At 67.8% G+C, this 87,238-nt stretch carries 74 protein-coding genes, 2 tRNA genes and 1 other RNA gene (1 of these 77 running past the window's edge); 46 read left to right on the top strand and 31 right to left on the bottom strand.

What is annotated here, in order from left to right:
• Positions 1-771 precede the first annotated feature (771 nt).
• The 4 genes from pdhA to MXA07_RS18115 all read left to right on the top strand — a co-directional run bounded on the left by pdhA (position 772) and on the right by MXA07_RS18115 (position 6,955).
• Positions 772-1,920 (top strand): pyruvate dehydrogenase (acetyl-transferring) E1 component subunit alpha, encoded by a 1,149-nt coding sequence (pdhA, locus tag MXA07_RS18130; RefSeq protein ID WP_247729995.1) that lies wholly within the window; start codon positions 772-774, stop codon positions 1,918-1,920.
• Positions 1,917-3,014: an alpha-ketoacid dehydrogenase subunit beta gene (locus tag MXA07_RS18125; RefSeq protein ID WP_247729994.1), complete on the top strand. Its 1,098-nt coding sequence runs from the start codon at positions 1,917-1,919 to the stop codon at positions 3,012-3,014. Before pdhA ends, MXA07_RS18125 begins: the two co-directional genes overlap by 4 nt.
• A 302-nt stretch (positions 3,015-3,316) precedes the next feature.
• A complete protein-coding gene (locus tag MXA07_RS18120; protein ID WP_247729993.1) occupies positions 3,317-5,317 on the top strand; it encodes a hypothetical protein in 2,001 nt (666 codons plus the stop codon).
• Positions 5,318-5,401: 84 nt separating this feature from the next.
• Positions 5,402-6,955: a sensor histidine kinase gene (locus MXA07_RS18115; RefSeq protein WP_247729992.1), complete on the top strand. Its 1,554-nt coding sequence runs from the start codon at positions 5,402-5,404 to the stop codon at positions 6,953-6,955.
• 6 nt (positions 6,956-6,961) lie between these two features.
• Here the strand turns inward: MXA07_RS18115 and MXA07_RS18110 are convergent, their stop codons facing one another.
• The gene (locus MXA07_RS18110; RefSeq protein ID WP_247729991.1) at positions 6,962-7,318 is read right to left on the bottom strand and encodes a VOC family protein; all 357 of its coding nucleotides are present in this window, start codon (positions 7,316-7,318) and stop codon (positions 6,962-6,964) included.
• Positions 7,319-7,558: 240 nt separating this feature from the next.
• On the opposite strand from MXA07_RS18110, the gene MXA07_RS18105 reads away from it, so the two are divergent.
• On the top strand, positions 7,559-9,154 hold the full coding sequence (locus MXA07_RS18105; protein ID WP_247729990.1) for an acetolactate synthase large subunit: 1,596 nt from the start codon (positions 7,559-7,561) through the stop codon (positions 9,152-9,154).
• A 96-nt stretch (positions 9,155-9,250) separates the two neighbouring features.
• On the opposite strand, the gene MXA07_RS18100 is transcribed toward MXA07_RS18105, so the two are convergent.
• Positions 9,251-9,817, bottom strand: a complete 567-nt coding sequence (locus MXA07_RS18100; protein ID WP_247729989.1) for a hypothetical protein — start codon at positions 9,815-9,817, stop codon at positions 9,251-9,253.
• Between the two features lie 349 nt (positions 9,818-10,166).
• Between MXA07_RS18100 and MXA07_RS18095 the strand changes: the two genes are divergently transcribed.
• The 4 genes from MXA07_RS18095 (at position 10,167) to MXA07_RS18080 (ending at position 13,877) form a co-directional block, all read left to right on the top strand.
• Positions 10,167-10,835 (top strand): helix-turn-helix domain-containing protein, encoded by a 669-nt coding sequence (locus tag MXA07_RS18095; protein WP_247729988.1) that lies wholly within the window; start codon positions 10,167-10,169, stop codon positions 10,833-10,835.
• 87 nt (positions 10,836-10,922) lie between these two features.
• Positions 10,923-11,222: a DUF7344 domain-containing protein gene (locus MXA07_RS18090; protein ID WP_247729987.1), complete on the top strand. Its 300-nt coding sequence runs from the start codon at positions 10,923-10,925 to the stop codon at positions 11,220-11,222.
• 167 nt (positions 11,223-11,389) lie between these two features.
• Positions 11,390-12,532 (top strand): MBL fold metallo-hydrolase, encoded by a 1,143-nt coding sequence (locus tag MXA07_RS18085; RefSeq protein ID WP_247729986.1) that lies wholly within the window; start codon positions 11,390-11,392, stop codon positions 12,530-12,532.
• 550 nt (positions 12,533-13,082) lie between these two features.
• The gene (locus MXA07_RS18080) at positions 13,083-13,877 is read left to right on the top strand and encodes a hypothetical protein (protein ID WP_247729985.1); all 795 of its coding nucleotides are present in this window, start codon (positions 13,083-13,085) and stop codon (positions 13,875-13,877) included.
• Positions 13,878-14,077: 200 nt separating this feature from the next.
• Here MXA07_RS18080 and MXA07_RS18075 read toward each other — a convergent pair whose 3' ends face one another.
• From MXA07_RS18075 to thsB, 4 genes are all read right to left on the bottom strand, one after another.
• Positions 14,078-14,410, bottom strand: a complete 333-nt coding sequence (locus MXA07_RS18075; protein WP_247729984.1) for a nuclear transport factor 2 family protein — start codon at positions 14,408-14,410, stop codon at positions 14,078-14,080.
• Between the two features lie 113 nt (positions 14,411-14,523).
• Positions 14,524-15,543, bottom strand: a complete 1,020-nt coding sequence (locus MXA07_RS18070) for a phosphotransferase family protein (RefSeq protein WP_247729983.1) — start codon at positions 15,541-15,543, stop codon at positions 14,524-14,526.
• Positions 15,544-15,649: 106 nt separating this feature from the next.
• A complete protein-coding gene (locus tag MXA07_RS18065; protein ID WP_247729982.1) occupies positions 15,650-17,563 on the bottom strand; it encodes an ABC transporter ATP-binding protein in 1,914 nt (637 codons plus the stop codon).
• Positions 17,564-17,882: 319 nt separating this feature from the next.
• Positions 17,883-19,556 carry a thermosome subunit beta gene (gene thsB, locus MXA07_RS18060; RefSeq protein ID WP_247729981.1) on the bottom strand — a complete coding sequence of 558 codons (1,674 nt, stop codon included), beginning with the start codon at positions 19,554-19,556 and terminating at the stop codon, positions 17,883-17,885.
• A 302-nt stretch (positions 19,557-19,858) separates the two neighbouring features.
• Here thsB and MXA07_RS18055 point away from each other — a divergent pair, with 302 nt between their 5' ends.
• The 6 genes from MXA07_RS18055 (at position 19,859) to MXA07_RS18030 (ending at position 28,169) form a co-directional block, all read left to right on the top strand.
• Positions 19,859-20,791: an NAD-dependent epimerase/dehydratase family protein gene (locus MXA07_RS18055; RefSeq protein WP_247729980.1), complete on the top strand. Its 933-nt coding sequence runs from the start codon at positions 19,859-19,861 to the stop codon at positions 20,789-20,791.
• Positions 20,792-20,913: 122 nt separating this feature from the next.
• Complete coding sequence (locus tag MXA07_RS18050) at positions 20,914-22,047, top strand: lysylphosphatidylglycerol synthase transmembrane domain-containing protein (RefSeq protein WP_247729979.1); 1,134 nt, start codon at positions 20,914-20,916, stop codon at positions 22,045-22,047.
• Between the two features lie 23 nt (positions 22,048-22,070).
• On the top strand, positions 22,071-23,252 hold the full coding sequence (locus MXA07_RS18045; RefSeq protein ID WP_247729978.1) for an alpha-1 4-glucan-protein synthase: 1,182 nt from the start codon (positions 22,071-22,073) through the stop codon (positions 23,250-23,252).
• A gap of 42 nt (positions 23,253-23,294) precedes the next feature.
• The gene (locus MXA07_RS18040) at positions 23,295-24,458 is read left to right on the top strand and encodes an extracellular solute-binding protein (protein WP_425492236.1); all 1,164 of its coding nucleotides are present in this window, start codon (positions 23,295-23,297) and stop codon (positions 24,456-24,458) included.
• Positions 24,455-26,071, top strand: a complete 1,617-nt coding sequence (locus MXA07_RS18035) for an ABC transporter permease (RefSeq protein ID WP_247729976.1) — start codon at positions 24,455-24,457, stop codon at positions 26,069-26,071. The genes MXA07_RS18040 and MXA07_RS18035 overlap by 4 nt, the downstream gene beginning before the upstream one ends.
• A 76-nt stretch (positions 26,072-26,147) precedes the next feature.
• The gene (locus MXA07_RS18030; protein WP_425492235.1) at positions 26,148-28,169 is read left to right on the top strand and encodes a DUF7846 domain-containing protein; all 2,022 of its coding nucleotides are present in this window, start codon (positions 26,148-26,150) and stop codon (positions 28,167-28,169) included.
• 168 nt (positions 28,170-28,337) lie between these two features.
• Here the strand turns inward: MXA07_RS18030 and MXA07_RS18025 are convergent, their stop codons facing one another.
• From MXA07_RS18025 to MXA07_RS18010, 4 genes are all read right to left on the bottom strand, one after another.
• Positions 28,338-29,009 (bottom strand): dolichyl-phosphate hexose transferase, encoded by a 672-nt coding sequence (locus MXA07_RS18025; protein WP_247731781.1) that lies wholly within the window; start codon positions 29,007-29,009, stop codon positions 28,338-28,340.
• Between the two features lie 213 nt (positions 29,010-29,222).
• Positions 29,223-30,857 carry a GMC family oxidoreductase gene (locus tag MXA07_RS18020; protein WP_247729974.1) on the bottom strand — a complete coding sequence of 545 codons (1,635 nt, stop codon included), beginning with the start codon at positions 30,855-30,857 and terminating at the stop codon, positions 29,223-29,225.
• Positions 30,854-31,372: a gluconate 2-dehydrogenase subunit 3 family protein gene (locus tag MXA07_RS18015; protein ID WP_247729973.1), complete on the bottom strand. Its 519-nt coding sequence runs from the start codon at positions 31,370-31,372 to the stop codon at positions 30,854-30,856. The genes MXA07_RS18020 and MXA07_RS18015 overlap by 4 nt, the downstream gene beginning before the upstream one ends.
• A gap of 190 nt (positions 31,373-31,562) precedes the next feature.
• Positions 31,563-32,312 (bottom strand): SOS response-associated peptidase, encoded by a 750-nt coding sequence (locus MXA07_RS18010; RefSeq protein ID WP_247729972.1) that lies wholly within the window; start codon positions 32,310-32,312, stop codon positions 31,563-31,565.
• Positions 32,313-32,461: 149 nt separating this feature from the next.
• Here MXA07_RS18010 and MXA07_RS18005 point away from each other — a divergent pair, with 149 nt between their 5' ends.
• Both MXA07_RS18005 and MXA07_RS18000 read left to right on the top strand, forming a co-directional pair.
• Entirely contained in the window at positions 32,462-32,707 is a 246-nt protein-coding gene (locus tag MXA07_RS18005) for a hypothetical protein (protein WP_247729971.1), read from the top strand.
• A gap of 119 nt (positions 32,708-32,826) precedes the next feature.
• Positions 32,827-32,967 carry a hypothetical protein gene (locus MXA07_RS18000; RefSeq protein WP_247729970.1) on the top strand — a complete coding sequence of 47 codons (141 nt, stop codon included), beginning with the start codon at positions 32,827-32,829 and terminating at the stop codon, positions 32,965-32,967.
• 68 nt (positions 32,968-33,035) lie between these two features.
• Here MXA07_RS18000 and MXA07_RS17995 read toward each other — a convergent pair whose 3' ends face one another.
• The 5 genes from MXA07_RS17995 to lrp form a co-directional block, all read right to left on the bottom strand.
• Entirely contained in the window at positions 33,036-33,500 is a 465-nt protein-coding gene (locus tag MXA07_RS17995; protein ID WP_247729969.1) for a DUF302 domain-containing protein, read from the bottom strand.
• Between the two features lie 325 nt (positions 33,501-33,825).
• A tRNA-Ser gene (locus tag MXA07_RS17990) sits at positions 33,826-33,907 on the bottom strand.
• 50 nt (positions 33,908-33,957) lie between these two features.
• Positions 33,958-34,170 (bottom strand): DUF7981 family protein, encoded by a 213-nt coding sequence (locus MXA07_RS17985; protein ID WP_247729968.1) that lies wholly within the window; start codon positions 34,168-34,170, stop codon positions 33,958-33,960.
• 58 nt (positions 34,171-34,228) lie between these two features.
• Positions 34,229-34,609 (bottom strand): Rid family detoxifying hydrolase, encoded by a 381-nt coding sequence (locus MXA07_RS17980; RefSeq protein WP_247729967.1) that lies wholly within the window; start codon positions 34,607-34,609, stop codon positions 34,229-34,231.
• A gap of 120 nt (positions 34,610-34,729) precedes the next feature.
• Entirely contained in the window at positions 34,730-35,182 is a 453-nt protein-coding gene (gene lrp, locus MXA07_RS17975) for an HTH-type transcriptional regulator Lrp (protein WP_247729966.1), read from the bottom strand.
• A 125-nt stretch (positions 35,183-35,307) separates the two neighbouring features.
• Here lrp and glnA point away from each other — a divergent pair, with 125 nt between their 5' ends.
• Positions 35,308-36,663, top strand: a complete 1,356-nt coding sequence (gene glnA / locus MXA07_RS17970; RefSeq protein WP_247729965.1) for a type I glutamate--ammonia ligase — start codon at positions 35,308-35,310, stop codon at positions 36,661-36,663.
• Positions 36,664-36,731: 68 nt separating this feature from the next.
• Here the strand turns inward: glnA and MXA07_RS17965 are convergent, their stop codons facing one another.
• From MXA07_RS17965 to MXA07_RS17945, 5 genes are all read right to left on the bottom strand, one after another.
• A complete protein-coding gene (locus MXA07_RS17965) occupies positions 36,732-38,126 on the bottom strand; it encodes a YihY/virulence factor BrkB family protein (RefSeq protein WP_247729964.1) in 1,395 nt (464 codons plus the stop codon).
• 122 nt (positions 38,127-38,248) lie between these two features.
• Positions 38,249-38,869, bottom strand: coding sequence for a hypothetical protein (locus MXA07_RS17960; protein ID WP_247729963.1), 621 nt, complete (start codon positions 38,867-38,869; stop codon positions 38,249-38,251).
• A gap of 260 nt (positions 38,870-39,129) precedes the next feature.
• Positions 39,130-42,465 (bottom strand): PAS domain S-box protein, encoded by a 3,336-nt coding sequence (locus MXA07_RS17955; RefSeq protein WP_247729962.1) that lies wholly within the window; start codon positions 42,463-42,465, stop codon positions 39,130-39,132.
• A gap of 156 nt (positions 42,466-42,621) precedes the next feature.
• Complete coding sequence (locus tag MXA07_RS17950) at positions 42,622-43,089, bottom strand: hypothetical protein (protein ID WP_247729961.1); 468 nt, start codon at positions 43,087-43,089, stop codon at positions 42,622-42,624.
• 135 nt (positions 43,090-43,224) lie between these two features.
• Positions 43,225-44,391: a tRNA (guanine(26)-N(2))-dimethyltransferase gene (locus MXA07_RS17945; RefSeq protein ID WP_247729960.1), complete on the bottom strand. Its 1,167-nt coding sequence runs from the start codon at positions 44,389-44,391 to the stop codon at positions 43,225-43,227.
• Between the two features lie 152 nt (positions 44,392-44,543).
• Between MXA07_RS17945 and MXA07_RS17940 the strand changes: the two genes are divergently transcribed.
• Positions 44,544-44,900 (top strand): hypothetical protein, encoded by a 357-nt coding sequence (locus MXA07_RS17940; protein ID WP_247729959.1) that lies wholly within the window; start codon positions 44,544-44,546, stop codon positions 44,898-44,900.
• A gap of 40 nt (positions 44,901-44,940) precedes the next feature.
• Here the strand turns inward: MXA07_RS17940 and MXA07_RS17935 are convergent, their stop codons facing one another.
• Entirely contained in the window at positions 44,941-45,633 is a 693-nt protein-coding gene (locus MXA07_RS17935) for a lipoate--protein ligase family protein (RefSeq protein ID WP_247729958.1), read from the bottom strand.
• Between the two features lie 55 nt (positions 45,634-45,688).
• Between MXA07_RS17935 and MXA07_RS17930 the strand changes: the two genes are divergently transcribed.
• Positions 45,689-46,624: a DUF8155 domain-containing protein gene (locus tag MXA07_RS17930; protein ID WP_247729957.1), complete on the top strand. Its 936-nt coding sequence runs from the start codon at positions 45,689-45,691 to the stop codon at positions 46,622-46,624.
• A gap of 28 nt (positions 46,625-46,652) precedes the next feature.
• Here the strand turns inward: MXA07_RS17930 and MXA07_RS17925 are convergent, their stop codons facing one another.
• Positions 46,653-47,120 carry a hypothetical protein gene (locus MXA07_RS17925; protein ID WP_247729956.1) on the bottom strand — a complete coding sequence of 156 codons (468 nt, stop codon included), beginning with the start codon at positions 47,118-47,120 and terminating at the stop codon, positions 46,653-46,655.
• Positions 47,121-47,639 carry a winged helix-turn-helix domain-containing protein gene (locus tag MXA07_RS17920; RefSeq protein WP_247729955.1) on the bottom strand — a complete coding sequence of 173 codons (519 nt, stop codon included), beginning with the start codon at positions 47,637-47,639 and terminating at the stop codon, positions 47,121-47,123.
• Positions 47,640-47,801: 162 nt separating this feature from the next.
• Between MXA07_RS17920 and MXA07_RS17915 the strand changes: the two genes are divergently transcribed.
• The 6 genes from MXA07_RS17915 (at position 47,802) to MXA07_RS17890 (ending at position 54,544) form a co-directional block, all read left to right on the top strand.
• Positions 47,802-48,269 carry a PaaI family thioesterase gene (locus MXA07_RS17915; RefSeq protein ID WP_247729954.1) on the top strand — a complete coding sequence of 156 codons (468 nt, stop codon included), beginning with the start codon at positions 47,802-47,804 and terminating at the stop codon, positions 48,267-48,269.
• Positions 48,270-48,513: 244 nt separating this feature from the next.
• Positions 48,514-50,412: a TAT-dependent nitrous-oxide reductase gene (gene nosZ / locus MXA07_RS17910; protein ID WP_247729953.1), complete on the top strand. Its 1,899-nt coding sequence runs from the start codon at positions 48,514-48,516 to the stop codon at positions 50,410-50,412.
• 5 nt (positions 50,413-50,417) lie between these two features.
• Complete coding sequence (locus MXA07_RS17905) at positions 50,418-51,233, top strand: hypothetical protein (protein WP_247729952.1); 816 nt, start codon at positions 50,418-50,420, stop codon at positions 51,231-51,233.
• Complete coding sequence (gene nosD / locus MXA07_RS17900; protein WP_247729951.1) at positions 51,230-52,609, top strand: nitrous oxide reductase family maturation protein NosD; 1,380 nt, start codon at positions 51,230-51,232, stop codon at positions 52,607-52,609. Before MXA07_RS17905 ends, nosD begins: the two co-directional genes overlap by 4 nt.
• Entirely contained in the window at positions 52,590-53,558 is a 969-nt protein-coding gene (locus MXA07_RS17895; RefSeq protein WP_247729950.1) for an ABC transporter ATP-binding protein, read from the top strand. The genes nosD and MXA07_RS17895 overlap by 20 nt, the downstream gene beginning before the upstream one ends.
• Complete coding sequence (locus tag MXA07_RS17890) at positions 53,555-54,544, top strand: ABC transporter permease (protein WP_247729949.1); 990 nt, start codon at positions 53,555-53,557, stop codon at positions 54,542-54,544. The genes MXA07_RS17895 and MXA07_RS17890 overlap by 4 nt, the downstream gene beginning before the upstream one ends.
• A gap of 74 nt (positions 54,545-54,618) precedes the next feature.
• Here the strand turns inward: MXA07_RS17890 and MXA07_RS17885 are convergent, their stop codons facing one another.
• Positions 54,619-55,575 (bottom strand): dimethylarginine dimethylaminohydrolase family protein, encoded by a 957-nt coding sequence (locus tag MXA07_RS17885; RefSeq protein WP_247729948.1) that lies wholly within the window; start codon positions 55,573-55,575, stop codon positions 54,619-54,621.
• An 81-nt stretch (positions 55,576-55,656) separates the two neighbouring features.
• Entirely contained in the window at positions 55,657-56,253 is a 597-nt protein-coding gene (locus MXA07_RS17880) for a cysteine hydrolase family protein (RefSeq protein ID WP_247729947.1), read from the bottom strand.
• A gap of 111 nt (positions 56,254-56,364) precedes the next feature.
• Between MXA07_RS17880 and MXA07_RS17875 the strand changes: the two genes are divergently transcribed.
• The 3 genes from MXA07_RS17875 (at position 56,365) to MXA07_RS17865 (ending at position 60,638) form a co-directional block, all read left to right on the top strand.
• Positions 56,365-58,107: an Hvo_1808 family surface protein gene (locus MXA07_RS17875; RefSeq protein ID WP_247729946.1), complete on the top strand. Its 1,743-nt coding sequence runs from the start codon at positions 56,365-56,367 to the stop codon at positions 58,105-58,107.
• Positions 58,108-58,267: 160 nt separating this feature from the next.
• Positions 58,268-59,431 (top strand): nicotinate phosphoribosyltransferase, encoded by a 1,164-nt coding sequence (locus MXA07_RS17870; protein ID WP_247729945.1) that lies wholly within the window; start codon positions 58,268-58,270, stop codon positions 59,429-59,431.
• 670 nt (positions 59,432-60,101) lie between these two features.
• Entirely contained in the window at positions 60,102-60,638 is a 537-nt protein-coding gene (locus MXA07_RS17865) for a hypothetical protein (RefSeq protein WP_247729944.1), read from the top strand.
• Between the two features lie 250 nt (positions 60,639-60,888).
• Here the strand turns inward: MXA07_RS17865 and MXA07_RS17860 are convergent, their stop codons facing one another.
• Positions 60,889-62,280 (bottom strand): ATP-binding protein, encoded by a 1,392-nt coding sequence (locus tag MXA07_RS17860; RefSeq protein WP_247729943.1) that lies wholly within the window; start codon positions 62,278-62,280, stop codon positions 60,889-60,891.
• Positions 62,281-62,524: 244 nt separating this feature from the next.
• On the bottom strand, positions 62,525-63,127 hold the full coding sequence (locus tag MXA07_RS17855; RefSeq protein WP_247729942.1) for a TIGR00296 family protein: 603 nt from the start codon (positions 63,125-63,127) through the stop codon (positions 62,525-62,527).
• A 266-nt stretch (positions 63,128-63,393) separates the two neighbouring features.
• Here MXA07_RS17855 and rnpB point away from each other — a divergent pair.
• From rnpB to MXA07_RS17820, 7 genes are all read left to right on the top strand, one after another.
• An RNA gene (rnpB, locus tag MXA07_RS17850) (RNase P RNA component) lies at positions 63,394-63,868 on the top strand.
• A gap of 216 nt (positions 63,869-64,084) precedes the next feature.
• Positions 64,085-64,633: a GNAT family N-acetyltransferase gene (locus MXA07_RS17845; RefSeq protein WP_247729941.1), complete on the top strand. Its 549-nt coding sequence runs from the start codon at positions 64,085-64,087 to the stop codon at positions 64,631-64,633.
• Positions 64,634-64,963: 330 nt separating this feature from the next.
• Positions 64,964-65,890, top strand: coding sequence for a SagB/ThcOx family dehydrogenase (locus MXA07_RS17840; RefSeq protein ID WP_247729940.1), 927 nt, complete (start codon positions 64,964-64,966; stop codon positions 65,888-65,890).
• A complete protein-coding gene (locus MXA07_RS17835) occupies positions 65,883-66,923 on the top strand; it encodes a TOMM precursor leader peptide-binding protein (protein WP_247729939.1) in 1,041 nt (346 codons plus the stop codon). Before MXA07_RS17840 ends, MXA07_RS17835 begins: the two co-directional genes overlap by 8 nt.
• On the top strand, positions 66,920-68,188 hold the full coding sequence (locus MXA07_RS17830; protein ID WP_247729938.1) for a YcaO-like family protein: 1,269 nt from the start codon (positions 66,920-66,922) through the stop codon (positions 68,186-68,188). The genes MXA07_RS17835 and MXA07_RS17830 overlap by 4 nt, the downstream gene beginning before the upstream one ends.
• 244 nt (positions 68,189-68,432) lie before the next feature.
• Positions 68,433-69,728 (top strand): MFS transporter, encoded by a 1,296-nt coding sequence (locus tag MXA07_RS17825; RefSeq protein ID WP_247729937.1) that lies wholly within the window; start codon positions 68,433-68,435, stop codon positions 69,726-69,728.
• Complete coding sequence (locus MXA07_RS17820) at positions 69,721-71,541, top strand: S9 family peptidase (RefSeq protein ID WP_247729936.1); 1,821 nt, start codon at positions 69,721-69,723, stop codon at positions 71,539-71,541. Before MXA07_RS17825 ends, MXA07_RS17820 begins: the two co-directional genes overlap by 8 nt.
• A 178-nt stretch (positions 71,542-71,719) precedes the next feature.
• On the opposite strand, the gene MXA07_RS17815 is transcribed toward MXA07_RS17820, so the two are convergent.
• Positions 71,720-72,454 carry an alpha/beta hydrolase gene (locus MXA07_RS17815; protein WP_247729935.1) on the bottom strand — a complete coding sequence of 245 codons (735 nt, stop codon included), beginning with the start codon at positions 72,452-72,454 and terminating at the stop codon, positions 71,720-71,722.
• A 318-nt stretch (positions 72,455-72,772) separates the two neighbouring features.
• On the opposite strand from MXA07_RS17815, the gene MXA07_RS17810 reads away from it, so the two are divergent.
• From MXA07_RS17810 to MXA07_RS17790, 5 genes are read left to right on the top strand one after another with little or no spacing between them, the layout of a single operon-like run.
• On the top strand, positions 72,773-74,410 hold the full coding sequence (locus MXA07_RS17810) for an ABC transporter substrate-binding protein (protein WP_247729934.1): 1,638 nt from the start codon (positions 72,773-72,775) through the stop codon (positions 74,408-74,410).
• A gap of 58 nt (positions 74,411-74,468) precedes the next feature.
• The gene (locus tag MXA07_RS17805) at positions 74,469-75,488 is read left to right on the top strand and encodes an ABC transporter permease (protein ID WP_247729933.1); all 1,020 of its coding nucleotides are present in this window, start codon (positions 74,469-74,471) and stop codon (positions 75,486-75,488) included.
• A 1-nt stretch (position 75,489) separates the two neighbouring features.
• A complete protein-coding gene (locus MXA07_RS17800; protein WP_247731780.1) occupies positions 75,490-76,401 on the top strand; it encodes an ABC transporter permease in 912 nt (303 codons plus the stop codon).
• Positions 76,394-77,500 (top strand): ABC transporter ATP-binding protein, encoded by a 1,107-nt coding sequence (locus MXA07_RS17795; protein ID WP_247729932.1) that lies wholly within the window; start codon positions 76,394-76,396, stop codon positions 77,498-77,500. Before MXA07_RS17800 ends, MXA07_RS17795 begins: the two co-directional genes overlap by 8 nt.
• On the top strand, positions 77,497-78,618 hold the full coding sequence (locus MXA07_RS17790; RefSeq protein ID WP_247729931.1) for an ABC transporter ATP-binding protein: 1,122 nt from the start codon (positions 77,497-77,499) through the stop codon (positions 78,616-78,618). The genes MXA07_RS17795 and MXA07_RS17790 overlap by 4 nt, the downstream gene beginning before the upstream one ends.
• 187 nt (positions 78,619-78,805) lie before the next feature.
• On the opposite strand, the gene MXA07_RS17785 is transcribed toward MXA07_RS17790, so the two are convergent.
• Positions 78,806-79,768, bottom strand: a complete 963-nt coding sequence (locus MXA07_RS17785; RefSeq protein ID WP_247729930.1) for a succinylglutamate desuccinylase/aspartoacylase family protein — start codon at positions 79,766-79,768, stop codon at positions 78,806-78,808.
• Positions 79,769-79,981: 213 nt separating this feature from the next.
• Here MXA07_RS17785 and MXA07_RS17780 point away from each other — a divergent pair, with 213 nt between their 5' ends.
• Positions 79,982-81,406, top strand: a complete 1,425-nt coding sequence (locus tag MXA07_RS17780; protein WP_247729929.1) for an aspartate aminotransferase family protein — start codon at positions 79,982-79,984, stop codon at positions 81,404-81,406.
• Positions 81,407-81,559: 153 nt separating this feature from the next.
• Positions 81,560-82,054: a DUF7529 family protein gene (locus MXA07_RS17775; protein ID WP_247729928.1), complete on the top strand. Its 495-nt coding sequence runs from the start codon at positions 81,560-81,562 to the stop codon at positions 82,052-82,054.
• A gap of 282 nt (positions 82,055-82,336) precedes the next feature.
• On the opposite strand, the gene MXA07_RS17770 is transcribed toward MXA07_RS17775, so the two are convergent.
• Positions 82,337-82,864, bottom strand: a complete 528-nt coding sequence (locus MXA07_RS17770) for a hypothetical protein (protein WP_247729927.1) — start codon at positions 82,862-82,864, stop codon at positions 82,337-82,339.
• Between the two features lie 482 nt (positions 82,865-83,346).
• Between MXA07_RS17770 and MXA07_RS17765 the strand changes: the two genes are divergently transcribed.
• Complete coding sequence (locus MXA07_RS17765; RefSeq protein ID WP_247729926.1) at positions 83,347-85,551, top strand: amino acid transporter; 2,205 nt, start codon at positions 83,347-83,349, stop codon at positions 85,549-85,551.
• Between the two features lie 491 nt (positions 85,552-86,042).
• Here MXA07_RS17765 and MXA07_RS17760 read toward each other — a convergent pair.
• Positions 86,043-86,115: transfer RNA gene (locus tag MXA07_RS17760), tRNA-Arg, on the bottom strand.
• Positions 86,116-86,321: 206 nt separating this feature from the next.
• Between MXA07_RS17760 and MXA07_RS17755 the strand changes: the two genes are divergently transcribed.
• Positions 86,322-86,795 carry a hypothetical protein gene (locus MXA07_RS17755; RefSeq protein ID WP_247729925.1) on the top strand — a complete coding sequence of 158 codons (474 nt, stop codon included), beginning with the start codon at positions 86,322-86,324 and terminating at the stop codon, positions 86,793-86,795.
• Between the two features lie 184 nt (positions 86,796-86,979).
• Positions 86,980-87,238, top strand: partial view of a single-stranded DNA binding protein gene (locus MXA07_RS17750; RefSeq protein ID WP_247729924.1) — the 5' end (the start) only. Its footprint extends 1,226 nt past the window's final position; only the first 259 of its 1,485 coding nucleotides appear in the window; its start codon is at positions 86,980-86,982; its stop codon lies off the right edge, out of view.

Raw genomic sequence — 87,238 nt, 5'->3', positions numbered from 1 at the left:
CCGTCGGTCGCCTCCCCCGGTCAACGATCTCCGGCTGGCGCTCTGAATGCGGGATGACGCCGTCGGCCCGTTTGAACGCACCTTGCAACGGTCAGGGTCGTGTTCCTTCCAGTACGTCCGCGTACGGTTGGGTGGTCCGGGCGACCGACCGGACCGGAGACCGCTGAGCGACCGGGGCGCGGACCGACGGGCGCATCGTCCGCCCCGATCGGTGTCGATCCGGGGCGGACGGCCCACTCGTTCGCGGGTCGATTCCGTCCGATACTCGACGCCGAGTGAAGTTATTCGTTACCACATGGTACATCGCCTCCGTCGTCAGACGGTCCGTTCCACGGATGCACAGCGTCGGCGAGTTGACATAGGAATTTCTACAGAATATCCTATTCGATCCGCGTTCAGTCGACAATCGTGTGGTTATTCGGCACAGTCGGATCGGAACTGTCGGAGATTGCGGTGTGCCAACGTAACTCACGAAGAATTATGTACGACCCTCCCTTTTTTGCTGGTATGGCGTCCGCCTGCCAGTCCGAAACGCGTTCGTCCGCCAAGCAGCCTAAACGGCGCGTAGCGACAATGAACTGGCTTATTCGTTTTACATTTTGATCGGCGGACACCCGTCCCGGCTCGGTGACACCGACGCCGAGGCGATCTCGTCCGTTCCCCGGATTCCGTAGCCAGCGGGACCGGGCCGGCGTTCGCACCCGCCAGCCGCGCTGGTGCGCTGCATAGCTGTAACAATTCGAACACGAACGACGCGAACCCACGAAACCGATGAGCATATACGACGACCCGCAACCGACGACCTATCCCGAACCGACCAGTCCGCCCGACGACGTGGTGCAGATCCTGAGCACCGACGGCACGCTCCTGCCGGGTGCCGAACGACCGGATCTCACCGACGAGGAACTGCTCGAGATGTACGAAGCGCTCGTCCTCGCCCGGCGATTCGACGAACGGGCGACCGGCCTGCAGCGCCAGGGGCGCATCTCGACGTACGCCCCCATGCACGGCCAGGAGGGCTCGCAGGTGGCGACCAGCTTCGCCCTGGACGAGGCGGACTGGCTCGTCCCGACCTACCGGGACCACGCCGCCAAGCACGGCCACGGTCGGTCGTACGAGGCGCTGCTCTCGCACCTGGCCGGCTACCGCGAGGGCTACGCCGTCCCGGACGACGTCAACGTCCTGCCGGAGTACATCCCGATCGGGACGCAGGTGCCCCAGGCGATGGGACTGGCCTGGGGCTTTTCGATGCAGGGCGAACACGAGCGCGCCGTCTGCTGTCACTTCGGCGACGGCGCCACGTCGACCGGCGACTTCCACGAGGGGCTGAACTTCGCCTCGGTCTTCGACGTCCCCGCGGTCTTCGTCTGTAACAACAACCAGTGGGCCATCTCCATGCCGTTCGAGGACCAGACCGCCACGGAGACGGTCGCCGAGAAGGCCGCCGCCTACGACGTCGAGGGGGTTCGCGTCGACGGCACCGACCCGCTCGCGGTCTACGCCGTCACGCGGGCGGCGCTGCAGAAGGCCAAACACCCCGCCCAGGGCGAGCGCCGGCCCACGCTCATCGAATCCTGCCAGTACCGTCTCGGGCCGCACTCGACCGCCGACGACCCCTCCGCCTACCGCGACGAGGACGACGGCGAGGACTGGGCCGATCGCGATCCGCTCGAGCGCCTGGAGCGCTACCTCTATCACGAGGACATCCTCGACGAGGAGCGCGAGGCGGCGATCAGCGAAGGCGTCGAGGCGTGCCTGGAGACGGCCGTCGAGCGCGCCGAGGCGACGGAGACGGATCCGACGCGGATCGTCGAACACGTCTACGAGGAACCGACCGAGCGCCTGCGCGAACAGCTGGCCGACCTCGAGGCCCTGCGCGAGCGCCACGGCGACGAGGCCTTCGCGGAGGTGGGTGAATGAGCACGACGAGCGACGTCGGCGACGAGGCCACCGCCGGCGACGAGGCGACCGACGACGGTTCGCCCGCAGCGGCGGCGACCGGCGTCGTCGATCCGACCGACTACGACGGGCCGACCGAGTCGCTCTCCCTCGTCGAAGCGGTGCGCGAGGGGCTTTCGGACGAACTCGCTCGCGACGACCGCGTCGTCGTCCTCGGCGAGGACGTGGGGACCAACGGCGGCGTCTTCCGCGCCACGGAACACTTACAGGACGAGTTCGGCCCCGATCGCGTGATCGACACGCCGCTCGCGGAGTCGGCGATCGTCGGCTCGGCGATCGGTCTCGCGATGTCGGGCATGCGCCCCGTCGCGGAGATGCAGTTCATGGGCTTCGCCTCGCCCGCCTACGACCAGCTCGTCAGCCACGCGGCCCGGATGCGCAGCCGGACCCACGGTCAGTACACGGTGCCGATGGTCGTGCGCATGCCCTACGGCGGCGGCATCGCCGCGCCGGAGCACCACTCCGAGTCCCGCGAGGCCGCGCTGGTCCACGAACCCGGCCTGAAGGTCGTCACGCCGAGTACGCCCGCCGACGCGAAGGGGCTGCTCACCGCGGCGATTCGCGACCCCGACCCCGTGATCGTCCTCGAACCAAAGCGCCTCTACCGGGCCATTCGCGAGGACGTCCCCGACGATCCCTACGAGGTGCCCATCGGCGAGGCGTCGGTTCGCCGCGAGGGCGCGGACGTCTCGCTGTTCACCTGGGGCGCGAGCACGCAACCCGCACTCGCCGTCGCGGAAGATCTGGCCGCCGAGAACGGGATCGACGTGGAGGTCGTCGACCTGCGGAGCCTCTCGCCGCTGGACCTCGAGACGATCGCCGACTCCGTGCGGAAGACGGGCCGGGCCGTCGTCGTCCACGAGGCGCCCAAGTCGGCCGGCGTCGGCGCCGAGGTCGTGGCGACGATCAACGAGGAGGCGCTGTACCACCTGAAGGCGCCGGTCACCCGCGTGACCGGCTTCGACGCGCCCGTCCCGTTGCACACGCTCGAGGACTTCTACCTCCCGCAGGCGCTCCGCATTCGCGAGGGCGTGCTGGAGACGGTCGAGGCGTAACGCACTCGTCGAGAGCGGGCGGTCGTCCGCGATCGCTACTCCCGCGTCCGTGAACCGGCGTCCCGGCGATCACCGAGTGAGCCGTCTTCGTACAGCGCGATACTTTCTCCCGCCAGCGGGTCCGTCTATACCCGCAGCGCTGTGCATCCGCGGGAGGGTGCTGGAGGTAGTCGAATCCGACCGGAGCGGTTCGTTTCTCGCACGAATCGTTCGAGCAAAATACGCCAGTCAATCGCTCACACGCCTGAACCCGGACGATGGTGGCCGTCACGTCTTTACCCGTTCCAGCCGTGTGTTCGGCGATGGTCGACATCGACGTCGTCGACACCGCGATACGCGCGACGGACGCGGCGGGAAATCGTGCGACCGTCGATACCAGCGGGTGGGACCGACTCGACGACGCGGCGGACCTGGCCGAACCGGTCGACACCAGGGTGACGGGGCGGGCGAACGAACTCTCGTTTCCGTGGGTCCACACCTGGGTGTGGACCCTCGACGACGGCCAACGGACGTTCCTCACCAAGCTCACCGACGAGCGGACCGAGCGCCAGCTCGACCCGGGCGCCTATCACGTGACGTTCGACGACGCGATCCAGGTGGTGATCGAATTCGACGGCGAGGCGACGATCTCGCGTCGGGCGGACCGGACCGTCACCGTGTCGTTTCCCCAGCCGACGGTCGTCACGATCGGCTTCCGGTCGCTGGTCGACGTTCCCGAACACACCGTTACGGTCCCGCGGACCCCCGAAGGCGTCGGGCGAGCGCTCTCGTCCTTCGCGGTCGCTCGACGGGTGGACGGAGCGTCGCTCTCGTCGCCGATCGGGCGCGGACACCCGCCCCGGATCCGGTTCGGGGACGGGACAGACATTCCGGAGGCGGTTCGTTCGTCGATGGGCGAGACGGGCGTCGAACTCCGCGTTCCAGATCGCCTCGACGTGATGTTTCCGCTCGCCTCGCTGGCGTTCTACCTCGGGGCGTCCGTGACCGTCACGGACGGTGACGACGCGGTACTCCGAGTGCCGTCGGTCGGTGTCGACCGACGGCTGGGCCCGACCGCGCAATTCCAGCACGAGGCGGCGGCCCTGCTCCAGCGCGTCGTCTCCCTCGACACGCTCGTTCACCTGGCCGCCCAGCAGGCTGACCTCGCCGAACTCCACGCGTTCGAGACGCTCGACCTCGACGTGGAACACCTGAACGACGCGAGCCTGGCCGAGCGTCTCGGACTGTACCTCGACCCGGACCTGGCGTACGATCGGCTGGAGCCGGTGTTGCCGCCGTGGCACTACACGATGTACGTCGACCCGAGCGACGAGCACGTCCCCTCGCTCTCGTCGCTCGCGCACCGCTTGGCGCGCATCTATCTGCCGAGCGCCGTCGAAGGGACCGGCCGCGTCGGGCCGACACCCGGCGGGGTCCCCGATCACGACGGTGACAGCGGCCAGTTCACCGGCTGGCTGGGTCCAGGGGAGCCCACGGGGCCGTTCCTCTCTCGACCCGCAGCGTACGAGAACCGCGCGGCGTACGTCGACGATCGCAGCACTGGGCGGGTTGCCCTCGTCGTCACCGACGACCGCCGATCGGCGGTCGTCGAGGCCGCTAGCGAGGTCTACCGCGACCGAGCGGCGTACCCGACCGAGGTCGACGTGTACGAACGCGCCACCGTCGCCGACCTCCGGGAAGCGGTCGAAACCCGTCGCGAGTTCGTCCACTACGTCGGCGAACTGGACGGCTCGGCGTTCGCCTGCGCCGACGGAACGCTGTCGCCGGCGGCGGTGAACTGGCTCGGCCGAACGGTCCTGCTCGACGCGCCCAACTCGCTGCCGGCGGCCGCGGCACTCGTCGACCGTGGCGCGGTGGCGGCGATCGCCCTCCGTGGGGACGACGTGCTGGCGCCCGACGCGCGGCGCCTCCTGCTGGAACTGCTGGGCGGCGGGATGGCGGTCGATCACGCGGTTCGATTCGTTCGCCGGTATCTCGGCGCGACGGACGATCTCGTCGCCGTCGGCGACGGACTGTGCCAGGTCGGCCACACCACCGATCTCTACGTCCTCGCCTATCGGATCGACGACCGCGGCGATGGGACCTTCTCCCTCGCAGGTGATGCCCACTACCCCGACGCAGGCCTACTGTGGTCGCCGGACTTCGAGGGTGCGCAGGCGAACCTCGTGGGCAATCCGGGCGACGTCGTCGTCGACGCGAGCGACCTCCGGACGCTGGTCGCGGACTCGTCGCCGGCCGTCATCGTCTACGACGGCGAGTGCTACTGGACGGACGACCTCGAACCGTTCTACCCGGCCGCGTGAGCGATCGAGCGCGCAACGCGATCGCGGTGTCAGCGCTCGTGCCACAACGGTGATATGCGACCGGGCCGTCTATTCGCCAGCCAGATGGCGAGCACGACCGACGCCTCGGAGCCGCTCTACGAGTTCGTCACCCAGTTGGAGGTGGCCGAGCAGCGCCGCGAGGTCTACGAACTCGCCGTCGACTGGGTCGCCGACGTGCTGGGATACCAGGACTGCGCCGTCCTCGTCGTCGAGGACGGCCGATTCGTCCCGAAAGCGGCGCGTGCGACGTCCCTCCAGCCGGACGTGACCCCGCTGGGCGCCGACGAAGGCGTCGCCGGCCTGACCCGCCGAACCGGCGAGTCCCGGGTGGTAAACGGCCTGTCGAGCGATTCGACGGCCCGGCCGACGGACGCCGACTACTGCTCGGTGCTGTCGGTCCCCGTCGGATCGGACGGCGTCTTCCAGCTCCTGTCCGCCGAGGTCGACGCCTTCGAGGAGGCGGACTGCGAGATCGTCGAACGAGTCGCCACGCACGTCGAACGTGCGCTCGAACGGATCTCACACGCGTCGACGATCACCCGCGAACGCGACCGCTTCGCCGCCCTCTTCGAGAACGTGTCGGACGCCGTCCTGGAGTACCGGGTAGCCGACGACGCGGTCCGCGTCGAGCGCGTCAACGCCGCCTTCGTCCGCCACTTCGGGTTCGAACCGGCCGAGGCGATCGATCGACGGGTCGACGACCTGCTCGTCCCCGATTCGGACGGCGCCCCGGTCGAATACCGGGCGGCGGTGAACGCGGGGGAGCGTCGTGACACGGAGGTCGTTCGCCACACCAGCGATGGCCCGCAGTCGTTTCTGCTCCGCGCCGTGCCGACCGACGCCGCGGACGGCGGCCGGGGCTATCTCATCTACACCGACATCTCGACCCTCAAAGCGCGCGAGCGAGAACTCGAGCGCCAGAACGAGCGCCTCGAGTCGTTCACCAGCATCGTGAGCCACGACCTCCGAAACCCGCTCGCCATCGCGCAGGGCTACGCGGAGATCGCCCGGGAGGACTCCGCGACCGAACACCTCTCGACGGTCGTCGAAGAACTCGATCGGATGGATCGGATGATCGAGGAACTGCTGACCCTCGCGAAGAAGGGCGAGGTCGTCGGCGAGACGCAACCGGTCGACCTGGCGGCGGCGGCACGGTCGGCCTGGAACCACGTCGAGACCGGCACCGCCGAACTCGTCGTCGAAACCGACGCCACGATCGAGGCCGACCGCCCCCGTCTCGAGGAACTGTTCGAGAACCTCTACCGAAACGCGATCGAACACGGCCTGGACGATCGGCCGGCCGCCGACGACGCCCGGGAGGCCGGTGACGCGGACGGCGGTCCGTCGCCCGGCGAGCCGGCCCTCACCGTGACGGTCGGGTCACTCGAAGCCGCCCTCGACGGCGGCTTCTTCGTCGCAGACGACGGGCGGGGAATCGAACCGGACGAGCGCGAGAACGTCCTCGAGATGGGCTTCTCGGGGGCCGGCGGGACCGGGTTCGGGCTGGGGATCGTCTCCGAGATCGCCCGCGCACACGGCTGGGACGTCGCCGTGACCGAAAGTCGGGACGGCGGCGCGCGGTTCGAGTTCGCCGGGGCTGGATCCGGTCCGGCCTGATCGTACCTAGTCCGTCGATTCGATCGAGAACGGGTTTCCCTCCGGATCGCGGCCGTCGCAGACGCGCGTTCCGGGCGCCGGCGACCGGATGTCGCCCATTTCGACGTCGCGATCCAGGAGGTACTCCCGGGCCGCGTCGACGTCGTCGACCGCGAACACGACTTTCGTGGGGTAGTCGCCGAGGTCGGCGTCCCGGCCGGCGTGTAGACAAAGGCTGCAATCGCCGGTGTCGAAGCGGACGAAGCCGTGTGCGGGGTCACCGGCGGCGATCTCGAAGTCGAAGACGCCGGTGTAAAACTCCGTCAGGCGGGTGACGTCCTCGGCGTAGCGGATCACTTCCGATACTCGGTCGAATTCGCGCATGGTTCGTTCGGCTATCTTCCGTTCGGCGGAAAAATAACCGGGTTCGTTGAACCCGACGATCCCCCTCGCGAGGCGTCCGGCCCTCCACGCGGATCCGTCCGTCGGCGGTTTGAAGGTTGCGGGTGATGGACGTGGACCTGTCATGGAGGGCATCATCGAGCTGGACAACCGGACGGCGTCCCGGGTCCGGAACCCGGACGCCGAGACCGACACCGGCCCGACGCACGGGTGTGAGTCCGCGTGAGCACCGCGTCCGATCTCCTCGTCGCCTGCCTCGAGGCGGAGGGCGTCGAGACCGTCTACGGGGTGCCCGGCGAGGAGGTGGAGGACCTGCTGTTCTCGCTCCGGGCGTCCTCGATCGCGTTCGTCCCCACCAGACACGAACAGGGGGCGGCGTTCATGGCCGACGTTCACGGCCGGGTGACCGGCGAGGCCGGCGTCTGCCTCGCGACGCTGGGCCCCGGCGCGACCAACCTGATCACGGGCGTCGCCGACGCGGAACTCGACAAGAGCCCGCTCGTCGCGATCACCGGCCAGGGCGGGCGCGAACGCCTCCACAAGGAGAGCCACCAGGCGCTCGACGTGGTCGACGTCTTCGAACCCGTCGTCACCTGGAACGCCCAGATCGCGGCGCCCGAAACCGTCCCCGAGTCCGTCCGCAAGGCGTTCAAGCTGGCGGAGTACGAGAAGCCGGGCGCGACCCACCTCGAACTGCCGGAGGACGTCGCCGCGGAGGCGGTCGAGGCGGGCTCGGTCGACGCGACGCCGATCGTCGAACCCGGACAGGTGCGCCGCCCCGATCCGGACGATGCGTCCGTCGAGCGGGCCGCGTCGGTGATCGACGCCGCCGACCGACCGATAGTCCTCGCAGGGAACGGCGCCGTCAGGACCCGCGCCGCGGACCGCCTCCGCGGGTTCGTCGACCGCCTCGAGATCCCCGTCGTCGCCACGTACATGGGCAAGGGCGCGATCTCGGACCGCGACCCGGCGTCGCTGATGACGCTCGACTCCGGCCCCGAGGGAGAGGCCGAGCGGGCGATCGAGCGCGCCGACTGCGTGATCGCGGTGGGCTACGACATCGCCGAGCACGACCCGCAAGACTGGAACCCCGACCTCGAGACGGCCATCGTCCACGTGGATCACGAACCGGCGGAGGTCTATCGCCACTACACGCCGGACGTCGAACTCGTCGCCGACGTCGGCGCCGCACTCGAGGCCGTCGGCGAGGCGCTCCCGGCCGCGGCCTGCTCGCTCTGGTGCGGCGACCGCCACATCCGCATCCTGACGGAGGCCACGTCGCCGCCCGACGCGGACGACCCGATCACCGTCCGGAACGCCCTTCCCCTGTTGCGCGAGGCGATGACCGACGCGGACGTCCTCGTCTCCGACGTCGGCAGCCACAAGATGGCCATCGCGCAGGCGTTTCCCACCTACGAGCCCAACACCTGCATCGTATCGAACGGCCTGGCGAGCATGGGGATCGCCGTCCCCGGCGCGCTCGCCGCCGATCGCGCCCTCGACGCGAACGTCGTCGCCGCGACGGGCGACGGCGGCTTCCTCATGAACGCCGCGGAGCTCGAGACGGCGACCCGCCTCGACTGCTCGTTCACGGTCGTCGTCTTCACAGACGACGATTACGGGTTGATCTCCGAGAAACAGGTCGAGCACCGCGGCGAGGCCACCGGAACGGGACTGGGGAACCCCGACTTCGTGGCGTTCGCCGAGAGCTTCGGCATCGAGGCCTACCGACCCGAGACGTGGGACGAGGTGGAATCGGCGTTCGCGGCGGCCGTGCCCTCGGAGGATCTCGCGGTGATCGACCTCCAACTGGAGTGATTCCGCCGCGATTCGAGGAGCTGCACCGATTCGAGTGCCCAGTTTCGTCTGCAGTACGCCGACCAGCCATCGAGCGGCGTCCGTGTGCTCGTATCGTCACTCCGGATCGAGCGTCGTCAGCGTGAATCCCCACGTCACGTCGACGTCGTCGTCGCTGAAGCCCTGTTCGAACGCGAACCCGTCCCCGTCGCGCGGATCGTCCGTCTCGGGGTGAGACGTGACGATATATCGCGCGGTTCTCGTCTCGCCGGGATCGGACGCCGTCGTGCTCCGCCCCCGGGCGACCGATTCGTGGGGGAGAAAGTCGGGCTCCCACCAGCCGGCCTCGGTGCGGTTGAGGAATCCCGGGGCGAACGTCTCGGCGGGAAGGAGCACGAGCCGTCGTCCCTCGGGTCCGAGGCCGACGTAGGAGCCGAAGGGCCACCCGCGCATCGAGGCGAGCAGCGATCGCTCGTCCGTGACGTTTTCGAACGTCACGCCGATCACGCCCGGATGGGTGTCGGTGCCCGGTTCGAGGACCGCGGGGCCTCGTCGATTGGGAGCGGCGCGGACGGGGACGGCGAAAAGACGCGCGGCTCGACCGGGAGCCAGCGACGGAACGTGCTGTACAGCACGGGTTTCGAGTCTGCTATCGGCGACTGGCGGCGACTCGATCGTCGCCACGGTCGCTCGCCGAGCACGCGTTCGAAACGGAGTGGACCCGGATCGACCCCAGATGTAAGTAACTGGGTCGTCTCTAGTCAGGGACGGAACTCGTCAGGTCAGATCGCTCGCCCGAGCAGCGCTCCGATGATGGAGGGGCCGATGGACGCCGTCGATCGCGTGTCGAACGCGCGAGTGCGACCATTCGCGCGGCTGGAACGCGGGGCAGCCAAGCGTCCAGTGCGTTCCGCGATACCAGCCACACCATGAGAGCCACTCACGCTTCCCGACCGTTTTCGTCCGACGCCGTCGCCCCTGGCAGCCGAATCAGCGATCGAACTGCCGTCATCCTCGCCGGGGGCCTCGGCTGATGGCGATCATCGTCGAGTTTACCCTTCCCGCCTCGTCCTTCCCGTTCGGCCGCTCGACGAGCGGTGGCGAGGGGAATCGAGTCCAGCTCGAACGCGTTATCCCCCTCCAGGATGGCCGTATCCCGTTCCTCCGGGTGACGGGTGACGACGTCGACCAGTTCGAGCGCGTCCTCAGGAACAGCGAGGTGACCGAACACGTCGAGGTGCTCACGTCGGCCGGCGACAGCGTCCTCTACTACGCGGAGTGGGACGAAGACGCGGAACCCTTCCTCGACGGGCTCGCCGAGACGGGCGGGACCATCATGGAGGCCCACGGCGACGCCGCGTGGTCGTTCACGGTCCGATTCGGGAACCACGCCGAACTCACGCAGTTTCACCGGTTCTACCAGGACGAACACTTTCCGGTCCACATCGAACGCGTCGCCCCGCTCGACGACGAGATCGGCGTCGAGTACGGGTTCGGCCTCACGCCCGACCAGCGCGAAACGCTCATCATGGCCGTCGAGAACGGCTACTTTTCGGTCCCGCGGGGGACCAAACTCGACGAGATCGCCGACGAACTCGAGATCACGCGACAGGCGGCCTCCGAACGCGTCAGACGTGGGACCGAAACCGTCCTCCGGCAGGCGCTGACGGGTCTCGCCCCGACGGACGAACCGTCGCCATAAAACGGCTTTCCATGTCGCGCGGTCGCGATCCTCCGGTCAGGGATCAACCCCGTAGCTGAAACCACTACCTGTCGACGATGGAAATAAATGAGCGATTTCACCCCTCCGGCCACGGTGACGGTCGCCGAGCGACTCGCCGCGTTCGCCCCCGCGTACGCGCGCCAGGTTCTCGAATACTTCGATCGGCGTCCGGTCCGGGCGGCGACGATCGACGAGTTGGCGCGATTCGTTCGCGCCGAGGCGGAGCCGAACGCGGACGAGACGGCCGTCAGGATCCAGCTCCACCACTCGACGCTCCCGAAACTGGCCGACGCCGACCTGATCGAGTACGACCCGGGACGGAAGACGGCGTATCGTCGCGCCGCCGCGGCGCTCTCGAGACGGTAGTGCAGGGTACTCGCGGACCGAACGATTTCAGTCGGGGGCCGACGTGAAATTCCCTCGACGAACCGGGCTGTCCAGGGTGGCGATCGAACCGGCCGGCGCGACGGATCGAACCGGTTCGAAATCCGACGGGCACGTCCAGTTTTGCGCCTCGACGTGGTCCGTCCACCATGGTCACGACGATCTCTCCCGATCGCTTGAAGCAACTGCTTGACAGCGGCGAGGACTTCACGTTGCTCGACACTCGCCCGGAAGCGAGCTACGAGTCCTGGCACGTCCGCGGCGCGCAGAACTACCCCTTCGGGACGGACGAGGAACTCGACGGCCAGCCGGAGGAGATCGAGGAACTCGTCGGCGAGGACGACCGCGTCGTCACGATCTGTGCGAAGGGGCTCTCCTCGGGCAACCTCGCCACGCAACTCGCCGAGGCGCTGGAGGATCGGGACGTCAACGCCGTCGACGGCGGGATGAAGGCCTGGAGCGGCGTCTACGACCACGTCGGGATCGACCTCGGTGAGTCCGCCCGCGCGGTCCAGCTTCAGCGCCGCGCCAAGGGCTGTCTCTCCTACGTCGTTGGCTGTGCGGAGACGGGTGCGGCCGTCGCCGTCGACCCGACCGAGGATACCGACGAGGCCAAAGCCGCGGCCGCGGAGGGCGACCTGACGATCTCGGCCGTGATCGACACGCACGTCCACGCCGATCACGTCTCCGGCGGCCGACGGCTCGCCGACGACCTCGACGTTCCCTATTACCTGAGCGAGCGCGCCGCGGACCGCGATCTCGACCTGGCATTCGAGGGACTCGGGCGGAACGAGACGATCGAAGTGGGCGATCTCACGGTGAAGGCGCTGTACACGCCGGGCCACACGAGCGAGATGCTCTCGGTCCTCGTCGGCGACGCGGCCGTGGTGACGGCGGACACCCTGCACGTGAACGCGGTGGGCCGGACCGAACTGGAGTTTGGTGAGGGAAACGGGGATGAGGGTGCGCGGATGCTCTTCGAATCGATCCACCGGACGCTGCTGGCCGAACCCGACTCCCTGACCGTCCTCCCGGGCCACGTCACGGTGACGGTGGAGGGCGAGTTCGAGGTGGGCGCTCCAGGTGAACCGATAACAACGACAATCCACGACGCTCGAACCGGCATCGACGTCCTCCAACTCGACGAGGGGGCGTTCGTCGAGCGGCTGGCCGACCCCGGCGAGGAACCCGCCAACTACGAGGACATCATCGAACTCAACCGCGGCGTCCGCGAGCTGGCGCCCGAGGAGCGAACCGAACTCGAACTCGGGCCGAACAACTGTTCGGCCTGACGCGGGTGGAGACGCGGCGCGACGGGGTCCGATCGGACCCGGATGACGCCGTAGGCGTACGGCGATCCCGTCCCGGTGAGAGATCGGAAACGCGGTGCGGGTGGGGCGGTCGGCCGATCGCCCGACGTTACGGTACCTCCGGAACCACCGCCTGGCGTCGTGGCTTCTCCTCGCACTCGTCTCAGGCGGTCTACGCCGGTGGTAAACTGTTATTTGGCGACGGTACGATCGTCGGCGGCGGGCCTCGGAACCGCGTCCGGGACGACATACGCTCTGCTCGTCGTTCTTATTCGAGGTCGGTTCGACTTACTGACGGTATCCGTCACGACGAGCGGTTGCCGCGGTGACGTCGTCGGGCCGTGCTCGAACGCGTCGGTCGATTACGGGCCGGCCACCGAAGCGCTCTCGACCGACGCGCCGTCGAATCTCCCACCTTCGACGGTCGATCGTTCTAAACGGATGGTCAAATGAACTCCAATGAATTTCATTCTCATTTATTTTTAGAAAAATTAATTCTCCGTCCCGTTACCGTCGGTGGTGGGTTGTGAAAATGACCGATGAAACGCCAACCCCGGATGACCGAGACGAAATCACGGACGTCAGCCGCCGATCCGTCCTCCGCAGCGTCGGGGTCGGTGCGGGCGCTTCGATCGTCGGCGGACTCGCCTCGTCGACCGGCGTCGGTGGCGCAGCGGCCGCCGAATCGAGCGCGGAACTGTCGTCCAGCCGCACGCGAACGCTCGCCCGGACGGCGCTCGCGTCTCGACGGGTGACGGCGCTCGCCACCGCGTTCGAATCGGGCGGGTTCGACGCGGCCGACGAACGGGCGCGTGCCTACCGCGTCGAAACCGACGATCGCCGCCTCGCTGAACGGGACCCGGTCATGACGGTGATCCCGTTCGAGCCCACGCGTGCACGGTCTGACGAGGGCATCGGCCTGGCGTACGCCCTGCTGGCCGACTCGCGAACCGGCTACGACGTCGAGGGGCTACTCGGACTCACCGTCGAACGCGACCGCCGACCCACGATCCACGGCGGGCGAGACGTCGTCGTCTCCCTCTGGGGCGCCGACGGCGAGGTGACTACCATCGCCGATCGGCGCGTGTCGACCAGTGAACTCGCGGCGACGACCGACCCTGACTGGTGTGAAATCTGTGAGGAGGCCATGACGGCCGTCTGCGACGTGGTCGGTGACGGCGAGGAGATCTGTTCGATCGTCTGTCCCGGCGCACCGTGCACCACGATCTGCTCGATCATCCTCGGGTTCATCACCGACCTCGCCTGCGGCGACGATCCGACGTCGCTCTGCGAGGAATTCGGTGTCTGTGACGGGCGAGGACGGTGACCGTCTGCGGTCACGACGAACACGTCACTCGCTCCCCCGGTGATACGAGCGGTTCGGCCCGTCGCGGCTGTGGCGCTGCGGCGAGGGGCTGGGCAGTCCTCGGGCGGCCAGCGGCGTGCGGGACTGCTTGACGGGACGATCCGTCAACCGCTTCGAACGCAGCTTCCGAAGGCGAATCGCCGACCTGCCGCCCGGCCCCCTCAGCGCGTGTAGGTATCGAGCCGCGTTATCCGGCCGTGTTCGAACCTGAAGACGTCCGCGAATTCGACGACCGGTTCGCCGTCGGCGTCGAGCAGCCGGCCCCGCCCGGTCACGCGATCGTCGGCGCCGAAGACGTCTAGCAGGTCGTGACGCGTGTCCGTCATCGGCCGGTCCTCGCGCATGAACCGGACAAAGGCGTCGCGTCCCTCGAACGTTCGGTCCGGGCGGCGCTGCACGAACGACGGCGCGAGGAGCGCCTCGAGCTCGCCGTACTCGCGGGCGTCGAGGGCGTCGTAGTAGCGCCTGGCGAGGGCGACGGAGTCGGCGACCATACGCGGACGCTTCGAACGGCCGCCCTAAACAGTCGACGAATCGAGCCGCACTGATCCTTCCCCGTTCACCGCGCGGATGGACGACCAGTTCGTCCGTTCGGACGGCGGCATCCCTAGCGGTCCAGCACGGCTTCGATCTCGGCGGCCACCGCCGCGCCGCGGCGCTCGTACTCCTCGCTCCCGGGCTCGTACCAGATCGGGAGGGCGCCGACGGATCGCCCGAGCGCGAGCAACCGGTACAGGTCTCGCGCGGGGACGTCCGGTCCGAACGGGAGCGGCTCGTACAGTGCCCGTCGGACCGGGCCCGGATCCGACAGGTACCGCGTCAGCAGGTACTCGGCGTTGACGGCCATGAACGCCCGCGGGGCGAGTCTCGCGCGTTCGAGGTCGAGGACGCCCGTGATCGCCTCCATCGGGTCCGCGTCCGCGGCGGGCGGATCGCCGGTCGCCGTCCGGATGTTCTCCGGCGAGAAGTCCGTGAGGACGACCGCCGGCGCGGGCTCGCTGGGCAGTCGATCGCGGTGCTCGCGAAGGTATTCCGGAACCGCGGGTGCGATCGCGGCGATCGCGTCGTGGGTCGCCGGTTCGTCGTAGAGCCGGTCGGCGTAGTCGAGCGCGAACGTCGGCCAGTCCTCGAACGCGGCGACGGCTCGGGGCGACTCCCCCGCCGTCTCGAGCGAGCGAATCATCCCGTAGCCGTCGGCCGCGGCGGCCGGCACCCGCCCGCACGCCGCGACGACCGCCCCGACGGCCCGCGCCGCCCCCGGCGAGACGTCCCGGTACCCCGTCGCGAGCGGTTCGCCAGGCCGGTACTCGAGGACCACGAACGGCGGGCCGTCCGCCGGGTCCGGTTCGAAGGCGTAGACCGTCGGCACCGGCACCGACGTGAATCTCGCGAGCAGTCGGCAGGCGGCGACGCCGGCCCTGACGTCATCGGCCTCGGAGAACGTCGCGAACTTGACGGCGACGGCGGGCCGGGCGGTTCCGTCGTGGCCGACCACGAACACGTCGTTGAACCCGGCGTCGACCGGTTCGATCGCCCACTCTGCCGGGACCGTGTCGGACAGCGCGGGGACGGAACCGCGCGTGAGGACTCGGCGAACGGTGTCACGCGCGACCCGACCGGAATCCATGCCCGATGGTGGTCGACGTCGGTTCAAAAGGATTCGTTCGGAGCCCGGCGCGATCGCGGTCCGATCCCCGCGGGGGTCGTCGCGTCTCGGCTCCCGCTTCGCGCGGTCAGTCGTCCGACAACTCCGCCGGTTCGTCGATCTGGCCGGCCTGCACGTTCCAGAGGGCGGCGTACCGGCCGCCCGCCTCGAGCAGTCCCTCGTGGTCGCCGCGCTCGACGACCTCGCCCTCCTCGAGCACGAGGATCGTATCCGCGTCGCGGATCGTAGAGAGTCGGTGGGCGATGGCGAGCGTCGTGCGGTCCTCGGTCAGGCGCTCGATCGAGCGCTGGATGGCGAGCTCGGTCTCGGTGTCGACCGCGCTGGTCGCCTCGTCGAGGACGAGGATCGGCGGGTCCTGCAGGACGGTGCGGGCGATGGCGATGCGCTGGCGCTGCCCGCCGGAGAGCTTCACGCCGCGCTCGCCCACGCGCGTCTCGTAGCCGGCCTCCAGTCCCTGGATGAACTCGTGGGCTTCGGCGGCTCTCGCCGCCTCGCGGACGGCATCCATCGAGGCGTCCTGGCTCCCGTAGCGGATGTTGTCGGCGATCGTTCCGTCGAAGAGGAACGTCTCCTGGCCGACGTAGCCGGTGGCCTTCCGGAGATCTTCGAGTTTCACGTCCCGGAGGTCGTGGCCGTCGACGCGGATTTCGCCCTCGTCGACGTCGTAGAGGCGCAGGAGGAGCTTCAACATGGTGGACTTGCCGGCGCCGGTCGGCCCCACCAGCGCGACCATCTCGCCGGCTTCGGCGGTGAACGAGACGTCGTCGATCACGGTTTCGGCCTGGTGGTCCGCATCGGCGAGGACGTCCTCGTAGGCGAACGAGACGCCGTCGTACTCGACGCGGCCGTCGGGGTCGGGTAGCGAGACCGAGTCCGCCCGATCCTGGATCGCGACCGGGATGTCCATCAACCCGAAGATTCGCTCGCTCGAGGCCTTGGCGTTCTCGTACTGGTCGACGATGTTCGAGACCTCCGCGAGCGGGTCGACGATCCGCTGGGTCAGCATCAGGAAGACGACGAAGTCGCCGACCGACAGCGTCCCCGTGAGCGGGCCCGGCGCCGTCCCGGTGGTGAGCCAGAGCCCGCCGACGAGGAAGGTCGCGGCGAAGGAGATCCCCGCCAGCAGTTCCATCCCCGGCCGGTAGAGGTAGGACAGTTTGAGGACGTCCATCGTCCGCTGAAAGAGGTTCATCGAGGCGTCGCTGACGCGGCCGACTTCGTAGTCCTCGTTCGCGGTCGTCTTCGTCAGTTCCATCCCGGCGATCGAGTTCTCCAGCCGGGTGTTGAGGCGGGCGACGGCCGAGCGCTGGCGGACGTACCGGGGCTCGATCACCTTCATGAACCAGATCGTAAAGCCGACCATCACCGGGACGGCGACCAGCGTGATGAGCGCCAGCTGCCAGTTCAGGTAGAAGAGGACGCCGGCGATGCCCAGCACCATCACGATCAGGCGCAGCGAGTTCATCAGCGCGTCGTCGAGAAACCGTTCCAGGTTCTGCGTGTCGTTGTTGAGCACCGCCATTACCTCGCCGGTCTGCTTGTCGTCGAAGAAGGTCTGGTCGAGCCGTTGCATCTTCCGGAAGCTGTCGACCCGCACGGTGTGCATCACGCCGTGGGCGAACAGGTTGGCCGTCACGCCGTAGATCCAGGTGAAGGCCGCGGTCACGACGAACGCGACCGCGATGGCCGTCACCGAGAACCAGAACTGCGGCAGCTGCTGGGTCGGGAGCAACGCGTCCGGCACCACCGGGAGCGAAAACTCGCCGGCCCGCTCCGGCGGCGGGAAGACCGCGTCGATCGCCGTCCCGAGCACCACCGGCGCGACGAGGCTGGCCATCCGCGCGACGAAGTTCGCGATCATTCCGGCCGAAAACCAGCCCAGACGGTCCGTCCCGTACGCCATAAACAACCGCGTCAGCGGCCGGTCGACGCGCTCGCGATAGGCGTCGAACGGTGTCTCATCCTCGTCGTACTCGCTCACTGGCGACTCGGTTCAGTTTCGAACCGTAAAGGTCGCGCGATTTCGGCCGACGGTGCCGGAACCAGGACCAGAACAGACAATACCAAAAACGGCGACGCAGAGACTCGCGGTGGCCGCGAGCGTGTCCGGACGGGCACGCGAGCACGGGGAAAGGCTGGTCTACCCGAGAAGATCGAACCGCGAGCGACCGGAGCGAGCGAGCGGGCCGACGACTGACCCGGAAGCGCCGTTTCACGGCGCTGGAGGGAAAGGAGAAGTGCTTTTCATCGAAGTTTTCCCGAGGGCGCGGCTTGCCGCGCCCGCAGCGGAAAAGTTCGTTTTACATCATGCCGCCCATGCCGCCGCCCATTCCGCCCATGCCGCCGCCGGGGGCGCCGCCGGGACCGCCCGCTTCGTCGTCCTCTTTGTCGGTGGAGAGGTCGCCGGCGGAGATGATGTCGTCGATCTTCAGGACGAGGTTCGCGGCCTCGGAGGCCGAGGTGACGGCCTGTTCCTTCGCGTGGGCGGGTTCGACGACGCCCGCGTCGAAGGTGTTCTCGACGTCGCCGGTCCAGGCGTTCAGGCCGGCGGTGACGTCGCCGTCGTCGTGGGCCGCGCGGAGGTCGACCAGGGTGTCGATGGAGTCGAGGCCGGCGTTCTCGGCGAGCACGCGCGGGACGAGCTCGAGCGAGTCGGCGAAGGCCTCGACGGCGAGCTGCTCGCGCCCGGAGACGGAGTCGGCGTAGTCGCGAAGGCGCGAGGCGAGTTCGACCTCGATGGCGCCGCCGCCGGCGAGCACGCGACCGTCGGAGACGGTCTGGGCGACGACGTCGAGCGCGTCGTTGACGCCGCGCTCGAGTTCGTCGACGACGTGGTCGGTCGAGCCGCGAAGCAGGAGTGTGACGCCGTGGGCGTCCTCGCCCTCGACGTAGAACAGCTCGTCCGCCTCGTCGCGGGTGACGTCACCGAAGCCGAGGTCGTCCTCGGTGGCGCTCTCGAGGTCGGAGACGATCGCGGCGTCGAGGACCTCCGAGAGGAACTCGAGGTCGGACTTCTTCGTGCGTCGGACGGCGACGATGCCCTCCTTCGCGAGGTAGTGCTGGGCGAGGTCGTCGATGCCCTTCTGGCAGAAGACGACGTCGACGCCGAGGTCGACGATGCGGTCGACCTTCTCGCGGAGCTGTTTCTCCTCGGCGTCGAGGAACTTCTGGAGCTGGCTGGGGTCGGTGACCGAGACCTCGGTGTCGACGTCGGCCTCCTCGACCTCGATGGGGTCGTTGAGCAGGAGGACGTCGGCGTCGGTGGCCTCGCGCGGCATGTCGTCGTGCGTGGGGTCCTTGTTGACGATGCCGCCGACGAGGAGGTCGGATTCGTCGACCGAGCGGCCGGCCTGCGTCTCGATGTTGAGGAACTCGAGGTCGACGACGTTCTCGCCGTCCTCGTTCTCGACGGTGACCTGGCGGACGGCCTCGACGATCAGCTGGGAGAGGTGTTCCTTGTTGAGTTCGGCGCCCTTGCCGGTCATCGAGGTTTCGGCGACCGAGCGCAGCAGGTCCTCGTCCTCGGTGTCGACTCTGGTCGCGATGTCGTCCACTTCGTCGCGGGCCTGTTCGGCGGCCATGTGGAAGCCCTTGATGATGGCCGTCGGGTGGATGTCCTGCTCGACGAGGTCCTCGGCGTTCTTGAGGAGTTCGCCCGCGATCGCGACGGCGGTCGTGGTGCCGTCGCCGGCCTCGTCCTCCTGGGTTTCGGCGACCTCGATGATCATCTCGGCCGTCGGGTTGTCGATGTCCATCTCCTGGAGGATGGTGACGCCGTCGTTCGTGATGGTGACCGAGCCCATCGAGTCGACGAGCATCTTGTCCATCCCCTTCGGGCCGAGCGTGGATTTGACCGACTCGGCGACCGCGCGCGCGGCGCTGATGTTGTACTCCTGCGCGTCCTTGTCCTTGACGCGCTGGGAGTCCTCGCTCATGACGATCATCGGCTGTCCCTGCTGCATTCGCTGACTCATAGTCAGACGATTCGTTGATTGTCCTTCTACATAAAACTACCGCAACCGTCGTCGCGGCGCTCGCGGGGGGCCGCGGTGTGCGGCCGGGAAAACCGCACGATAGCACGGGGGCGACGCGACACAGTGTGACTGTTTACCAATGTAACTCGTCCGACGAGGAATCCCATCCGGCGGTGTTTAAGTGGAACGAAAGCGGTCGTTCTGCCCCGGCGACAGGTCTGCCGGTGACGGAACCCGGGTGGTCGACCGGCTCCTCGGTGCGAGAACAGCAGCGTTATTTCCCGCCGAGAAAATGCTGAGCCATGAAACCAGCCGTGGAACGGGTCCTCGTGACGGGCGGTGCCGGCTTCGTCGGCTCGCACTTGACTCGCCGATTGCTGGCGGAGGGCGTGTCGGTCCGGGTGGTCGACGACTGTTCGAACGGCGACGCCGACCAGGTGCCGGACGCGGCCGAACTCGTCGAGACCGACCTCCGCGAACCGGACGCCCTCGACGGACTCCTATCCGACGTGGATCTGGTTGCACACCTGGCCGCGTCGAAACACGTCGACACCGACCGGCCCTACCGGCAGTTTCACGACAACACCCGCATGACGCGGACGGTGCTCGAAGCGATGGCGGACGCCGACGTCTCCGCGTTGCTCTACACCTCCTCCTCCACGGTCTACGGCGAGGCGCCGCGACCCACGCCGGAGGACTACGCGCCGCTGGAGCCGATCAGCGCCTACGGCGCGAGCAAACTCGCGGACGAATCGCTCCTCTCGGCCTCGGCGCACACGCAGGACCTGACCGTGTGGAACGTTCGGTTCGCGAACGTCGTCGGTCCGCGGCTGCGCGGGGCCGTGATTCCGGACTTCATCGAGAAACTGCGTGCGGATCCGGAGACGCTGACCATCCTCGGGGACGGCCGCCAGGAGAAGTCCTACCTCCACGTCGAGGACTGCCTGGACGCCATCGAGCACGTCGTCTCGCACACCGACGCGCCGATCAACACGTTCAACCTGGGCACCAGAACGACGACGTCCGTCGATCGGATCGCAGCCATCGTCGCCGACGAGATGGGCCTGGATCCGGCGTTCGAGTACACCGGCGGCGATCGCGGCTGGACCGGGGACGTCCCGAAGATGCGCCTCTCGATCGAGAAGCTCTCGGCCCTCGGCTGGGAGCCCGACCGCTCGAGCGACGAAGCGGTCAGGACGGCTACGCGGGAGTTGCTCGACGAAGTGCGGGAGTGAGGGTCGTGGGACGAAGCTGCTGGCGACCGGAGAGAACCGCCAGATCGTGCGTTCGACCCCCCGACCTCCGGCCACGCTCTCGTTTTAGGTGCGCTTAAATATCTGGGACGGACAGACCGAATATGGGCGTTCAGACGCCGGGAGCCGGGTCCGACCGGTCGACGCCACGCGACCGCCTGGTGCGGCTCGGTCGGCGGTACGGACCGATTCTCGGTTCGCTGCTCCTGGTCGGCGCGCTCGTCGTCGTCGCGCGGCGGCTCGGAAACGGCGCCGTGGTCGACGCGGTGGCGAGCGCCGACCCGATGGGACTGGCTCTCGCCGCCGTCGTCTACGCCGCGTCGTGGCCGCTGCGCGGGCGCCGATACGCCGATCTGCTCTCGCCGCTTTCCGCCGGCGTCGACACTGTCCTGTCGACGGCGGCCGTTTTCGTGAGTCAGGCGGCGAACCTCGTCGTTCCGGCACGCGCGGGCGATCCCGTGCGCGCCTACGTCGTAAACCGCACGTCCGACGTCCCCTACAGTGCGGGGATCGCTGCCCTCGCCGTCGAACGGCTCTTCGATCTACTCGCGATCACCGCGATCGCCTGCGGCGCCGTCGGCTGGCTCCTGCTGGGCGATGGGGCCGAACCGGCGACGCTGGTCGCCGCGACCGATCGGTCGGAGACGGTCGTCGTCGCCGCCGGAATCGTGGCACTGCTGGCGGTCGGTCTCTGTTTCGTCCTCGCACTCGTGTCGCGGACGCGTCTCGGCACGCGGGCCGGGGATTGGCTGCGGGTACGAGCAACCGGATCGACGCGGCTTGCGAGCGCGGCCGACTGGATCCGCCGGTTCGCGGGAGACGTCGGGCGAGTGATCGAACGCCCGCGAACGCTGTTCGTCGTCGGCGCGTCGAGCCTCGCGATCTGGCTCCTCGACGCCGCGACGGCCGTCCTGGTGCTGCTCGCCGTCGAACCCGACCTCGCGGGGCCGTCGGTGATCGTCGTGGGGTCGATCGCGGTGAGCGTCGGGAACCTCGCGAAGGTCCTCCCGCTCTCGCAGGGCGGGATCGGCCTCTACGAGGCGGCGTTCACCGCGATCGTGGTCGCCCTCGCGCCGATCGGCGCGGGGGCGGCGCTCGCGGCGGCCATCCTCGATCACGCGCTGAAGAACGTCCTCACGTTGTGTGGTGGTGCACTCGCCGCGTTCGGGCTCGGTCTCTCCGCCGCGGACGTCCGAACGGGTTCGGAGCCGGCCGACGGCGATCGGCACACTTTTTAGGCTCGCCTAAAAAAGTGCGAGCAATGGCACCAGATATCTGCGTTATCGTCCCCACGATCAGGGAGTACGAGTGTTTGCGTTCCTACGTGGAGAACGCCCGAACTCACGGGTTCGACGTCTCGCGCCTGCACTTCTTGCTGGTCACGGAGGACTTCTGCGAGACCGACGAGATGGAGGCGATGCTCGACGATCTCGGCGTCTCTGGCGAGGTCTTCGACGGCAGCCGGCGCGAGGCGTGGTACGCCGAGCACGGCGTCGAGCAGTTCGGTCACGTCGTCCCCGCGGCGAGTCACGCCGAGACGAGCTTCGGCCTCCTCTATATGTGGGCGAACGAGGGTTTCGAGTACGGCGTCTTCATCGACGACGACACGCTCCCGCACGAGGACGTGGACTTCTTCGGCACCCACATGACGAACCTCGCGTTCGCGGGCGAGATCGAGGAAGTGGCCTCCGACGAGAACTGGGTCAACGTCCTCTACCAGAACGCCGACGAGCACGGCCTCTATCCGCGCGGCTATCCCTACGCCGCGATGGACGAGACGGTCGAGACGGGCACGGCCGAGGTCGACGCCGGCCAGGTCGTCGCCTCGCAGGGTCTCTGGACCAACGTGCCGGACCTCGACGCGGTCCGCATCCTGATGGACGGCGACCTGCAGGGACAGGCCGAGACCAGGACGACGCGGGCGGACTTCGGCGACGACTTCGTCGCCGCGCGCGGTAACTACCTCACCGTCTGCTCGATGAACCTCGCATTCCGGCGCGAGGTGATCCCGGCGTTCTACCAGCTGCCGATGGACGACAACGCGTGGGACGTCGGCCGGTTCGACGACATCTGGTCCGGCGTCTTCCTCAAGCGAGCCTGCGACGTGCTCGGGAAACGGATCTACAACGGCGACCCGCTCTGCGAGCACAACAAGGCCCCGCGCAGCACGTTCGACGACCTCAACAACGAGGTGCCGGGGCTCGAACTCAACGAGCACCTCTGGCAGCTGATCGACGATGTGGGCGACGGCGCCGACTCCTACGCCGCCGTCTTCGAGGCGATGGGCCACGAACTCGCGCGCGGGGACTGGGACGAGTTCACGAACGGCGATTTCCTGACCCACGTCGGCGAGTACATGCTCGACTGGCTGGACTGCCTGGCGACGCTCCGGCCGTCGGCCGGTCTCGAAAACGACCGCTCGGCGGTCCTCGCGGACGATTAAATCGTCAGCTATATGGCTTTAGGTTGACCTAAAAGGAATATGATGGACGACGATACAAACCGAATCTTGTCGCGCCGGCGCGCGCTACAGGCCTGTTCGGCGGTCGGTGTGGCATCGATTGCGGGTTGCAACCAACTGCTCGGCGAGGACGACGACCAGTCCGTCGCCATCCCGTCGCTCGCGGAGTTCCGGGGCTCGGGATCGCTGGTGGAAGGGCGACCGGCACCGGGCGGTACCTCGATCGAGGACCTGCCGGACCTCTCCGGCGACCTGGCACTCTACATCGGCGGCGGCGAGGGTGGCATCTACTACGAGTTCGTGGAGATGCTCCAGAACATGTACTCGGACTTCGAGGTCCACCCGACCGACAACGACTCCGCGTCGCTGGCCCAGAGCATCGTCCAGGAGGTCGACGCCGGCGCGACGCAGGCCGACGTGTTCTGGTCGATCGACGCCAGTTCGCTCGGCTACGTCGCCGAAAACGACGCCTACGAGCCGCTGTCCGACGAGGCGGTGGACGCGGTCGGCAACGACCAGTTCGTCGGGGACGACAACGCGTGGGCCGGCGTCGCCGGCCGCGCCCGCGCCGTGCCGTACAACACCGACGAGCTGAGCGAATCCGACATCCCGGACACCGTCCAGGACTTCCCGGACTTCGAGCCCTTCCAGGGGTCGATGGGCTGGGCGCCGACCTACGGCGCGTTCAAGTCGTTCGTCACCGCGATGCGACTCCTCCGGGGAGACGACGAGACGCGCCAGTGGCTGGCCGCCATGAAAGACGCCGGGACCGAACGCTACGGCAACGAGTACGCCGTCTCGGAGGCGGTCGCCGACGGATCGCTGTACGGCGGCTTCGCGAACCACTACTACGCGATGCGGGTCAAGAACGGGCGGCCTGACGCCCCGATCGACCTGGCCTTCACCGAGGGCGACGCCGGGGCGCTGATCAACATCGCGGGCGCGCTGAAGATCGAGGGAACCGAGCGCGGCGACCTGGTCGACGACTTCGTCCGCCACCTGCTCTCGGCCGAGGCCCAGGAGTACTTCGCGACGATCAGCTTCGCCTACCCGATGATCGAGGGCGTCGAACCCGTCGGCGGCCTGCCGACGGTCGACGAGCTGAACCCGCCGGAGATCGACCTCGCGGAGCTCTCCGACCTCGAGCCGACCCTCGAACTGATGGACGAGGCCGGCGTCTCCGGATGAGGGTTCGGGAACGCGTCGCGAACGCGGTCGACCGAGCGGACGGCGATAGCGCCGGCAGCGCCGCCGACGTCGGACTCGTCCTGCTCGCCGCGGCCATCGCGGCCGTTCTCACGCTCCCGCTGCTCTGGCTGGTGTTCGACGCCGCCAGACTCGGCACGCGTGCGCTCGAACTCGCCGTCGATCCGCAGACGATCGAGGTCCTCGTTCGGAGCGTCGGACTCGTCGCGATCGTGACCGGCGGGAGCGTCCTTCTCGGCGTTCCGCTCGCGCTGTTGACGGTGCAGGGGGCGATCCCGTTCGCCCGGTTCTGGACCGTCCTCGTCGCGCTGCCGCTCGCGATCCCGAGCTATCTCGGCGCGTTCGCGTTCGTCTCGGCGTTCGGCCCGCGGGGCGAACTCGTCGGCTTCCTCGCCCCGCTCGGTGTTGCGGCCCTGCCCTCGGTGTACGGCTTCGCCGGCGCCGCGTTCGTGTTGACGCTGTACACCTACCCCTACGTTTTCCTGACCACGCGAGCGTCCCTGCTGTCGATGGACGGCTCGCTCGTGGAGGCGGCCAGAACGCTCAACGCGGGTCGGTGGGAGGCGTTTCGCCGGGTCACGCTCCCGCAGATCCTGCCCGGCATCGCGGCCGGCGCGCTGCTCGTGGCGCTGTACGCGCTGGCGGACTTCGGCACGCCGAACATCATGCGGGTCGAGGTGTTCACCCAGTTCATCTACGCCCGACAAAAGGCCCACGACCTGGACTACGCCGCGTTGCTCTCGCTGCAGTTGCTGACGGTGACCGCGATCATCCTGGCGCTCGAATCGCGCATCGGCGCCGACGACGCCGGCGCGTACGAGAGCGGCGGGAGCCGCGGGAGCGCCGATCTCGACCTCGGGATCTGGCGGTACCTCGCGCTCGCGTTGCCGATCACGGTCGTCCTGCTGGCGATCGTGCTCCCGGTCGCCATTTACTGGATGTGGCTACACACGGGCGGACCCGGCTACGAGATCGGCCGGCTGACCTTCGACTGGGAGTACGGCTTCAATTCGGCCTACGTCGCGGCGCTGGCCGCCGCCGCCTCGATTCTGGTGGCGCTCCCGATCGCGATCGGGTCGGCGACCTCCGGCTCGCGGGTGGCCGCGCTGGCGGATCGGGTCCCCTACGTGGGATTCGCGACGCCGGGGATCGTCCTAGCGGTCGCGTTGCTCGGTTTCACCCTCGACGTGCTGCCGTCGATCTACAAGACCGTCCCGCTCCTGATATTCGCCTACGTGGTCCGGTTCATGCCGCAGGCGATCGGCTCGATCCGGACCTCGACGCGACAGGTCGACCGCACACTCGTCGAGGCCGCTCGCACGCTGGGGCGATCCCGGCTCGCGGCGTTTCGGTCGGTGACGCTCCCGCTGATCATCCCCGGCGTGGCGGCCGGCGCCGCGCTGGTGTTTCTCACGACGATGAAGGAGCTCCCGGCGACGCTCATGCTGCGCCCGCTCGGGTTCGACACGCTCGTGACGTACATCTGGCGGGTCGAGGAGACCGGCCACTACGGTCAGGCCGCGGTGCCGGCGCTCGTTCTCGTGGGGATCTCGGGGCTGTCGATGGTCGTGATACTCGCGCGGGACGGGAGGTGACACCGTGAGACTGATGGGACTCACCGGAGCGGACAACGGCGTGAAACGGGACGAGGGGGCGGAGCGAACCGCCGCCGTGAGAGATCGACCGTGGCGGGTCGTCGTGGCCCTCCTGGCGCTCGTCGGTGCCGTCGTCGCCTGGCTGCTCGCGACCCGAACCTTTCCCTACCACTCGCTCAACCACGACGAGGCGGTCTACCTCCAGCAGGCGGCGATGGTGCTCGAGGGGCAGTTGTTCGTCCGACCGCCGGTCGAGGGGGTCTTTCGCCCCTGGTTCTTCGTCGAGGACGGAGACCGGCTCTACCCGAAGTACACGCCCGTTCCCGCGGCGATATTCGCGCTCGGGGAACTCGCCGGCGGTCTCCGACTCGCGCTGGCGGGGATCGCGAGCGCCATCGTCGCGCTCGCGGCACTGGTCGTCGCCGAGGTCTTCGATCGACGGGCAGGGCTCGTCGCCGCCGCCGCGGTGCTGTGTTCGCCGCTGTTCCTGATCCAGACGGCGGTGTTCCTGCCGTACGCGCCGACGGCGATGCTCAACCTGGCGTTCGCGTACGGCTACCTCCGCGCGGACCGGACGGGCGACGTTCGGTTCGCCGGGGCCGCCGGGGCGGCGATCGGACTGGCCTTCTTCGCGCGGCCGTACACGGCCGTCCTGTTCGCGGCGCCGTTCGTCGGGCACGCCTGCTGGACGCTCCGGCGGGATTTCGGGCGCGCGCTCCCCAGGCAGGTCGCGACGGCCGCGCTCGGACTGGCCGGCGTCGGCCTGACGCTCGCGTATAACGCCGCCGTCACCGGCTCGCCGCTCCTGTTTCCCTACGAAGCCTTCGCCCCGCTGGACGGGCTGGGCTTCGGCCACCGGGAGATCCTCGGACACGCGATCGAGTACACGCCCGAGCTCGCGTTGCGGTCGAACGCCCTCGTGCTCGAGGCGTTCCTCACGAAGTGGTTCGTCGGCGGCGCCGCGGGCGCGGGGCTGGCCGCGGTCGGGTTCGCGGTCGTCGTTCGTCGCGGCCTCACCCCGCGAACGGCGATCCTCGCCGGGCAGGCGCTCACGATCGCCGTCGGTAACGTCTACTTCTGGGGGAACCTCAACGTCCTCGGCGACCTCGATCGCGCGGGCGACGGCCTGATCGCCACCCACGGCCCCTACTATCACTTCGACCTCCTGCTCCCGGTCGCCGCCTTCGCGGCCGTCGGCGCGCTGGCGCTGGTCGGCGTCGTTCGACGCCGGAGCGCCGCGTTCCTGTCGCCACGCGGCGTTCGCGCCGCGCTCGTCGCGACCGTGCTCGTGGGCGCGCTCGTCGCCGGCGGTGCGACGTCGGCGAACCTCGCGGAGCCTCTCGAGCGAAACCAGGAAATCACCGAGACCTACGAGCGGGTCTACGCCCCCTTCGAGGGCGACGCGGTCGAGGAGCCCGCGCTCGTGTTTCTCCCGACGCCGTACGGCGATTGGCTCGCCCACCCGTTTCAGGCGCTGTACAACGGCCCCGGGCTGGACGGCGACCGCGTCTACGCGCTGGAGGGACGACCGTTCGACGTGGCCGACGCCTATCCCGATCGCTCGCTGTACCGGTTCGCGTACCGCGGAAGCTGGGCGCCGTGGGCGAACTCGCCGGCCGGCGCTCGCCTCCAGCGCGTCGACCGCGTCGAGGGGGAGACGATCGCCGTGAACGCCACCGTCGGCGTCCCGGAGGCAGCCGCCAGCGTCACCGCGACCGTGAGGACCGACGAGGGGAGCGAAACCTGGATCTCCGGAGACGTCGCGAACGCGACGGACGCCCGGCTGCTCGTCAGCGACGGCGAGGTTCGCCTGGACGGGCCGGCCTGGTCGGCCACCGAGCCGGTTCCCGCCGGGGACCGGGAGGACGTCATGCTGACCCTGTTCGTCGACCGCGGCCCGGGCAACAGTTTCAGCTACCGGCTCGAACTGCCGGTCGAGACCGACGACGGGACGGTGCGGGCGCTCACGCCCCGGGTCGAGCGGTGCAGCGGGATCCGCGAGTGCGGCGGCCGAGCGGCCTACCTTCCCGATAGCGCTCCCGCGGGAACGTTCGTCAGGACCCGACTCGCGGCGGTGGACGGGAACCGATCCCGTTAGCGCCCCGCCTCGATCGTGTGGAGATGCCGTCGGCCGCGAGCCGGCGTTTCTCTCCGTTGTGAAACGGGTGAGAGTGAGCGAGTGATCCGCCGTCGTCCACGCGTGCGACCCGCTCTTCCGTCGATACGGCGTTCGAAAATCAGCCGTCGGCGCCCCGAACCCGGTCGCCTACCGCGTCGGTCGGTGGGACAGCTCCCGCAGTCGCTCTTCGAGCGAGACCTTGACGATCGAACGGGCGATCTCGGCGCCGCCTTTGAGCGGATCGAGTTTGGTCTCGCCGGCGCGCTCGCGGTACTCGATCGGGTGTTCGCGAACGTCGTAGCCGCGCATGAGCGGTCGGATCAACAGTTCGGCCGAGAGGCCGGTGTTCTCGGTCCACTCGATGGACTCGACGACCTCGCGGCGGTACGCGCGCATCCCCGTCGTCGTGTCGTGGACGCGGGTGCCCGTCAGGACGCTCGCGACGGCGGCGAAGGCGCGATTGCCGAGCCGGTTGAACGCCGGCATCGCCTCGGCGCCGTGGTAGAGGCGGTCGCCGCTGACGACGTCGTAGCCGTCGTTGATCAGGTCGAGGAATTCAGGGAGTTGTTCCATCGGGTAGGTGTCGTCGCAGTCGGTCGTGACGACGACCGGGCGGTCGGGCGTCAGGATGGCCTCCCGGACGGCGACGCCGTAGCCCTGCGGTTCCTGTTCGATCACCGTCGCGCCGCGCTCGCGGGCGATCTCCGGCGTCCGGTCGTCTGAGCCGTCGACGCAGACGACCTCGGCCTGGCCGTCGGTGACCGCCGCGACGTCGTCGATGACGGTGCCGATGGCCGCCTCCTCGTTGTAGGTCCCCATCACGACGCTAACGTCCTCGAACGAGAACCGGTCGCGATCGGCGCCGGCCGTCGCCTCTGGGTCCGAGCCAGGGTCCGCCACCTTCGCATCGTCCTCGTCCGCGTCGGTCGGATCGATCGTGCTGTCAGTCACGTCTTCGCCGGGTACGTCGGCACTCATTGGCGGTACTCTCGGCCGGGCGCACTTATGTTTTTAGGTTCACCTAAAAAAGCGTCAGGCCGACTCGTGGACGTGGTCGGCCGCCTTGAGGGCCAGCGCCGCGATCGTCAGCGTCGGATTCATCGCGCCGCCGGTGGGGAAGACGCTGCTCGAGGCGATCCAGCAGTTCTCCAGGTCGTGGGTGCGCAGGTCGGGGCCGACCACGCTCTCTGCCGGGTCCGAACCCATCCGGGTGGTCCCCATGTGGTGGTAGGCCGGCCCGGTGGCGTCGGGGCCGACCTGCCAGGTGATCTCGGCGCCAAGTTCTGCGAGGATCTCCTCCTGGATCTCGTTGACGCGCTCGATGGTTTCGAGCGCCCGGTCGCCGACCGTCCAGTGGACGTCGGGGACCGGATTGCCGCGGTCGTCGGTGGTCGAGCGATCGAGGCCGACGTAACTGTCCTCGCTGGGGAGCTGCTCGACGAGGCCGCCCATCCCGACGTGGGTGCCGTACTCCGAGCGGAGCCGCTCGAGGAGCTCGTCGCCCCAGTCCTCCCCCGTCAGCGCCATTTCGACCGGCGAGGGGCCGGCGTAGTTGAAGAACTCGAGCTTGAACGGGGCCCGCTCGGCGTCGGCCTCGTCGTAGAACTGGTGGCACTCGCTGGTCAGGAAGCCGACGTGGTTCTGGCGGGTCGGTTCGTCGAGGACGCCGCCCGCGCCCGCGAAGAGGTGGTCCATGAAGAACCGGCCGACGAGGCCGCTAGAGTTGGCCAGTCCGTCGGGATAGTGATCGGACTCCGAGAGCAGCAACAGGCGGGGCGTCTCGACGCCGCCGCAGGCGACGACAAACGCGTCGGCCGCCTGCCGGTGCGTCCGGTCGCCGGGCGTCGCGTAGACGGCCGCCTGGATCGCGTCGGGGCCGTGTTCCAGGCGCTGGACCGGCGCGCGGTCGATCACGGTCGCGCCAGCCCGCTCGGCGCGCTCGACGTGGACCGTCGCGTCGTACTTCGCGCCGGAGGGACAGACCGGCTGGCAGGTGCCGTAGCCGACGCAGGCGCTCCGATCGTCGTAGGTCTCCGAGTTGCGAGCGTTGGGCACCGAGTGCATCGCGATCTCGAGTTCGTCGCAGGCCTCGGCGAACAGGGAGTCGCTGTAGGAGGGCGGAAACGCCGGCATCGGGTGCGGGTTCTCGCGGGGCGGCGCGAAGGGATTGTCGTCGGCCCCCGCCACGCCGAGTTCGCGCTCGGCCTCGGCGTAGTACGGACGGAGGTCCCGGTAGTCGATCGGCCAGTCCGCGCCGACGCCGCGGACGCTCTTCGAGTTGAAATCGTCCTCGTGGAGTCGCATCACCATCCCCTGCCAGTGCAGCGTCGAACCGCCGACGCCGCGGGCGCGGGCGTGATTCAGCGGGTAGAACCACTCGCCGGTCGACGCGTAGGCGTCCCGCTCGGGATCGCCGTCCCAGACGTCCGGCCGGTCGTAGGACGGCCGGATCGCCCGTTCCTGCCTGGCGAGGCGGTCCTCGAAATCGAACCGCGACCCCGCTTCGAGGATCACCACCTCGTGGCCGGCCGAGGCGAGTCGATCCGCGACGAGCCCCCCCGCCGGGCCCGCGCCGATGACGCAGACGTCGGCGTTCTCGACGGGGGTCCGATCGACGTCCCCCGCCGCCGGTTCGGCGGAGCCGGCGGGCGGTCGTTCCTGCGTCACGCGTCCGGCCCCCGCTGGTAGCTTCCCATCCCGCCGGCGTGGCCCTGCGGGTTCTCGATGCCGACGAGTTCGCCGCCGGTCGGCGAGGCGTAAAGCGCCAGCAGGAGGTCGTTGACGACGTAGTACCGGATCCGCTCGCTCGGCATCCCCGACGGGTCCTCCTCCGCCTGGTCGGCCCCCAGGTTCCGCAGCACCTGGTCGCGGTCGGCGACCGACAGCGCCGCGAACACCTCGCCGTACCAGACGTCCGCGTTCTCGTCCAGCTCGTCGACCGCCGTCGCGATCCCCTCGGCGTGGGACCGGTCCGCCAGCCGCCCCTCCAGAAAGGTCTCGACGAACGTCGCCGTCCCGGAGACCTCGCTCGGGTAGACGACCTCGGCGGCAGCGACCATCGCCGTCCGGAGTCGACGGACGTCGACCCGCTCGCCGCCGGGCGGGACCACGCAACCCGCCCCCGTCGCTGCGAGGCCGAGCGCCGACAGCGCGGCGACCGCGTCGCGCCTCGTCAGTTCCATGCGCGGGGATTAGGCAGGCCTAAACCATATATTCGTTGAAACGGCGTGAGCCGGGCGGTCGCGGTGCGGACGATACGACCGCGACACTCCGAGCCGGTCGGCGCCCCACGACGCTTCGATCCGGTCGACCGGCGACGGACCGTCGCGGTCAGCGGGCGTGGGTCCTCTGCGGGCGACCGATCGCCGCGACTCAGGCATCGACCGGTTCGACGAGCGACGGATCGTCTGCGGCCGGGCTGTTGACGGCCGTCGAGACCGGATAGGCGGTCATCGACTCGGCCGGGTGCGGTTCGAGATCGGCCGTCGGATCCTCGGCGCGCAACCACCGCCGTTCGGCGCCGGGGGAAAGAATCGCCGGCATGCGGTCGTGTAACTCCGCGACCAGTTCGTTCGGCGCCATCGTCACGATCGTCACCGTTTCGCAGGGCCCGGGATCGTCCGTCGGCTCGTCGATGCCGCCGCCGAACGCGTCGAGGCCTGCCTGCTCGTCGGCCGACGGGGGCTCGCGTCGCTCCCACAGCCCGGCCATCGCGAACGGGCGGTCGTCCTCGAACGCGATCCGGTACGGCTGGTTCCCGGTCTCCGTCGGCACCCACTCGTAGAAGCCGTCCGCCAACACGAGACACCGCCCCGACGCCGGAGCCGCTGCCAGTTCGTCGGCTCCACCAGCTGTGGTCGGCCGGCCTTCGTACGCCGAGCGAAACGCTCGCGTCTCGGAGAGCGATTCGGCGCGGGCGTTGATCAACCGGTCGCCGTCTCCCCACGGCGGCGAAAACCCCCACTCGAACTGGCGAATCGTCTCCGGCGCCTCGTCCGGAACGACCGCCACCGACTGGCTCGGCGCCGCGTTGTACGTCGGGGTGAACGCTCGCTCGAAGCGCGCGTCGAAGCGGTCCTCCAGATCCGCCGGCGGCGTGAACAACGAGTATCGCCCGCACATAGGGGTCGGTAGGGATCGGAGCGCCAAAACCGTTCTCGCCCACCCGGGTCGATCGGCGTCGCCACCGACATTGGCCCCGAAAACGGGAGGATCACCCGCCCGGTCGACGGTGCGGTTTAAGGTCCACCGGGAAAAACGGGGGAGCACGGATGTCCAGCGAGCCGACGGACGCGGCGGACGCGGGCGGTCACCGCGCACGATTGGGGCAGCTTTCGCAGGTGCTCGAGCTGGTCGCGCCGGCGCTTCTCGTGGTCGGCTTCGCCGGCGCGCTCGCCGAGGGCGTCGCGCCGGTGCGGCTCGACTCCCCCTTCAGCTACCTCTTCTACGCGGGGATCGCCAGCGCGTTCGTCGCGGTGTACCTGGCGATATTCCTCCACGAGGACGTCGAGGAGTGACGCCGAGCGCGACCCTCCCGGGCGACGCGGACCGAAACGGGAGAGTAACCGCCGCCTACGGCCGCGATCGCGATGGTACGCGCGCCGTACTATTGGGTAGGTCCGGCCTCGTGAGGCGTATGTCCAGCGAACCGTCGCCGGCGACGTCGGACGACCGCTACGAGTGCCTGCTCAGAGACGACGGCCACCTCGAACTTCGCCACCGCGAGCGCGCCGACGAGTGGATCGCCACGGACGCTCCGGCCGAGATCCGACCGTAGCCGAGCGGATGGGCGAGAGAACCGGGGCCGGGGTCGCCGCGTCGTCGGACCAACCCGTCGACACTCTCTCAGACCGCCGCCGCGTCGTCGGCGTGGGCCTCGATGTTCGCCCAGACCTCGGTCATGACCTCGCCCGTCATCTCGACGAGGGCCTCGACTTGTGGTTCGCAGTCGCCGGGCGCACAGCCGAGATCCCGGATCGCCTTCGTCGTCGAGGCGTGATAGACGCAGACCTCTCCGTCGTCGTCCTCGTAGACGACGGTCGTACAGGGGAGCAAGCCGGCGAGCTGCGGATCGATCTCGAGGGCTTCCTTCGCGATCTCGGCGTGACAGACGACGATGAGCGCCGTCTTCCTGATCTCCTCCTCGAGGACGCCCGCGACGAACTCGTCGAGACGCGTCAGGGCGACCGTCTCGAACCCCTGGAACTCGTGTTCGAGCTGGACGTGCATGACCGCGTCCTCGAACGGCAGATCGAGCGTCGTGAAGAGCGCCTCCTCGACGGTGGGCGCAGGCGTCTGTGGTGTGGACATGTACCGTTCTCGGCGCTGGTCCGATATAAAATACGGGAGTAGGGCCGCTATTTTCCGCTGTATTCGGCGCGCGTCGATCGATCGTCGAAACCCTTCCTGATCCCGGCTGCGACTTGCTTGCTCAAATCTCTTTTATCAGGTAATTTCGCGTCACGGATTGTTCGCGACGCTACGCGTCGCTCACGGTTTTGTGACGCGAAAAACGCCTCACGGCTTCGCCGTTCGGCAAATCGCGATTCTCACTCTCCGTTGCTCACGGCTTCGCCGTTCACGTTTCCGAGGCGGTCACTTCGTTCCCGCCTCGCACTCGCTCCGAACCTCGCGACGCCAGGACAGGGATTTGAACCCTGAATCCCGAAAGGGAACACGCTTTCCAGGCGTGCGCCTTACCGTTCGGCCATCCTGGCTCGGTCGGAGATTGCCGACTGGGTCGAATAAGTCTTGCGAGGTCGGTCGCTCACCGCCCGCGGTCGGCCGCCCACGCACGCAGACGGGGTTCGTACCGGTAGGTCGCCCCGGTCGCCAGGACCGAGACGACGGCGATTCCGACAAGTACCTCGACCAGCCGGAGATCGACTACTGAGAGCGCCACCGCGGCTTGCGCGAGGACGCCGAAGGTCAGCCCGCCGATCAGCCCCCACAGGACCGCCGACTGCATTCGTTCGGTCACGTGTGCGTGCGTAAATCTCGAATACCGTCGATTTCCCTGCCGATTCCGTTCGAATTCCTTATTCGAGGTTCGCGATCGCCTCGATCTCGACGGCGGCACCCTTGGGGAGGTTCGCGACCTCGACCGCGCTACGGGCCGGCGGGTCCTCGTCGAAGTAGGTCGCGTACGTCTCGTTCATCTCCTCGAAATCGTCGATGTCGGCGAGGAAGACCGTCGTCTTGAGGACGTCCGCGGGCGTCGCGCCCTTCTCCTTCAAGATTGCGACGACGTTGTCGAGCGCCTGCTCGGTCTGGACGGCAACGGGTTCGTCGTCGAGCAGGTCGCCGTCGGGCGTCAGCGGGATCTGGCCCGCGGTGAAGAGGATCGAGCCGTTCGTCGTCGCCTGGCTGTACGCGCCGACCGCCGCCGGCGCCTCGTCCGTGCTGATTACGCGCTTCATACCTGGGGGTGCGTCGCGACGCGATATAAAAGGCGGCGAATTCGTCGCCGGTCGGCCACTTTGATCGGCGTCGGGCCGCCCGCCCGCGTTCGGCCGACTCCCATCGTCCGGTTTCGACCGTCAGGTTTCGAGATCGAACTGCTCGTTCTCGGTGACGGCGTTGAGGACGACGCTCGTGTTCGACTCCTTGATGTCGGGATCGGTGAGCAAGGTCTTGATCTGTTCGTTCATCCCGTCGGTGTCCTTGAACTTGCCGACGGCGGTGACGTCGTAGTCGCCGGTGACCTCGTAGACGGAGATCATCTGGCGGTGCTCGCGCAGCCGGTCGGTGATGTCCGGGAGCGCGTCGCCCTCCACCTTGAGCTGGATCACCGCGGTGACGTCGTAGCCGAGCTCGCCGTAGTCCACGCGCGGGGTGTAGCCGTCGATGACGCCGGCGTCCTCCAGGTCGGCGAGGTGGTTCGAGACGGTCGTCACCGAGACGTCGAGGTCCTCCGCGAGGCTCCGCAGGCTGGCCCGCCCGTCGCCCAGTAGCGCATTCACCAACTTCGAGTCGAGATTTTCGTACGTCATCAGTTCCTCCCACTCGCTCCACCCATTAGAACTTTACGAATGAACAGTTTACTCGCGAGATCGGGAGAATTACGCGGAACAGCAGGGTTTTAGTGAAGGAGATAGATGAGTTAGACGAGATTCGGATGACAACCGGCAATCTGACAACGACGGAAGAATCGGTGCTCGAAACGATCGAAGACGAAGAAATCGACTTCCTCCGACTGCAGTTTACCGACATTCTCGGCGTCGTAAAGAACGTCTCGGTCCCCGCCCGCCAGGCGGAGAAGGCGTTCCGCGAGGGGATCTACTTCGACGGCTCGTCGATCGAGGGCTTCGTGCGCATCCAGGAGTCCGACATGCGCCTGATCCCCGACCCCGAGACGTTCGCCGTCCTCCCGTGGCGGACGAACGAACAGGGCGCCGCGGCCCGCATGATCTGCGACGTCGTCGACACGTCGACCGGCGAGCCCTTCGCCGGTGATCCGCGGACGGTCCTCAAGAGCGCGCTCGACCGCGCGAGCGAACTGGGTTACACCGTCAACGCCGCGCCCGAACCCGAGTTCTTCCTCTTCGAGGAGGACGAGGACGGCCGCGCGACGACGAAGACGAACGACGCGGGCGGCTACTTCGACGTCGCGCCGAAGGACCTCGCGAGCGACGTCCGCCGGGACATCATCTACGGCCTCGAGAACATGGGCTTCGAGATCGAGGCCAGCCACCACGAGGTCGCGGAGGGCCAGCACGAGATCAACTTCGAGTACGACGACGCCCTCGCGACCGCGGACAACGTCGCCACGTTCCGCACCGTCGTCCGCGCCATCGCCGCCCAGCACGACCTCCACGCGACCTTCATGCCGAAACCGATCCCGCGGATCAACGGTTCGGGCATGCACACGCACCTCTCGCTGTTCACCGAGGACGGCGAGAACGCCTTCCACGACGGCGACGACGAGTTCGACCTCTCCGAGACGGCCCACTCGTTCCTCGCCGGCATCCTCGAACACGCGCCGGCGATCACGGCCGTCTCGAACCCGACGGTCAACAGCTACAAGCGCCTGGTGCCGGGCTACGAGGCGCCGGTCTACGTCGCCTGGTCCGATCGCAACCGCTCGGCGCTGATCCGCAAACCCGCCGCGCGCGTCCCCGCCGCCTCGCGCATCGAGGCCCGCTTCCCCGACCCGTCGTGTAACCCCTACCTCGCGTTCGCCGCGCTGATTCACGCCGGCCTCGACGGCATCGAGCGCGGCCTCGAGGCCCCCGACCCCGTTCGCGAGAACATCTACGAGTTCGACGAGCAAAAGCGCGAAGAGTACGGCATCGACACGCTTCCGTCGAACCTCGGCGAGGCGGTCGACGCGCTCGAGGACGACGCGGTCATCAAAGGCGCGCTCGGCGAACACGTCAGCGAGAAGTTCGTCGAGGCAAAGCGCCAGGAGTTCGAGGACTACCTCGTCGACGTCTCGCAGTGGGAACTCGATCGCTACCTCGAGACGTTCTAGGCCGCCCGGCCGATTCGCTGCCCGCGAGTTCCGTGTTCGGCCAGACGCACCTCCACCGCAGGTCGCCGCTAGGAGCGCCACTCGCCGATCCGATCGCGCAGGCGCCCGGGCAGGCCGAGCGCCGAAATCGCGGTCCCGAAGATGACCATCAGGAGGTAGACGCCGAGCGTCGAGGTCCAGATGACGAACATGGCGAGGATGGCCGCCCCCGAGGTAAGGAAGTAGTAGGCGGCGATCGTCATCGCCGTGCCGTACAGTAAGACGAGGTAGGGACCCCAGCCGTGGGCGTGACCGCGGCGGACCCGCCGGCGGACGTAGCGCTTGAGGTCGGCTTCGAGCGCCTCCCTCTCGACCGTCCGTTCGTCGACGCCGGCCTCGAGGTCCGCGAGTTCGGCCCGGAGCTGTTCGATCTCCTCGCGGAGGACGGCCGGATCGTCGCCGCGATCGCGCGTCCGGTCCGACTGGCGCGAGGCGCGAGCGGAGGCGGCGCCCTCGGACGGCCTCGCGCGAGACTCGTCGGTGCCGTCGGTCGGCCCGGCCCGATCGCCGTCGATCGCAGGCCCGGCCGCGTCGCTGTCGGGCGGTGATTCGGGAGTCCGCGTCGCGTCGTCGCGATCCGTGGCGTCCTCGGTCATCGCTGCACGGTCGATCTGTCGATAGCCGGGACTTTGTAGCTGCCGATCCGATTCGGCACCGGCGAGAACCGCGTTGAGCGTGGCGCCGAAGACGACGACGATCGCGCCGAGGTAGAGCCAGACGAGCACGAGCAGGACGCCACCGAGCGCGCCGTAGATGGCCGAGCCCGCGGCCACGGTCGCGTAGATCGCGAACGACCGACTCAGGACCAACCAGCCCACGGCGGCCAGGACGGTCCCAGGGAGCGCCGCGCGAACCGAGACGTCCGCGTCCGGAAACACGACGTAGAGCGGAAGGAACGCCACGATGAGGGCCGGCAGGACGAACGCCGAGCCGAGCCAGCCGCTGACCGGGAGCGGCGTCCAGAGCAGGACGACTTCGAGCACCCCCACGAGAACCAACCCAGTCGTGATGGCGCCCGCGACGACGGCGGCGTCCCAGAACGAGTCGAACAACGATCGGTCCAGCCCGGTTTCGTAGACGAGTGCGAACGCGCGGTCGAGACCCCGAAACACGCGACTCGATCCCCAGATGATCCCGACCGCCCCCACGACGGTCGCCCCGCGGCGGCCCGTCTCCTCGACGAGGGCCTCCCGGAGCAACTGCTGGGCGCCGGGCGTCAGAAAGTCCGAGACGCTCAGGGACAGTTGCCTGACGAACTCGTCCCCGCCGAGGCTCGTCGCGACCCCGATCACCAGCAACGCGATCGGCACCAGCGAGAGGAAGGCGTAAAACGCGACGCCGGCGGCGATCAACGTCAGCTGTCGCGACCGGGCGATCGAGAGGGTCTCCCGAAGCACCGAGCGCACCGACACCCGATCGGTCACGCGATGGGATACCACGCCCAGCGGCTAATAGGCGGACACGTCCTGCGGCTGGCGAGAACCGGGCGCACCGGTCGGCGCGACGAGGCGTTCGGGCGCGGTCCGGCGGCCGGACGATCGACCCCCTACAGCGCCCGGACGAAGAACAGCGTGTAGCAGAGGACGACGCTGAGCAGAACGAACACGGCCGCGACGAACGCGCCGGCCATCGGGTCCGTCGGAGCGAAGTGTCGAATCGCGTTGATCGAGACGGCGAGGTAGGTGATGACCACGGCCCCGACGCCGAGGGCCCCGTTGACCGTCCGGATCGGCGCGTCAGCGGTCTCGACCGGGTCCCAGAGCTCCTCCGCGGTGAGAAAGCGAAACGTCGAGTTCGACCGGGTGGCCATCCGGCGACCGAGGCTCCGCCAGACGTCGACGTGCTCTTCGGCGAGGTTGTGGCCGATGACGACCACGTACTCGTACTGCTGGCTGATGCTCCCCAGTTCGCGGTAGAGCCACTGGTTCGACCCCTCGGTGATCGTCTCGATCAGCACGATGGCGATCTCATCGCCGACGACGTAGTCGACGCCGCGGGCGCCGCCGGTGTGATCGACGTTCAGCTCCTGGTCCGCCCAGTTTCCCACGTATCGCCGGAGGTAGCGACGCAGGTCCGAACGAAATCGCGCGTCGTTCGTCCGCGGCGGGCGCGATCGGATCCAGCTGTAGAGATCGTGCGTGAATACGTCGGCGATACCGAGGTCCACTCGATTCGTTCGCGTCGACACGGTCATCGACCTCCAGGGGTGATCCGCGACGCGCTCGTCGAGTCGGGCGCACTCGTCGGGAGAGCAGCCGCGGCCGAGCGGCGATTTTCCGATCCTCGCTCGGCTGGGTGGTCCCCGCTGCGGTCCGTCCGGCCACCCTCGTACTGTTCGTCCGACTTCATACATGACAGGTGCGTTCGACCCGACGTAGGGACTCTCGCTCAGCACCTAGGGCAGGACTACGGCACGGGGCTAACTAGTTAGCCCGGGGGTTCGAGGACCGCTTCGAAGAGCCGCGCCTGCGCCGATCGCAGGTGGTCGTGGAAGGTCGGCGAGGAGACGTCCATCAGGTCGGCGAGTTCGCCGCCGGTCATCTGTCGGGGAGACTCGAAGTAGCCGGCGTGATACGCGAGCAGGAACGCTTCGCGCTGGCGATCGGTGAGCCGGTCCAGCGCGGCGGTCCCCACCAGCGACGGCCCGTCGTCGTCGGACTCGGTCTCCCGCCTGGCGCGCAGGTCGACCGACGCGTACCGGCGACGGTAGGCCTCGACGAGCGCCCGCACGTCGGTTCCGTGGGGCACGCGGACGCGGACCCGCACCCGATCCGGCGTGGCCGACAGCGCCCGGATCGTCCCGCCGACGTCTCGAAGCGGTTCGAGGACGGTTTCGTCGGCCGTTTCGAGGCGGACCAGCGCCCGCCCGCCGCCCGCCGCGAGGACCTCGGCGGTGCCTGGCATCGCGTCGAGCGAGTCCAACCAGGCGGCGTCCGCATCGACGTCGACGCCGGCGGCAGTACCGTCCTCGGCCGACCGGACCGCCGCTGACTCGCTCGATTCGGCCGCCGACGCGTCGGCCGCATTGCCGTCGACCGGTTCGATCGAGACGAACTGCGTGAGTCGGCCGCCCGACGCGGCTGCGCCCTGCAACTCGATGGTCCCGTCGACCCCACTCGCGAGCCTCTGGTACAACCCGTCCGGGTCCGACAGGTCGAGATCGACGGCGAGTTCGGTCCCCGACGCCAGCGCGCGCGAGCGCTCGATCGACCGGATGGCGCCGCCGACGGTCGCGCCCACTTCCTCGAGGATCGTCACCAGCTCGTCGGTGAACACGCCCGGCGATCCGCCGAAACACACCAGGCCGCCGGCGACGGGGTCGGCTCGAAACGGCACGGCGACGACGGTTCGACAGCCGTAGCGCATGGCCGCTCGGCGGACCGACGGCCGATCGACCGCGTCGAGCACGTCGTCGACGACCTGGGCGCTTTCGCGTTCGATCGCCCGGTCGAGCAGGTCGCGATGGCGTTCGGCGAGCGACGCGTCGTCGCCCTCGACGTACCGATCCGGCATCCCGCGCCAGACCGATGGCGTCGTCGTCTCCGCGACGGGATCGTACGTCCCGACCCACGCCCCCTCGAACGCGTCGAGCGCCGTCAGAAATTCACAGACCGACCGTTCCAGATCGGGGCGCGTGTCGGCGCGCTCGACCGCGCGGAGCGTCTCTCGCGTGAGGTGGGTCTGCAGTTCGAGCCGGCTCACGTCGTCGGAGACGCGTTCGAGCGCCCGGTCGCGCTCGACGATCGCCGACTGTCCGCTCGCCCGGTCGAGCGCCGCGGTGATCAGCGTGCCCAGGAGCTCCAGGAGGTCGACGTCGATCGGCGAGAAGCCGTCTTCGATCGGATCGCCGACGACCAGCACGCCGTGATCGCCGAGCGGGACGAACACGGCGCTTTCCGAATCGAGTGCCGGGTCCGGGACCGATCCGGACGAGGTGGCCGATCCGTCGCCGAGGGGCGATTCACCGCGTGGGGAGGAGTCGTCGGCGCGAACCGATGGGTCGCCGAGGCTCGGCTCGTACCGGACCGACTGCTCGGCGAACGTTCGCCAGGCGATCGACGCGAGCGACCGGTCACGCACTGGCCGGGGCGGCGTCCCCGGTTCGGTCCACGAGGCGACCGTTTCGAGCCGGTTCTCGTCGGGTCTGAGCGCGTAACTCCGCGCCTCGGGCCGGTCGAAGACGTCCGTCGCGGCGGCGACGGCGATCTCGTGGACCTCGAGCGACGTCGACGCCCGGAGGATGTCCTCGCTGATCGCCGTCAGCGCCTCGCGGAGCTCCTCCCGGCGCTTTCGCTTCGTGACGTCTCGCGCTTCGACGAGCAGTTCCGCGATCGCGCCGCTCTCGGTCCGGATCGGTCGGATCGAGAAGTCGGCGACGCGGTCCCGTCCGTCCGACGTGAACGCGAGCTCGCTCCGATAGAAGCGCCCGTTTCGAGCGCGTTCGATCCCGGTTTCGATCCGGTCGGCCGACTCGGGCGTGACGTCGAACGCCTCGTCCATCGTCGACCCGACGACGCTCTCCGGATCGGCCTCGTCCAACATGGACTCGTTCACCTCGAGGAAGCGACCGTCGAGATCGAGCAGTCCCGTGAACTGGTAGGTGTTCTCGAAGATCGCCTCGAGGCGGCGTTCGCGTTCGTGTCGCTCCGTGACGTCGCGAACGATCGTCGAGACGCCGTCCGCGGCCGGGTAGATGTACGCCTGGAACCACCGCCCGAGCGACTCGACGTGAGCCTCGACGGATCGGGCGTCGCCGGTCTCGACGGCCTCGCGGTGGGCCTCGTAGAACGACGTCTCCGTCATCTCGGGGATCACGTCCCAGATATTCCGGCCGACGAGCGCGTCCGGGTCGGCGTCGAGCAACGTCGCGGCCCGCTCGTTCAGGTAGGTCAGTCGATCCGCGTCGTCGACCGAGACGAAGCCGTCCGTGATCCGTTCGAGCAGGAGTTCGCGCTCGCGAACGGCTTCCTTGTACCGGGTGATGTCCTTGGCCACGCCGACGATGCGGTCGACCGTCCCGTCCGCGTCGCGAATCGGAACGCCGCTGTCCTCGACCCAGCGAACTTCGCCGTCGGGCTGGACGACCCGGTAGACTTCCTGATAGCCCGTCGCCATCGATTCCAGCGCCGTCCGGACGCGGTCGCGATCGTCCGGGTGGATTCCGTCGAGAAACGCGGTTCGATCGGATTCGAGGTCTTCGACGGGGCGGCCCCAGACGTCCTCGTAGGCCGGGTTGACGTAGTGGGTCTCCCCGGTCGTCGGGTCGGCCAGCCAGACGACCTCCTCGATCGTCTCGGCCACCTCCCGGAAGCGCTGCTCGCTCTCCGCGAGGGCCTCGCGAACGCGATGGCTTTCAACGGCGTTCTCGATACGGTTGGCGAGCGTCTCGTAGGTGTCCGCGGCCCGCCCCTTCGTGACGTAGTCGGTCACCCCCGCGGCGATCGCCTCGCTCGCGACCGACTCGCTCCCCCGGCCCGTCATCAGGATGAACGGGAGGTGCGCGTCTCGGTCCCGAATCTCCGCGAGCAGTTCGAGACCGTCCAGGTCCGGCATCCGGAAGTCGCTCAGGACGCACTCGAAGCGATTCGCATCGAACAGGGCCAGCGCCCTCTCCGGATCGTTCGTCTCGGTGACGTCGAATCGATCCCCGAGCCGCTCGAGGTGGCGTCGGACGAGGTCGGTCGCCTGCGGATCGTCGTCGACGTGGAGCACGGCGATCGGTTCCTCCGGATCGGAGCTGGCCGACGTCTCGGAGGCGTTCACCGTCGCTCACCACGGGCGCGCGACGGTCTCGCCGAACGTCGGGATGGGGGCCACTCGATCACGGTCTGATACGCGTCGTAGTATCAGCATCGATAAAAGTTCGATGCCCAAGAGAGACGGGGTTTATGATGGGTCGGCTTTGAATCGGCGCCCGAATTACGTCGACCCGTCTCCGGCGGCGGTCTCGATCTCGAGTCGTACCGAATCCCCGTCCCGGAGGGTGTACGACATCGGGTCGACCGATTCGCCGTCGACGAGAACCGCGACCGACGTCTCCGCCGTCGTCCCGTCGTACGTCGTCCCGTCGACAGTCACGACGGGGTCGCCGTCGTCCAGTTCGAACGCGAAGTGGGGGAGGAGATCGATCGCTTCGCCGGCGGTCACCGGGTCTGCGCCCTCCATGAACCACTCCTCCTCGCCGGCGTGGAGGTGGAAGGCCGCCGAGTCGTTCGAGGCGTGTTCGGACTGGAAGCGATCCGCCGTGAGGTCGACTGCCTCGCCGTCGATCACCACGGTGATGTCACCGCGGGCGTCCATACGGTCCTCGCCGAACAAAACGCCCGTACAGCCGGCGAGCGCCACGGCTGCACCCGCCGACAGAAGCGTCTTCCGTCTCGTCGTCATCGGACGATCCTTGGCGACGGAACAGTTAACTCACCTCCGCTTTCCCGTCGGCCGGGAAGTGGGCTGCCCGCGGCGATTCGATCCTGGTTTGCGGACTGCCCGAAACCGCGACTTCTGGCGCACTTCGAACTCGGGCTACCCGATCGTCTCCCTGGCGACCGCCTCAATGTCGCCGACGTCGGCGTCGGTTTTGAACGTCGTCCCGCCGTAGTGGGCCGGGGTGGCCGCGTGGCCCGCCGCGCGGAGCGAGTCGAGGAAGTCGTCCATCGCGTTGGCGGCCAGCGACCACTCCTTGCAGAGGCGGTGCTGGTCGTAGTGAGTCGGCTCGTCCAGTTCCGCCGCGACGGTGTCGCAGATCGACCGGGCTCGCTCGGCGGTCCCGAAGTCGTCAGGAATCCGCTCTCGCACGGCCGCGACGAACGCGGGATCGCGGTAGGCGCCGAGCCAGACGGGGCCGGCCGCGAGCACGCGATCGCCGCCGCAGTTCGGGCAGCGCTCCAGCGGGTCCGCGATCAGTCCGGGATCGGCCCCGGAGGCCCCGCCGCGGTCGGCCTCCCGATACAGGCAATCCTCGCAATGATGGAGAAAGCCGAGTTCCTCGAGGGCGGCGTCGGCGGCCGTCGCGCGGTGGTCGAGTTCGAGGTACGTGCGGACGTAGTGACTGCTCGCGTGCGTGAAGATGGGCGTGACGCCCACGTCCTGGCGCGCGGCGCTTCGCGCGAGCGCCGAGAGCAGGATACGCACGCCCATCTCCGGGTGGTAGTCGGTGTTCCGCGGGATCGCGCCGTAGGAGCGGACGCCGCTCCGGAAGTGTGCGCCGCACAGCGGCGCGGTGTCGGTCGCGGTGACGCAGACGAGGTTGCGCGCGTTCGCGAACGCCGCGTCCGCGTAGGGCATCGGCGTCCCGTAGGGGTCGAGATCGATCACGTCGAGCGCCTCGTCCATGTCGCGCCCGCAGCCGTACATGAACGCGTTCGCGTCCTCGCGGACGACGGTGAGGCTCGACGCGACGTCGGTTCGCGCGGCGTTCTCCCGGGCGAGCGAGACGGCTTCCTCGTCGAGATCACAGCCGTAGGCCGTCCAGCCGTCGGTCGCGGCTCGAATCCCGCGTATTCCGCTGGCCGTCATCGCGTCGAGGTACGTCTCGGCGCGCGGTTCGCGCTCGTCGCGAAACGCCCGCAGGACGGCGATCGTGAGGTCGCGATTGAGCGCCTGGCGCGGGTTGTAGAACACCGACGCCTCCACGCCCGCGGTGGATTCGCCGGGAACCTCGATCTCGACGCCGCCTTCCGAGACGCGCATACGCTCTCTCGACCGGCGGGCACGAAAAGGGCGGTGATCCGCGGTCGGGAACCCGAGGCGACCCGATAGATCGTCGGCGTCGGCGACGGAAGCCGTCGATCGTCCGCCGTCGCACCCAAACCGATTTTACCGGTCGGCATAGAGTGTCGGCCGTGTCGGAGCCGAACCCGGTCGAGCGCTGGCAGGCCGCCCTCGAGGAGGCGGGCGAACTCACGCCAGATCTCGTCGATCGGATCTCGCGGATCCACGGCGATCGCGGCGTCCGAGCCATCGAGGCCGTCGGCGAGCGCCGGGTGAAGGTCTACCGCGACTTCACGGTCGTCGTCGGCCACCGCGACGAGTACGTCATCGAGGACGGCGCCTGTACCTGCAAGGACGCGACGTACAACATCGATCCCGAGGACCCCACCGAGGAGTGCTGGCACGTCCTCGCGGTCGCCATCGCCCGCCGCATCGGCCACCTCGACTACCACGACATGTGGTACTCCGACGTGCGCGAATTCCTGTGAGCAGAGGCTCGCCGGACACCGTCGATCGGCAGGAGACGACTCACTCGCCGGCCCGCTCGACGCGAGCCGGTTCCCCCTCACCGACGAGCCCCGCTTCCAGTTCTCGCCGCAGCTCGGCCGCACCGACCTCGGCCGACGCGGCCACGCCACCGACCGAATCCGGGTCGAGCGGGACGTCGAGGGCGGCGTAGACGTCGTCGAGGACGGCGGCGAGGGCGTCCCGATTTGCGACGACGAGGATCCCCGCGACGAGCGCGCCGTCGGCGGTGACTCGCTGGGCCATCCCGGCGACTTTGGGGCCGTCGGGGAGGCGGAGCGAGTGCGTCCCGGGACAGAAGGAGTCGGTCGGCTCGCCCGCCTCGACGACCACCCCGCAGTTCTCCAGCGCGTCGGCGACGTCGGCGGTGATGTCGTCGTACCGATCCCGAATGCCCGTCCGGAGGTCGTCGACGGGGGTGGCGCGGGCGAACGCGAGGGTCGTCTCGCCGTCGTACGCCACCGCCCGACCGCCCACGGGACGGTCGACCGGCCGAAATCCGTGGCTCCTGGCGGCCTCCCGGGCCGCCTCGTACCCCGGCCGATTGGCGTCGCGACGGCCGAACGCCACCTGGCGGTGCGGGGTCCAGACGCGCACCGCCCGACCGCCCCCGCGGGCGTGGTCGAGGAGGTCGCGACTCGTCGCGCGGTCGGCGTCGACGGTCTCGGCCCGGCCCCGGACGACGACTGTCGTCACGGCCGGCCGTTCGAGGCCGAATGACGTAAACGTACGCGCTCCGCACGTGCGACCGATGACCACGGGGCCGGTCGACCGGTTCGGCGGAGACGAAGCCGTGACGGTGGACGAATCGACCCTCTCGCACTACCGGCGCTTCTCGCTGTACAACTCGCCGTACCCCGCCCACGGCGACGGCTGCGCGATCGACCTCTACCCCGGTACGAGCGATCCCGCGTCCGAGCTGGCGACCCGCTCCCCGTCCCCCGTCGCCGGGGTCGTCCGCGACACGTGGACCGTCCGGGCCCCGCCGAAACTCTACGCGCCCGAGTTCGATCATCTACTTCTCGTCGACGTCGAGGAACCCGCCGGCGCGGCCGGCCTCGTCGCCAGGATCCTCCACGTCGATCCGGCCGTCGAGGCCGGCGACCGCGTCGCGATCGGCGACGACCTCGGCGAACTCGTCCGCGCCGGCTTCTTCGCCCCCTGGGTCGGCACGCACCTCCACCTCGGGTTTCGCCGGCCGGACCAGCACCTCCACCGCGCGACGGGGTCGCTCCCGGTCCAGGTCGGCGTCGACCTCCGACCGGTCGCGTGGAACGGCGAGGGCACCGTCGTCGCGACCGGCGACACCTACGCCATCCTCGACGCGCCCGCTCATCCGAATCCGGGCGAGGAGTGGGCCGGCATCGCGGCCGACGACGGCGGCGTCCTCGACGGGGGCCTGCCCCACTACGAGACCGGCGGCGTCCTCGAGCCGGACGGCACGAGATCCGGCCCCGTCGACGACGGCTTCGAACCGCGACCGGTCTCCCTGAACGGCGACGAACTCGGCGGGGCGACGGGGCGGACGATCGACTGGCAGGACGCGACGGCCCTCGCGAACGGCGAACCGATACACGGCCTCTCGTTCTACTGCGCCCGCGACGCGGACTTCGGCGCGAAACTCATCTGTCCGGATCGGCCCTTCGACGTCGGCGACTGCGTCAAGGTGTCGGTCGTTCGGAAGTGATCTTCGCCGGGCTGCGATGCAGCCCGGTCTACGTCGCGGCACCTGGCCCGGGCAGCGTTGGCACCCGTCGTTCGAGCGTCTCGAGACTGCACTCGAGCACCGCCATCGGGTTCGGGTCGTCGAAGTCACTTGGATCGCGTCGTGATCCGTCCCAGCGTTCACAATCCACCTGAAAGTGGCTCGGGCCGGGGTCGGCGTGCGAATCGTCCTGGTACCAGCCGCACGACCAGTCCGCATCCGCCTCCGTGTACTGGATCCGGAACCAGTCGCGCCCGTCGCGAGGTCGCCACTCGATCTCGAGCGTGGCCGCGTCCGACCGATATTCCGTCCCGAACCAGGTCGTGGTATCGATCGCAGCGACGAGACGGGTCGGGCGCATCGGGCTCGGTCGCGCTCGGACGTGTTCGACGAACGGTGCGCGCTCGAGTCGGTTTCGAAATCGCTTGTGGATCTCGTACCGATCGAGATGCGTATCGCCGGGGACGCCAGGAACCATCTATACTGAGACGCCCGGGCGGTCGCGACCGGCCGCGTCGAGCGAGTCGTAGAGAGTGATCGCCTCCTGGAGCATGGTCGCGCGCTGTTCGAAGTACGCCCAGTCTTCGGCGTCGCGAATGCGTTGCTCGCGATCGGGCGCGTCGACGCCGTCGGCACCGACGCTCGCGCGCAGCTCGTCCGGCGTTTCGACGTCGTACGTCCGCCGGAAGTCGTCGACGTCGCCTCTGATCGCGTCGAGTTCGTTCGCGAGGTCGTCCTTCGCGTACGTCTCGATCAACTCCCGGAGCTGATCGAGGTACTGGCGCTTTCGATCCGGCGCGTAGCGCGTCTCGCGACCGGCGTCGATCGTTTCGAGGACGCCCGCCTCGACGAGCTGGTCGAGGTATTTCCGGGCGGTGTTCGGGGACAGGTCGGCCGCCTCGGAAATCTCTCGCGCATTTTTCGGCCCTCTGACGGTCATCGCGACGTCCCGGAGGCGAGTGAGTTTCGCTGCGTGATCGTTCGAGCTGGAGGGCATACGCTCGGTGATTGGAGCCCGATAGAGTAGTATTTTCAGGTGCGATTCAGAATAGTGCGTTTAGCCCGGGCCCACTCCCGTCAGCCTCGTCGAACAAACGCCGTTCAACGCGTCGATCCGGAAAAGCGCAGGTCTTAGCACCCGGGCGGCCCAGGGACGGGTATGAGCGACGAGTACGACGCGATGCGGGACACCCTGCAGGCGCACATCGACGAGCATCACGAGTTCCTCTCGTGGCTCGGAATGGCCGTCGAGCACGTCGGCGAGGGGACGATGACGCTCTCGATTCCGTACGACGAGAAACTGACCAACACCCGGCCGAACGGCGGGCAGACGGACCGCCGGCCCGACATTCACGGCGGCGTCGCCGCGACGATGGTCGACACCGTCGGCGGACTCGTCCTGCGGACGAAGTTCGACTACCCCGTCCAGACCGGCGTCGCCACGATCAACTTGAACGTCAACTACCTGCGACCCGCGACGGGCGATTTGTCGGCGACGGCGGACGTGATCCGCGTCGGCTCGACAGTCGGCGTCAGCGAGGTCGCCGTCGAGAGCACGACGCCCGACGGCGAGACGCGCGAGGTCGCGACCGGGCAGGGATCGTATCGCATTTTCCGGTCCGACTAGCGTCGCACCGTCTCGGGGTGCCCGTTCGATCACCGATCTGTCCAACCTACCATCTTCGTGCGCTCCGAAGACGAGTATACTCCCGAACACATTCAGGGCCGCTATCGCTCGGCAGGAATCGATCTCCGGTCTAATATCGTGGACTCCCCGAGGATCACCCGTACCGATCGGGATGTCGGCACCGCCGATCCCGTACCAGCCATTTCGCGGATGGCACCGGTGACGAACCCGCGATACCAGACCAATGACCCGATCCAGCGAACTCGACGGCCGACCGACCGAGACGAGCAGTACGACCGACGCGAGCGATCGCGATCCGCTGTTCGCCCGCATCCCGCGGCGCGATTTCGTGAAGGCCGGCGCCGCGACCGGCGCGCTAACGTCGCTTGCCGGCTGTGCGGGAGTGCTCGAGACCGAGGATTCGACCTCGTTCGATGACGTGAAGACCGAGGTCGAGCCGGGAGAACACGACGACTACTACGCGTTCCTCTCTGGCGGGCACACCGGCGAGATCCGCGTCTACGGCATCCCGTCGATGCGGCAGCTGATGCGGATTCCGGTGTTCAACGCCGAGAGCGCCCGCGGCTACGGGTACGACGACCGGACGAGGGAGATGCTCGAGAACGCGGGTGGCTACTCGTGGGGTGACACGCATCACCCGCGCGTGAGCCAGACGGACAACGACTACGACGGCCGCTGGGCGTTCGTCAACGACAAGGCAAACGGCCGAATGGCCCGGATCGACCTGAAATACTTCGAAACCGACGCCATCGTCGACATTCCGAACCAGCAGGGGACCCACGGCGCCTGCTGTCTCCTGCCGGACACGAAGTACGTCTTCGGCGTCGGCGAGTTACGCGTTCCGATGCCCAACGACGGGCGCGATCTCGACGATCCCGAGAACTACACGTCGACCATCGCCGCGATCGATCCCGAGACGATGAACGTCGAGTGGGAAGTCCTGGTCGACGGCAACATGGACAACGGCGACGGCGGCAAGGAGGGCCGCTGGTTCTTCGCGACGGGCTACAACAGCGAACACGCTACCACCGAGAGCGAGATGTCCTCGACTGACACCGACTGGGTGAAAGCCTTCGACGTGCCGGCCATCGAAGCGGCGGTCGAGGCCGGCGACTACGAGGAGATCGGCGGCGTCCCCGTCGTCGACGGTACCCGCGACAGTTCGCTGAACGAAGGCGACCGGCCGATCGTTCGCTACCTCGACGTCTCGAAGAGCCCCCACGGCGTCAGCGTCACCCCGGACGGAACGTACGCCATCGCGAGCGGCAAACTCGATCCGACCTGCTCGGTGATCGACATCGAGGCGCTGGCCGAGGTCGACGATCCGAACGACGCCATCGTCGGCCGCCCGCAGCTCGGGATGGGGCCGCTGCACACCGCCTACGACGGGCGCGGCCACGCCTACACGACGCTGTTCATCGACTCCCAGGTCGTCAAGTGGGACATCGAGGCCGCGGTCGACGCCGATCCCCAGTCGACCGACCCGATCGTCGAGAAGATCGACGTCCACTACAATCCGGGGCACCTGATCGCGGCGGAATCGTACACGGCGGATCCGCAAGGCGACTGGCTGATCTCGCTGAACAAGCTCTCGAAGGACCGCTTCCTGCCCGTCGGGCCGATGCACCCCGAGAACGACCAGCTCATCTACATCGGGGACGACGAGGAGGGAATGCGTCTCGTCAAGGACACGCCGTCCTACGCCGAACCCCACGACGCCTCGATCGTCAGCGCCGACAAGCTCGACCCCGCGAAGGTGTACGATCCCGCGGACTACGACGAGGAGTTCGTCGAACACGGCGAGTCGGAGGTGATCCGAGAGGACGGCCGCGTGCACGTCAAGATGTACTCGATGCGCAACGAGTTCGGCTTAACCGACGTCACCGTTACGGAAGGCGACGAAGTCACCTTCACGGTGACCAACATCGAGAACACCACCGACATCTTACACTCCCTGGCCATCCCCGAGCACGACGTCAACATCAAGCTCGCGCCCCAGGAGACCCGGGAAGTGACGTTCACGGCCGACGAGGCGGGCGTTTACTGGATGTACTGTGCGTTCTTCTGTAGCGCACTGCACCTCGAAATGCGCTCCCGACTGATCGTCGAACCCGCGGAGTGATCACGATGTCCCTCGCTCGCCTCGAGCGATCCCTCGAACTCAGGCGGCTGCTCCCGATCGTCGCAGCCGTCCTGTTCGTGCTCGCGTTACGGATGCCGATGTGGCGGATCACGCTCTCGGCGCCCCAGTACGTCGACCAGCTCGTCGTCGAACTCTACGCACACCCGGCGATCGGCGGGGACTGGGAGGAAGTTCGGGCCCTCAACAAGTACGTCGGGTTCTACTACCCGGACCCGGTCCACGCCGATCCGAACTACGCGGTCCACGAGAAGGCCGTCGCCGTCCCCGAGTGGGTTCTCGGGCCGGTGGTCTTCCTCGGCCTCGCCGGTGCCTCGGTGCTCGTCGCGGCGCTCCCGACGGACGCCCTCTCGCGGGGACTCACCGCCCTGTTCGCCGCCGCGGTCGCGATCTTCGCGGCGATGGGGGCGATCATCCAGTACCGACTCCACCAGGCCGGCCACTCGCTCGATCTGGACGCCCCACTCAACGGCGTTGACGGCTTCACCCCCCCGCTGCTTGGCACCTACGAGGTCGCCAACATCAGCGGGACCGCCTGGTTCGGTCCCGGCGGCTACATGGCCGTCGCCGCGGTCGCGCTGCTGGGCATCGCCGTCGCGCTCCGGAACTCGCCGGCGACGATCACCGATGCGCCCGCCCTCCTGCGCGGCGGGTGGGGCCGGCTCGGCGAACGCATCGGGGACGGACCGGGAGACGACGGCGACACCGACGCGCCCCTGAAACCAGAAGACGACGGCGGCACCGACACGCTGCGGGAACCGGCCGGGAACCCGCCCGTCGATCACGGAGGTGAGCGGCCGTGAGAGAGGGCGCACTCCTCGTCGCCGCCGTCGTTGTCCTGGGCGGTGCGCTGGCTGCGGCGGCCGTCGCCGCAACGGGATCGTCCGCAGACGCCGAGGGCGTCGACGGCTGGCAGGGGGACGTCCCGGCCGTCCACGACGTCGACGACCCCGAGACCGACGGCGTCGCGACCCTCGACGGCCGGACGTTCGACTCGGTCCAGCGGGCCGTCGACGCTGCAGAACCAGGTGACACGATCGTCCTCGACGGCCAGTTCGACGAGCGGGTCACCGTCGACACGCCGGGCCTGACGCTCGCGGCCGACGAACGGGACGCCGCGGTGATCGACGGAGGTGGCGAGGGAAGCGTCGTCGTGATCGACGCGCCGAACGTCACCGTCGAAAACGTCTGGATCCGCGACGCCGGCTACGAACGCGGGGACGCCGACAGCGGCGTCGCCGTCAAGGGGTCGAATGCCACCCTGTCGTCGCTGCGACTGACCGAAATCCAATTCGGCGTCTGGATCGGCACCGTCACCGGCGTCACCGTCGAGGACTCGATCGTCGCCGGGCGCGAGGACGTCCCGCTGGCCCAACGCGGCAACGGCATCCACCTCTGGGAAACCACCGGCGCCCGCCTGTCCAACAACTCGATCACGACCGTCCGTGACGGGATCTACTACCAGTGGGCAGCGGAGGTCGTCGCGGAGGGCAACGCGATGTGGGACGTGCGCTACGGCGTCCACTACATGTACTCGAACGACAACCGCCTCGTCGACAACGTCGCGTTCGACAACGACGTCGGCTTCGCGCTGATGGTCTCGAAGCGGCTGACCCTCGCGAACAACACCGCCGTGAACAACGACGGGACGAGCGGCCACGGGATCCTGGTCAAAGACGTCGAGGACAGCGAGATCGTCGGAAACGACCTCGTCGGCAACGGCAACGGCCTCTACGTCCACAACTCTCAGGACATCCGCATCGCGTCGAACCTCGTCCTGGAGAACGACGTCGGAATCCACATCACCGCGGGCAGCCGCGGCGAGGTGGTCTCGGGCAACAGCTTCATCGCCAACGGCGCGGCCGCGTTCGCGGAGACGACCGCCCAGACGAGCTGGAACGACTCAGAGCGGGGCAACTTCTGGGCGAACGCGCAGATCGTCGACCTCGAGGATGACGGGCGCAGCGACGTCCGCCACCGACCCGCCGGGACCGTCGAGAAACTGGTCCGCGAGAAGCCGCAGGCGGCCGTCTTTGCCGAGAGTCCCGCCTTCGACGCGGTGAAACTGGCCGAGAGTTCGTTCCCGGTCGTCGAATCGCCCGGGATCGTCGATCACCGACCGCTCGCCGACTCACCCCACGACGACTGGAGGTCCTACTATGGAGATCACGATCACTGACGTCCGGAAGCGATACGGCGACGTCGTCGCGCTCGACGGGCCCTCGATGACGATCCCGTCGGGCTCGACGTTCGGCGTCCTCGGAACCAACGGCGCTGGCAAGACCACGCTCTTCGAACTCCTCGTCGGGTACGACCGACCGGAGGCGGGCCGCATCGCGGTCGGCGGCCTCGACGTCGAAGACGCCGGCCACCGCGTTCGCGAGCGGGTCGCGTTCCTGCCGGAACACGCCGGATTCCCGGCGGGATTAACCGGCCGCGAGGTACTCGAGGTCCAGGCCCAGATTCGTGGGATCGACGACCGAAAACGGCGGATTCGCGGCGCGCTCGACACCGTCGGCCTGACCGGCGCCGCCGACCGGTCCGTCGCGGGCTACTCCAACGGCATGGGTCGTCGGCTCGGGCTCGCCGCGGCGCTACTTGCCGACCCGCCGGTGCTCGTCCTGGACGAGCCGACGGCCGGCCTCGATCCACGCGGCGTCGCCACGTTCCACGAGATCGTCGAGCGGATCGACCGTGAGACCGACGCGACGGTCGTTCTCTCCTCGCACGTCCTCTCGGAGGTAGAGCGGCTCTGTGACCACGTCGCCATCCTCGAGGACGGACAGCTTCGCGCCTCCGGCTCGGTCGAGTCCCTTCGGACGGCCGGCGGCCACGACGTCACGGTCGTCCTCGCGCCGTCCGGCGGGCCCGGAAGCGACGCGCGAACCGAACTCCTCGCGGCGGTGCAGGACTGGGGCGACGTCGCGACGACCGACGGGACGATCGAAGTCGAATGCGACCGCGAGACGGCGTTCGAACGGCTTTCGACGCTCGAGTACGACCAGCTCGACCGCTTCGAGGTTCGCGAGCCGGGACTCGAAGCGGCCTTCCGCGAGGCGCTCGCCGGCGAGGATGCGGGGGCGGCCTCCGAGCCGGCTGCTGGACCAGCGGAGGTGCGTTCGAGATGACCGACGGCCGGAAACACGGCGGTCCGGACGACGCAGTTCCCGGTCCGAACGAGGCGGTCACGGACCCGGAGCGTGACGAGCCCCGTTCGCGCCCCGGGGACGGGTCCGCCGCTACCCGGACCGACGGGGGATACGGCACGCTCGCGACCAGCGGGGTCGGCGAGGCGGCCGGCTCCGGGGACTGGTACCGGCAGACGTTCGTCGTCTGCCGGACGGAGTACCGGCTGGCGATCCGGAGCCGGTGGCCGATCGGGCTGATCGGCGTCTTCGCCGCGTTCGCGCTCGGCCTGACGACCTTCAGCGGCGCCAGCGTCGGTCCCGCGGGGTTCGGGCGGACGGTCGCGAGCCTCGCGGTGCTGGCGGTCTACCTCGTTCCGCTGGTCGCCCTGGCGTTCAGCTACGACGCCGTCGTCGGCCGGGAGGAGAGCGGGTGGCTCCAGACGCTGTTCGCGCTGCCGGTCGAGCGCGCCTGGATCGTCGTCGGCACGGCGCTCGGTCGGGCGGTCGTCCTCGCGAGTGCGACGATCGTCGGATTCGGCATCGCCGGCGGGTTCCTGGTGCTTGAGTACGGTATCGACGGCGCCGACACGTACGTCGGGTTCCTGCTCGCGACGGTCGGGCTCGGCCTGGCGTTCCTCGCGATCGGCGCCCTCGTCTCGACGATCGCCAGCGAGAAGACCCACGCCCTCGGGGGTTCGTTACTCGTCTGGGCGTGGTTCGTGCTCGTCCACGACCTGCTCGGCCTGGGGCTGATCGCCGCGTTCGACCTCTCCGAAGCGGCCGTCTCCGCGATGGTGCTTTCGAACCCGACCGGCGTCTTCCGCGCGCTGGTCCTGGGATCGCTCGGCGCCGGCGGTGACGCCGGGTTCGCGAGCGTTCTCGCCGAGGCGGGGCTCTCACCCGGCGTCCTCGCGACCACGCTGCTGGCCTGGATCGCTGTCCCGGTCGGACTCGCAGCGGTGGCGATCGGGCGGCGACGACTCTAACCCCGGCGTTGGCCGTTCGGTGCCGGCCACAACGCCCGATCGGTCGTCGAGGGTTTCCGTCGTGCGCCCGTCGATCAGGCCGGCCGCCCGAGTTCGAGCGACAGGCAGAACACGGAGCCGCCGGCGTTCTCGAACTCGCCGACGTCGACCGGGACCGGGGTGTAGCCCGCGTCCGCGAGGATCGACTCCGTCTCCGGGTTGTTCGCCGGGAGCAAGACGTGCTCGCCGTCGACGCAGTGGGCGTTGCCGGCCATGCCCTCCCGAGACTCCGAGACCGGAATCTCCAGCACCGTCTCGAAGACGTCGGCGATCCGGTCGCGACCGGCGTCGGCGAACGCCTCGGGCTGGATGAGTACCGCCGAGGCGTCCAGCGGCGTCATGCAGACGTCGAGGTGGTAGTAGCGCTCGTCGGTGAGTTCGAGCGCGAGGACCGGCGCGTCGAGCCGGTCGGCCAGCTCGTCGTAGACCGCGCGCTCGGTGCGAACGCCGTAGCCGCCCCAGAGGAGGCGTCGGCCGGGGTGCCACAGCGCGTCGCCCGTTCCCTCGAACGCGCCGTCGGGGGCCGGTTGCACCTCGTAGCCGGCCCGCTCGGCCCAGCTCGCGAGGTAGGCGGGTTCGCCGCGGCGCTCGTCGGTCGCCATCGAGGCGAGGACGATTCCGTCTCCCTCGGCGGTCGCCAGCCCGAGATTCGCGGCGAAGACGAGGTCGGGCCGGTCGGCCGGTTCGGGGACCGGACCCTCCAGGACCGACGGCGGCTCCTGGCTCCGGAGGCGATCCAGCACCGCGTCCGGGTCGAGGGCGGCGACCGACCCGGCGTACCGGTCGTAGGCGTCGGACAGCCCGTTCCACTGCGCGGACGCGCGATCGCGATCGACGTCGCCCCCCGAGTACGGGTTGATCGCGTACGTGACGTCGAAGTACGTCGGCTCGACGAGGAGAACCCGGTCGTGGGACGGCCGGGGCCTGAGTTCCCGAAGATCCAACGCGAGCGGCTCGGTTTCGTCGACGACGGTGGGCGCGGGCGCAGCCATCGTTCGACGGTTTTCGCGAGTGAGAATAACGGTTGCGACTCGCTCCAAAAAACGACGCCGTCTGCGGGGCCGACCGGGGGCTTACGCACCCGGTTCCGTCGACCGCTGCTCGAACTCGATCGCGTCGCTCTCGCGGACCTCGCCGAAGAGCCACTCGGCGTGGTCGAGGGCGTACTCGCGGTGGTCGTCCTCGATCGCGCCGATGCAGTCCTCGAGCAGGACGGGGCGGAAATCCCGCAGTCCGGCGCTCCCGGCCGTGTGGAGCACGCAGACGTTCGCGAGCGTCCCGCAGAAGAGCAGGTCGGAGATCCCGCGGGCCCGCAGCCACCCCTCGAACTCGGTTCGCTGGAACGCGTCGTAGGTGTGCTTCTCGACGACGTGATCGGCCCGCGAGGCGGGGAGGTCGTCGACGATCTCGGCGCCCCAGGATCCCTCGCGGACGTGTTCGCCCCACCGCTCGAACTCGTCGTAGTAGTGGGCGCCCTCGAACTGCTCGGGCGGGTGGACGTCTCGCGTGAAGACGATCGACGCGCCCGCGGCGTCCGCCCGCGTCACGAGGTCGGCGATCGGCTCGACCACCGCCTCGCTCCCCGGCGCGTAGAGCGCCCCGTCGGGGTGACAGAAGTCGTTTTGCATATCGACGACGACCACCGCCGTGCGGTCGGGATCGAGCGTCATACGCGTCGGTAGGGGCGTCGGGCAAATAACGCTCACGTCGAACGCTCCCGGTCGTCGGGCCGACGACCGGGATTCTTTTGGTCCGTCCGCCCAAAGCCCGGCCAGCTATCGATGAATACGATTCGCGCGTGTCTTCTCTCGTTTCTCGTCGTCGTATCGTTCGTCGCCGTCCCGCTCTCGGCAGGGGCCGTCGGCGCCGGCGCGACCGCCTCGCCCGCCGATACAGCCTCCACCGCCCAGGACGTCACCTCGTCGACAGTCGAGCCCGGCGTCACCGGCCAGCCGTCGACGATGTCGGTTGGACCGTCGAGCGCGCTCCAGTCCGGCGAGCGGGAGTCGGATCCCTCGATGGAGGAGACGATCGGCTACGTCCGGGGCTACTGGCACGACGACGAGCTGCCCGTCGACGATCGCGAGGGCGCTCACGTAAACGAATCCGAACTACAGACCGTCGTCCACCGGTCGATGGCACGCGCGGAGGTCGTTCGCGGGTTGACCTTCCAGTCCGTCCCGGACGTCGAACTCATCACGCGTGATGACTTCCGGAACGAGACCGACGACCTGTTCGGAAACCTGACCGACTCCGATCGACTCCTCGAGAACGTCCGCTACGAGGCCTACCTGATGGCCGGTCGCGATACCGACGCCGTCGACGCCTACCAGCAACTCTACGGCGGCTCCGTCGGCGGGTACTACGACCCGGAGACCGACGAGATCGTCATCGTCTCCGACAGCACCGACGAGATCGAGGTGGCCGAGAACACCCTCGGGCACGAACTCGTTCACGCGCTGCAGGACCAGCACTTCAACATTACCCGGTACGACCGCCGGACGCTCGACGAAGACGGCGCGATCAACGGGCTGATCGAGGGCGGCGCCTCGTTCGCGGAGGACGCGTACGTCGATCGGTGCGGTGAGGACTGGGCGTGCCTCGAACCCGAGGCGTCCCCGGGCGGCGAGCAGCCCGCGGTCTGGGGGCAGTACTTCCAGCTGATCATGCCCTACGACGAGGGACCGGACTTCGTCGAGTACGTTCACGATCGGGGCGGCTGGGAGGCCGTCGACGCCCGGTACGACGAGCCGCCCGCGAGCACGGCGGAGGTGATCCACCCCGGAACCGAGCGCGAGCCCGTCAACGCGACCCCCGCGGATCGGTCGACCGACGAGTGGTCGCGCCTCGAGGCCGACCAGGGCGCGACCGTCGAACGCGTCGGCGAGGCGGGCCTCGTCTCGATGTTCATGCACGACTCGGTCCAGCGCCAGCTGAGCGGCTCGGTCATCGATATCCAGGACTGGGTCTCGCGGACGCCCGAGGGCGGCGAGACCTACGAGTACGCCCAGCCGATCACGGACGGCTGGGCCGGCGACGGCCTCGCCGTCTACACGACCGACGCGCGGACGGCCGACGAGAGCGGCTACGTCTGGCGGACGGAGTGGACGAACGAAACCGAGGCCGCCGAGTTCCGCGACGCCTATCTGGAACTGCTCGGACTCAAAGGCGCCGAACCCGTCGCCGACGCGGCGAACACGCTTCGCCTCGAGGAGACCTATCCGGGCGCCTATCACGTCTCGCACGAGGGCTCGACGGTCCGGATCGTCCGCGCGCCGTCGGCCGACGAACTCTCGGCCGTTCACGAACCGACCGGATCGAGCGACGCGGAGCAGATCGACCACCCGGTGTTCGACGCCGACGGTGAGACCGAGGCGGACGGTTCCGACGGCGCCGGTGACGGCAACGAGAGCGACGGCGCCGACGGTGGTGACGGCGACGACGGCGAGTCGCTGCCCGGATTCGGCCCCACCGTCGCCCTCGTCGGACTCGCACTGGCCGTCGGCCTCGCACGACGGCGGTAGGGCGGGTACGTGGCCGACGCGGGTGGTCGCCCCGGGACGGACCGCCGTGTCGCGCGGATGGTGCGAGCGAACCTCTTTCCGCCGGGACGGTCGGTTCCGACGAGGCCGCCGACCGTTCCAGGACGAATACACTTTGATCCCCCGTCGAGAACACTCGGTCATGACGACTCCGTTCGGTACCGTTCCGGCCGAGGCCATCCGGAACGGGCGAGCGACCGACGCCTACTTCGAGCGCACACGCGAAACGCTCGAGCACGCCGACCGAAACCCGCGCGTGGTCGCGGAGGTGACCGCCGACCAGTTCCCGACCGGCGCCTTCGAGGTCCTCACCGGCGTCGCCGAGGCCGCGCGCCTTTTCGAGGGCCGCGGGGTGGACGTCGACGCGCTCCCCGACGGGACGCTGTTCGACGGCGGCCCCGTCATGCGTATCGAGGGGCCGTATCTCGAATTCGCCGAGCTGGAGACCGCCCTGCTCGGCCTCCTCTCCCAGCCCAGCGGGTTCGCGACGGCCGCCCTCGAGTGTCGGCTGGCAGCTCCCGAGTCGACGGTCCTCTCCTTCGGGGCCCGCCACCTCCACCCGGCGCTCGGATCGGTCGTCGAACGCGCCGCGCTGGTGGCCGGCCTCGACGGCTTCTCACACGTCGCCGCGGGCGAAATGCTGGGCCGGGAGGCGGGCGGGACGATGCCCCACGCGCTCATGTTCTGCTTCGGCGAGGGCAACCAGGCCGAGGCCTGGCGGGCGTTCGACGCGGCCGTCCCGGAGGACACCCCGCGGATCGCGCTGACCGACACGTTCTGGGACGAGGTGTCGGAGTCCCTGCTGGCCGCGGCAACGCTGGGCGACGCCCTCGACGGCGTCCGCCTCGACACGACCGGCTCTCGACGCGGCGACTTCCGCCACATCGTCTGCGAGGTGCGCTGGGAACTCGACGCCCGAGGTCACGAGGACGTCGACATCTTCCTTTCGGGTGGGCTCGGTCCCACCCAGCTCCGCGCCCTGCGCGACGTCGCCGACGGCTTCGGCGTCGGCAGCGCCGTCACGAGCGCGGACCCGATCGACTTCGCCCTCGACATCGTCAGCGTCGACGGCGAGGCCGTCTCCAAGCGCGGCAAGCTCTCGGGCGTCAAGGACGTCTACCGCACCCCCGAAGGTGGGCATCACGTGACGCTGGCCGACGGTGACGGCCCCGACGATGGCGAATCGCTGCTCGAACCGCTCGTCCGCGACGGGGAGATCGTGCGGGAGTTCGATCTCGAGGGGGCGACCGGGCGGTGTCTGGCCGACGCGGAGCGAGTTGGATTCGGTGAGAAGCCGGACGAGTAGGTGGGACGGATGGGGCCGGCGAGGACAATGCTGTCGAGTGGGCAGCGACGCATTCCGTGCGAAACGCCTGGCCCAGGTGCGAGTAAATCCACGATCGACCGAACCAAGCGCTGAATTGGCCGTACACCAGCTTGGGAGATGCTGGATTTGATAGTTCCGAGACGCCAAAATAATAGTAAAAACCACTAAGGCTCCTCTCCCAAGTCAATTCCAGCTACCCGTTTGACGAAGCTACCAATCGATTCTACAGTGGATGCAATAGTCGGCTCCGGCGTTATTTCTTCGCACTTGGTATCACAGATAGTATGACACCCTCGATCGCCGCGGTGGTAATGGGGATATCGGCGTTATCGTTCTGGTCGGGAATCTCTTACTAAGGAGATGTATAGGTGATACTTGTGATCCGGGTAACTGAATACCATCTTTGTAATTGGAAGTTACAATTCTCTATCGCGGTCGGTTCTCGCCGAGACGTTACAATTATCGATATATAGAATAGTTTTTAAACCCTAATGCTTATTATAATTGGTAACGTAAGTGTATATGTATACGTCCGAAAAGACGACAATTCCTGAAAGCGGTCCCGGGAGTGGCAGTTGGGACGAGTGCGCTAAGCGGTGTCGTGAGTGCGTCATCAGACCGGTTGTTCCACATCACAGAAACTGAGCGGATGGGGAGCGAGGATAGCGGAAAGATCGAGTACGCCATTGGCATCAACAGCTGCGACGTTGAAGCCGTCGACATCGATGACGATGATATTGTTAGCACCGACTGCCGTCATGACGGAACAAATATCTGGGGATCAGTTTGGGGCGACACAGACACGTACCGGATGTCGTCCGACGCCCAGATAACGTATCTCGAAGCAAGCTCAGGCTATTGGGCATGCGATGATGTCCATAAGGGCTGTGGACCGCAGCTCACCTACACGTGTGAGGGAGCCGGCAACAGTTCCACTGACTGGGAACTCGAGGTGACCGATGCGTCCAATTCGGGTGGAAGTGTAAATTATTATAGCATCTATGTCACCGACAAGATAGAAGGTGATGGGGGACAAGAACACAACGACTGGGTACACGACGGCTGGGTCGAAGGGTATGTCGGCGGCGGTGACGAAGATCACTACGAGATGAGCGGGAACTTCGATTACATCTCGATTTACCCGTTCTCCGAAGAGGTTCGGATCGATAGATACGAACTGGACTAATCATGGGAGATCGTCGCTGAGTGTTGCGACTTCAATTTACCCCAAGGGTCGAACAGATATAGGATAGGTGACGGCCAAAACGCCTTTCGAGAGCCCATAGATGTGACGAGAGCGTCGCCCGGCACATCACATTGAGACCTGTTATGACATTTTCTAAAAAGACAACTAACACGATGTTCAGATAATAGGTCTTGAGTTCCCGATGGTCGGCCACAACGGTCCGAAAAGTAACCCAATCGATCCAGGTCGCCTATGAGTTCGGTGACAGCATTGCGTCGACGTCCGAGAGATCGAACAGCGTCCATCGGTCATCGAGTTCGTCGGTGAGTCCGTCGACGAACCCGCTTTTCGAGAACACGGCAAACGCCTCGTCTCGCGTGTCCGGTCCCCATCGGACCCGCTCGGCGTTGTCGCGAAGCTGCGAAACGAGCGATCGACCGACGGGTTCGGACGTCCACTTGCACTCCGCGAGCAGAATGCGGTCGTCGTTCGGCGCGAGTCCGACGATATCGATCTCGTCTTCGCCGTACCACCACCGGCCGACTTCGGAATAGGGTGCGAGTTCTCCGCGCCGAATGCCCTCCCACACGGTTTCCTGGCAGACTGCTTCGAACGTCGTGGCGACGTGGTCGGGGAGGGTCGGTTTGATCGTTCCGTCGTAGACGACGGCAGGCGCTTCTTGGATGCTGGACCGATTCGATTCGACGAACCGGAACCAGAAGCGGAGAAACTCGTCGGCGACGCGGTAGCGCGACCGCTTCGACTGCTTCGGTGAGGCCGTCACGGGGACGTCACGTTCGAGCAATCGTAACCGGCGTAGCGTCTTGAGATATTTCGACAGCGGTCCCGAATCGATTCCCGTCGCGCCGGCGATTTCGTTCGGCGTCGTGTGTCCCGTCGCGACCGCTTCGAGGATACTCATGTATCTGGCGGGGTTGCGCAACTCGGTTCGTAACAGGAACTCGGGTTCGTTGTAGAGAACGGCTGTCGGGGAGAGAATCTGTTCTCGGACGTTCTCGCGGAGGGACTCGTCGTAGTCGAAGCGGGTAAGGTACATCGGTGTCCCACCGGTGACGGCGTACGACCTGATCGCGTCCGCGATATCGTACGTGATGACCTCGCGGGCCTGCTTGAAGGAAAACGGCTGGAGGTCGATCTGTCCCGTTCGACGGCCGTAAAGCGGACTTTCGTGGCCGAGTACCTCGGACTCCATCGTACTCACGCTGGATCCGCAGAGGACGAACATTGAATCGGTGCCCCGGAGTCGTTCGTCGACGAACGACTGGAGATACGATGGAAGCGAGTCATTCTCCGCGACGAGGTACGGAAATTCGTCGATGACGACGACCAGTCCGCTGGTGAGTTTGTCGCCGAGATACTCGAATGCCCCGTCCCACCTCTCAATTCGGGGCACGCGATCGTCGAAGTGCTCAGCGACCTGTTCGACGAACTTCTCACGCTGACGCGTTTCTGCCTCCTGGGCCGCCAAGAAATATACGTGGGGCCGATCAGCGCAGAATTCCTGGAGGAGTTCGGTCTTGCCGACGCGGCGGCGGCCGTACACGACGTAGAACTCGTGCCCGGGGGATTCGTACGCCGTTTCGAGAGCGTCGAGTTCACGCTCCCGATCGTAGAAGGTCATACTCCAACTAATCATTATCGCGGTAATGACTTAGGGATTACGCCGCCGTCCGCAGTCGTTCACACGGATGTTCTCCTGCCACGGAGGAGGAAAAACGCCGTCAGCAGCCGAACCGAACCCAAACATTGCTCGTCGGGCTGGCTCTCCGGGCGCTGAGTCGTTGCGACGCGCGAATCGGAGCAGCTAGAACGATGTAGTGGAGAGATACCAATTCACCCGGCGGTCACTGGACGCCAAAGCGTCCCTAGAGTTCCTCGATACTCCCGTCGGAGGCCCGCTCGCGGAAGACGTGGCCCTCGAAGAGCGTGACGCCGACGTCCTCGTCCTGCCAGGCGGTCGGGGGCAGGCCCGCCTTGCGGCAGGTGCGATCGAGGTACTCGCGCTCGCTCCAGCCGTGTTCGACGGGGACCGTCGGGTAGAGCCAGCCGCCCTGGCCGCGACCCTCGATCGCGACGCCGTGGCGACCGAGATCGAGGTCCGACAGTGGGTCGTCGGTCAGCAGGATGCTCCGGACGGCACAGACCGAGACGGTCAGGTTGTCGAGTTCGGTCGGGGTCACCTCCGAGCCGCAGGAGTCCTCGCTCGCGGCCTCGATCGCCGAGTCGACGATGACGTGGCCGAGCTGGTCGTCCGTCCGATAGCCGCCGGCACAGCCCCTGAGGCTGCCGCGGCCGCGGGTCGACTCGAGGCGGACGAACGCGCCGGTGCGCTCGTAGAACGCCTCGCGCATGCTACCCGGATGTTCTCGCTGCCCGTGTCGAACGAACGCTTCGACAGCTTCGCGTGCGAGCTCGACGGCCCGTGCGCCGTCCTCGTAGGAAAGCTCGACGCCCTGTCCCTGGGACATACAAGGGTAAATCGGGATTACCACCCAAAAGCGCTTCCATTCGATCCTGGGGCACATATTGCCGATCGCGAGGTTGAAATGGCCCGGCCATCTAGTGAATCGTGGGTGAGAGAGCCCGGCCGCCGCGTCGTGTGTCCCGGCAACGGGACGCTCGGAGACTCGACGAGGGAGTTGTCGCGGCCTCTTCGCGGCGCCCACCCCTCGGAGCAACGTTGGTCATCTCATCGAGATGCTCGACGCCCGAGAGCAACGTTGGCCATCTCTCCGAGATGCCCAACGCCCGCGAGGAAAGTCCCCCCACCCGCCGGACGGGTGACCGGACGCAAGTCCGGGACGGGAGACCGTCGGCGCTGGAACAGAAACGACACGTCTCGGCCCGACCGATGACGCGCGCGAACCCGACCGCGAGGAAGGGGAGTTAACCCGCAGAGGGAATGCGTGGCCGCACCGCGGCCACGTACGCGAGGCGGTGTAAACCGCCGAGCGGGCGATTCGGAGGCCGCAGGCCGAGAATCGCCGGAATGTGAGGCGGCGCGAGCCCCCTCACGTGCCCGTCCCACGTCGTTCATCGCGACGGCTCGTGTTCGACGCGATCCGGACGGGAGACGGCCGAGGATCGATGGAACGGCGAATCCTCACCGGTGCAAGTTCACGCCGCTGGTAGTCCGGCACTGCCGCCGTAGGCGGGCGGCGTGGACGCTCAGCCAAATGCCGGGGCGAACAGAAGGGGGCTTACTCCTCTCACCCGCTCTTTCGACGACCAGCGACGGCGTCGGCGCAGCCGGCTGCTGTGGCAGGCGCGGCCGACGTGCGGAGTACGCGGCCCCGATCCGTCGAACGACCGGGACGCCACGGTCACGTCGACGCGTAGTGACGTGACGCTGGAGATGCCGATCGACGATTTTGACACCGCATAGCAATCGGAAATATTATGTCGGTTCGTCGGGATGCTATCGTATGCCAGGGCCACCATTTCTGGAGGGAACGTCGATCACCCTTCGACCGCCGCATCGAGACGATATCGCCTTCGTCCAGCGACTGTGGAACGAGCCCGCCGTCCGTCGGTCGGCGCTGAGTGCCGTCCCGATGAACGACCGGCAAGCGGACTGGTACTACGAGAATCACCTCTCCAGTACGGATAACATCTACCTCCTCGTCTGCGAGGAATCGACGCCCATCGGAATGACGTCGCTGACCGCCTACGAGTACGGCCCGGACGCGACGACGACGGCGCGCTGCATGGAGTTGTCGACGTACCTGGCTCCGGAGCACCAGGGACAGGGATTCGGGACCGACGCGATCGAAACGATGGTCGAGTACGGGTTCGTCGAACGGAACCTCCGCCGGGTGACCGCCCGCGTCGGGGATTTCAACGCGGCTTCGAAGGCCGTCCTCGAGTCGCTCGGGTTCGCGCGGGAGGGGACGCTCCGCGAGGAAATGTGGTACCGTGGCGAGTACTACGACAAGCACTGGTACGGACTCTTGCGCGAGGAGTGGGAGCGGTAATCGAACGCGCCGTGACGGAAAAATGGGGGAACTATTGAACTGTCGGATCAGTATCCGATCGGGTCGTTAGTCGATTTCGCCCGAGGAGCTGGAGGAACTGCTTCCGCCGCCGCCGCCACCGCCGCCGTCTTCGAACTGTTCGTCAGCTTCGATAGTGATTTCCATCGTTTTCACCTCCGATCGAGAACGTCTCCCGTCCGTTCGGGGCGCCCTCGACAGCACGGTTCCACAACGCTACATATAAAAATTTGGGATATCATCACTCATTTAATATATAACATTTCTACCATACTGAAGATATTTATAATAGTTATATTGTATACTGATAGCATGGACGTTCATTCGGCCGCGAGGTCGCTGTCGGCAAAGCGCGTCGCCCCGACGAGTCGTCCGCTCGAGGACGTACCATACATCGATCAGTTCCGATCCGGCGAGCCCGGGCCGGCGGGCGACGTCGCCGAGCTGTTTCACGAGAACACGAAGTACACCGACGAACTCGAGCGCAAGCTCACGGCGTCCAGTGCGCGCCTGAGCGCCGACGAATTCCGGTGGCTGCAGTCACAGATCAATCCGACGTATCGCCACGGGCCACTCCGTTCGCTCCCGGACCCGGCCGACTCCCTCGATCGATCGCTGTCTCGAGCCTTGCGCGAGCGAGCGAGTCACCGGGCGTTCGCCGACGCGCCGCTGCGGGCCGAAACGCTCTCGACGCTTCTCGCCCACGCGTGCGGAACGTCGCGCACGGAGAAGCTCGCGTTCGACGGGCTGGAGGACGTCCGACAGCGGTTTCGAACCTATCCGTCTGGCGGCGCACTCTACCCGGTGGAGGTCTACCTCGCCATCCGAAACTGCGCGGACGTCGACCCCGGCGTGTACCACTACGATCACCGCGAGCACGGCCTCCGCCTGCTCGACCCGGCCGGGGAATCGTTCGATCGAACCCTCTCGAAGACGGTGATGTCGCCGAAGTCGGTGGTCGACGTCACCGAAGCGGGGGCGATGATCGTCCTGACGGGCGCATTCTGGCGATCGAAAGCCAAGTACGGACCCCGAGGATACCGGTTCGTCCTCCAGGAGTCCGGTCACGTCGCCCAGAATCTCCAGCTGGTCGGAACCGCACTCGGTCTCGGCTCCGTCCCGCTCGGGAGTTTCCACGATCGGCGCCTCAACGAACTGCTTGGCCTCGACGGCGTGACGGAGGCGGCGCTCTACAGTCTGGTCTTCGGGCCCCGCACGGACGGTGAGCGAGATGCCTGAGGCGCCGGATTCCGAGGGGCCGGATCGCGACTGTCCGGAACGACCGCTTTTGAACCCGACGGTGACGCCGCTGTGCCGGGACGGACGAACCCTCCATCTGGTCGCGAATCCGATGAACGGTCCGTCGTACACGCTACGCGACGAGGACGACGAGCGGGTGCTGGCGAAACTTCCGGTGCTGCTCGACGGCACGAGGCGCGTCGAGAACATCGCTCGCGAGCTCGAGTACGACGACGTGGATGCACTCAGGTCCGCGATCGAGGCGTTATACGACCGGAATCTCGTGCTCGACGGGGCGTCGGTCGAGCGTCCGTCGGTCGTCGGCTACGCTGCGCTGAAACCGACGATGCTCGAAGAACGTGCGCGCGACGGTATCGAGGCGACGGTCCTGGTCATCGGCCCCGAACGGCCGGGTGCGTACGTGCTGAACGATCTTCGAGACTACGGCGTGTCGAACGTGCGCGCCTCGGGGGCGGCGGCGAACGCGCTGGACCGCGATGACGGTCTCGCTCCCGCGACCGACCCGCTGGCAGACGAAGTCGAGCGAGCGGGGTTCGTCGTGGCGCTGGAACGGCTGCCCGGCGACGCTCGGTTGCGGGAGGTAAACGAGTTCGCGGTCGAGGCGGAGACGCCCCTGCTGGTCGCGACGATCGACCGGACCGCGGGCACGGTTGGGCCGACGATCGTTCCGAACCAGACGGCCTGTTACGATTGCTATCGAACGCGCCTCCGCGCGAACGCGAGCGATCCGGATCGCTTCGACGCGTACCTGTCCGGCGGCGCCGACCCCGAGACCGGGCCGCTCGAAGCGTTCGAGCGTATCATCGCGAGCTACGCGACGCTCGCGTGTCTCAATTACCTCCTGTCGGGGGCCGGGCTGACGGTCGGCAGTCAACTCACGTTCGACTTCTTCGAGTGGTCGATCGAGTCCAACGACGTGTTGAAGCTCCCGCGCTGTCCGTGTTGCAGCCGGGTGGAACTGGGCCACCAGCGCTTCGTCGAACTCGAGGACGTCTGGGAACCGGAACAATGAGCCGAATCGATCGTATCCCGGCCGATCTCCGTCCGTTCCTGGGCAGCCGGACGGGTCTCGTCCGGTCCCTTCACCCGCTGCAGCCCACCAGGGGCGGCTTCCAGGCGGTCAAGACGGACGCCACCCTCGCGTCGTACGACCGGTTGAGCGACCGTGACGGATCGGTCGAACTGGGTATCTGCGGGAAGGGTCGAACGGTAGCGGACAGTCTTCGAAGCTGTCTCGGCGAGGCCGTCGAACGATACTGCCTCCTCTTCGAACCGACCGACCGGCTACAGGTCGCGACCCACCGGGAGCTGCGAGCGGGTTCGACCCGGGTCGTCCCGTTCGAGTGCGCCGACCTCTTCACCGACGAGCAACTCGATCGCCACGAGTCGCTCGGTCCGATCGGGCCCGAGGAGGCGATGGCGTGGTGTCGGGCGAGGAATCTCCTGACCGGTGCGGACGTCCTCGCACCGGCGCAATTGCTCTGTTACACCGTGCCATCTCGCTATCCCTCGCCTTACATCGCCACGACGAACGGAACCGCGGGCGGACCGTCCCGGACGACCGCCCTGCTCGGTGGCCTGTACGAGTACATCGAACGCGACGCGGTCATGCGAACCTGGTATCGACAGCAGCCGCCGCCGCAGCTGTCCGTCGACGGCGACCAGGTACTCGACGGCGACGTGTCCAACCGGATCGAGTCGTCGCCGCTCGAGATTCGTTTCTTCGCACCGTCGAGTCCGCTGTCGATTCCCGTCGTCTGCTGTGCCGTCGTCGACCGGCGCGACCGCGTCCCGAAGTTCGTCATCGGTGGCGGCGCCGCGAGGACGTATCGGGCCGCACTGGTAGACGCGCTGTCCGAAGCCATCCAGTGTCGACCGTACGCTCGCCACCTGGCTCGCGAGTTCGACGGCGAGGCCGCGGCGCTCGCGGATCGTCCCATCGACAATCTCTCGGAGAACGTCCTACGGTACGCGTTGCCCGACCACTTCGACGATCTCGGCTTCCTGTTCGACGGACCGACGGTCGAGCCGGACACCACCGAAGCGTCCGAGGAGCCGGCCGCGGAACTTCGGTGGGTGCTGGAGCGCTGCCGGGCCCGCGAGGTAACGCCGATCGCGATCGACCTGACGACGCCCGACGTCCGCCGCGCCGGTGCGCACGTCGTCTCCGTCTACATTCCCGAACTGATTCCGCTCTCGTTGCCCTCGCTCCCCCACGCGAACCATCCGCGCGTCCGCGACGGGGACGTGACGACGAAGCCGCACCCGTACCCATGATCGACGCCGTCCGGACGCTCCGGTCGCCCGCAGGGCGAGCCCACCGGGAGACGCCCGAGTCGAATCGCACGATCGGCCCGAATCCAGCGCGCGCCGATCCGATTCGAGCGCCGGGCGATCGATTCCCGTGCGGGTATCTCCCACGATGGCGTCGGTCCGGCGCGGCGGAACGGCCGACCGACGGTCGACACGTTCGAACCATCCCGCGGCGGTCGAACGATCGCCGCCGACGGAGAGCGAGACCATGTTGAGGATACCGGGTCCCCTCAGGCGCCGCGGGTTCCTGGCGCTGTGGCTCGCACAGGTCGTCTCCAGCCTCGGCGATCGACTGTACGAGATCGCGCTCATCTGGCTCGTCTACGAGCAGACGGGCGATCCGCTCGCGGTGTCGGTCGTCACCTTCGCGAGCGTGTGTTCCGCCGCGGCCGCGACCGTTCCTGCGGGCGCGATCGTCGACCAGGTCGATCGCCGCTGGATCCTGGTCGTGAGCCACCTCGTCCGCGGTGGGGCGGTCGGGGTGATTCCGCTGCTCGGTGCCGCCAACGGATTGCTCACGCTGCTCGTCGGCGTCGCCGTCGTTTCCGGGGTGGCCGAGGCGTTCTTCGGGCCCGCGAAGAACGCGCTCATCCCCGAACTCGTTCCGCGGGCGGAACTGGATACGGCGAACTCGATCGCGTACGTCTCACGGAACGGGAGCCAGGTACTCTACGCGGTCGCCGGGGTGGTCGTGGGCGTCCTCGGGCCGATGGTAGCGTTTTCGATCGACGCTGCGACGTTCTTCCTCGCCGCGTGCGTGCTGTTTGCCATCCCGAACGCGAGTCGCCGCGCCGGCGAGCTGGCCGACGAAACCGCCGCTCCGGAGGGTCGCACTACCCGGTCAGTGGCCTCGCTCGCGGAGTTCAGGCGGGCGCTCGAGCTCCTCAAAACGAACGTCTATCTGCCGCCGATCATCGCGCTCTCGGTCGTCAGTTCGTTCGCGATCGGTCCGATCGGGATCGTCATCCCGTTCTACATCGAGTCGATCGCCGCGCCGAGCAGCGCGGTGTTCGGTGCCCTGTACGCCGCCTTCTTCGTCGGGATGCTGCTCGGTGGCGTCCTCCTCAGTACGACGGACCTGTCGCTGAGTCGGGGACGTCAGATCACGCTGGGAACGATCTTCTCCGGGATCGCCCTGGTTGCCATGGCGTTGCTCCCGCCGCTGGTCGGGCCGTCGCTGCTCGTCGCCGCCGGGTTGTTTCTGCTCTCCGGCGTCTTCACGATTTACGTCAAGATTCCGATCCGGACGTACGTGCAGCGATCGATTCCGAACGAACACCTCGGAAAGGTCCTCTCCCTGTTGAACCTGGCGATGCTCGTCGCCCCACCGACCAGCATCGTCGTCGCCGGCGTCCTGCTCGAGACGGCGGGTCCGATCGTCGTCCTCGCGGGCATCGGTGGACTGGTCACGGTCGCCGGCCTCGCATCGCTGGCGACGCCGCTGTGGCGGGCGGGCGAACCTGGCGCGACGTCTCCGTCGGGGGTGGCGCGAGCGGATGAGTGAGCCCGAGCGTCTGCTCGCTCGAGAGGTGGCGGTCTCGCCGACCTTCCTCGGCGCCGACGGCGCCCTCGCGTACCTCGAGGGCCCGACGACCGATCGTCGCGTGGTGATACGCGATGGGGGGATGACGGAGACGATCGAGCCGCCGTCGGCACCATCGTGGATCGTCGGTTCGCCGACTCGTCCCGAAGTCATCTGCGGAATCCAGCAGCCGGGAACCGAGTGCGTCGATTTCGTCCGGGTGACGAGAACGGGCGACGCTACCCACTTGTCGGACGGTTCGCGTGTGAACAGGTGGTGGGGCGGGTTCGGTCCCGACGGCGATCGGTTCGCCTATACCGCCAATCACCGCCGGTCGGACCACTTCGACGTCTACGTGCAGGAACGCGATCGGGGCGAGCAGGCGGCGACTCGCGTCTGCGAGGGCCGGGGCTGGTTCAACGTCGCCGGCTGGTCTCCGGGAGGCGATCGGCTGGCGCTCGTCGAAACGGAAGCGAACACCGAAAAGCGCCTCCACGTCCTCGACGTCGAAACGGGCGACCGTCGACGGATTACCGGCGACGATGCGGCTCGATTCAGCGGCGTCAGCTGGGGGCCCGACGGGTCGGCGGTGTACTGTACGACGGACCTCGATCGGGAGCTAACGGCGATCTGCCGGGTCGGACTCGACGACGGGTCGATCGAAACCGTCTACGAGTCCGACTGGAACGTCGAGGCGTTCGGGCTCGATCCGGAGACGCGAACGGCCGTCTTCGTCGAAAACGCGTCGGGCTACTCGAAGCTCTCGATCGGGAGCCTGTCGTCGGCGACCGAGATCGAACCGACCCACGTCGACGTCTTCGAGCCCGGCGTGATCGAGTCTGTGACCGTCTCGCCGGGCGCCGACGCCGTCGTCGCGCGGCAGTCGAGCGACGCGGTACCGAGTCGGATCGCGCGATACGAGCCGGCGGCCGGCGAGTGCGCGACGGTCACGGAGACGCGCGTCCGCGACGGCAGTCTCTCGCGCAGGCGCGTCGAGTTCGAATCGACGGACGGCCGGTCGATTCCGGCCGTTCTCACGCTGCCGCGTGCGGCCGAAGACGGCGCCGTGGCGGTGATCGTCGACGTGCACGGTGGCCCGGACGGACAGCATCGGCCGCGATACAACCCGCGGAAACAGTACTTCCTCCGTCGCGGGTTCGGATACTTCGAACCGAACGTGCGCGGGTCGAGCGGCTACGGCGCGTCGTACCGCGCGCTCGACGACGGGGCCGACCGATGGGACGCGATCGACGACCTCGTCGCGGGGGGCGAGTGGCTCGAACGCCAGCCGCGAGTGGCGGGTGAGGAACTTGTCTTGCTCGGCGAATCCGCCGGCGGGCTGGCGGTGCTTCTGGCCCTGGCCGTGGCACCCGAACGCTTTCGCGCCGGCATCTCGATCGCCGGCATCACCGACCTCGTGTCCTACCTCGAAGAGACGAGCGCGTGGCGGCGAGCGCAACGCCAGCGAGAGTACGGCTCGCTCGAGACCGACCGTGACCTCCTCAGGGAGCTGAGTCCGGTGAGCCACGTCGATTCGATCCGCGCGCCGGTCCTGCTCGTCCACGGCGAGCAGGACGAGCGGGTCCCGGTCGCACAGCTCTACGCGTTCGAACGCGCGGCTCGCGCGGCCGGCATCGACGTCGAGACGCTGGTGTTTCAATCGGCGGGACACCGGATCAGGGACCCAAACCGACGCACCGAAGTGCTCGAACGGTGTCACGAGCTGGCCCGATCGGTAACGCGCGAGTCGGACGCGGGGTCTCCAGCGTCCGGGTCGAACGCTGGGTCGCGGTGACGAACCATCGACGAGAACGATCGGCGATCTTTTCCGCGGCCCGTGCGTGGTGCACCCGGACCGACTGACGCCGTAGCCTCTCCTCGCAGGTCGGGTTCGTTCGCGCTCGCCCGCACCGACCGGTGACCCGTCCCGCGATCGACACCGACGCTGGACGCCAGGTTACAGCCACTGGCGCTCAGCCGCGTAAATCCGTCGTCAGCCGATCGCCCCACCGCTCGTTTCGGTCGGGGTCGAGGTACGCGCCGTGGCTCCCGACGACGGCGGTGACGTCGACCGTGGTGAGCGGCGCCGTTCGCGAACCCGTCTTTCCGCACCGGGGGCCGTCGGTGCCGAGGGCCTGGTGCAACGCGAGCACTCTGTAAACCCAGCGAAGGACTTGATCGCGCCGCGAGACGTAGGCGTAGACCGAGCCGGCGGACGAGCGGATCCCGTCCTCGTACGGACCACCGGGACAGACCGCGTCGGCGTCGACGCCCGGTGCGAGCAACGCGACGGCGTCGAAGACGACGGCCCCGTCCAGGGCGGACAGTGCTCGCAGCCCGAGGCGCGCGCCCAGCGAGTGGGCGACCAGCCGGAGGTCGACGTCGGGCCGGCGATTCCGAAAGCGGCGGAGCCAGTCGGCCAGCGCCGCCCCGGCCGCGTCCGCCCGTCGACGCGCGCGCCAGAAGTTCGGCGTGGCGGCCGTCCACTGGACCGGGACGACGAGCGCCGGTTCGTCGCGGCTCGCGAACGCGCGTTCGAACGCGGCCGCGTCAGCGACGCTCGACCGGCGCCCGAACCAGCCGTGGACGAACAGCGTCACCCCGTCGCGCTCGGCGAGGGGCGGGTTCGGGCCCGCGAGCTCGACCGAAGGGTCGGTTTCCGGCGCCCCGCCGATCCGAAGTCGCGGATCGATCGCGGAATCGGCCATGTGACGCGGTCGTTCGAGCCCGTCTGCGATAGTGGCTGTGGTCCGGCCGTCCGATCGCCAGATACCGCGACCTCGGCGGCCCCGACGAACCGTCGCCTCCGGGCCGTTCGACGTTCATCCGCGGATCGAGGCCCTGTCATCCCCGCGGTATTCGGCCGGCACCGGTCCGAACGAAAGACTTCGACGTTCGGATACAATTTTTAATATCTAAAGTATATACGGTATATATAATGAATGAAGGCAAATTCTGTCTAGTATAACTGGGAAAATTAACTCAGATGCGAAAAAGCTTTCCCGGCCTGGTTCAAGGTGGTGGTTATGTCAGCAGACGAAACCGGCATCGATCGACGCCAGTTCCTCGCGGTCGCGGGAACGGGCGCAGCTACTGCAACGCTATCGGGCTGTCTCAATCTGGACGAACCCAGTGGCGACGGCGACGATGGCGGCGACGGTGGCGACGGAAGCGGAAACGAACTGGTCTACATCGATCTGGACTCGCTCACGACGACCGATCCGGCCCGCGCGAGCGGCGCGTCGGATTACTCGGCGATCATCAACATCTACGATCCGCTCTTCTACGTCGAGGCGGAGACCTTCCGGACGATCGAGAATCTCGCGACCGACTGGGAGGCGAGCGACGACGGCACGCAGTACGAGGTCACGATCCGCGACGACGCCACCCACCACAACGGGGACCCGGTGACGGCCGAGGACGTCGCGTTCTCGATGAACCGGCTCATGTCGATCAACGAGTCGCCCGCCTCCGTCTTCGCGGGTATCTTCGGCGAAAACGCCGCCGAGGCGGTCGACGAGACGACGGTCTCGTTCGACCTCCAGATCGCGTACGCGCCGGTGCTCACCGCGCTCACGCAGCTGTTCGTCGTCAACTCGAACGAGGTTCGCGACGCGGGCGAGGACTACCTGAACGACAACACCGCCGGCTCCGGGCCGTACGAACTCGACGGGCTCACGGAGGGCAGCCGCCTGTCGCTCACCGCGTTCGAGGACTACTGGGGCGGCTGGGAGGACGATCAGTTCGACAGTGCCCGCCACGAGGTCATCTCGGAGGAGTCGACCGCCCGCATCATGATGGAGCAGGGCGACGCCGACCTGACGAGCAAGTTCCTCTCGGCGGACACCTACGACGAACTCGAGGGCTACGACAACGTCCGGGTGGCCGTCCAGCCGGAGCTGTTCCTCTGGCACATCACGATGAACACACAGAAGCCGCCGTTCGACGACGTCAAGGTCCGCGAAGCCGTCGCACACAGCTTCGACTACCAGGCCGTCGTCGAGAACGTCCTGCGCGACGGGCAGCCGGCGGCCGGACCGGTCCCGGTCGGCATGCCCGGTCACAACGACGACCTCGAACCCTACGGACAGGATCTCGACGCCGCGCAGGCGGCCCTCGAGGAGTCCTCGTACACGGTCGAGGAGATCAACTCCTACGAGATGGAGCACATGTACACGAACGCGGTCGCGTGGGCCGAGCCGATCACGCTCATCCTCGAAGACGGACTCGGCGAACTCGGCATCTCCATCCAGTCGAACAACACGCCGTGGGCGCAGATGCTCGAACGGGCGAGTAGCCAGGACACGACGCCGCACTTCACGCAGGTCGGCAACACCGCCCGCATCGCCTCGCCGGACTGGCACACCTACGGCCAGTACCACCCCTCGGTGCAGGGCGAGATCAACGCTTCCGCCTGGTACGAGAACGACGAGGTGACGACGCTCCTCGAAGACGCCCGGACGACCTTCGACGAGGAAGAGCGGTTCTCGAAGTACCGCGAGGCCCAGTCGCTCGTCTACGAGGACTATCCGAGCATCTTCATCGCGAACCCGGCCTACAAGGCGGGCATCAACGAGAACCTCGGCGGCTGGAAGTACCGCGGCGTTCTCTCCTACGAGCACCGCTGGTACGAGATGTTCCGCGACGGTGACGGACGCGCCTGAATAGACACACCCCCGCTCGAACCCCCGACAACACTACACGGAACTCACCACACTATCGATGTCGTTCACCTCGTACCTGGCGCGACGACTCGGACAGAACGTCCTGGTAATCGTGGCGCTCTCGACGTTCATCTTCTTCATCGCCCGGATCCTCCCCGGCGATCCGGTTCGCGTGGCGCTGGGCCAGCACGCCAGCGAGGAGCAGGTCCAGGAGATGCGACGCGAGATGGGCCTCAACGAACCGCTCTACGTCCAGTTCTTCGACTGGGCGAGCGGCATGCTCCAGGGCGACTGGGGCACGGCGCTGCGAACGGGAAACCAGGTCTCGCAGGACATCATCGTCCGCCTGCCCGCGACGCTCGAACTCGTCATCGTCGCGATGACGTTCGCGGTGGTACTCGCCATCCCCTTCGGCATGATCTCGGGGATCAACAAGGACCGCTGGCAGGATCACGTCTCGCGCATCACGACGCTGACGGGCATCTCCATGCCCCGCTTTTGGGTCGCGATCCTGTTGCAGGTGGTCTTCGTCGCCTGGCTCGGCCTCTTCCCGCTGACGGGGCGCATCTCCCCGAACCTGGAGGCGCCGCCGACCATCACCGGCCTCTACCTGATCGACAGCCTCGTCACCGGTCGGTGGGCGACGTTCGTCGACGTCGCACACCACATCGTCCTGCCCGGGTTCGCGCTCGGCCTGGCGACGCTCGCGCAGGTGACGCGGCTCATCCGCTCGGAGATCATCGAACAGCAGCGCAAGGACTACATCCTCGCCGCGAACGCCTGGGGGATGCCCGCGAACCTGATCCACTACAAGTACATGCTCAAGAACGCGTTTACGAGTTCGCTGACCATCCTGGGGCTGTCCTTCGGCTTCATCCTGGGCAACGCCTTCCTGATCGAGATCATCTTCTCCTGGCCGGGCTTCGCCCGCTACGGCGTCGACGCGCTGCTCTTCCAGGACTTCAACGCCATCGTGGGGGTCGTGATCGTCGTCGGCATCGCCTTCGTCACCGCGAACCTGGTCGTCGACATCCTGTACGGTTACCTGGACCCCCGCGTGCGCTACGGAGGTGACTGAGATGGGCGCGACCGAAACCGCCGACGGGGAGTCGGCCGACGACTACGGCCGTCGCGCCCGCAAGGAGCGACTGGTGCGGGCCTGGCGCCGCCTCTCGAGCAACACGCTGACCGTCGTCGGCCTGCTCATGCTGCTGACCGTCTTCATCGCGGCAGTCTTCGCGCCGGAACTCGCCCCCTACCCGGAAGACGCGAGCGGTGCGATCCACTTCGACCAGGCCTCCCAGCCGCCCAGCTGGGAGCACCCGATGGGCACCGACACGAACGGGCGAGACATCTTCTCGCGGGTGCTCTTCGGCGCGCGCATCTCGCTGATGATGGCGGCGGTCGTCCTCTCGATCGGCGTCGGGATCGGCGTCCCGCTCGGTCTGATCGCGGGCTACTTCGGCGGGACGGTCAACGCCCTCATCATGCGGACGACCGACGTCTTCCTCGCGATCCCGCCGATCGTCCTCGCGCTGGCGATCACGGCCGCTGTCGAGCCGTCGCTGCGCAACGCCATGATCGCCGTCGCGTTCGCCTGGTGGCCGTGGTACGTCCGGCTCACGCAGGGCGAGGTGCTCTCGGTCAAGGAGGAGACGTACGTCGAGGCCAGCGAGTCCATCGGGACGAAGTGGCCCCGAGTCATCCGCAAGGAGATCCTGCCGAACATCATCGCCCCGCTCTCGGTGAAGATCACGCTCGACGCCGGCTTCGTGATCCTCGTCGGCGCGGGGCTGGCCTTCCTCGGGCTCGGCGCCCAGCCGCCGACGGCCGACTGGGGCGCGATGGTGGCCGACGGCCGCGACAACGTCACCAACTTCTGGTGGATCGCGACGATGCCCGGCCTCGCCATCTCGTTCACCGTCCTCGGCTTCAACATGGTCGGCGACGGGCTTCGCGACCTGTTCGACGTGGAGGTAGACGATGTCTGATTCACTGCTCTCGATCGAGAACCTGAACGTATCGTTCCGGACCGAGGAGGGGCGCGCGGAGGTGATAAACGGCCTCGACCTCGCCCTCGATCGCGGCGAGACCGTCGGGATCGTCGGCGAGACCGGCTGCGGCAAGAGCGTCACCGCGAAGACCATCCTCGGATTGCTCCCCGAAAACGCCGAGATTCCGGAAGGACGGGTCGCCCTCGACGGCGAGAACGTCCTCGAACTCCCCGACGGACAGCGCCACGCGATGCGCGGAAAGCGGGTGAGCATGATCATGCAGGACCCGATGACGTCGCTCAACCCCGTCTTCACGGTCGGCGAGCAGATGGTCGACGTCCTCAAGTGGCAGGGCAGAGAGCGCGTCTCGATCACGGGCTGGCTGCGCGACAAATTCCGCGACGACGCCGACCTCCGCGAGCGCGCGCTCGAGATGCTCGAAGAGGTCCAGATCTCCGCGCCCGACCGCGTCTTCGACAGCTACCCCGTCGAACTCTCCGGCGGGATGCGCCAGCGCGTCCTCATCGCGATCGCGCTCCTGCTCGAACCGGACCTCCTGATCGCCGACGAACCGGGCACCGCCCTCGACGTGACGACCGAGTCGAAGATCCTCGACCTGCTCGAGGACCTGACCGAAACGCGCGACACGGGCGTGCTCTACATCACGCACGACCTCGGCGTCGCCAAGGAGATCTGCGACCGGATCAACGTGATGTACGCCGGCGAGATCGTCGAGGAGGCGGCCACCGCGGAGCTCTTCGCCAGCCCCGATCATCCCTACACGCGCGGCCTGCTCGACAGCATCCCGCGCCTCGCCGAGGAGATGGGCTCCGGGATGGCGGGAGGCCTGCCGAGTTACATCGACCCGCCGACCGGCTGTCGCTTCGCGCCCCGCTGTCCGTACGCGGAACCGGAGTGTAGCGAGTACGTCCCGTATCGCCGGACCCACCGCGAGGATCACTCCGTCGCCTGTCACATGTTCGAGGGCGAGGCGACGTACGAACACGAAGCGCTCCTCGCGGAGCAGGTCGACGAACACGTCGATCAGAGCGACTTCGACGACGACCCCCGGCCGGTCGTGGAGGGTGAACGATGAGCTCCGACGAAGCGGGGACGAGGGCCGGGTCGATCGGACGGGCCGACGCACCGGCGGAGACCGGACCGGTCGACGTCGCGGCCGAGACGAACCGGGCCGACGACGCCGTCCTCCGCGTCGAGGGCCTGAAGAAGCACTTCCCCGTCACCGAGGGCATCTTCCGACGCGAGGTCGACCAGGTCCGGGCCGTCGACGGCGTCAGCTTCGCCATCCCGGAAGGCGAGACCTTCGGCCTGGTCGGCGAATCCGGCTCCGGCAAGACGACGGTCGCCAAATCCGTCCTCCGCATCGAGGAGCCGACCGCCGGCACCGTCGAGGTCGCCGGCGAGTCCGTCACCGACATGGACAAGGCCGAATTGCGGAGCTTTCGCAAGAACATGCAGATGGTCTTCCAGGACCCCACCTCGAGTCTCAATCCGCGAAAGCACGTCGGCGAGGCCATCGAGGAGCCGATGAAGGTCCACGACGTGGGGACGGCCGAGGAGCGCACCGAGCGCGCGAAGGAGTTGCTCGAGACCGTCGGCCTCACGGAGGAGTACTACTACCGCTACCCGAACGCGCTCTCGGGCGGGCAGAAACAGCGCGTCGCGATCGCCCGTGCGGTGATCCTCAATCCCGCGCTGGTCGTCATGGACGAGCCGACGAGCGCGCTCGACGTCTCGGTGCAGGCCCGCATCGTCGACCTCTTCGACCGGATCCAGTCGGAGTTCAACATCACCTCGCTGTTCATCAGTCACGACCTCTCGCTGGTGAAGAACGTCGCCGACCGGATCGGCGTCATGTACCTCGGCAAGATCGTCGAGATGGGCGAGACCGAGGCCGTCTTCGAGAACCCCCAGCACCCCTACACGCGCGCGCTCCTCTCGGCCATCCCCACCATCTCCGAGGCCGACGAGGCCCGCAAGCCCGAGCGGATCGAACTCGAGGGCGAGATCCCCGATCCCCGCGAGAAGCCGACCGGCTGTTCGTTCCGCACGCGCTGCCAGCACGCCTTCGGGGCGTGTTCGAACCGGGAACCGCCGTTCTACCGGGTCGAACCCGGAACCGACCACGTCGCGCGCTGTCTCCTCCACGACGAGGAGCACGCCGCCGACGCGCCGGCGTGGACCGCGCGCTGATCGGGCGGCGATACCGGACCGGCTCGCCGAGGGCCCGTTCGGTTCTCTATTGTAAAATTTTACGTTCGTCCATCCGAATGCGAGCGGCGGCGGACTCGAGCCGTGCGGTCCCACCATCCGGCGAACGCCACGGCGGGCGACGCCGATCGAAACACGGTCGCGAGAACGAAGTCGCGCTATCGGACGATTACGCGCTCTCCTGGGGCGTCAGCTGCAGCGCCCAGTCGCCGGGTCGAACCATTGGATACGACCGCATGCAGACGAGGATGCCGTCGTACTGGGCCACGAACGTCTCGACGACCTCGCCCTCGACGTTCGTGATGCGGGCCAGTTCGTCGCCCTCTGACACCTCGTCGTTACAGTCGACGTTCGGTTCGAAGAAGCCGCCCGCCGAGGCGTGGTGCCAGTCCGATCCGGAGTGGACGGAGAACTCTCCGTCCGTGGTCGGTTCGCCGTTCAGGACGCCGACCTCCTTCGCGATATTTTCGATCGCGTGAACGTTCATCTCGTAGTACTCCGGAGAAATGTGGCCGAGGCCGCCGGCCTCGACGACGGCCGAGGGGATACCCTCGTCGATGAGCTCCGTGCCCATCGACCCGCCGAATTCGCTCGAGACGCCCACCGCGTACGGGAGGTCCGCGGCCCGACACATCGCCACCGATTCCTCCTCGAGGTCGTCGCCGGTCTCCGAGAAGATGCAAAAGCCCGCGACCTCGTACTCGTTGCCGCCGTTGTGGAAGTCCGCGAAGTAGTCGGCGTGCTCGAGCGCGAGCGAGTAGAGCCGATCCGCGAGCATCTCCGAGAAGTAGCCGTTCTGGCTCCCGGGGAAGCTCCGGTTGACGTCGCGGCCGTCGACGCCGGTGAGGCGCTGCTTGTTCGCGAAGGCCGTCGGGTTCGCGACCGGGACGCCGACGATCGTCCCGCTGACGTCCGCCGGGTCGATGTCCAGCAGGACGTCGCGAAGCGCGCGAGCGCCGACGTGTTCGGAGCCGTGGAGGCCGCCCTGGAGCCAGATCGTCGGCCCCTCGCCGTTGGTGATGACGCGAACCCGAAGGTCGAGCTCCGACATGTCCGCGTCGGTCGCGATCGGCACGGTCACCCACTCGCTCGATCCGTCGGGGACGGACGTCCCGTCGAATTCGATTGCCATAGCGAGGCCTGCCGCCGGAGGAGAATAAAACCTGAGGTTTCGACAATCGAGTCCGGTAGTTCGAAATATTCGCACTCGATTAGTGCAATTCATCCGTCTCTATTACTATTCTGATGGGTAGATAGATGATGTTACGAATAATATGTTCGTCCAGTATCCGTCGTAATTTCACGACTTCCAAAAGTGTTTATCGGTGCAGTCGGATCCGAACCTATGGGAGAGCTACCAGCCATCAGCGAGCTGCACTTCGCCGAGGAGCCCTCGGTCTCCGGCTCGGTGCCGGGACCGAACGCGAGGGCGCTCCTCGATCGCCAGGAATCGATCGAAGCGAGCACCGTCGCCTACCCGAAGTCCGTGCCGTTCGCGCCCGCGGAGGCGGCGGGAGCGACGGTCAGAGACGTCGACGGCAACACGTTCCTCGACTTCTTCGCGGGGATGAGCGTCCTCAACGTCGGCCACTCGAACCCGTACGTGCTCGAGGGCGTCGAGGATCAGCTGGGGTCGATCGCGCACACGCTCGACTTTCCGACGGAACCCCGCCTCGACCTGATCGAGAAACTGAACGAGATCGCCCCTGGCGACCTCGCGGGCAACGCCACGGCCGCCTTCGGCGGGCCGACGGGCAGCGACGCGATCGAGGCCTCGATCAAGCTCGCCAAGCACGTCACCGGCGGCGACGAGCTCATCGCATTCCGCGGCTCGTACCACGGCGGGAGCGCCGGCGCGCTCTCGCTGACCGCCGGCCGGGCGTTCAAGAACGACGTGGCGCCCCTGCTTGCGGACGTCACGCACCTCCCGTTCCCGCACCCGACGCGCTCGCCGGCGCCGGGGACCGCCGACGAGGCCGCCGCGATCTGCCCCGTCGACGGCCCCTGTTGCGAGGACCCCCGATGCGCGCTCGCTCTGGAGAACGTCCGCGAACTCCTCGAGGATCCCTACAGCGGGATCTCTGACCCGGCGGGGATCTGGATCGAGCCGATCCAGGCGACCGGCGGCATCGTCACGCCGCCCGAAGGCTTCCTTCCGGGGCTGAAGGAACTCTGCGAGCGAAACGACATCCCGCTGATCCTCGACGAGATCCAGACGGGGATGGGCCGCACCGGCGAGTGGTGGGCCAGCGACGTCTACGACGTGACGCCGGACATCATGCCGGTCTCGAAGTCCATCGGCGGCGTCGGTCTGCCCCTCTCGGTGACGGTCTACCGCGAGGACTACGACACCTGGGGGCCTGGCGCCCACGGGGGCACCTTCCGCGGGAACGTCCCCGCGATGGTCGGCGGCCTCCGCGCCATCGAGTACATCGAGGAACTGGACCTGCTCCCACGCGCCCGCCGCCTGGGGGGAACGATCCAGTCCCGGCTGGAGGCCATCGCGGATCGAACGGACGAGATCGTCGACGTCCGCGGCGCGGGCCTCATGTGGGGTGCCGAGTTCGACCCCGCGACCGAGGGCGTCTCCGGCGCCGACCGCGTCTCCGAGATCCAGCAGGCGGCCTTCGAGAGCGGCGTCCTCGTCTGGTCGGCCGGCCGCGACGGCGCCGTGCTCCGGCTGATGCCGCCGCTCGTCGTCACCGAGACCCAGCTCGAGGTCGGCCTCGACATCGTCGAGTCGGCCGTCGAGTCCGCGATCGACGGATAATCGACGGAGCCGGCGCCGCGGGTTACCGGTCGACCGTCGCCGGTTGTTGACGACTCGGCTTCGGGTCGCTCGCGACCCGTGACCGGGCCGGACGAACGGACCAGTCGCAGTCGATGTGAACAGTCTTTAGCCGTCCGATCACCCAGGGACGATATGGCACACTTCCTCGAACGCGAGGCGATCGCCCGCTACTGGTCGGACTTCGTCGACGACTGCGAGGCGATCGCGGCCGACGACCGCGAGGCCGGCTGGGAGACTCACCTCCTCTCGCCGGGCGACGTTACCCCCATCGCCGACCCGCCCGAGCACGCCGGACTCGACGTTCTCGTCCCGGGCGAGACGTTCGACACCTTGCGGGAGTGGGTCGAGGACGACGGACGCACGTTCGAGCGCACCACCGTCTACCGTCAGGCGCGCGAGAACGTCGTCTTCCTCTTACTCTCACTGTACGACGAACCGACCGAGACCGCCATCTACGTTCCGATGACCTATCACGTCGGCGGCGCCGAGGCGATGATCGAGGCCGTTCGATCGAGCGAGACGATCACGATCACGCTCCGCCCGCTCTCCGGCGACGACGCCGTCCAGTTCGGCCACGACGAACCCGACCTATTCCTCCCGCCCGAATCGACCGAGGACGACGCCTGATACGGTTTACAACTGCCGACTAGGCCAACTGGAACGGTCCGGAACACGTTTCCGACCCGCTGGCTGTGGTCCGGCATATCGACGCAAAGAGCGCCAGCATCAGTGCGAACGAAGCGAGCACGGTTGCCCGACGGCGAGGCCGCAGGCCGAGCCGTCGGCCTTTTTCATCGAAGTTTTTGCGCCGAGCGGGTTGCGGGCCAACGGCCCGCAACCGAATGACGTGGCGGCAGAGCCGCCACGCGGTGCGCATCGCGCACCCGAGGCGGAAAAAGTTCGGTGTCGTTAGATCCCGATGCGTTTCACGACGTAGGTCGTTCCGGCGCCGGTGGCCGCGACGCCCGTGCCGAAGGCGACGAGCGGGCCGAAGAAGTCGCTGAGACTGCCGCCGCCACCGCCGCCACCGCTGCTCCCGCCGTCGGCGACGATGCTGGCGAAAATCAGGATCAGGAAGAGGAGCACGACGAAGCCGACGAACGCCCCGACCGCGCTGGTCAGCGCGGCCGATCGGTCGTCGGTTTCCAACCGGAGACCGGTGAGCAGGCCGGTCACCATCGCGATGATCGGGGCGCCGAGAATCGGGACGAACAGGGACACGTAGCCGATGGTGGCGACCTCCGATCCCCCGATGGCGTCGAGCAGGAAGAGGCCGATCCCGTACCCGATCGCGACGACGGCGTAGACGCCGACGATGTACTTCAGAAATCGCTTCCCCGACTCCTCGCCCAGGATGTCGGTAACCGAACCGGCGGTCTCTCGATCCGACTGTCTCCCGGGTTGCTGGCTCGCATCAGCTGGTTGTGATCCGGACATCGCGCCTACGTTTCTGCGAGGCATGGGTAGGTGTTGTGGCCCGCAGGGGGTCGAGGAGGCCCGTTGCGGAGGGATCCGGCGACGGGGGACCGGCCGACGGTGTCGGTATCGAGGTTGTACTCCCTTCGTCGCCCTTTCAGCCGAGCCCACGTCCGTCGGGCGTCGGTCACGATTTTCGACGGTGATCGAGAGCCGTGACCCAACGTGGTTGGTGGCCAGGCCGACGCTCGACGGTCGAACGCGGCTATTCGAGTCGCATCGACCGCTCGGGTGGCGGAATCTGAAGAAATGTCCGGATTTTCCTCATCATTCGCCACATTCAAAATTGATCCTATCGGTTGCGGACGATCGAACAGAAACCCTGGAGTTTATAACCCGGCCGTTTCATTTCCAGAACGAACGGTGTCGCGGCGAGACCCGATTCGGACGTCGAAACCGGCCGCCCGGGCGGTGTCCCGGCCGCGAGACGAAACCGACCTCCCATGACCAAAGACCTCGAACGAGACCTCGGACTACCCGCGGTCCTGGCGATCAGTATCGGCGCGATGATCGGCAGCGGGATCTTCATCCTCCCGGCGCTGGCGATCGATACGGCCGGCCCCGGAGTCGTCCTCGCGTACCTGATCGCCGGGGTACTCGTGGTCCCCGCAGCACTCAGCAAGTCCGAGATGGCGACGGCGATGCCGGAGGCCGGCGGGACCTACATCTACATCGAGCGCGGGATGGGGCCGCTGCTCGGAACCATCGCGGGCGTCGGCACGTGGTTCTCGCTGGCGTTCAAGGGCGCGCTCGCGCTCGTCGGCGGCGTCCCCTATCTCCTGATCGAATTCGATCTCCCGGTCGAGCCGGTGGCCATCGGGCTCGCTATCGTCCTCATTCTGGTCAACGTGCTCGGCGCGAAACAGACCGGTCGGCTCCAGATCGTCATCGTCGCGGCGATGCTCGCCGCGCTCGGCTGGTTCGTCGCCGGCGGCGCGCCCGCGGTGGAGACGGCCCAGTTCGACGGGTTCTTCGCCGACGGCGCCGGCGGGCTCCTCGCCGCGACCGGGCTCGTCTTCGTCTCCTACGCCGGCGTGACGAAGGTCGCGAGCGTCGCCGAGGAGGTCGAGAACCCGGGGCGGAACATCCCGCTCGGGATCCTCGGCTCGCTGCTGGTGACCACGATCCTCTACGTGCTCATCGTGGCCGTCATGGTCGGCGTCGCGCCGCTTGACGAGCTCGCGGACACGGAGACGCCGATGGCGATCGCCGCGGAGGCGACGCTCGCCGAGGCGGGCGTCATCGCCGTCGTCATCGCGGCGGTATTGGCACTCGTCAGCACGGCCAACGCCGGAATCCTCTCCTCGTCTCGCTATCCCTTCGCGATGAGCCGAGACGGACTCGTTCCCGGCCTGTTCGCCGTCGTCAGCGATCGGTTCGGCACGCCGACGACGGCGATCACGCTGACCGGCGGCGTGATGATTGTCCTGATCGCGTTCGTCCCCATTCTCGAAATCGCGAAGCTCGCCAGCGCGTTCCAGATCCTCGTCTTCGTCCTCATCAATTTCGCGCTGATCGCCTTTCGTCGGGCCGACCTGGACGACTACGACCCCGCGTTCGAATCGCCGCTCTACCCGGCGGTGCAACTGTTCGGCATCGCGAGCGGGCTCGTCCTCCTGACCCAGATGGGTCGCGAGGCCCTCCTCGGCGCGATCGTCATCACGGTCGGGAGCGCGGGGTGGTACTGGCTCTACGCCCGGCCGCGGATCGATCGCGAGGGCGCCGCCGTCGAGACGATGCGACGCGAAGCGGGCCAGCGCGTCATCGAGCGGACGGAGGCGTCGCTCGATCGGGACGCCTACGACGTTCTCGTGGCGCTCACGGAGGGGACGAGCGAGGCGCGCGAACGGCGACTGATCCGGATCGCCGCCGACGTCGCGCGAAAACACGACGGCAGGGTCACCGTCGTCCAGTTCGACGAGGTGCCCGACCAGGTGCCCCTCGACTACGCCTCGGAGATCCAGTCGCCGGCCGATCTCGAGTTCGAGGCCCAGACGGACCAGCTCTCCGCGTCGTTCGACGTCCCCGTCCGGTACGGGGAGATCGTCAGCCACGACACGAGACACGCGATCGTCAACTTCGCCGCCCACGACGACGCCGACCTCCTCCTGATGGAGCGTCAGCCGGGCGGGCTCCGCCACCGGTTCATCGGGAGTCCGGTCGAGTGGATCCTCCGGCGCGCCCCGTGTGACGTCGTCCTCGTCGAGGATCGCCCGTTCGACGAGATCGACACGATCACGGTCCTGGCCGATCAGTCGCCCTACGACCCCGCGAAGGTCCGCATCGCCGACGCGCTCGCCTCGGAGATGGACGCGACGATCGACCTCGTCTACGCGGTCGAGGGTGCCTCGACGGGCGACTTCGAGCGAACGATCGCGGACTATCACGCGGAACTGGCCGCCCTCTGTACGGCGCCCGTCACCACCGAGATCGTCGAGACGGACGGGTCGGCGCGTGACCTGATCGAACTCGGCCGATCGGCGGAGTTCCTCATCATGAGCCGAACGCCCGGGCTCCGGAACGAACTCCGGGACGGACTGGCCGATCGCGTGATCGAATCCGTGGAGTGTCCGGCTCTCGGCGTGCACGCACACGAATCTGACCGGCCAGGACTGCTCGGACGACTCGTCGAACGCTTCGTGTTCTGATTGATACCCGCGGCGTGGATCTGCCAACGCTCACGAGGGGGCTGCCGGGCGTCCGGCAGAGGAGTGTCCTAACGAAGTCTAACGCGAGCGGAGCGAGCGTTGGGCACGTCAGGACCGACCGACGAAGCGAGTGCTGAACAACGTGAAGCACTCGCGACTCACGGTTCACTTCGTTCACCGTTCGTCTGGTCGAGGTCCTCGCTCACTCCGTTCGCTCGGCCCTCGCGCGAGGAATGAGCGTCCTGACGGAGTTCCACGCGAGCGGAGCGAGCGTGGAGCACGTCAGGACCGAACGACGAAGCGAGTGCTGAACGCAGTGAAGCACTCGCGAGGAGTGAGCGTCCTGACGGAGATTTGAACTCGCCCAGAGGGTCCGGGCGTGCGGCGCTTCGCGCCGTTCTGGGCTGCCACTGGTCTGCTCAAATCTCCGCATAGGCGTTTTCACCGACGCGGACGCCTCGCTACGCTCGGCGGTGTTTCGTCGGTGAAAACGTCCTGACGGAGATTTGAACTCCGGTCCCTGGCTCCGCAAGCCAAGAGGATAGTCCACTACCCTATCAGGACTCACCTCTCTCTACCGCCGGTTCGGTTAAAGCCCTTTCGAAACGGGGGCACGCGCCGTCCCGCGGTTTCGCGGACGGCGACGGCCGGTGCCGATGCTCCCCTCCGATAGGATCCCGTGTGCAGACGCGTTTCGTATACATTCACTAGGTGTAAATGCTATTTTACCTTCGAAAACGTATTTTATAATCGAATACCAAAGGCATGGTATGCAACGACGAGCACTGCTGGCTGGAATCGGAAGCACCGCGACGATCACCGCATTCGCCGGCTGTCTGGGCGACGATGACGGTGGCGACGGCGGCGATGGCGGACAGACCGGATCGGCCACGCCGTCGATCCGGACGGTCAACCAGGAGGCGCTCGACCGCCAGAAGGAGAGCGGCCGCACCATCGCGAGCAGGGCCGACGTCACGGTCGACGGCGATACCGTCGAGATCGCGGGCCAGCTCGAGGGCGCGACGCCGTGTCACGAGGCGGTCGTCAGCGAGACGACGCTCGAGGACGGGACGCTCACGGTTGCCGTCGAACTCGAGGAGACGGACGACGGGATGTGTACCCAGCAGATCGCCAGAATCGAGTACGAGGCGACGATCGAGATCGAATCGGGCGACCTGTCGTCGGTGGTCGTCGTCCACACCGATCGCGTCGGCGAGGAGACGGTCGTCGACCAGGCTGTCTAACTGAGTGGCGGGCGCGATTCAGCCTGCAGATCGTCATCTCGCGCCCCCGCCGACCCGCGTGGCCTGCAGCCCACTCTCTCTCTCTCTGCGTTCGTCGCTACCCCGCCTCCGGGGGTGGCCAGCGGGCGGATCGCCGCGCGTTTTGACAATACTTATGCGCGGATAGATCCAGTGTCGCCATAGCATGAGCGACATCGAGGGGATCTACGAAGATCTCGAGGCGGACGTCTCCCTCGAGGAGTTTCGCGAGGCCGTCGCGGCCAAGGTCGAGCAGATGGGCGGCCTCGCGGACGAGGAGACCGCGGCGATGCTCGTCGCCCACGAGGTGGGCGAGAGCGAGGTCGGGGGGATCGCGGACATCGAACCCGGCATGGAGGAGGTGAAGTTCGTCGCGAAGGTGACGAGCGTCGGCGAGCTCCGGACGTTCGAACGCGAGGGCGAGG

Source organism: Halovivax limisalsi (assembly GCF_023093535.1).
Lineage (GTDB): Archaea > Halobacteriota > Halobacteria > Halobacteriales > Natrialbaceae > Halovivax > Halovivax limisalsi.
The sequence above is the reverse complement of the archived record's forward strand: the minus strand, read 5'-3'. Positions and strand labels throughout refer to the sequence as shown.

Excerpts from the sequence above, each read along its gene's own strand:
- pdhA (WP_247729995.1), top strand. The coding sequence starts at position 772 with ATGAGCATATACGACGACCCGCAACCGACGACCTATCCCGAACCGACC.
- MXA07_RS18125 (WP_247729994.1), top strand. The coding sequence starts at position 1,917 with ATGAGCACGACGAGCGACGTCGGCGACGAGGCCACCGCCGGCGACGAG.
- MXA07_RS18120 (WP_247729993.1), top strand. The coding sequence starts at position 3,317 with ATGGTCGACATCGACGTCGTCGACACCGCGATACGCGCGACGGACGCG.
- MXA07_RS18115 (WP_247729992.1), top strand. The coding sequence starts at position 5,402 with ATGGCGAGCACGACCGACGCCTCGGAGCCGCTCTACGAGTTCGTCACC.
- MXA07_RS18110 (WP_247729991.1), bottom strand. The coding sequence starts at position 7,318 with ATGCGCGAATTCGACCGAGTATCGGAAGTGATCCGCTACGCCGAGGAC.
- MXA07_RS18095 (WP_247729988.1), top strand. The coding sequence starts at position 10,167 with ATGGCGATCATCGTCGAGTTTACCCTTCCCGCCTCGTCCTTCCCGTTC.
- MXA07_RS18090 (WP_247729987.1), top strand. The coding sequence starts at position 10,923 with ATGAGCGATTTCACCCCTCCGGCCACGGTGACGGTCGCCGAGCGACTC.
- MXA07_RS18085 (WP_247729986.1), top strand. The coding sequence starts at position 11,390 with ATGGTCACGACGATCTCTCCCGATCGCTTGAAGCAACTGCTTGACAGC.
- MXA07_RS18080 (WP_247729985.1), top strand. The coding sequence starts at position 13,083 with ATGACCGATGAAACGCCAACCCCGGATGACCGAGACGAAATCACGGAC.
- MXA07_RS18075 (WP_247729984.1), bottom strand. The coding sequence starts at position 14,410 with ATGGTCGCCGACTCCGTCGCCCTCGCCAGGCGCTACTACGACGCCCTC.
- MXA07_RS18070 (WP_247729983.1), bottom strand. The coding sequence starts at position 15,543 with ATGGATTCCGGTCGGGTCGCGCGTGACACCGTTCGCCGAGTCCTCACG.
- thsB (WP_247729981.1), bottom strand. The coding sequence starts at position 19,556 with ATGAGTCAGCGAATGCAGCAGGGACAGCCGATGATCGTCATGAGCGAG.
- MXA07_RS18055 (WP_247729980.1), top strand. The coding sequence starts at position 19,859 with ATGAAACCAGCCGTGGAACGGGTCCTCGTGACGGGCGGTGCCGGCTTC.
- MXA07_RS18050 (WP_247729979.1), top strand. The coding sequence starts at position 20,914 with ATGGGCGTTCAGACGCCGGGAGCCGGGTCCGACCGGTCGACGCCACGC.
- MXA07_RS18045 (WP_247729978.1), top strand. The coding sequence starts at position 22,071 with ATGGCACCAGATATCTGCGTTATCGTCCCCACGATCAGGGAGTACGAG.
- MXA07_RS18040 (WP_425492236.1), top strand. The coding sequence starts at position 23,295 with ATGGACGACGATACAAACCGAATCTTGTCGCGCCGGCGCGCGCTACAG.
- MXA07_RS18035 (WP_247729976.1), top strand. The coding sequence starts at position 24,455 with ATGAGGGTTCGGGAACGCGTCGCGAACGCGGTCGACCGAGCGGACGGC.
- MXA07_RS18025 (WP_247731781.1), bottom strand. The coding sequence starts at position 29,009 with ATGGGGACCTACAACGAGGAGGCGGCCATCGGCACCGTCATCGACGAC.
- MXA07_RS18015 (WP_247729973.1), bottom strand. The coding sequence starts at position 31,372 with ATGGAACTGACGAGGCGCGACGCGGTCGCCGCGCTGTCGGCGCTCGGC.
- MXA07_RS18010 (WP_247729972.1), bottom strand. The coding sequence starts at position 32,312 with ATGTGCGGGCGATACTCGTTGTTCACGCCGCCGGCGGATCTGGAGGAC.
- MXA07_RS18005 (WP_247729971.1), top strand. The coding sequence starts at position 32,462 with ATGTCCAGCGAGCCGACGGACGCGGCGGACGCGGGCGGTCACCGCGCA.
- MXA07_RS18000 (WP_247729970.1), top strand. The coding sequence starts at position 32,827 with ATGTCCAGCGAACCGTCGCCGGCGACGTCGGACGACCGCTACGAGTGC.
- MXA07_RS17995 (WP_247729969.1), bottom strand. The coding sequence starts at position 33,500 with ATGTCCACACCACAGACGCCTGCGCCCACCGTCGAGGAGGCGCTCTTC.
- MXA07_RS17980 (WP_247729967.1), bottom strand. The coding sequence starts at position 34,609 with ATGAAGCGCGTAATCAGCACGGACGAGGCGCCGGCGGCGGTCGGCGCG.
- lrp (WP_247729966.1), bottom strand. The coding sequence starts at position 35,182 with ATGACGTACGAAAATCTCGACTCGAAGTTGGTGAATGCGCTACTGGGC.
- glnA (WP_247729965.1), top strand. The coding sequence starts at position 35,308 with ATGACAACCGGCAATCTGACAACGACGGAAGAATCGGTGCTCGAAACG.
- MXA07_RS17950 (WP_247729961.1), bottom strand. The coding sequence starts at position 43,089 with ATGACGACGAGACGGAAGACGCTTCTGTCGGCGGGTGCAGCCGTGGCG.
- MXA07_RS17945 (WP_247729960.1), bottom strand. The coding sequence starts at position 44,391 with ATGCGCGTCTCGGAAGGCGGCGTCGAGATCGAGGTTCCCGGCGAATCC.
- MXA07_RS17930 (WP_247729957.1), top strand. The coding sequence starts at position 45,689 with ATGACCACGGGGCCGGTCGACCGGTTCGGCGGAGACGAAGCCGTGACG.
- MXA07_RS17925 (WP_247729956.1), bottom strand. The coding sequence starts at position 47,120 with ATGGTTCCTGGCGTCCCCGGCGATACGCATCTCGATCGGTACGAGATC.
- MXA07_RS17920 (WP_247729955.1), bottom strand. The coding sequence starts at position 47,639 with ATGCCCTCCAGCTCGAACGATCACGCAGCGAAACTCACTCGCCTCCGG.
- MXA07_RS17915 (WP_247729954.1), top strand. The coding sequence starts at position 47,802 with ATGAGCGACGAGTACGACGCGATGCGGGACACCCTGCAGGCGCACATC.
- nosZ (WP_247729953.1), top strand. The coding sequence starts at position 48,514 with ATGACCCGATCCAGCGAACTCGACGGCCGACCGACCGAGACGAGCAGT.
- MXA07_RS17905 (WP_247729952.1), top strand. The coding sequence starts at position 50,418 with ATGTCCCTCGCTCGCCTCGAGCGATCCCTCGAACTCAGGCGGCTGCTC.
- MXA07_RS17895 (WP_247729950.1), top strand. The coding sequence starts at position 52,590 with ATGGAGATCACGATCACTGACGTCCGGAAGCGATACGGCGACGTCGTC.
- MXA07_RS17890 (WP_247729949.1), top strand. The coding sequence starts at position 53,555 with ATGACCGACGGCCGGAAACACGGCGGTCCGGACGACGCAGTTCCCGGT.
- MXA07_RS17885 (WP_247729948.1), bottom strand. The coding sequence starts at position 55,575 with ATGGCTGCGCCCGCGCCCACCGTCGTCGACGAAACCGAGCCGCTCGCG.
- MXA07_RS17880 (WP_247729947.1), bottom strand. The coding sequence starts at position 56,253 with ATGACGCTCGATCCCGACCGCACGGCGGTGGTCGTCGTCGATATGCAA.
- MXA07_RS17875 (WP_247729946.1), top strand. The coding sequence starts at position 56,365 with ATGAATACGATTCGCGCGTGTCTTCTCTCGTTTCTCGTCGTCGTATCG.
- MXA07_RS17870 (WP_247729945.1), top strand. The coding sequence starts at position 58,268 with ATGACGACTCCGTTCGGTACCGTTCCGGCCGAGGCCATCCGGAACGGG.
- MXA07_RS17865 (WP_247729944.1), top strand. The coding sequence starts at position 60,102 with ATGGGGAGCGAGGATAGCGGAAAGATCGAGTACGCCATTGGCATCAAC.
- MXA07_RS17860 (WP_247729943.1), bottom strand. The coding sequence starts at position 62,280 with ATGACCTTCTACGATCGGGAGCGTGAACTCGACGCTCTCGAAACGGCG.
- MXA07_RS17855 (WP_247729942.1), bottom strand. The coding sequence starts at position 63,127 with ATGTCCCAGGGACAGGGCGTCGAGCTTTCCTACGAGGACGGCGCACGG.
- MXA07_RS17845 (WP_247729941.1), top strand. The coding sequence starts at position 64,085 with ATGCCAGGGCCACCATTTCTGGAGGGAACGTCGATCACCCTTCGACCG.
- MXA07_RS17840 (WP_247729940.1), top strand. The coding sequence starts at position 64,964 with ATGGACGTTCATTCGGCCGCGAGGTCGCTGTCGGCAAAGCGCGTCGCC.
- MXA07_RS17835 (WP_247729939.1), top strand. The coding sequence starts at position 65,883 with ATGCCTGAGGCGCCGGATTCCGAGGGGCCGGATCGCGACTGTCCGGAA.
- MXA07_RS17830 (WP_247729938.1), top strand. The coding sequence starts at position 66,920 with ATGAGCCGAATCGATCGTATCCCGGCCGATCTCCGTCCGTTCCTGGGC.
- MXA07_RS17825 (WP_247729937.1), top strand. The coding sequence starts at position 68,433 with ATGTTGAGGATACCGGGTCCCCTCAGGCGCCGCGGGTTCCTGGCGCTG.
- MXA07_RS17820 (WP_247729936.1), top strand. The coding sequence starts at position 69,721 with ATGAGTGAGCCCGAGCGTCTGCTCGCTCGAGAGGTGGCGGTCTCGCCG.
- MXA07_RS17815 (WP_247729935.1), bottom strand. The coding sequence starts at position 72,454 with ATGGCCGATTCCGCGATCGATCCGCGACTTCGGATCGGCGGGGCGCCG.
- MXA07_RS17810 (WP_247729934.1), top strand. The coding sequence starts at position 72,773 with ATGTCAGCAGACGAAACCGGCATCGATCGACGCCAGTTCCTCGCGGTC.
- MXA07_RS17805 (WP_247729933.1), top strand. The coding sequence starts at position 74,469 with ATGTCGTTCACCTCGTACCTGGCGCGACGACTCGGACAGAACGTCCTG.
- MXA07_RS17800 (WP_247731780.1), top strand. The coding sequence starts at position 75,490 with ATGGGCGCGACCGAAACCGCCGACGGGGAGTCGGCCGACGACTACGGC.
- MXA07_RS17795 (WP_247729932.1), top strand. The coding sequence starts at position 76,394 with ATGTCTGATTCACTGCTCTCGATCGAGAACCTGAACGTATCGTTCCGG.
- MXA07_RS17790 (WP_247729931.1), top strand. The coding sequence starts at position 77,497 with ATGAGCTCCGACGAAGCGGGGACGAGGGCCGGGTCGATCGGACGGGCC.
- MXA07_RS17785 (WP_247729930.1), bottom strand. The coding sequence starts at position 79,768 with ATGGCAATCGAATTCGACGGGACGTCCGTCCCCGACGGATCGAGCGAG.
- MXA07_RS17780 (WP_247729929.1), top strand. The coding sequence starts at position 79,982 with ATGGGAGAGCTACCAGCCATCAGCGAGCTGCACTTCGCCGAGGAGCCC.
- MXA07_RS17775 (WP_247729928.1), top strand. The coding sequence starts at position 81,560 with ATGGCACACTTCCTCGAACGCGAGGCGATCGCCCGCTACTGGTCGGAC.
- MXA07_RS17770 (WP_247729927.1), bottom strand. The coding sequence starts at position 82,864 with ATGTCCGGATCACAACCAGCTGATGCGAGCCAGCAACCCGGGAGACAG.
- MXA07_RS17765 (WP_247729926.1), top strand. The coding sequence starts at position 83,347 with ATGACCAAAGACCTCGAACGAGACCTCGGACTACCCGCGGTCCTGGCG.
- MXA07_RS17755 (WP_247729925.1), top strand. The coding sequence starts at position 86,322 with ATGCAACGACGAGCACTGCTGGCTGGAATCGGAAGCACCGCGACGATC.